This window comes from Pseudomonas sp. 43(2021) (genome assembly GCF_017490805.1).
Classification (GTDB): Bacteria; Pseudomonadota; Gammaproteobacteria; order Pseudomonadales; family Pseudomonadaceae; genus Aquipseudomonas.
The window spans coordinates 56,817-172,159 of the sequence record NZ_JAFGYJ010000001.1; the positions used below are offsets into that span (position 1 = coordinate 56,817).

The 115,343-nt window shown below is 64.0% G+C and carries 97 protein-coding genes and 1 riboswitch (1 of these 98 only partly in view); of the genes, 46 read left to right on the forward strand and 51 right to left on the reverse strand.

The window, feature by feature from the left end; all coding sequences use genetic code 11:
• Nucleotides 1-178: 178 nt before the first annotated feature.
• The 3 genes from betA to betI form a co-directional block, all read right to left on the reverse strand.
• Entirely contained in the window at nt 179-1,876 is a 1,698-nt protein-coding gene (gene betA / locus J5M71_RS00255) for a choline dehydrogenase (RefSeq protein WP_075046623.1), read from the reverse strand.
• Between the two features lie 78 nt (nt 1,877-1,954).
• The gene (betB, locus tag J5M71_RS00260; protein ID WP_025340943.1) at nt 1,955-3,427 is read right to left on the reverse strand and encodes a betaine-aldehyde dehydrogenase; all 1,473 of its coding nucleotides are present in this window, start codon (nt 3,425-3,427) and stop codon (nt 1,955-1,957) included.
• Nucleotides 3,428-3,466: 39 nt separating this feature from the next.
• Complete coding sequence (gene betI, locus J5M71_RS00265; RefSeq protein WP_016712476.1) at nt 3,467-4,123, reverse strand: transcriptional regulator BetI; 657 nt, start codon at nt 4,121-4,123, stop codon at nt 3,467-3,469.
• Between the two features lie 532 nt (nt 4,124-4,655).
• Between betI and J5M71_RS00270 the strand changes: the two genes are divergently transcribed.
• Nucleotides 4,656-6,602: a BCCT family transporter gene (locus tag J5M71_RS00270; RefSeq protein WP_233688161.1), complete on the forward strand. Its 1,947-nt coding sequence runs from the start codon at nt 4,656-4,658 to the stop codon at nt 6,600-6,602.
• Nucleotides 6,603-6,777: 175 nt separating this feature from the next.
• Here J5M71_RS00270 and J5M71_RS00275 read toward each other — a convergent pair whose 3' ends face one another.
• From J5M71_RS00275 to gpmI, 4 genes are all read right to left on the reverse strand, one after another.
• Nucleotides 6,778-7,545, reverse strand: coding sequence for a divergent polysaccharide deacetylase family protein (locus J5M71_RS00275; protein WP_207828332.1), 768 nt, complete (start codon nt 7,543-7,545; stop codon nt 6,778-6,780).
• Between the two features lie 8 nt (nt 7,546-7,553).
• Nucleotides 7,554-8,870: a S41 family peptidase gene (locus tag J5M71_RS00280; RefSeq protein ID WP_207828334.1), complete on the reverse strand. Its 1,317-nt coding sequence runs from the start codon at nt 8,868-8,870 to the stop codon at nt 7,554-7,556.
• Nucleotides 8,871-8,948: 78 nt separating this feature from the next.
• Nucleotides 8,949-10,253, reverse strand: coding sequence for a murein hydrolase activator EnvC (locus J5M71_RS00285; protein ID WP_123085573.1), 1,305 nt, complete (start codon nt 10,251-10,253; stop codon nt 8,949-8,951).
• Nucleotides 10,254-10,393: 140 nt separating this feature from the next.
• A complete protein-coding gene (gene gpmI, locus J5M71_RS00290) occupies nt 10,394-11,929 on the reverse strand; it encodes a 2,3-bisphosphoglycerate-independent phosphoglycerate mutase (protein ID WP_207828336.1) in 1,536 nt (511 codons plus the stop codon).
• 207 nt (nt 11,930-12,136) lie between these two features.
• Here gpmI and J5M71_RS00295 point away from each other — a divergent pair, with 207 nt between their 5' ends.
• From J5M71_RS00295 to secB, 3 genes are read left to right on the forward strand one after another with little or no spacing between them, the layout of a single operon-like run.
• Nucleotides 12,137-12,550, forward strand: coding sequence for a rhodanese-like domain-containing protein (locus J5M71_RS00295; protein ID WP_063912038.1), 414 nt, complete (start codon nt 12,137-12,139; stop codon nt 12,548-12,550).
• A gap of 1 nt (nt 12,551) precedes the next feature.
• A complete protein-coding gene (grxC, locus tag J5M71_RS00300; protein WP_063912037.1) occupies nt 12,552-12,806 on the forward strand; it encodes a glutaredoxin 3 in 255 nt (84 codons plus the stop codon).
• Between the two features lie 39 nt (nt 12,807-12,845).
• Nucleotides 12,846-13,331, forward strand: a complete 486-nt coding sequence (gene secB, locus J5M71_RS00305; protein ID WP_013974581.1) for a protein-export chaperone SecB — start codon at nt 12,846-12,848, stop codon at nt 13,329-13,331.
• Nucleotides 13,332-13,494: 163 nt separating this feature from the next.
• Here secB and trmL read toward each other — a convergent pair whose 3' ends face one another.
• Complete coding sequence (gene trmL, locus J5M71_RS00310) at nt 13,495-13,956, reverse strand: tRNA (uridine(34)/cytosine(34)/5-carboxymethylaminomethyluridine(34)-2'-O)-methyltransferase TrmL (protein WP_207828351.1); 462 nt, start codon at nt 13,954-13,956, stop codon at nt 13,495-13,497.
• Between trmL and J5M71_RS00315 the strand changes: the two genes are divergently transcribed.
• Nucleotides 13,955-14,392 carry a hypothetical protein gene (locus tag J5M71_RS00315; protein WP_207828353.1) on the forward strand — a complete coding sequence of 146 codons (438 nt, stop codon included), beginning with the start codon at nt 13,955-13,957 and terminating at the stop codon, nt 14,390-14,392. The genes trmL and J5M71_RS00315 overlap by 2 nt on opposite strands.
• 435 nt (nt 14,393-14,827) lie before the next feature.
• Here the strand turns inward: J5M71_RS00315 and ntrC are convergent, their stop codons facing one another.
• The 3 genes from ntrC to glnA all read right to left on the reverse strand — a co-directional run bounded on the left by ntrC (nt 14,828) and on the right by glnA (nt 19,118).
• Nucleotides 14,828-16,264, reverse strand: a complete 1,437-nt coding sequence (gene ntrC / locus J5M71_RS00320; RefSeq protein WP_003249213.1) for a nitrogen regulation protein NR(I) — start codon at nt 16,262-16,264, stop codon at nt 14,828-14,830.
• Nucleotides 16,261-17,346 carry a nitrogen regulation protein NR(II) gene (glnL, locus tag J5M71_RS00325; protein WP_063912033.1) on the reverse strand — a complete coding sequence of 362 codons (1,086 nt, stop codon included), beginning with the start codon at nt 17,344-17,346 and terminating at the stop codon, nt 16,261-16,263. The genes ntrC and glnL overlap by 4 nt, the downstream gene beginning before the upstream one ends.
• A 365-nt stretch (nt 17,347-17,711) precedes the next feature.
• Nucleotides 17,712-19,118, reverse strand: coding sequence for a type I glutamate--ammonia ligase (gene glnA, locus J5M71_RS00330; protein WP_015272115.1), 1,407 nt, complete (start codon nt 19,116-19,118; stop codon nt 17,712-17,714).
• A gap of 492 nt (nt 19,119-19,610) precedes the next feature.
• On the opposite strand from glnA, the gene thiI reads away from it, so the two are divergent.
• Together thiI and typA are read left to right on the forward strand one after the other, a co-directional pair.
• Nucleotides 19,611-21,065 (forward strand): tRNA uracil 4-sulfurtransferase ThiI, encoded by a 1,455-nt coding sequence (gene thiI, locus J5M71_RS00335; protein ID WP_207828355.1) that lies wholly within the window; start codon nt 19,611-19,613, stop codon nt 21,063-21,065.
• A 127-nt stretch (nt 21,066-21,192) separates the two neighbouring features.
• Complete coding sequence (gene typA / locus J5M71_RS00340) at nt 21,193-23,013, forward strand: translational GTPase TypA (protein WP_013974573.1); 1,821 nt, start codon at nt 21,193-21,195, stop codon at nt 23,011-23,013.
• Between the two features lie 186 nt (nt 23,014-23,199).
• On the opposite strand, the gene J5M71_RS00345 is transcribed toward typA, so the two are convergent.
• Complete coding sequence (locus tag J5M71_RS00345; RefSeq protein WP_003259873.1) at nt 23,200-23,604, reverse strand: YkgJ family cysteine cluster protein; 405 nt, start codon at nt 23,602-23,604, stop codon at nt 23,200-23,202.
• A 185-nt stretch (nt 23,605-23,789) separates the two neighbouring features.
• Here J5M71_RS00345 and J5M71_RS00350 point away from each other — a divergent pair, with 185 nt between their 5' ends.
• The 5 genes from J5M71_RS00350 (at nt 23,790) to J5M71_RS00370 (ending at nt 29,154) form a co-directional block, all read left to right on the forward strand.
• A complete protein-coding gene (locus J5M71_RS00350) occupies nt 23,790-26,240 on the forward strand; it encodes a glycogen/starch/alpha-glucan phosphorylase (protein ID WP_207828358.1) in 2,451 nt (816 codons plus the stop codon).
• Nucleotides 26,241-26,495: 255 nt separating this feature from the next.
• Nucleotides 26,496-27,506, forward strand: coding sequence for a class 1 fructose-bisphosphatase (locus J5M71_RS00355; RefSeq protein WP_016712457.1), 1,011 nt, complete (start codon nt 26,496-26,498; stop codon nt 27,504-27,506).
• A 3-nt stretch (nt 27,507-27,509) separates the two neighbouring features.
• Nucleotides 27,510-28,106, forward strand: a complete 597-nt coding sequence (locus J5M71_RS00360) for a DUF924 family protein (protein ID WP_063912031.1) — start codon at nt 27,510-27,512, stop codon at nt 28,104-28,106.
• A 224-nt stretch (nt 28,107-28,330) separates the two neighbouring features.
• The gene (gene bamE, locus J5M71_RS00365) at nt 28,331-28,585 is read left to right on the forward strand and encodes an outer membrane protein assembly factor BamE (RefSeq protein ID WP_003249234.1); all 255 of its coding nucleotides are present in this window, start codon (nt 28,331-28,333) and stop codon (nt 28,583-28,585) included.
• A complete protein-coding gene (locus J5M71_RS00370; RefSeq protein ID WP_207828367.1) occupies nt 28,582-29,154 on the forward strand; it encodes a lipocalin family protein in 573 nt (190 codons plus the stop codon). The genes bamE and J5M71_RS00370 overlap by 4 nt, the downstream gene beginning before the upstream one ends.
• Before the next feature lie 169 nt (nt 29,155-29,323).
• On the opposite strand, the gene J5M71_RS00375 is transcribed toward J5M71_RS00370, so the two are convergent.
• Nucleotides 29,324-30,688, reverse strand: a complete 1,365-nt coding sequence (locus J5M71_RS00375) for a formimidoylglutamate deiminase (RefSeq protein ID WP_207828369.1) — start codon at nt 30,686-30,688, stop codon at nt 29,324-29,326.
• Between the two features lie 145 nt (nt 30,689-30,833).
• On the opposite strand from J5M71_RS00375, the gene hutC reads away from it, so the two are divergent.
• The 7 genes from hutC to hutG all read left to right on the forward strand — a co-directional run bounded on the left by hutC (nt 30,834) and on the right by hutG (nt 39,479).
• Nucleotides 30,834-31,544: a histidine utilization repressor gene (hutC, locus tag J5M71_RS00380; RefSeq protein ID WP_177328482.1), complete on the forward strand. Its 711-nt coding sequence runs from the start codon at nt 30,834-30,836 to the stop codon at nt 31,542-31,544.
• Nucleotides 31,541-32,113, forward strand: coding sequence for a HutD family protein (locus J5M71_RS00385; protein ID WP_207828378.1), 573 nt, complete (start codon nt 31,541-31,543; stop codon nt 32,111-32,113). The genes hutC and J5M71_RS00385 overlap by 4 nt, the downstream gene beginning before the upstream one ends.
• Nucleotides 32,114-32,579: 466 nt before the next feature.
• The gene (hutU, locus tag J5M71_RS00390; RefSeq protein ID WP_207828380.1) at nt 32,580-34,253 is read left to right on the forward strand and encodes a urocanate hydratase; all 1,674 of its coding nucleotides are present in this window, start codon (nt 32,580-32,582) and stop codon (nt 34,251-34,253) included.
• Nucleotides 34,254-34,359: 106 nt separating this feature from the next.
• The gene (gene hutH / locus J5M71_RS00395; protein ID WP_063912025.1) at nt 34,360-35,892 is read left to right on the forward strand and encodes a histidine ammonia-lyase; all 1,533 of its coding nucleotides are present in this window, start codon (nt 34,360-34,362) and stop codon (nt 35,890-35,892) included.
• Nucleotides 35,893-36,040: 148 nt separating this feature from the next.
• Nucleotides 36,041-37,444, forward strand: a complete 1,404-nt coding sequence (locus tag J5M71_RS00400) for an amino acid permease (protein ID WP_207828382.1) — start codon at nt 36,041-36,043, stop codon at nt 37,442-37,444.
• Between the two features lie 15 nt (nt 37,445-37,459).
• Nucleotides 37,460-38,665, forward strand: coding sequence for an imidazolonepropionase (hutI, locus tag J5M71_RS00405; protein WP_207828384.1), 1,206 nt, complete (start codon nt 37,460-37,462; stop codon nt 38,663-38,665).
• Nucleotides 38,666-38,675: 10 nt separating this feature from the next.
• Nucleotides 38,676-39,479 carry an N-formylglutamate deformylase gene (gene hutG, locus J5M71_RS00410; RefSeq protein WP_207828386.1) on the forward strand — a complete coding sequence of 268 codons (804 nt, stop codon included), beginning with the start codon at nt 38,676-38,678 and terminating at the stop codon, nt 39,477-39,479.
• Nucleotides 39,480-39,538: 59 nt separating this feature from the next.
• Here the strand turns inward: hutG and J5M71_RS00415 are convergent, their stop codons facing one another.
• Complete coding sequence (locus tag J5M71_RS00415) at nt 39,539-45,067, reverse strand: DUF6543 domain-containing protein (RefSeq protein WP_233688154.1); 5,529 nt, start codon at nt 45,065-45,067, stop codon at nt 39,539-39,541.
• Between the two features lie 152 nt (nt 45,068-45,219).
• On the opposite strand from J5M71_RS00415, the gene pip reads away from it, so the two are divergent.
• The 7 genes from pip (at nt 45,220) to J5M71_RS00450 (ending at nt 53,986) form a co-directional block, all read left to right on the forward strand.
• Nucleotides 45,220-46,191, forward strand: a complete 972-nt coding sequence (gene pip, locus J5M71_RS00420) for a prolyl aminopeptidase (protein WP_207828389.1) — start codon at nt 45,220-45,222, stop codon at nt 46,189-46,191.
• Nucleotides 46,188-46,625 carry a D-aminoacyl-tRNA deacylase gene (gene dtd / locus J5M71_RS00425; RefSeq protein WP_207828391.1) on the forward strand — a complete coding sequence of 146 codons (438 nt, stop codon included), beginning with the start codon at nt 46,188-46,190 and terminating at the stop codon, nt 46,623-46,625. The genes pip and dtd overlap by 4 nt, the downstream gene beginning before the upstream one ends.
• A gap of 263 nt (nt 46,626-46,888) precedes the next feature.
• Complete coding sequence (locus tag J5M71_RS00430; RefSeq protein ID WP_207828394.1) at nt 46,889-48,601, forward strand: glucan biosynthesis protein G; 1,713 nt, start codon at nt 46,889-46,891, stop codon at nt 48,599-48,601.
• Nucleotides 48,594-51,167, forward strand: coding sequence for a glucans biosynthesis glucosyltransferase MdoH (gene mdoH, locus J5M71_RS00435; RefSeq protein WP_207828402.1), 2,574 nt, complete (start codon nt 48,594-48,596; stop codon nt 51,165-51,167). The genes J5M71_RS00430 and mdoH overlap by 8 nt, the downstream gene beginning before the upstream one ends.
• Nucleotides 51,168-51,419: 252 nt before the next feature.
• The gene (locus J5M71_RS00440; protein ID WP_024087841.1) at nt 51,420-52,217 is read left to right on the forward strand and encodes a transporter substrate-binding domain-containing protein; all 798 of its coding nucleotides are present in this window, start codon (nt 51,420-51,422) and stop codon (nt 52,215-52,217) included.
• A gap of 79 nt (nt 52,218-52,296) precedes the next feature.
• Nucleotides 52,297-53,259 (forward strand): amino acid ABC transporter permease, encoded by a 963-nt coding sequence (locus tag J5M71_RS00445; RefSeq protein WP_087499690.1) that lies wholly within the window; start codon nt 52,297-52,299, stop codon nt 53,257-53,259.
• Nucleotides 53,252-53,986, forward strand: coding sequence for an amino acid ABC transporter ATP-binding protein (locus tag J5M71_RS00450; protein WP_063912406.1), 735 nt, complete (start codon nt 53,252-53,254; stop codon nt 53,984-53,986). The genes J5M71_RS00445 and J5M71_RS00450 overlap by 8 nt, the downstream gene beginning before the upstream one ends.
• A 111-nt stretch (nt 53,987-54,097) precedes the next feature.
• Here J5M71_RS00450 and J5M71_RS00455 read toward each other — a convergent pair whose 3' ends face one another.
• From J5M71_RS00455 to ubiE, 11 genes are all read right to left on the reverse strand, one after another.
• A complete protein-coding gene (locus tag J5M71_RS00455; RefSeq protein WP_207828430.1) occupies nt 54,098-56,041 on the reverse strand; it encodes a methyl-accepting chemotaxis protein in 1,944 nt (647 codons plus the stop codon).
• A gap of 263 nt (nt 56,042-56,304) precedes the next feature.
• Nucleotides 56,305-58,221 (reverse strand): methyl-accepting chemotaxis protein, encoded by a 1,917-nt coding sequence (locus J5M71_RS00460; RefSeq protein WP_207828442.1) that lies wholly within the window; start codon nt 58,219-58,221, stop codon nt 56,305-56,307.
• 101 nt (nt 58,222-58,322) lie between these two features.
• Nucleotides 58,323-59,030, reverse strand: a complete 708-nt coding sequence (locus tag J5M71_RS00465) for a 16S rRNA (uracil(1498)-N(3))-methyltransferase (RefSeq protein WP_207828445.1) — start codon at nt 59,028-59,030, stop codon at nt 58,323-58,325.
• Complete coding sequence (gene tatC / locus J5M71_RS00470) at nt 59,027-59,815, reverse strand: twin-arginine translocase subunit TatC (protein WP_013974546.1); 789 nt, start codon at nt 59,813-59,815, stop codon at nt 59,027-59,029. Before tatC ends, J5M71_RS00465 begins: the two co-directional genes overlap by 4 nt.
• Nucleotides 59,812-60,189: a Sec-independent protein translocase protein TatB gene (tatB, locus tag J5M71_RS00475; RefSeq protein WP_207828454.1), complete on the reverse strand. Its 378-nt coding sequence runs from the start codon at nt 60,187-60,189 to the stop codon at nt 59,812-59,814. The genes tatC and tatB overlap by 4 nt, the downstream gene beginning before the upstream one ends.
• Nucleotides 60,190-60,192: 3 nt before the next feature.
• Nucleotides 60,193-60,465 carry a twin-arginine translocase TatA/TatE family subunit gene (locus J5M71_RS00480; protein ID WP_003259853.1) on the reverse strand — a complete coding sequence of 91 codons (273 nt, stop codon included), beginning with the start codon at nt 60,463-60,465 and terminating at the stop codon, nt 60,193-60,195.
• 154 nt (nt 60,466-60,619) lie between these two features.
• Nucleotides 60,620-60,955, reverse strand: coding sequence for a phosphoribosyl-ATP diphosphatase (locus J5M71_RS00485; protein WP_207828456.1), 336 nt, complete (start codon nt 60,953-60,955; stop codon nt 60,620-60,622).
• A 1-nt stretch (nt 60,956) separates the two neighbouring features.
• The gene (hisI, locus tag J5M71_RS00490; protein WP_013974544.1) at nt 60,957-61,349 is read right to left on the reverse strand and encodes a phosphoribosyl-AMP cyclohydrolase; all 393 of its coding nucleotides are present in this window, start codon (nt 61,347-61,349) and stop codon (nt 60,957-60,959) included.
• Between the two features lie 72 nt (nt 61,350-61,421).
• The gene (gene ubiB, locus J5M71_RS00495) at nt 61,422-63,041 is read right to left on the reverse strand and encodes a ubiquinone biosynthesis regulatory protein kinase UbiB (RefSeq protein WP_207828464.1); all 1,620 of its coding nucleotides are present in this window, start codon (nt 63,039-63,041) and stop codon (nt 61,422-61,424) included.
• On the reverse strand, nt 63,038-63,661 hold the full coding sequence (locus tag J5M71_RS00500; protein ID WP_207828472.1) for an SCP2 sterol-binding domain-containing protein: 624 nt from the start codon (nt 63,659-63,661) through the stop codon (nt 63,038-63,040). The genes ubiB and J5M71_RS00500 overlap by 4 nt, the downstream gene beginning before the upstream one ends.
• Nucleotides 63,661-64,431, reverse strand: a complete 771-nt coding sequence (gene ubiE, locus J5M71_RS00505) for a bifunctional demethylmenaquinone methyltransferase/2-methoxy-6-polyprenyl-1,4-benzoquinol methylase UbiE (RefSeq protein WP_013974541.1) — start codon at nt 64,429-64,431, stop codon at nt 63,661-63,663. The genes J5M71_RS00500 and ubiE overlap by 1 nt, the downstream gene beginning before the upstream one ends.
• A gap of 124 nt (nt 64,432-64,555) precedes the next feature.
• Between ubiE and J5M71_RS00510 the strand changes: the two genes are divergently transcribed.
• The 3 genes from J5M71_RS00510 (at nt 64,556) to J5M71_RS00520 (ending at nt 66,173) form a co-directional block, all read left to right on the forward strand.
• A complete protein-coding gene (locus tag J5M71_RS00510; RefSeq protein WP_015272091.1) occupies nt 64,556-64,831 on the forward strand; it encodes a polyhydroxyalkanoic acid system family protein in 276 nt (91 codons plus the stop codon).
• A gap of 123 nt (nt 64,832-64,954) precedes the next feature.
• Nucleotides 64,955-65,374 carry a phasin family protein gene (locus tag J5M71_RS00515; protein WP_023663112.1) on the forward strand — a complete coding sequence of 140 codons (420 nt, stop codon included), beginning with the start codon at nt 64,955-64,957 and terminating at the stop codon, nt 65,372-65,374.
• Between the two features lie 10 nt (nt 65,375-65,384).
• Nucleotides 65,385-66,173, forward strand: coding sequence for a phasin family protein (locus J5M71_RS00520; protein WP_207828474.1), 789 nt, complete (start codon nt 65,385-65,387; stop codon nt 66,171-66,173).
• A gap of 130 nt (nt 66,174-66,303) precedes the next feature.
• Here J5M71_RS00520 and J5M71_RS00525 read toward each other — a convergent pair whose 3' ends face one another.
• The 14 genes from J5M71_RS00525 to gshB all read right to left on the reverse strand — a co-directional run bounded on the left by J5M71_RS00525 (nt 66,304) and on the right by gshB (nt 80,330).
• Entirely contained in the window at nt 66,304-66,918 is a 615-nt protein-coding gene (locus J5M71_RS00525) for a TetR/AcrR family transcriptional regulator (protein WP_063912008.1), read from the reverse strand.
• A 13-nt stretch (nt 66,919-66,931) separates the two neighbouring features.
• Nucleotides 66,932-68,614 carry a class II poly(R)-hydroxyalkanoic acid synthase gene (gene phaC, locus J5M71_RS00530; RefSeq protein WP_207828477.1) on the reverse strand — a complete coding sequence of 561 codons (1,683 nt, stop codon included), beginning with the start codon at nt 68,612-68,614 and terminating at the stop codon, nt 66,932-66,934.
• 168 nt (nt 68,615-68,782) lie between these two features.
• On the reverse strand, nt 68,783-69,634 hold the full coding sequence (gene phaZ, locus J5M71_RS00535) for a poly(3-hydroxyalkanoate) depolymerase (RefSeq protein ID WP_085587802.1): 852 nt from the start codon (nt 69,632-69,634) through the stop codon (nt 68,783-68,785).
• A gap of 61 nt (nt 69,635-69,695) precedes the next feature.
• Nucleotides 69,696-71,375: a class II poly(R)-hydroxyalkanoic acid synthase gene (phaC, locus tag J5M71_RS00540; protein ID WP_087499673.1), complete on the reverse strand. Its 1,680-nt coding sequence runs from the start codon at nt 71,373-71,375 to the stop codon at nt 69,696-69,698.
• A 269-nt stretch (nt 71,376-71,644) separates the two neighbouring features.
• Nucleotides 71,645-72,022, reverse strand: coding sequence for a DUF971 domain-containing protein (locus J5M71_RS00545; protein ID WP_207828480.1), 378 nt, complete (start codon nt 72,020-72,022; stop codon nt 71,645-71,647).
• A gap of 163 nt (nt 72,023-72,185) precedes the next feature.
• A complete protein-coding gene (gene hslU / locus J5M71_RS00550; RefSeq protein ID WP_015272084.1) occupies nt 72,186-73,529 on the reverse strand; it encodes an ATP-dependent protease ATPase subunit HslU in 1,344 nt (447 codons plus the stop codon).
• Nucleotides 73,530-73,605: 76 nt separating this feature from the next.
• Nucleotides 73,606-74,136 carry an ATP-dependent protease subunit HslV gene (hslV, locus tag J5M71_RS00555; RefSeq protein WP_207828483.1) on the reverse strand — a complete coding sequence of 177 codons (531 nt, stop codon included), beginning with the start codon at nt 74,134-74,136 and terminating at the stop codon, nt 73,606-73,608.
• 212 nt (nt 74,137-74,348) lie between these two features.
• Entirely contained in the window at nt 74,349-75,620 is a 1,272-nt protein-coding gene (locus J5M71_RS00560) for a dihydroorotase (RefSeq protein WP_207828492.1), read from the reverse strand.
• Nucleotides 75,617-76,621: an aspartate carbamoyltransferase catalytic subunit gene (locus tag J5M71_RS00565; protein WP_046613439.1), complete on the reverse strand. Its 1,005-nt coding sequence runs from the start codon at nt 76,619-76,621 to the stop codon at nt 75,617-75,619. Before J5M71_RS00565 ends, J5M71_RS00560 begins: the two co-directional genes overlap by 4 nt.
• Nucleotides 76,622-76,633: 12 nt before the next feature.
• Complete coding sequence (gene pyrR, locus J5M71_RS00570; protein ID WP_063912001.1) at nt 76,634-77,152, reverse strand: bifunctional pyr operon transcriptional regulator/uracil phosphoribosyltransferase PyrR; 519 nt, start codon at nt 77,150-77,152, stop codon at nt 76,634-76,636.
• Nucleotides 77,153-77,201: 49 nt separating this feature from the next.
• Nucleotides 77,202-77,639 (reverse strand): Holliday junction resolvase RuvX, encoded by a 438-nt coding sequence (ruvX, locus tag J5M71_RS00575; RefSeq protein ID WP_013974530.1) that lies wholly within the window; start codon nt 77,637-77,639, stop codon nt 77,202-77,204.
• Nucleotides 77,639-78,208 (reverse strand): YqgE/AlgH family protein, encoded by a 570-nt coding sequence (locus J5M71_RS00580; RefSeq protein ID WP_207828494.1) that lies wholly within the window; start codon nt 78,206-78,208, stop codon nt 77,639-77,641. Before J5M71_RS00580 ends, ruvX begins: the two co-directional genes overlap by 1 nt.
• 171 nt (nt 78,209-78,379) lie before the next feature.
• Nucleotides 78,380-79,285, reverse strand: a complete 906-nt coding sequence (locus J5M71_RS00585) for an energy transducer TonB (protein WP_207828502.1) — start codon at nt 79,283-79,285, stop codon at nt 78,380-78,382.
• Between the two features lie 91 nt (nt 79,286-79,376).
• A complete protein-coding gene (gene gshB, locus J5M71_RS00590) occupies nt 79,377-80,330 on the reverse strand; it encodes a glutathione synthase (protein WP_207828505.1) in 954 nt (317 codons plus the stop codon).
• A 237-nt stretch (nt 80,331-80,567) separates the two neighbouring features.
• Here gshB and J5M71_RS00595 point away from each other — a divergent pair, with 237 nt between their 5' ends.
• From J5M71_RS00595 to J5M71_RS00625, 7 genes are all read left to right on the forward strand, one after another.
• Entirely contained in the window at nt 80,568-80,969 is a 402-nt protein-coding gene (locus J5M71_RS00595) for a response regulator (RefSeq protein ID WP_207828507.1), read from the forward strand.
• Between the two features lie 47 nt (nt 80,970-81,016).
• Nucleotides 81,017-81,382, forward strand: a complete 366-nt coding sequence (gene pilH, locus J5M71_RS00600) for a twitching motility response regulator PilH (RefSeq protein WP_025340906.1) — start codon at nt 81,017-81,019, stop codon at nt 81,380-81,382.
• Nucleotides 81,379-81,933 (forward strand): chemotaxis protein CheW, encoded by a 555-nt coding sequence (locus tag J5M71_RS00605; RefSeq protein ID WP_003257767.1) that lies wholly within the window; start codon nt 81,379-81,381, stop codon nt 81,931-81,933. The genes pilH and J5M71_RS00605 overlap by 4 nt, the downstream gene beginning before the upstream one ends.
• A 41-nt stretch (nt 81,934-81,974) precedes the next feature.
• A complete protein-coding gene (locus tag J5M71_RS00610) occupies nt 81,975-83,999 on the forward strand; it encodes a methyl-accepting chemotaxis protein (protein ID WP_233694673.1) in 2,025 nt (674 codons plus the stop codon).
• A 22-nt stretch (nt 84,000-84,021) separates the two neighbouring features.
• Entirely contained in the window at nt 84,022-88,974 is a 4,953-nt protein-coding gene (locus J5M71_RS00615) for an Hpt domain-containing protein (RefSeq protein ID WP_207828520.1), read from the forward strand.
• Complete coding sequence (locus J5M71_RS00620; RefSeq protein WP_207828523.1) at nt 88,967-89,440, forward strand: chemotaxis protein CheW; 474 nt, start codon at nt 88,967-88,969, stop codon at nt 89,438-89,440. Before J5M71_RS00615 ends, J5M71_RS00620 begins: the two co-directional genes overlap by 8 nt.
• A 158-nt stretch (nt 89,441-89,598) precedes the next feature.
• On the forward strand, nt 89,599-90,216 hold the full coding sequence (locus J5M71_RS00625; RefSeq protein WP_063911994.1) for a hemolysin III family protein: 618 nt from the start codon (nt 89,599-89,601) through the stop codon (nt 90,214-90,216).
• Here J5M71_RS00625 and J5M71_RS00630 read toward each other — a convergent pair whose 3' ends face one another.
• Both J5M71_RS00630 and J5M71_RS00635 read right to left on the reverse strand, forming a co-directional pair.
• On the reverse strand, nt 90,217-90,936 hold the full coding sequence (locus J5M71_RS00630) for a 16S rRNA (uracil(1498)-N(3))-methyltransferase (protein WP_207828526.1): 720 nt from the start codon (nt 90,934-90,936) through the stop codon (nt 90,217-90,219).
• Between the two features lie 130 nt (nt 90,937-91,066).
• A complete protein-coding gene (locus J5M71_RS00635; protein WP_207828528.1) occupies nt 91,067-92,473 on the reverse strand; it encodes an adenosylmethionine--8-amino-7-oxononanoate transaminase in 1,407 nt (468 codons plus the stop codon).
• A 264-nt stretch (nt 92,474-92,737) separates the two neighbouring features.
• Here J5M71_RS00635 and J5M71_RS00640 point away from each other — a divergent pair, with 264 nt between their 5' ends.
• The 3 genes from J5M71_RS00640 (at nt 92,738) to J5M71_RS00650 (ending at nt 96,020) form a co-directional block, all read left to right on the forward strand.
• Entirely contained in the window at nt 92,738-94,600 is a 1,863-nt protein-coding gene (locus tag J5M71_RS00640; RefSeq protein ID WP_207828530.1) for a flavin monoamine oxidase family protein, read from the forward strand.
• A gap of 255 nt (nt 94,601-94,855) precedes the next feature.
• Nucleotides 94,856-95,407, forward strand: coding sequence for a cytochrome b (locus J5M71_RS00645; protein ID WP_207828532.1), 552 nt, complete (start codon nt 94,856-94,858; stop codon nt 95,405-95,407).
• A 34-nt stretch (nt 95,408-95,441) separates the two neighbouring features.
• The gene (locus J5M71_RS00650; protein ID WP_207828535.1) at nt 95,442-96,020 is read left to right on the forward strand and encodes a YceI family protein; all 579 of its coding nucleotides are present in this window, start codon (nt 95,442-95,444) and stop codon (nt 96,018-96,020) included.
• A 158-nt stretch (nt 96,021-96,178) separates the two neighbouring features.
• On the opposite strand, the gene J5M71_RS00655 is transcribed toward J5M71_RS00650, so the two are convergent.
• From J5M71_RS00655 to ahcY, 5 genes are all read right to left on the reverse strand, one after another.
• A complete protein-coding gene (locus tag J5M71_RS00655) occupies nt 96,179-98,062 on the reverse strand; it encodes a DEAD/DEAH box helicase (protein WP_207828545.1) in 1,884 nt (627 codons plus the stop codon).
• A gap of 219 nt (nt 98,063-98,281) precedes the next feature.
• Entirely contained in the window at nt 98,282-99,070 is a 789-nt protein-coding gene (locus J5M71_RS00660; RefSeq protein ID WP_207828548.1) for a transporter substrate-binding domain-containing protein, read from the reverse strand.
• 165 nt (nt 99,071-99,235) lie between these two features.
• Nucleotides 99,236-100,312 (reverse strand): hypothetical protein, encoded by a 1,077-nt coding sequence (locus J5M71_RS00665; RefSeq protein ID WP_207828551.1) that lies wholly within the window; start codon nt 100,310-100,312, stop codon nt 99,236-99,238.
• Between the two features lie 92 nt (nt 100,313-100,404).
• Nucleotides 100,405-101,250: a methylenetetrahydrofolate reductase [NAD(P)H] gene (metF, locus tag J5M71_RS00670; RefSeq protein WP_085621759.1), complete on the reverse strand. Its 846-nt coding sequence runs from the start codon at nt 101,248-101,250 to the stop codon at nt 100,405-100,407.
• Nucleotides 101,251-101,399: 149 nt separating this feature from the next.
• Complete coding sequence (gene ahcY, locus J5M71_RS00675; protein WP_207828553.1) at nt 101,400-102,809, reverse strand: adenosylhomocysteinase; 1,410 nt, start codon at nt 102,807-102,809, stop codon at nt 101,400-101,402.
• A 20-nt stretch (nt 102,810-102,829) separates the two neighbouring features.
• A riboswitch (S-adenosyl-L-homocysteine riboswitch) is annotated at nt 102,830-102,926 on the reverse strand.
• 178 nt (nt 102,927-103,104) lie between these two features.
• On the opposite strand from ahcY, the gene J5M71_RS00680 reads away from it, so the two are divergent.
• A complete protein-coding gene (locus J5M71_RS00680) occupies nt 103,105-103,506 on the forward strand; it encodes a hotdog domain-containing protein (RefSeq protein WP_003257757.1) in 402 nt (133 codons plus the stop codon).
• Nucleotides 103,507-103,558: 52 nt separating this feature from the next.
• Here the strand turns inward: J5M71_RS00680 and J5M71_RS00685 are convergent, their stop codons facing one another.
• The gene (locus J5M71_RS00685; protein WP_207828556.1) at nt 103,559-104,794 is read right to left on the reverse strand and encodes a sodium:proton antiporter; all 1,236 of its coding nucleotides are present in this window, start codon (nt 104,792-104,794) and stop codon (nt 103,559-103,561) included.
• Between the two features lie 190 nt (nt 104,795-104,984).
• Between J5M71_RS00685 and J5M71_RS00690 the strand changes: the two genes are divergently transcribed.
• Both J5M71_RS00690 and J5M71_RS00695 read left to right on the forward strand, forming a co-directional pair.
• Nucleotides 104,985-105,818, forward strand: a complete 834-nt coding sequence (locus J5M71_RS00690) for an EamA family transporter (RefSeq protein WP_063911985.1) — start codon at nt 104,985-104,987, stop codon at nt 105,816-105,818.
• Nucleotides 105,819-105,848: 30 nt separating this feature from the next.
• Nucleotides 105,849-106,235, forward strand: coding sequence for an MAPEG family protein (locus tag J5M71_RS00695; protein ID WP_207828557.1), 387 nt, complete (start codon nt 105,849-105,851; stop codon nt 106,233-106,235).
• A gap of 111 nt (nt 106,236-106,346) precedes the next feature.
• Here J5M71_RS00695 and J5M71_RS00700 read toward each other — a convergent pair whose 3' ends face one another.
• Nucleotides 106,347-107,498, reverse strand: a complete 1,152-nt coding sequence (locus J5M71_RS00700) for a murein transglycosylase A (protein ID WP_207828559.1) — start codon at nt 107,496-107,498, stop codon at nt 106,347-106,349.
• A gap of 119 nt (nt 107,499-107,617) precedes the next feature.
• On the opposite strand from J5M71_RS00700, the gene J5M71_RS00705 reads away from it, so the two are divergent.
• A complete protein-coding gene (locus J5M71_RS00705) occupies nt 107,618-108,064 on the forward strand; it encodes a cytochrome c (RefSeq protein WP_025340887.1) in 447 nt (148 codons plus the stop codon).
• A gap of 183 nt (nt 108,065-108,247) precedes the next feature.
• On the opposite strand, the gene J5M71_RS00710 is transcribed toward J5M71_RS00705, so the two are convergent.
• The 3 genes from J5M71_RS00710 to J5M71_RS00720 all read right to left on the reverse strand — a co-directional run bounded on the left by J5M71_RS00710 (nt 108,248) and on the right by J5M71_RS00720 (nt 111,100).
• Nucleotides 108,248-108,640, reverse strand: a complete 393-nt coding sequence (locus J5M71_RS00710; protein ID WP_207828561.1) for a DUF1090 domain-containing protein — start codon at nt 108,638-108,640, stop codon at nt 108,248-108,250.
• 258 nt (nt 108,641-108,898) lie between these two features.
• On the reverse strand, nt 108,899-110,089 hold the full coding sequence (gene metK / locus J5M71_RS00715) for a methionine adenosyltransferase (RefSeq protein WP_063911980.1): 1,191 nt from the start codon (nt 110,087-110,089) through the stop codon (nt 108,899-108,901).
• Between the two features lie 18 nt (nt 110,090-110,107).
• Nucleotides 110,108-111,100, reverse strand: coding sequence for a metalloregulator ArsR/SmtB family transcription factor (locus tag J5M71_RS00720; protein WP_207828564.1), 993 nt, complete (start codon nt 111,098-111,100; stop codon nt 110,108-110,110).
• Nucleotides 111,101-111,444: 344 nt separating this feature from the next.
• Between J5M71_RS00720 and tkt the strand changes: the two genes are divergently transcribed.
• The 3 genes from tkt to J5M71_RS00735 form a co-directional block, all read left to right on the forward strand.
• The gene (gene tkt / locus J5M71_RS00725) at nt 111,445-113,442 is read left to right on the forward strand and encodes a transketolase (protein ID WP_207828567.1); all 1,998 of its coding nucleotides are present in this window, start codon (nt 111,445-111,447) and stop codon (nt 113,440-113,442) included.
• Between the two features lie 180 nt (nt 113,443-113,622).
• On the forward strand, nt 113,623-114,684 hold the full coding sequence (epd, locus tag J5M71_RS00730; protein WP_207828569.1) for an erythrose-4-phosphate dehydrogenase: 1,062 nt from the start codon (nt 113,623-113,625) through the stop codon (nt 114,682-114,684).
• Between the two features lie 12 nt (nt 114,685-114,696).
• A protein-coding gene (locus tag J5M71_RS00735) for a phosphoglycerate kinase (RefSeq protein ID WP_024087831.1) crosses the window boundary here: on the forward strand, nt 114,697-115,343 show its 5' portion. Its footprint extends 517 nt past the window's final position; the window shows 647 of its 1,164 coding nt (coding positions 1-647); it begins with the start codon at nt 114,697-114,699; the stop codon falls past the right edge of the window.

Sequence of the window (115,343 nt, forward strand, 5' to 3'; positions counted from 1 at the left end):
TTGGCAGGCTGTAAAGCGTTTCTGCAGATGAAAAAAAGGCACCGCGGTGGGTGCCTTTTCTGGTGTTGCCTGGGCGGGCCCTTTCGCGGGTGAACCCGCTCCCACAGGTGCTGCACGGTTTCCAGACCTATGCAAAGCCTGTGGGAGCGGCTTTAGCCGCGAAGAGGCCGGTACAGGTTTACGCCTGCTTCACTTCACGCATCGGCTTGCCCTTCACCGGTGCATCGCCCGCCACGTAGTACTTGGCAGTGCTGCGCGGCAGCGGCTTGCGGCCACGGATCTTGTCCGAAATTTTCTCGGCGATCATGATCGTGGTGGCGTTGAGGTTACCGGTGATGATCAGCGGCATGATCGACGCATCGACCACGCGCAGGCCCTTCATGCCATGCACGCGGCCTTCGCCGTCGACCACTGCCATGTCGTCGGTGCCCATCTTGCACGAGCAGGACGGGTGGAAGGCGGTTTCGGCGTGCTCGCGGATGAACTTGTCCAGCTCTTCGTCGGTTTGCACGTGTGCGCCCGGGCTGATTTCACGGCCACGGTACGGGTCCAGTGCCGGCTGGGCCATGATTTCACGGGTCAGGCGGATGCCGTCACGGAACTCCTGCCAGTCCTGTTCGGTGGACATGTAGTTGAACAGGATGCTCGGGTGTTGGCGCGGGTCCTTCGACTTGGCCTGGATGCGGCCGCGGGCAGGCGAGCGCATGGAGCCCATGTGTGCCTGGAAGCCGTGTTCCTTCACGCCGTTGGAGCCGTTGTAGTTAATGGCCACCGGCAGGAAGTGGTACTGAATGTTCGGCCACTTGAATTCAGGGCGGGTACGAATGAAACCACCGGCCTCGAACTGGTTGCTGGCGCCGATGCCGGTGCCGTTGAACATCCACTCGGCACCGATGGCCGGCTGGTTCCACCACAGCAGCGACGGGTACAGCGAAACAGGCTGGGTGCAGGCGTACTGAAGGTACAGTTCCAGGTGGTCCTGCAGGTTTTCGCCAACGCCAGGCAGGTCGTGCACCACCGGGATGTCGAGGCTTTCCAGCAGGGCGCGCGGACCGACGCCGGAGCGCTGCAGCAGCTGCGGCGAAGCGATGGCGCCGGAGCTGACGATGACTTCCTTGCGGGCACGGGCTTCAACGCGCTCTTCGCTGTCGCCGACCAGGTAGGTCACGCCAATGGCGCGCTTGCCGTCGAACAGCACGCGGTCAGTCAGGGCGTGGGTGACGATGGTCAGGTTCGGGCGCTTCTTGGCCTGGTCCAGGTAGCCACGAGCGGTGCTGGAACGGCGGCCGTTCTTGGTCACGGTACGGTCCATGGGACCGAAGCCTTCCTGCTGGTAGCCGTTGAGGTCCTCGGTGCGCGGGTAACCGGCCTGCACGCCGGCTTCGACCATGGCGTGGAACAGCGGGTTGTTGCCCGCTTTTGGCGTGGTCACGCTGACCGGGCCTTCGCCGCCGTGATAGTCGTTCGGGCCGATGTCGCGGGTTTCGGCTTTACGGAAGTACGGCAGGCAGTCCAGGTAGGTCCAGTCTTCCAGGCCTGGCAGTTCTGCCCAGCCGTCGAAGTCCATGGCGTTACCGCGGATGTAGCACATGCCGTTGATCAGCGACGAGCCACCCAGGCCCTTGCCGCGGCCACATTCCATGCGGCGGCCGTCCATGTACGGCTCCGGGTCGGTTTCGTAAGCCCAGTTGTAGCGGCGGCCCTGCAGCGGGAAGGCCAGGGCGGCCGGCATCTGGGTGCGGAAGTCGAAACGGTAGTCCGGGCCACCGGCCTCCAGCAGCAGTACGGTGACGCCGGCGTCTTCGGTCAGGCGGGTCGCCAGGGTGTTACCGGCAGAGCCGGCACCGACGATGATGTAATCGAATTCTTGGGACATGAAAGTACCCTCGTGTTGGCGGTGATCAGGGAGCGGGAACGCCCGTGCGCAGTGGCACGGGCGGGGCCGTACAGGGCCTTAGAAGACCGAGTTGTAGCCGCCCAGCTCGACCTGGACCGACTTGATGCGAGTGTATTGCGCCAGCGAGCTGACGCCGTTCTCACGGCCGACACCCGACTGCTTGTAGCCACCGACCGGCATTTCGGCCGGCGATTCACCCCAGGCGTTGATCCAGCAGATACCGGCTTCGAGCTTGTGGATGATGCGGTGGGCGCGGGTGATGTCGTTGGTGCACACACCGGCGGCCAGGCCGTATTCGGTGTCGTTGGCGCGACGGATGACTTCTTCTTCGGTTTCGTAGGTGAGGATGCTCATCACCGGGCCGAAGATCTCTTCCTTGACGATGGTCATGTCGTCGGTGCAGTCGGTGAACACGGTCGGGGCCACGAACGCGCCCTTGGCGAAATCACCGGCGGTCAGGCGCTCGCCACCGCACAGCACGCGGGCACCTTCTTCCTTGCCCTTGGCGATGTAGCCGAGCACGCTTTCCATGTGCTGGAAGCTGACCAGCGGGCCGAAGTTGGTGTTTTCGTCTTCCGGGTTGCCAGCGCGGATGCGGGCAACGCGCTCGACGATCTTGGCCTCGAAGGCAGCCTTCATTTCAGCCGGGATGAACACGCGGGTGCCGTTGGTGCACACCTGGCCCGAGCTGTAGAAGTTGGCCATCATGGCGATGTCGGCGGCCTTGTCCAGGTCGGCGTCGGCGCAGATGATCAGTGGCGACTTGCCGCCCAGTTCCATGGTGACTTCCTTGAGCGACGAGCTCGAGGCGCTGGCCATGACCTTCTTGCCGGTGGTGGTGCCGCCGGTGAAGGAGACTTTTTCGATGCGTGGGTGTTCGGTCAGCCAGGTGCCGACTTCGCGGCCGCTGCCGGTCAGAACGTTGAACACGCCGTTTGGCAGGCCGGCTTCGGTGTAGATCTCGGCCAGTTTCAGGGTGGTCAGCGAGGTGACTTCCGACGGTTTGAAGATCATCGCGTTGCCGGCGGCCAGGGCCGGGGCGGATTTCCACAGGGCGATCTGGATCGGGTAGTTCCAGGCGCCGATACCGGCGGTCACGCCCAGCGGCTCGCGGCGGGTGTAGACGAAGGACGATTCACGCAGCGGGATCTGCTCGCCTTCGATGGCCGGAACCAGGCCAGCGTAGTACTCCAGCACGTCGGCGCCGGTGACGATGTCGACGTAGCGGGTTTCCGAGTACGACTTGCCGGTGTCCAGGGTTTCCAGCATGGCCAGCTCGTCGTTGCGCTCGCGCAGGATCTCGACGGCGCGGCGCAGGATGCGCGAACGCTGCATGGCGGTCATTGCGGCCCAGACTTTCTGGCCACGCTCGGCGCTTTCGACGGCCTTCTCGACGTCAGCCTCGGTGGCACGTTGCACGTGGGCGAGGACTTCGCCGGTAGCCGGGTTGATGGCTTCGAAGGTGGCATCGCTGCCAGCGTCGACGTAAGCGCCATCAATGTAGAGTTTTTGCGTTCCGAAACGGGCCATAGTGTCCTCGCAAGTGCAGTGTGTGGTTTGGCTTGCGCGTCACGCTCCTGCCGGGTTGGCAAGGGCCGTGCGCGGTTGTTCAGCGGCCTGGTCGTTTGTACCCAGGGTGTGCTGTTTAGCCAGTTGTAGATCCATGTATTCGTAAGCAATCCGTATCGCCTGGTCGGTGTCGAATGCATCACCCGACAGGGCGCCACGCAGCCACAAGCCGTCGATCAACGCCGCCAGGCCGCGGGCTGCCTTGCGCGCATGGTAGAGCGGCAGGGCGCGGCGGAACTGGCAGCACAGGTTGGAATACAAGCGGTGGTCGTTGATCCGCTGCAACCTGTGCAAATCGGGCTGGTGCATGCTGGAAGCCCAGAAGGCCAACCAGGTTTTCATCGCCGGGCCGTTTACCTGGCTGGCATCGAAGTTGCCCTCGATGATCACTTTCAGGTGGGCGCGCGGGCTGTCGTCTTTCAGTGCCTGGCGACGTGCTCTGACACCTTCGTTGAGCATGTTCATGATGTAACCCATCGTCGCTGCGATCAGGCCGTTCTTGTCCCGAAAGTAGTGACTGATGATGCCGTTCGACACACCGGCCAAACGGGCAATCAGCGCAATGCTGGCGTCACCCAGTCCGACCTGATCGACCGCCTGCAACGTGGCTTCGATCAACTGCTGGCGGCGGATGGGTTGCATACCGACCTTGGGCATCTTGCTATCTCCTCAGGCCTGCGAGCAGACGACGGGCGGCTGACTCGGCGAAGGCCAGTCTATTTTGTTTTGATTGAACGTTCAATCAATAAAGAATAAGCTCTGCGACAATTTGTGCCATTGACAGTTTTTCAGGCGGTCGAGAAGGCATGGATTGACACCCCAGGAAATCGCGTAACCCCCGGAATACAAGGCGTTGACGGGCATGAGCGATGCGAAATGCAGATTCTGCCGTGCGGTCATGGACCCTGCGGCGGGCCCTTGGAGCGGGCGGGGTGATCTGTGACGAATGCGCGCACCTCGGCTGAGGCGTGGCATTTGCAGCAGGCCACCTGTCTGTTTTTTGCAACGTATCGATTCGGGATCACGGTTTCCAGGGTGCTTTTATAACACCTGATGCAGTGGGGATATTCCACCAATTGCTCGGGAAAGACTGATTAGCCTCCAAAGCCGCACTGCCCGGAGCATTCGTGCAATGAGTTCTGCCTCACTTACCAACCCTCCGGCCGAGAGGGTACGGGTCAACCGCGTGGTGTTCTTCACCTCCGCGCTAATGATCCTCGTTCTGACTGCCTTGCTTATCGCTGTACCCGAAACCGCCGGCCAAGTGCTGGGCGTGGCCCAGAAATGGCTGACGCGCACCTTCGGCTGGTACTACATGCTGGTAATCGGCGGTTACCTGCTGTTCGTCATCTACCTGGCCTTCTCCGACTACGGCAAGCTCAAGCTTGGCGGCAAGGATGACCAGCCCGACTTCAGCTATGGCGCCTGGGCCGGCATGCTGTTCTCCTCCGGTATCGGCATTTCGCTGCTGTATTTTGGCGCTTCCGAGCCGCTGGACCACTACTTCAACCCGCCAGAAGGCACCTCTGCCAGCCTCGACGCCGCGCGTCAGGGCCTGCAGCTGACCTTCCTGCACTGGGGCCTGCACGGCTGGGCGATCTACGCCCTGGTCGGCCTGGCCGTGGGTTACTTCGCCTACCGCCACAACCAGCCGCTGGCCCTGCGCTCGGCACTGTACCCGCTGGTTGGTGAGCGTTGGGTCAAGGGCGCTGCCGGCAATGCCGTGGACATCTTCGGCATGTTCGTCACGCTGTTGGGCCTGGTGACCAACCTGGGCATCGGCTCGATGCAAGTGGCCTCCGGCCTGGAATACCTGTTCGGCATGGACCACAGCAAGACCAACTTGCTGGTGGTGATCCTGGTCATGGCCGGCGTTGCCACCGTGGCGGCGGTCTCGGGTGTGGAAAACGGCATTCGCCGCTTGTCCAACCTGAACATCGTGCTGTTCAGCGGCCTGTTGATCTTCGTCCTGCTGGGCGGCGAAACCCTGCACCTGCTCAACGGCTTCGTGCAGAACATCGGTGACTACCTAAACGGCATCGTGCTGAAAACCTTCGACCTCTACGTGTATGAAGGCGAAGCCGGCAAGTCCGAGCGCTGGCTGGGCCTGTGGACCGTGTTCTACTGGGCCTGGTGGATCTCCTGGGGCCCGTTCGTCGGCATGTTCATTGCCCGTATCTCCAAGGGCCGCACCGTGCGCCAGCTGGTCAGCGGCGTGCTGCTGATCCCGCTGGGCTTCACCCTGGCCTGGCTGTCGATCTTCGGCAACACTGCGCTGGACCTGGTGATCAACCAGGGCGCCGTGGAACTGGGCAAGACCGCCCTGGAGCAGCCGTCGATGTCGATCTACCAGCTGCTGGAATACTTCCCGGCGGCCAAGATCGTGATCGGTGTAGCGGTGTTCGTCGGCTTCGTGCTGTTCCTCACCCCGGCCGACTCCGGCGCGGTGATGATGGCCAACCTGTCGTGCAAAGGTGGCAAGGTCGACGAAGACGCCCCGCACTGGATGGTGGTGTTCTGGTCGGTGGTCATCACCCTGGTCACCATCGGCCTGCTGTTCGCCGGCAACTTCGAAGCCATGCAGACCATGGTGGTGCTGGCGGGCCTGCCGTTCTCGGTGGTGCTGGTACTGTTCATGTTCGGCCTGTACAAGGCCATGAAGCAGGATGTGGCGGTGGAAAGCGAGCGCGCCGAGCTGGCCGCCCGTGGCCGTCGTGGCTTCAGTGAGCGCCTGACCCAGCTGGAGCTGCAGCCGACCCAGGCCGTGGTGCAGCGTTTCATGGACAAGCATGTCAGCCCGGCGCTGAAAGAAGCCGCCGCGCAGCTGCAGACCTTGGGCTTCGAGGTGGAAACCCGGGTTGGCCAGTCGCGCAACACGATGGGCCTGCGGGTGATGATGGAAGAGGGCAACCCGTTCGTCTATGAAGTGAGCCTGGACGGTTACCTGGCCGCACCGAGCGAAGCGCCGGTGGAAGGCGAGCCGGAAGTGCGCCAGCGCTTCTATCGTGCCGAGGTTTACCTGCACGATGGCAGCCAGGAGTACGACCTGATGGGCTTTGCGCCAGAGCAGATCGTGCGTGATGTGCTGGACCAGTTCGAAAGCCACCGCCAGTTGCTGGGGCGTGTGTATAGCTGATCGCTGTTGAGGCAAAAGAAAACCCCGCTCACCCGAGCGGGGTTTTTTGTTGGGGCCGCTTTGCGGCCCTTCGCGGGCACGCCCGCTCCCACAGGGTTGTCACTGGCCTCGAAACCTGCGCGATTCCTGTGGGAGCGGGCGTGCCCGCGAAGGGCTGCAAAGCAGCCCAGGTTTCTCAGCGATTGGTGTAGCGGCCATTCTTGCCATGCCCCGGCATCGCCTGATTGCTGCGCACGGCAATCATCTGCTTGAGCCTGATCAACTCGATGCCCTGGCTCCTGAGCCTTGGCAACTCCCGTTCCAGCACTTCCAGAGTCTGTGGATAAGGATGCCCGATCAGCACCGCCGACCCCTGCCTGCGCGCCAGGGCGATGCCCTGCTGCAACTGCCCGGTAATCGCTTCAGTGGTGCGCACATCATCAAGGAACACATCACGCGAAACGTGGGCCAGGCCGATGCGCTGGGCTTCGGCTGCGGCCACGGTGGCGGCGCTGGTACGGCTGTCGACGAAGAACAGGTGACGTTGCTGCAGTTCACCCATCAACCAGGCCATGGGCTCACGCTGCGCCGTCATGCGGCTGCCCATGTGGTTGTTGATGCCGGCGGCGTACGGCACCTTGGCCAGGGCCGCGTCCAGGCGTTTGGCCAGCTCTTCGATCGGCGTGCCAGGGTGCCAGGCATAGGGCCCGGTGGCCGGGTCCATGGGCATGTGCAGGATTACCGTCCTGCCGGCCTTGTGCGCCTGGCGGGCGAAGTCGGTGGCATGCGGGGTATCGGGCATGATCGCCATGGTCACCGGGCCGGGCAGGGCCAGGGTGCGGCTGTCACGCTCGCTGCTCTGGCCCAGGTCGTCGATGATGATGCTCATGTAGGCCTTGCCGGCCGGCGCCGCTTGCGCGACCCCGGCCATCAGGCTGAACAGCAGACACAGCAGATAACGCATGGGGTGGATCAGTCGCCCTTGGTGATGTTCAGGCCTTTGAGCAGGCTCAGGGCCTGGCTCAGCTGGAAGTCGTTTTCCTGCGGGCGCTCCTTGCGCTTGCCGCTGCCAGTCGGGCGGTCGGCGCCGCCGTTGCCGTTGCCCAGGTGGCCTTGCAGGTCGGCTTCCTTGAAGTTTTCGGTGTCGGCTTCGGCGGTGAGCTTGGCCGGGCGCACTTCGATGTCGGGGACGATGCCCTGGGCCTGGATCGAGCGGCCGTTGGGGGTGAAGTACAGCGCGGTGGTCAGCTTCAGCGCACGGTCGTTGGCCAGTGGCAGCACGGTCTGCACCGAGCCCTTGCCGAAGCTGTCGGTGCCCATCAGCACGGCGCGTTTCTGGTCTTGCAGGGCGCCGGCGACAATTTCCGAGGCCGAGGCGCTGCCGCCGTTGATCAGCACGACCAGTGGCACGCCGTTGCTGGCGTCGGCCGGGTCGGCCGAGAAACGCAGCTCGGAGTTGGCAATGCGGCCCTTGGTGTAGACGATCAGGCCCTTGGTCAGGAAGTGGTCAGCCACTTCCACCGCCGACTGCAGCACGCCGCCCGGGTTGTTGCGCAGGTCCAGCACCACGCCGCGCAGCTTCTTGCCGTTATCCTTGCGCAGCTTGGCCAGGGCCTTGCCGACTTCGTCGCCGGTCTTGACCTGGAACTGGGTGATGCGGATGTAGCCGTAGTCGTTCTCCAGCAGCTGGCTCTTCACGCTCTTGACCTGGATGACCGCGCGGGCCAGGGTCACGTCGAAGGGGGTGCCGCCGTCGCGCACCAGGGTCAGGGTGATTTTCTCGCCGACCTTGCCGCGCATCTTGTCGACCGCTTCGGTCATGGTCTGGCCACGGGTCGGGGCGCCGTTGATCTTGACGATCAGGTCGCCGGCCTGCACGCCAGCACGCGAGGCCGGGGTGTCGTCGATAGGCGAGACCACCTTGATGAAGCCGTCTTCCTGGCCCACTTCGATGCCCAGCCCGCCGAACTCGCCGCTGGTGCTTTCCTGCAGCTCCTGGAAGTCTTCGGGGCCGAGGTACGCCGAGTGCGGGTCGAGGTTGCTGAGCATGCCCTTGATGGCATTTTCCAGCAGGGTCTTGTCATCCACCGGCTCTACATAGGCCGCCTTGATGCGGTCCATGACCTCGGCGAAGGTGCGTAGCTCTTCAAGCGGCAGTGGCGCCTTGGCGGGCACCTCGGTGGCCGGTACTGCGGCTGGCTTGGCCGGCTCCGCGGCAGTAACCAGGGGCGCGCCGACCGCCAAGGCGATGGACAGGGCCAGCTGGGTGAGGCGAGGCGAGTGCAGCATGTCGAACGAACTCCTGATCCTGGAAGCGCTCCCTGGGGAGCATCGGCGCAGCCCGCAGGCTACGCCGTAGAAATTTGACTAGCCCCGGCACCACTGCGAAGGGTCGGTAGGCCGGCCCTGCTGGCGGATGGCGAAGTACAAGCCGGCAGCATCCTGGCCGCCGCTGTCGCCAACGGTGGAAATGGCCTCGCCGGCCTTGACGATATCACCGGCGCTCTTGAGCAGGCTCTGGTTATGGCCGTACAGGCTCAGGTAACCGTTGCCGTGGTCGAGAATGACCAGAAGCCCGGCACCGCGCAACCAGTCGGCGAACACCACGCGTCCGCCGTGCACGGCACGTACCTGGGTGCCCGGGTTGGCGCTGATCATCACCCCGTCCCACTTGGCGCGGGCATCGCTGCCGCGGGCATCACCGAAGCGTGCCAGCAATCGACCATTGACTGGCCAGGGAAGTTTTCCCCGTGCGGCAGAAAATGCGCCGCCGTAGCTCGCGCCGTCGCTGGAAACCATCGGGCCCAGGGTGGTGCGGGCCTTTTTCGGCGGCTCCACCGGTTCGCGGGCCTGTTCGCGGGCGGCAGCGGCGGCCAGGGCTTCCTGCTGGCGGCGTTTTTCCGCTTCCTGCTGGGCCAGCAAGGCCTTCTTGCGCGCTTCTTCGGCCTCGCGGGCCTGGCGGGCGAGGGTTTCCTCGATGGTCTTGAGTACTTTGGACAGGTCGGCCTGGTCCTGCTCGCGCGACTGCAGCTTCTGGTCGCGGTCCTTCATGTCGCTGTTGAGCTTGGCCAGCACCTGTTGGCGCTTGCCGCGCTCGGTTTCCAGGGCCTGGCGGCGGCTGTCGAGGTCGGCGCGCTGGGCCAGCAGCTGTTGCTGCTGGGTGGCGATTTCCTGTTCGACGTTGGCCAGTTGGCGCAGGGTCTCGTTGAAGGTGCGCAGTTGCTCCAGGCGCGCCTTGCTCAGGTAGTCGTAGTAGGTGAGGGTGCGGGCGAACTTCTCGGGGTTCTGCTGGTTGAGCAGCAGCTTGAGGTATTCCTCGCGGCCATTCTGGTAGGCCGAACGGGCCTGGATGGCGATCAGTCGCTGTTGTTCAACGCGGGCGCTCTGGAGTTTTTTTTTCTCGGTATCAAGGCGCTCCAGCTCGCCCTCGGTCTTTTTTAGTTCTTGCTGCAGGGCCTCCACCTGCTTTTCGAGGTTGCCGATATCGGTCTCGGTGGCTTTGAGGTCCTTTTGCACACCGGCCTTTTCTTCCTGGAGCTTGCCCAGCGTCTTCTTGAGCTCGGCAATGTCCTGGCGAGTGGCGTCCAGTTGCTGCTGGGTCTGCGCACGCTCATCGGCAAAGGCCGGGCTGAGCAGGCAAGACAGGGCTAGGAGGATCAGGGCGCGAAGCATGGGGTTTGGCGTACCAAGGATGGAGACTGGCCTAGTATGCCCGCCCGGGCGGGCAAAAAAAACGCCTCGCTGCAGGTGCAGAGGGGCGTTTGTCTGGAATTCATGAGCAAAGGGGCTGCAAAGCAGCCCCATAATTAGAATCAGGCGTCGACCAGGATGGACGTACCGGTCATTTCCACCGGCTTTTCCAGCCCCAGCAGCTTCAGCATGGTCGGCGCCACATCGGCCAGCACGCCGCCTTCACGCACCTTGACGTTGCGCTTGCCGACATAGATGAACGGCACCGGTTCGGTGGTATGTGCAGTGTGCGCCTGGCCGGTGCACTCGTCTTCCATCTGCTCGACGTTGCCGTGGTCGGCGGTGATCAGCGCTTCGCCGCCGACCTTGTCCAGTGCTTCGACGATGCGCCCGACGCAGCCATCGAGGGCCTCGACGGCCTTCACCGCAGCTTCGAACACGCCGGTATGGCCGACCATGTCGCCGTTGGCGTAGTTGACCACGATCACGTCATAACGCTGCTGCTCGATGGCCTCGACGATGCGGTCGGTCACTTCCGGCGCGCTCATTTCCGGCTGCAGGTCGTAGGTGGCGACCTTCGGCGACGGGATCAGGATGCGCTCTTCGCCTTCGAACGGCTCTTCGCGGCCACCGGAGAAGAAGAAGGTGACGTGGGCGTACTTCTCGGTCTCGGCGATGCGCAGTTGGGTCTTGCCGTTCTTCGCCAGGTACTCGCCCAGCACGTTGTTCAGGCTGGCCGGGGCGAAGGCGGCAGGGGCCGGGATCTTCGCCGAGTACTGGGTCAGGCCGATGTAGGCCGCCAGTTGTGGCAGGCGCGGGCGCGGGAATTCGTTGAAGTCGGCTTCGACGAACACGCGCGACAGTTCGCGGGCACGGTCGGCGCGGAAGTTCATGAAGATCACCGCGTCGCCGTCTTCGACCTTGACTGCATCACCGATACGTGTGGCCTTGACGAACTCGTCGCTCTCGTCGCGGGCGTAGGCCGCTTCCAGGCCAGCCAGGGCGGTGTCGGCGGTGTATTCGGCAGCGCTGTCGACGATCAGGTTGTAGGCGGCGCTGACGCGGTCCCAGCGGTTGTCGCGGTCCATGGCGTAGTAGCGGCCGATCAGGCTGGCGATGCGGCCCTTGCCCAGCCTGGCAAAAGTGGCGTCGAGCAGTTCGATGGACGACTGCGCGCTGCGTGGCGGCGTGTCGCGGCCATCGAGGAAGGCGTGCAGGTAGATCTTCTCTGCGCCGCGCTGCGCGGCCAGTTCAGCCATGGCCACCAGGTGGTCCTGGTGGCTGTGTACGCCGCCATCGGACAGCAGGCCGAGGATGTGCACGGCCTTGCCGGCACTGGCTGCCTTGTCCACGGCGCCGGTCAGTACCGGGTTCTCGAAGAACTCGCCGTCGCGGATGGCCTTGGTCACCCGGGTGAAGTCCTGGTACACCACGCGGCCGGCGCCGAGGTTCATGTGACCGACTTCGGAGTTGCCCATCTGCCCGTCCGGCAGGCCGACATCCATGCCAGAGCCGGAAATGAGGCCATGCGGCTGGCTGGCGCGCAGGCGGTCATAGACCGGTGTGTTGGCGGCATAGATGGCATTGTATTCGGGGCTTTCGCTGTGGCCGAAGCCATCCAGGATGATCAGGACCAGGGGTTTGGGCGTACTCGTCATCAATCAAACTCACGGTTGTTCAAAGATGATAAAGACACGCATTTTAGGGCAAATGCGCCACCGGCGGCGAATATTCGTCCCATTCCCCCGACCGGCGCGCACGTGCCAGCAATGTGCAGGTGGCTTTGCCGCCGGCCCGCCGGGCTTTGGTGGCAATAAGGGGCTGTGTATACTGGCCGGCATTTTCAATCGCGTGGAACACCCCAGATGGTTGCTAACCTGATTCAATTTGCGACAAACCACTACATCCTGGTGGCGATCTTCGTTGTCTTGCTGGTCGCGCTGCTGGTCAACGAAATCCGTCGCGGTGGCCAGAGCCTGAGCAACGGCCAGCTGACTGCCCTGGTCAATGCCGATAAAGCCCTGGTCATCGACATCCGCCCGGCCAAGGAATACTCCGCCGGTCACATTGTCGGTGCGCTGAACATCCCGCAGGACAAGCTGGCCAACCGCATGACCGAGCTGGACAAGCACAAAGAGAAGACCCTGATCGTCGTCGACTCGATGGGCCAGCAGTCCGGCACCATCTGCCGCGAGCTGCTCAAGGCTGGTTACAACGCCGCCAAACTGAGCGGTGGCGTTTCCAGCTGGAAAGCCGATAACCTGCCCCTGGTGAAGTGATATGAAGCCCGTCATCGTCTATTCCAGCGACTACTGCCCCTACTGCATGCGCGCCAAGCACCTGCTCGAGAGCAAGGGCGTGGCCTTCGAGGAAATCAAGGTCGACGGCAAGCCGCAGGTTCGTGCCGAAATGAGCCAGAAGGCCGGCCGTACATCGGTGCCGCAGATCTGGATCGGCAGCACCCATGTCGGTGGATGCGATGACCTCTATGCCCTGGAGCGTGCCGGCAAGCTCGACGCGCTGCTGGCGGCCTGATTTGCACTGCATTCAAAAACATTAGGATAAGGATCTGCCATGACTGACCAACAGACCAACGGCGCTGCTGCAGAAGACAACAGCCCTCAGTTCTCCATGCAGCGCATCTATGTGCGCGACCTGTCGTTCGAGGCCCCGAAAAGCCCGCAGATCTTCCGCCAGACCTGGGAGCCGAGCGTAGCCCTGGACCTGAACACCAAGCAGAAAGCCCTGGAAGGTGACTTCCACGAGGTGGTGCTGACCCTGTCGGTTACCGTCAAGAACGGTGACGAAGTGGCCTTCATCGCTGAAGTGCAGCAGGCCGGTATCTTCCTGATCAAGAACCTGGACGCGGCTTCGATGAGCCACACCCTGGGTGCGTTCTGCCCGAACATCCTGTTCCCGTACGCCCGCGAGACCCTGGATAGCCTGGTGACCCGCGGTTCGTTCCCGGCCCTGATGCTGTCGCCGGTCAACTTTGACGCCCTGTACGCGCAAGAAATGCAGCGCATGCAGGAAGCCGGCGAAGCGCCGACCGTGCAGTAATAGCTGCTGGTATCAAGAAAGCGCCTCTCGGGGCGCTTTTTTGTTGCCTGTGCCGCCCCCTTCGCGGGTAAACCCGCTCCCACAGGTACAGCGCTGCCCTTGAGGTTGGCTTGGTTATTGTGGGAGCGGGTTTACCCGCGAAGAGGCCGGCACAGGCTATAGCTCAGCTCCCGGCAAACCCATTCTGCCGCCACGCCTCATACACCGTCACTGCCACGGTATTGGACAGGTTAAGGCTGCGGCACCCCGGCCGCATCGGCAGGCGCAGGCGTTGTTCGGCCGGCAGGCTGTCCAGGACTTCGGTCGGCAAGCCACGGCTCTCGGGGCCGAACAGGAAGGCATCACCCGGCTGGTAGGCCACTTCGTGGAACGGGTGCGAGCCCTTGGTGGTGAGGGCGAACAGCCGTGGGTTGCCCAGGCTTTCCAGGCATCCGGCCAGGCTCTCGTGGCGCTTGAGCGTGGCATACTCGTGGTAATCCAGCCCCGCACGGCGCAGGCGCTTGTCATCCAGTTCGAAGCTGATGGGTTCGATCAGGTGCAGGTCGCAGCCGCTGTTGGCGCACAGGCGAATGATGTTGCCGGTATTCGGCGGAATTTCTGGTTGAAAAAGGATGACGTGAAACATGCACGGCTCCAAGCGTGAAGATGACGGGCATTCTACCCCCGAACCGGACGTGCGTTCGAAGGCGTTCCCGCGGATGATGCTGTCGCTGGCAATCGTCGGCTTGATGGTAGGGCTGATGATCGGCCGGCTGACCACGCCGGACGAGCGCGAGCTGCAACAGGTGGAGGTGGTGCAGGATGGCCTGGAGCTGTGGTTCAACGAAGAGCCTCAGCTGCATGGCGAGAATGTGGACGGTACGGTTGCGCTATTGTTCCAGGCGCAGGGCAAGGCCCGGCAAGGGCAGTTGAGCCTGCAAGGCAAGCCTGTGAGCTGGCGGGTGCAGAAGAGCAAGGAAGGCTTGTTGCTGACGCTGGTGGCCGCGCGCCCCCTGCACGGCGAGTGGGCTGGTGCAGAGGACGCTGGGCGCTGGCGGGTGCAGGTGAAACTGCACGAATAAAAGAGGGGATATCCCGGCCTGCCTGTACCAGGGTCCCCGAAAGGGGTACTGCGTATAAAGGGGGGATGGCCCGGCCTGCCTGTACCGAGGTCCCCAAAACTGGCGATGTTGCGAATAAAAGAGGGGTTCACCCGGCCTGCCTGTACCAGGGCCCCCGAAACTGGAGATGTACTAGGTATTGCAGGGGGCGTGCCAGTTTTGCAAAGCCCGTGAATATTGGGCTTTAAGGGTGAATTAGCCGTTTTTTGAGGGGATTTGTGCCTTCGTGAGGTGCATCGGGCACAGGAACGGTGCATGGAGCCGATATCTGTTCTGGTTCTACAAACGCATTCGCGGGTAAACCCGCTCCCACAAGTACGGCGCCGACCTTGAGGCTGGCGCTGTACTTGTGGGAGCGGGTTTACCCGCGAATGCGTCGGTGCAGCCAGTCAAGGATTAATGGTCATCACCTTCCTCATCATCGCCACCCGCCACATTCATCCCCAGCTCCTTGATCTTGCGCGTCAGGGTATTGCGCCCCCAACCCAGCAACAGCGCCGCATCGCGCCGACGGCCAGCGGTGTGCTTGAGCGCCGTCTCGATCATGATCCGCTCAAAGCTCGGCACTGCGCTGTCCAGCAGGCTGGTCTGCCCACGCGCCAACGCCTGGTCGGCCCACTGGCGCAGGGCCTGCTCCCAGTTGGTTACCGGCGCGGCGTCCTGTGGCAGGTTCAGCAACTCGGGCGGCAGGTCGCCGATCAGCACTTCGCGGCTGGAGGCCATCACGGTGATCCAGCGGCAGGTGTTCTCCATCTGCCGCACGTTGCCCGGCCACGGCAGATTGCGGATGAACTCTTCGGTTTCCGGCTTGAGGATCTTCGGCTCCACCGCCAGCTCCTGGGCGGCGCGGGCGAGGAAGTGGCGGGCGAGGGCGGGGATATCCTCACGGCGGTCGGCCAGCCGTGGAATGTGGATGCGAATCACGTTCAGGCGGTGGAACAAGTCCTCGCGGAACTTGCCGGCCTGTACCAGCGACTCGAGGTTCTGGTGGGTGGCAGCGATGATGCGCACGTCGACCTTGACCGGCACGTGGCCGCCCACGCGATAGAACTCGCCATCGGCCAGCACCCGCAGCAGGCGGGTCTGGGTATCGGCGGGCATGTCGCCGATCTCGTCGAGGAACAGGGTCCCGCCGTCGGCCTGCTCGAAGCGCCCCCGGCGCAGGTTGGCCGCACCGGTGAAGGCGCCTTTCTCATGGCCGAACAGCTCGGACTCCATCAGGTCCTTGGGGATCGCGGCCATGTTCAGGGCAATGAACGGCGACGCCGCACGTGGGCTGTGGCGGTGCAGGGCGTGGGCCACCAGTTCCTTGCCGGTACCGGACTCGCCGTTGATCAGCACGGTGATGTTGGAGTGGCTGAGGCGGCCGATGGCGCGGAACACCTCCTGCATCGCCGGTGCTTCACCGATGATTTCCGGGGTGCGTGCCAGGTTTTGCGGCACATCAAGCCCTTGCTGCTCCTGGGCGTGCTGGTTGGCACGCTTGACCAGCGAGACCGCCTCGTCCACATCGAATGGCTTGGGCAGGTACTCGAAGGCACCGCCCTGGTACGACGCCACGGCGCTGTCCAGGTCGGAGTGGGCAGTCATGATGATGACTGGCAGGCGCGGGTGCTGCTCGCGGATTTGCGCCAGCAGGTCGAGGCCACTGGTGCCGGGCATGCGGATGTCGGAAATGATCACGTCCGGTTGCTGGCGTGCCAGGCGGCCCATCACGCCATCGGCGCTGTCGAAGCTCTGGGTGGTCATGCCTTCCTGTTGCAGGGCTTTTTCCAGGACCCAGCGGATGGAGCGATCATCGTCGACGATCCATACGGTTTCACTTCGGCTCATGAGGCGGTGGCTCCTTGTTCCAGGGGCAGGTAGATCGAGAAGGCGGTGTGGCCTGCATGGCTTTCACACTCGATCAGGCCCTGGTGCTGGCTGATGATGTTCTGGGTAATGGCCAGGCCCAGCCCGGTACCGTCCGGGCGGCCGCTGACCATGGGATAGAAGAGGGTGTCCTGCAGTTCCGGCGGGATGCCCGGGCCGTTGTCGATGATCTCCACCCGCGCCACCAGGCGATGGCGCACGTGGCCGATGGTGAACTGGCGCAGGGCACGGCTGCGCAGGGTGATGCGGCCCAGGCGCAGCTCGTTCTGCGAGCTGATCGCCTGCATGGCGTTGCGCACGATGTTGAGCACAGCCTGGATCATCTGTTCGCGGTCGATCAACACATCCGGCAGGCTGGGGTCGTAATCGCGCACCAAAGTGATGCAACCCTGGCTTTCGGCCTCTACCAGGCTGCAGACCCGCTCCAGTACTTCGTGGATGTTGGTCATGGCCAGCGACGGTAGCTTGTTCGAGCCGAGCATGCGGTCGACCAGGTTACGCAGGCGGTCGGCTTCCTCGATGATCACGTTGGTGTAGTCGCGCAGGCCTTCGTCAGGCAGCTCGCGGGCCAGCAGCTGGGCTGCGCCGCGGATGCCGCCGAGCGGGTTCTTGATTTCGTGGGCCAGGCCGCGCACCAGCATCTTGGTGGTTTCCTGCTTGCTCAGCTGGGCCTCTTCCTTGGTGATGCGCAGCAGCCGGTCCCGTGGGTGAACCTCCAGCAGCAGCAGGGTCTGGCCCTGGTGCAGGATCGGCGTTACCGCGTAGTCGACGGTGATGGCCTGCCCGGTCAGCGAGGTGAGCTGCGCTTCGCGCTTGGTGAACGGGTGCGCCTGCTCGACCGCCTGGCGCAGCGAGCTGAGCGCTTCGGTCGACTCGGTGAACAGTTCGCTGATGAACTGCCCATGGCTGCGCTGGCCACTGACCGCCAGCAGCATTTCTGCGGCAGGGTTCATGTACTCCAGGCGTAGCTCGGCGTTGAGCAGTAGCGTGGCGGTGGTCAGGTTGTCCAGAAGCAGACGGTGCTGTGCATCGCTGATGGTCATAAGGCGTCGTTGACCTCTTTTGGCGCTTGGCTGGCATGGCGCGGCCATGGCCGGGCGCGCGGTGGATCCGCTGATGCGAGACTCTCTACCTGCAGAAATGCAAGAAACAAACCAAAGCTCCGAAAAGAAGCGGGATTTGCCGAAAAAGGCCTGGATCTGCGCAAAATCGGATCAGAAAGTCTTGGTGAAGCGTTTCATGTGAACCAGATTGGGGAGCAAATGGGGGCACGGCGTTCGATTGTGCACCAAGATAGAGCATAGCGTGACGGGCGGGGTTTCTGTGGGTTCTGTATGGCGCGGAAACGAAAACGGCCTCCCGAGGGAGGCCGTTCTGATCATGTCATCGGCGCCAGGCGCCGATCAGATCAGCAGCTGTAGTACAGCTCGTATTCCAGCGGGTGAACGAAGGTACGGACCTTGATTTCTTCTTCGCTCTTCAGCTCGATGAAGGCATCGATGAAGTCGTCGGAGAACACGCCGCCCTTGGTCAGGAACGCACGGCCTTTGTCCAGCTCTTCCAGTGCTTCCTTCAGGCTGCCGCAAACCTGCGGGATGTCCTTGGCCTCTTCAGGCGGCAGGTCGTACAGGTTCTTGTCGGCAGCATCGCCTGGGTGGATCTTGTTCTGGATACCGTCCAGGCCAGCCATCAGCAGGGCCGCGAAGGCCAGGTACGGGTTGGCCGATGGGTCCGGGAAGCGTGCTTCGATACGGCGGGCTTTCGGGCTGCCGACGTAAGGAATACGGATCGATGCGGAACGGTTGCGAGCCGAGTAGGCCAGCATTACCGGGGCTTCGAAGCCTGGGACCAGACGCTTGTAGGAGTTGGTCGACGGGTTGGTGAAGCCGTTCAGGGCCTTACCGTGCTTGATGATACCGCCGATGAAGTACAGGGCGGTGTCGGACAGGCCGGCATAGCCTTCACCCGAGAAGGTGTTCTTGCCGTCTTTCCAGATCGACATGTGCACGTGCATGCCCGAGCCGTTGTCGCCGTACAGTGGCTTCGGCATGAAGGTGGCGGTACGGCCGTAGGCGTCGGCAACGTTGTGCACGACGTATTTCAGCGCCTGTACTTCGTCAGCCTTCTTCACCAGGGTGTTGAACTTGACGCCGATTTCGTTCTGGCCGGCAGTCGCCACTTCGTGGTGGTGAACTTCGACGGTCTGGCCCATCTCTTCCAGTGCGTTGCACATGGCAGTACGGATTTCGTGGTCGTGGTCGAACGGCGGAACCGGGAAGTAGCCGCCTTTCACGCCCGGACGGTGGCCTTTGTTGCCGCCTTCCACGTCAGCGCCAGTCATCCACGAGCCTTGCTCGGAGAAGATCTTGAACATCGAGCCGGAGATGTCCGATTGGAACTTCACTTCGTCGAAGATGAAGAACTCAGGCTCTGGGCCTGCGAATACGGTGTCACCGATGCCGGTGCTCTTCAGGTACTCTTCGGCGCGCTTGGCGATGGCACGTGGGTCGCGATCGTAGCCCTGCATGCTCGACGGGTCGACGATGTCGCAGGTGATGATCAGGGTTGGCTCTTCGGTGAACGGGTCCAGTACGGCAGTTTCGTCGACCGGCATCAGGATCATGTCGGATGCTTCGATGCCTTTCCAGCCAGCGATGGAGGAACCGTCGAACATCTTGCCGACTTCGAAGAAGTCGTCTTCCAGCGCATCACGCGCCGGCATGGTCACGTGGTGCTGAGTGCCTTTGGTGTCCGTGAAACGCAGATCAATCCACTTGACGTCATGATCTTTGATGAGTTGAACCGACTTCGACATGTTGTCCTCCGGATGGTCTAGAGCGCGGTGGGCCGCTGCCCTGGAAAAAGGGTGTTGCCGGGCGCGGATAGTCGGCCAAGCTTTACCTGCCTCACAAGGGAGCAAATTGCATGCCAGTGCCCGAAAATGGCGAGGGCGGGATAAAAGGGGGCGTTTGTGGGCATTTGGCGGTGGGGCGACGGGGGGAAATGCACCCTTAAGATGCGAATTTTGGTAGCAGTGCACCAATAGTGTGCATTGCTTGAGTTGTATGCTTTTCTTGAGGGCCTCTTCGCGGGTGAACCCGCTCCCACAGGGGATAGCACTACCTTGGAATTGTGTGCGGTCCCTGTGGGAGCGGGTTTACCCGCGAAAGGGCCGGAGCTGGCAGCACAAAACCCGCCTCCTGCATTTATCTGAAAGCTTCTGATCAAAAGTTGGTCAAATCCTGAGCAATTTCCGCTATAATTCGCGCCCCTCATTTTCGGCAGGCCCTGCGCGCGCTGTTAACCAATGAAACTTATCGTCAAAGTCTTCCCAGAAATCACCATCAAGAGCCGGCCGGTGCGCAAGCGCTTCATCCGCCAGCTCGGCAAGAACATCCGCAACGTGCTCAAGGACCTCGACCCTGAGCTCGTGGTCGATGGTGTCTGGGATAATCTCGAAGTGGTCACCCGCGTCGAAGACGAAAAAGTCCAGCGCGAGATGATCGAGCGCCTCACCTGCACCCCGGGTATCACCCACTTCCTGCAGGTAGAGGAATACCCGCTCGGCGACTTCGACGACATCGTCGCCAAGTGCAAGCACCACTTCGGCCACCTGCTGGCCGGCAAGCACTTCGCCGTGCGCTGCAAGCGCGGCGGCCACCACGACTTCACCTCGATGGACGTCGACCGTTACGTCGGCAGCCAGCTGCGCCAGCAGTGCGGCGCCGCCGGCATCGAGCTGAAGAACCCGGAAGTGCTGGTGCGCATCGAAATCCGCGACCAGCGCCTGTACGTGATCCACAACCAGCACCAGGGCATCGGCGGTTATCCGCTGGGCGCCCTGGAGCAGACCCTGGTGCTGATGTCCGGTGGCTTCGACTCCACCGTGGCGGCCTACCAGATGATGCGCCGTGGCCTGATGACCCACTTCTGCTTCTTCAACCTCGGTGGCCGTGCCCACGAGCTGGGCGTGATGGAAGTGGCCCACTACCTGTGGAAGAAGTTCGGCAGCAGCCAGCGCGTGCTGTTCATCAGCGTGCCATTCGAGGAAGTGGTCGGCGAGATCCTCAACAAGGTCGACAACAGCTACATGGGCGTGACCCTCAAGCGCATGATGCTGCGCGGTGCCGCACACATGGCCGACCGCCTGGAGATCGACGCGCTGGTCACCGGCGAGGCGATTTCCCAGGTGTCCAGCCAGACCCTGCCGAACCTGTCGATCATCGACTCGGCCACCGACAAGCTGGTGCTGCGCCCGTTGCTGGCCAGCCACAAGCAGGACATCATCGACCAGGCCACCGCAATCGGCACTGCCGATTTTGCCAAGCACATGCCGGAGTACTGTGGCGTGATCTCGGTGAACCCGACTACCCATGCCAAGCGTCATCGCATGGAGCACGAAGAAAAGCAGTTCGACATGGCCGTGCTGGAGCGCGCCCTGGAGCGTGCCAGGTTCATCTCCATCGACCATGTGATCGACGAGCTTGGCAAGGACATCGAAGTCGAGGAAGTGGCCGAGGCGCTGCCGGGCCAGATCGTCATCGACATTCGTCACCCCGATGCCCAGGAAGACGAACCTCTGGCGCTGGAGGGTATCGAAGTCCAGGCCATGCCGTTCTATGCGATCAACAGCAAGTTCAAGCACCTGGACCCTACGCGCCAGTACTTGCTGTATTGCGACAAAGGTGTGATGAGCCGTCTGCACGCACACCACCTGCTCAGTGAGGGACATGCCAATGTGCGTGTTTATCGTCCGACATAAGACGCCAGGGCTGTATGGCGGCAGCATCCGCCATCGCCCTCCCGACCATCGGGCCCGCTGAGCCTCAAACCGTACATATTCGCCGCCTACACTGGCGGCAACCGAATCCTCTGATCGAGATACAGTTGTGATCGAAAATCTGCGTAACATCGCCATCATCGCCCACGTTGACCATGGTAAAACCACCCTGGTCGACAAACTCCTGCGCCAGTCCGGCACCCTGGAGCGTAACGAGCTCAACGACGAGCGCGTGATGGACTCCAACGACCAGGAAAAAGAGCGCGGCATTACCATTCTGGCGAAAAACACCGCCATCAACTGGAACGGCTACCACATCAACATCGTCGACACCCCCGGCCACGCCGACTTCGGTGGCGAGGTTGAGCGTGTAATGTCGATGGTCGACTCCGTGCTGCTGCTGGTCGATGCCCAGGACGGCCCGATGCCGCAAACCCGCTTCGTGACCAAGAAGGCGTTCGAAGCCGGCCTGAAGCCGATCGTCGTGATCAACAAGGTTGACCGCCCGGGCGCGCGTCCTGACTGGGTTCTGGACCAGATCTTCGACCTGTTCGACAACCTCGGTGCCACCGACGACCAGCTGGACTTCCAGGTGGTCTACGCCTCGGCCCTGAACGGCATCGCCGGTCTGGACCACACCGACATGGCCGAAGACATGACCCCGCTGTACCAGTCGATCGTCGACAACGTACCGGCGCCGAACGTTGACGTCGATGGCCCGTTCCAGATGCAGATCTCCGCGCTGGACTACAACAGCTTCCTCGGTGTTATCGGCGTTGGCCGTATCGCCCGTGGTCGCATCAAGCCGAACACCCCGGTTGTTGCCATCGACACCGAAGGCAAGAAGCGTAACGGCCGTATCCTCAAGCTGATGGGCCACCACGGCCTGCACCGCGTCGACGTTGAAGAAGCCCAGGCTGGCGACATCGTCTGCATCAGCGGTTTCGACGAGCTGTTCATCTCCGACACCCTGTGCGACATGAACCACGTCGAAGCGATGAAGCCGCTGACCGTTGACGAGCCGACCGTATCGATGACCTTCCAGGTCAACGACTCGCCGTTCTGCGGCAAGGAAGGCAAGTTCGTCACCAGCCGTAACATCAAGGAACGTCTGGACAAAGAGCTGCTGTACAACGTTGCACTGCGCGTTGAAGAAGGCGACTCGGCTGACAAGTTCAAGGTTTCCGGCCGTGGTGAGCTGCACCTGTCGGTTCTGATCGAAACCATGCGTCGTGAAGGCTTCGAGATGGCTGTAGGCCGCCCTGAAGTGATCATCCGCGAAGTCAACGGCGTGAAGCAGGAGCCGTTCGAGAACGTCACCATCGACATCCCTGAAGAATCCCAGGGCAAGGTCATGGAAGAAATGGGCCTGCGTAAAGGCGACCTGACCAACATGGCGCCGGATGGCAAGGGCCGTGTACGTCTGGAGTACAACGTACCTGCTCGCGGTCTGATCGGTTTCCGTAACCAGTTCCTGACCCTGACCAACGGTGCCGGCATCCTGACCTCGATCTTCGATCGCTACGACACCATGAAAGCTGGCCAGATGTCCGGCCGCCTGAACGGTGTTCTGGTTTCGATCGAGACCGGCAAGGCGCTGACCTACTCGCTGGAAACCCTGCAGGCTCGTGGCAAGCTGTTCATCGAGCACGGCCAGGACATCTACAACGGTCAGATCATCGGTCTGAACAGCCGTGACAACGACCTGGGCGTGAACCCGACCAAAGGCAAGAAGCTCGACAACATGCGTGCTTCGGGCAAAGACGAAGTCATCGCCCTGGTACCGCCGGTTCGCCACACCCTGGAACAGGCTCTGGAATTCATCCAGGACGACGAGCTGTGCGAAGTGACTCCGAAGTCGATCCGCCTGCGCAAGAAGATCCTGGACGAAGGCGAGCGTACCCGCGCTGCCAAGAAAGCCAAGGCTTGATCGTCTAGCTTGAGCTGAAACGAAAACGCCCCCGGTCGAAAGGCCGGGGGCGTTTTTGTTTGCCTGCAGGATTTGTGTCGGCCCTTTCGCGGGCTTGCCCGCTCCCACAGGTACTGCACAGGCTGAATGTTGCGGAGATCCTGTGGGAGCGGGCAAGCCCGCGAAGAGGCCCTTGAAGGCTGGCGATCAGCGCCCGACCACCTTGGGCTTGTACGCACAATACCCCGGCCGCGGCCCGACCTTGGGGTGGTTGCGGCAGGTGTCCGGCCGCTTGTCATAAATGGTGCACAGCCGGCTTTTACGATCCAGGTACAGGCAGTCATCATTGCTCATCCGGGTCAGGGTGAAGATCCCCGACTTCTGGTTGAAGCGTTCGATGATGCCGTCCTTCTGCAGGCGCTTGGCGATGTTCTTCGGCGGTTCGTCTTTCTCGAACTCGTCGACCACGCCGATACGGATCAGATCCTTGATCTTCACCTCCACCGGCAGGGTGCAGCAGGTCGAATGGCAGCCATGGCACATGTTGCTGGTGTAGCGCTGCCAGGTCTCCAGGCGGTCGACTTCGGCCGCGGCGATCAGGGTCGTTTTCATCGTTATAGGGGTGTATCACGGTCTTGGGGCGCGCGATCATACCGGAATTGTTCAATTTATGAACAACCTTTTGCCGGAATCGCAGAGTGGGCATGAAAACTGCGAACGGTAACTGTCACTCCCTGTCGAAGGGGCTAGGCTCAACAGTCTCCCTCCGCTTTCGTCAACTTGCCAGAGGATGCCGCATGTCCCAGGAACCCAAAGCACGTGACGCCGAGGTGGCCGAATTTCGCGCCGCTGTATTGAAGAAGCTGACCTACGCGGTCGGCAAGGACCCGGAGCACGCCTTCGACCACGACTGGTTCGAAGCCATTGCCCTGGCCGCGCGCGATCACATGGTCGATCACTGGATGGACCACACCCGCCAGGCTTATCGCCGAAGCCAGAAGCGGGTCTATTACCTTTCCCTCGAATTCCTCATCGGTCGCCTGCTGTACGACAGCCTGAGCAACCTGGGCCTGCTCGATATTGCCCGCGAAGCGCTGGAAGGGCTGGACGTGGACCTGGAGCGCATCCGCCTGCTCGAACCCGATGCTGCGTTGGGCAACGGTGGCCTGGGCCGCCTGGCGGCGTGTTTCATGGAGAGCATGTCGACCCTGGGCATCGCCGCCCACGGCTATGGCATCCGCTACGAACACGGGCTGTTCCGCCAGGCCATGGTCGATGGCTGGCAGCAGGAGCAGACCGAGAACTGGCTGGATTTCGGCAACCCCTGGGAGTTCGAGCGCGCCGAGGTGATCTACCCGATCAGCTTTGGTGGCAGCGTCGAAACGGTGCACGACACCCATGGCCAGCAGCGCCAGGTGTGGTGGCCGGGCGAGACCGTGCGGGCGGTGGCCTATGACACCCCGGTGGTCGGTTGGCGCGGGGCCAGCGTCAACACGTTGCGCCTGTGGCGTGCGCGGGCGCTGGAGGAGCTGCACCTGGAGCGCTTCAACGCCGGCGACCACCTGGGCGCGGTGGCCGAGGTGGCACGGGCCGAAAGCATTTCGCGGGTGCTGTACCCGGCCGACAGCACCGAGGCTGGCCAGGAGCTGCGCTTGCGCCAGGAATACTTCTTCGTCTCGGCCTCGCTGCAGGACCTGCTGCGCCGCCACCTGAACATGCACGACAACCTGCTCAACCTGCCGGACGCGGCGGCCATCCAGCTCAACGACACCCACCCGTCGATCGCCGTCGCCGAGCTGATGCGCCTGCTGGTCGACCAGCATGAAATCCCCTGGGATACCGCCTGGGAGCTGACCGTCGGCACTTTGGCCTACACCAACCACACCTTGCTGCCCGAAGCCCTTGAAACCTGGCCGGTGGCGTTGATGGAACGCATGCTGCCGCGGCACATGCAGATCATCTACCTGATCAACGCCTACCACATCGACGCGCTGCGGGCGAAAGGCCTGCACGACTTCGACGTGCTGCGGGCGGTATCGCTGATCGAGGAGGACAACGGCCGCCGGGTGCGCATGGGCAACCTGGCGTTCCTCGGCTCGCACAGCGTCAACGGTGTGTCGGCGCTGCACAGCAAACTGATGAAAAGCACGGTGTTTGCCGAGCTGCACAAGCTCTACCCGCAACGGATCAACAACAAGACCAACGGCATTACCTTCCGCCGCTGGCTGTACCAGTCCAACCCGCAGCTGACCGCGATGCTGGTCGAGGCGCTGGGGCCGGAGCTGCTGGACGACCCCGAAGGGCGCCTGGCCGGCCTGGTGCCGTTCGCCGACAAGAGCGGCTTTCGAAAGCAGTTCGCTGCCCAGCGCCTGCACAGCAAGCGTGCCCTGGCCAGCATCATCCAGGACCGCCTGGGCGTCACGGTGAACCCCGAGGCGTTGTTCGATGTGCAGGTCAAGCGCATCCACGAGTACAAGCGCCAGTTACTTAACCTGCTGCATACCGTGGCGCTGTACCAGGCCATGCGCAACGACCCCGGTACCGACTGGGTGCCGCGGGTGAAGATTTTTGCCGGCAAGGCCGCGGCCAGTTACCACCAGGCCAAGCTGATCATCAAGCTGGCCAACGACATCGCCCGGGTGGTGAACAACGACCCGACCGTGCGTGGCCTGTTGAAGGTGGTGTTCCTGCCCAACTACAACGTCAGCCTGGCCGAAAGCATCATCCCGGCGGCGGACCTTTCCGAGCAGATTTCCACCGCCGGTTACGAAGCCTCCGGTACCAGCAACATGAAGTTCGGCCTGAACGGCGCGCTGACCATCGGCACCCTGGATGGCGCCAACGTGGAGATGTGCGAGCAGGTGGGCGCCGACAACATGTTCATCTTCGGCCTTACCGCGCAGCAGGTGGAAGCCAGGCGGCGTGCCGGGGACTTCGGTGCCAGTGCGGCGATTGCCGCGTCCAGCCGCCTGAGCGACGTGCTGCAGGCCATTCGCAGCGGGGTGTTCTCGCCGGACGACCCGTCGCGCTACAGCGCGTTGATCGATGGGCTGGTGGGCCATGACCGCTTCCTGGTGTGTGCCGATTTCGACGCTTACTGGGATGCCCAGCGGCGGGTCGAGGAACTGTGGCACACGCCGCAGGAGTGGTGGCGCATGGCGGTGCTGAACACTGCGCGGATGGGCTGGTTCTCGTCGGACCGGACCATTCGGGAGTATGCCAGCGAGATCTGGAAGGCTTTGGATTGAGGTAAGCCTGTGCCGGCCTCTTCGCGGGCACGCCCGCTCCCACAGGATTTGCACAGCCTCGGAAACCTGTGCAGTCCCTGTGGGAGCGGGCGTGCTCGCGAAGAGGCCTACAACCAGACCACCGGCCTGGCGCACGCTGAACTACCGACCTATTGTGCCGTCTGAGAGCCGTGGCGAGTCTCATCACTCGCTAGCCCGCAACTCTCCCTGTAAACTGCGTGGGTTTTTCATCCCCCAATCCTTTCGGAGCCATACATGTCCCGCGTTACCCTGAGTCGCTATCTGATTGAGCAGACCCGCAGCAACAATACCCCTGCCGATCTGCGCTTCCTGATCGAAGTGGTGGCGCGTGCGTGCAAGGAAATCAGCCATCACGTGTCCAAAGGCGCCCTCGGCGGTGTGCTGGGCAGCATGGGCACTGAAAACGTGCAGGGCGAAGTCCAGAAGAAACTGGACGTGATTTCCAACGATATCCTGCTGGAAGCCAACGAATGGGGCGGCCACCTGGCTGGCATGGCCTCCGAAGAAATGGACAACGCCTACCAGATTCCGGGCAAGTACCCGAAAGGCGCCTACCTGCTGGTCTTCGACCCGCTGGACGGCTCGTCCAACATCGACGTCAACGTTTCGGTCGGCACCATCTTCTCGGTACTGCGTTGCCCTAACGAGTACCTGAGCCAGAACGAAACCCTGAACGAAAATGCCTTCCTGCAGCCAGGCACCCAGCAGGTCGCCGCCGGTTACGCCATCTATGGCCCGCAGACCATGCTGATCCTGACCCTGGGCAACGGCGTCAAGGGCTTCACCCTGGACCGCGAACTGGGCAGCTTCGTCCTCACCCACGAAAACATCCGCGTGCCGGAAAGCACCGCCGAGTTCGCCATCAACATGTCCAACCAGCGCCACTGGGAAGCCCCGGTTCAGCGTTACGTGGGCGAGCTGCTGGCAGGCGAGACCGGCCCGCTGAAGAAGAACTACAACATGCGCTGGATCGCCTCGATGGTGGCCGACGTGCATCGCATCCTGACCCGTGGCGGCCTGTTCATGTACCCACGTGACGCCCGCGAGCCGAGCAAGCCGGGCAAGCTGCGCCTGATGTACGAAGCCAACCCGATGTCGTTCATCATCGAACAGGCCGGCGGCGCCTCCACTAACGGTTACGATCGCATCCTCGACATCAAGCCGGAAAGCCTGCACCAGCGTGTGTCGGTAATCCTCGGCTCGAAGGAAGAGGTCGAGCGCGTCACCGCCTACCACAAGGAGTAAGTCATGCTCGCACCTTGGCAGCCGTTGCTGGAGTGGTGGTTCGGTTGGGGCACCAGTCCCCAGGCCGTGGCTGACGAGAAGAGCACGCTGTGGTTCGGCAAGCATCACGATGCCGAGGCCCATGCGCTGTTTGGCGAGCTGGTCGAGCACGCCCTGGCGGGTGGGCTCGACGAGTGGCAGCAAAGCCCGCAGGGCTGGCTGGGCCTGCTGATCCTGCTGGACCAGCTGCCACGCATGATCTACCGCGACACGCCGCGCGCCTTCGAGGGCGACCGGCGTGCCCAGGTGGTGGCGATGCAGGGTTTGCAGAAGAACTGGGATTACCAGTTGCTGCCGATCCAGCGGGTGTTCGTGCTGCTGGTGCTGGAGCATGCCGAAGTGCTTGACTGGCAGAACCTGTGCGTCGAGCGCTACCAGTTGCTGCTGGACGAGCAGCCTGAAGCCAACCGCCGGCTGTTCGAAGGCTTCCTCGACTATGCCGAGCAGCATCAACGGGTGATTGCCCGGTTTGGGCGCTTTCCGCACCGCAACCTGGTGCTGGAGCGGCCGAGCACCAGTGAAGAAATGGACTTTTTGCTGGAGCCAGGCTCCAGATTCTGAGGTTTTGTGGTCTGCTGCGCAGGCCATCGCGACGCAAGGCCGCCCCTGCACGGGGCGGCCTTTTTGTTTGGTCGGGATACTCCTTTGTGATTAATCGCACAGTAGTGGCCATCCGACCAATGGCGTAGGGGTAGAGGAGGGAGGGCAGGGAACCTGGGAGGGTTTTTATCGTCGAAGGTCACTACAGGCCACTCGCCTGTATCCCCTCTTCAGGAGTGTCCTTCATGTCGTTGCGTTCCCTCGCCCTGTTGTCGCTGTGCGTCGTCCTGACTGCCTGCAGCAAGATCAACCAGGAAAACTATTCCAAGATCAAGGCCGGTATGAACAAGGCCGAGGTCGAGCAGTTGCTCGGCACGCCGACCGAGTGCTCTGGCGCACTGGGCATGAGCAGCTGCACCTGGGGGGACGAGAAGAGCTTCATCAGCGTGCAGTACGCTGCAGACAAGGTACTGATGTATTCAGGGCAGGGTCTCAAATGAGGCGTCTGTATCTGCTGATGGGGGTATGCCTGGCGTTGCTGCTGGGTGGTTGTGCCGGCTCCGTGCACGATCCGCTGGCGCCGAAGACCGCTGGCCACATCGACCTCAAGCGCTACCAGGGCAAATGGTACGAGCTGGCGCGCCTGCCCATGCGCTACCAGACCGGCTGCGAACAGTCCGAGGCGCATTACAACCTCAAACTGGATGGTAGCCTCGGCGTGCTCAACCGCTGCCGTACCATGGGTGACGAATGGCTGCGCGCCGAAGGGCATGCGAGCATCCAGGAGCCGGGGCACACTGACAAGTTGTGGGTCGAGTTCGACAACTGGTTCACCAAGCTGGTGCCAGGTGTGGCCAGGGGCGAGTACTGGATTCTGTATGTGGATGAACGCTACCGCACGGCGGTGGTCGGCAGCCCGGATCGCAAGCACTTGTGGATCCTTTCGCGTACGCCGACGCTACCGGCCTGGGAGCGCGAGAACCTGATGTCCAGGGCACGGCAACAGGGGTATGACACCAGCCGCCTGATCTGGCGCGCGTCGGACCAGCAGATCGTCAAGAGGCACTGAGGTTCAGAGTGGTTGTGGGTGTGGGCCTACCCGCAACCGCGATGTATGGCACCGGCTTCGCCGGTGTTCGCGGGTAAACCCGCTCCCACAGGTACTGCACCGCATCTGAGTTCAGCGCCTCACCTGTGGGAGCGGGTTCACCCGCGAATGCGAGAGAACTGCCGGTAGATCAGCCCAAAAGCTGCCGCAGTACCTCGGCAAACGCCAACCGGCTTTCCTCTTCCTGCGCATGCCGCCCCTGGCGCACCACCCACTGCCCATTCACCATCACATCCCGCACCTGGCGATCGCCCCCGGCAAACAGCCAGCGGTTGAGAATGGCATCTCCGTCCGCCATGGCGATGTAAGGGTCCTGCCCGTCGAGCACCAGCCAGTCGGCGCGCTTGCCCACAGCCAGCTCCCCGACCGCCTGCCCCAGCGCCTGTGCACCGCCCGCCAGCGCAGCGTCATACAGCGTGCGCCCGACCATCGGCTGGTCGCCGCGATACAGGCGGTTACGCCGCTGGTCGCGCAGCCGCTGGCCATATTCCAGCCAGCGCAGCTCCTCCACCACGCTCAGCGACACATGGCTGTCCGAACCAATGCCCATGCGCCCACCCTGTGCCAGGTAGTCCACTGCCGGGAAAATCCCGTCGCCCAGATTGGCCTCGGTGGTCAGGCACAGCCCGGCTACCGCGCCGCTGCGAGCCATGGCAGTAACTTCATCCGGCTCGGCATGGGTGGCATGCACCAGGCACCAGCGTGGGTCCACGTCCACATGTTCGTATAGCCACTGCAACGGGCGCAGGCCGCTCCAGGCCAGGCAGTCGTCGACTTCCTTCTGCTGCTCGGCGATATGGATATGCACCGGGCATTGCTTGTCGCTGGCTGCCAGCACCTCGGCGATCTGCCCGGGCGTCACCGCCCGCAGCGAATGGAAGCACAATCCCAGTTGCTGGGCGGGTTGTGCGGCCAGCAGCGGGGCCAGTTGCGCTTGCAGTTGCAGGTATTGCTCGGTGGAGTTGATGAAGCGCCGTTGCCCGTCATTCGGGGCCTGGCCGCCGAAGCCTGAATGGCTGTAGAGCACCGGCAGCAAGGTCAGGCCAATGCCACTGTCGGCTGCGGCTGCGCTGATGCGGCGGGACAGTTCGGCCGGGTCGGCATAGGTCTTGCCGGCCTGGTCGTGGTGCACGTAGTGGAATTCGGCGACCGAGGTGTAGCCGGCCTTGAGCATCTCGATGTACAGCTGGCGGGCGATGACCTGCAGCTGCTCCGGGCTGATCTGGCCGACCAGGCGGTACATCAGGTCGCGCCAGGTCCAGAAACTGTCATTGGGGTTGCCGGCGACCTCCGCCAGCCCTGCCATGGCGCGCTGGAAGGCATGCGAGTGCAGGTTGGGCATGCCGGGCAGCAGCGGGCCGGCCAGCCGCTCGGCGCCCTCGGCCGAGGCGCCCGGCTCGATGCGGGCCACGTGGCCATCGCGGGTGACCTCGATACGGACATGGCTGGCCCAGCCCGTGGGCAGCAGGGCGCGTTCGGCGAAGTAGGCGGACATCGGTGAAAATCCTGTTATTGTTAACTTGTATATACATATACAGGCGTTTGCCTGCCGGGTAAACTGCGGCAAGCTACCGCTCATTCCATTTGCACAAGGATCCAACGCCGTGCCGACACCTCCTGTCTCCGCGCTGGTTGCCCAGATGGGCGAGGGCCCGGCGCCGCTGTACGCCCGGGTCAAACAGATGATCATCCAGCAGATCGACAATGGCAGCTGGCCACCGCATCACCGGGTACCCTCGGAGAGCGAACTGGTCAGCGAGCTGGGCTTCAGCCGCATGACCATCAACCGCGCCCTGCGCGAACTCACCGCCGAAGGCCTGCTGGTGCGCATGCAAGGGGTCGGTACCTTCGTGGCCGAGCCCAAGGGGCGTTCGGCGCTGTTCGAGGTCAACAACATCGCCGACGAAATTGCCGCGCGTGGCCACCAGCATAGCTGCCAGGTGATCACCCTCACCGAGGAAGCGGCCGGTTCCGAGCGGGCGCTGGCCCTGGACATGCGTGAAGGCCAGCGGGTGTTCCACTCGCTGATCGTGCATTTCGAGAATGGCGTGCCGGTGCAGATCGAGGACCGCTACGTCAATGCGGCGATTGCCCCCGAGTACCTCAAGCAGGACTTCACCCGGCAGACGCCTTACGCCTATCTGTCGCAGGTGGCGCCGCTGACCGAGGGTGAGCACGTGGTCGAGGCGATCCTGGCCGAGCCGGAAGAATGCCGCCTGTTGCAGATCGAGCGGGGCGAGCCCTGCCTGCTTATCCGCCGTCGCACCTGGTCCGGCCGCCAGCCGGTGACCGCCGCGCGGCTGATCCACCCCGGTTCCCGTCATCGCCTGGAAGGACGTTTCAGTAAATGAGTCAGCTGCAGTTGTTGCGTGCGCAGGACTACCCGCGCATGCCGTGGAAGAACGGTGGCGGTTTCACCGAAGAAATTACCCGCGACAGTGGCGAGGGCCTGGACGGCTTTGGCTGGCGCCTGTCGATTGCCGATATCGAGGAGTCCGGCGGCTTTTCCACCTTCGCCGGCTACCAGCGGATCATCACCGTGCTGCAGGGCGACGGTATGCGCCTGCTGGTCGACGGCCAGGCCAGCCGGCCGTTGCTGCCGTTCGATGCCTTTGCCTTCAGCGGCGAGAGCCAGGTCAGCTGCAAGCTGCTGGGCGGGGCGATCCGCGATTTCAACCTGATCTATGCACCGCAGCGCTACCGGGCGCGGTTGCAGTGGTTCGATGGCACCAGCCGCTTGTACAGCTCGGCGTCGACGGTGTTGCTGTTCGCAGCCAGCAGCCAGGTCGAGGTTGGCATCGCCGGGCGTGAGACGCAGCGGTTGGGGTTGTATGACTGCTTGCGGCTGGAGGGCAATGACCAGTTGCTGGGGCTCGAGGTTCAAGGGCGGTTCTGCCTGATCGAGTTGGTGGGGCGCTGAGGGGTTCGCCTGTAGGTTTTTGTCTCCTGTAAGTTCGCCTGTAGTTTTTTGTCGCCTGTAAGATCGAGCGCCGCCCGCGCGGCGCTTCGCGGGACAAGCCCGCTCCCACATTTGTTGCAACGTGCCGAACCTGTCAGGCCATGGTTGCTTGCCTTGGTGCATGTCTTGAGACGGGTGAGGCGGCCGCAGCGCCAGCCGAGAAATTGAGTCAGACCAACAAGGCTGACAACCATGGCCTGACAGACATGGCCACGTTGCAACAAATGTGGGAGCGGGCTTGTCCCGCGAAGCGCCGCGCGGGCGGCGCTCGATCTCACTGGCGCAGAAAGAATCAACGCATGCACCAAACCATTCAGCGGAAAGGTCCGATTATTTTGGTTGTCCATGCTTGTACATACAAGTAAAGATGTGTTTGTATATCTACCACGACATACCCGCCCGCGGACGACCGTAGAGGACCTTTCCCGTGACCGACAACAACAAATACCGTGACGTTGAGATCCGTGCCCCACGTGGCAACAAGCTGACTGCCAAAAGCTGGCTGACCGAAGCGCCACTGCGCATGCTGATGAACAACCTCGATCCACAGGTCGCGGAAAACCCGAAAGAACTGGTGGTGTACGGCGGTATCGGCCGTGCCGCGCGCAACTGGGCCTGCTACGACAAGATCGTCGAGACCCTGACCCGCCTGGAAGACGACGAAACCCTGCTGGTACAGTCGGGCAAGCCGGTCGGCGTGTTCAAGACCCACAGCAACGCCCCGCGCGTGCTGATCGCCAACTCCAACCTGGTGCCGCACTGGGCCAACTGGGAACACTTCAACGAACTGGACGCCAAGGGCCTGGCCATGTACGGCCAGATGACCGCCGGCAGCTGGATCTACATCGGCAGCCAGGGCATCGTCCAGGGCACCTACGAAACCTTCGTCGAAGCCGGTCGCCAGCATTACGGCGGCAGCCTGAAAGGAAAGTGGGTACTGACCGCCGGCCTGGGTGGCATGGGCGGCGCGCAGCCTCTGGCCGCCACCCTGGCCGGTGCCTGCTCGCTGAACATCGAATGCCAGCAGAGCCGCATCGACTTCCGCCTGGAAACCCGCTACGTCGACGAGCAGGCCACTGACCTCGACGACGCCCTGGCACGCATCGCCAAGTACACCGCCGAAGGCAAGGCCATCTCCATTGCCCTGCACGGCAACGCTGCCGAAATCCTGCCAGAGCTGGTCAAGCGTGGCGTGCGCCCGGACATGGTCACCGACCAGACCAGCGCCCACGACCCACTGAACGGCTACCTGCCGGCCGGCTGGACCTGGGAACAATACCGCGACCGTGCGCAGACCGAACCGGCTGCCGTGGTCAAGGCCGCCAAGCAGTCGATGGCCGTACATGTTCAAGCCATGCTCGACTTCCAGAAGCAGGGTATCCCGACCTTCGACTACGGCAACAACATCCGCCAGATGGCCAAGGAAGAAGGCGTGACCAATGCCTTCGACTTCCCGGGCTTCGTGCCGGCCTACATCCGCCCGCTGTTCTGCCGTGGCATCGGCCCGTTCCGCTGGGCGGCGCTGTCCGGTGATGCCGAAGACATCTACAAGACCGACGCCAAGGTCAAGGAACTGATCCCCGACGACGCCCACCTGCACCGCTGGCTGGACATGGCCCGCGAGCGCATCAGCTTCCAGGGCCTGCCGGCACGTATCTGCTGGGTTGGCCTGGGCCTGCGCGCCAAGCTGGGCCTGGCGTTCAACGAAATGGTACGCAGCGGCGAGCTGTCGGCACCGATCGTGATCGGCCGTGACCACCTGGACTCCGGTTCGGTGTCCAGCCCCAACCGTGAAACCGAAGCCATGCGTGACGGCTCCGATGCCGTCTCCGACTGGCCGCTGCTCAACGCCCTGCTGAACACCGCCGGCGGTGCTACCTGGGTTTCGCTGCACCACGGTGGTGGCGTGGGCATGGGCTTCTCCCAGCACTCGGGCATGGTCATCGTCTGCGACGGTACCGATGAAGCCGCCGCGCGTATCGCGCGCGTGCTGACCAACGACCCAGGGACCGGTGTAATGCGTCATGCCGATGCCGGTTACGACATCGCCATCGACTGTGCCAAGGAGCAGGGCCTGGACCTGCCGATGATCACTGGCTGATCGCCACGCTTTGGATCGCACCCCACAAGGGTGATACTGAACAACAAGAAGGGGCGCGCAGGCACCAGAAAACGGGCCTGCGGCTCCACGCGATTGGAGTAGTGAAGTGACCGAATTGACCCTCAAGCCCGGCACCCTGACCCTGGCCCAGCTGCGCGCCATCCATGCCGCGCCCGTGCGCCTGCAACTGGACGCCAGCGCCGCGCCGGCCATCGACGCCAGCGTTGCCTGCGTCGAGCAGATCATTGCCGAAGACCGTACCGCCTACGGCATCAACACCGGTTTCGGCCTGCTGGCCTCGACCCGCATCGCCAGCCACGACCTGGAAAACCTGCAGCGCTCGCTGGTACTGTCCCACGCCGCCGGTGTCGGCGCGCCGCTGGATGACGACCTGGTGCGGCTGATCATGGTGCTGAAGATCAACAGCCTCAGCCGTGGCTTCTCCGGCATCCGCCGCAAAGTCATCGACGCGCTGATCGCCCTGGTCAACGCCGAAGTGTACCCGCACATCCCGCTGAAGGGTTCGGTGGGCGCTTCCGGTGACCTCGCCCCGCTGGCGCACATGTCGCTGGTGCTGCTGGGTGAAGGCAAGGCCCGCTACAAGGGCCAGTGGCTGCCAGCCACCGAAGCCCTGGCTGTGGCCGGCCTCGAGCCGCTGACCCTGGCCGCCAAGGAGGGCCTGGCCCTGCTCAACGGTACCCAGGCGTCCACCGCCTATGCCCTGCGTGGCCTGTTCCAGGGCGAAGACCTGTACGCCGCCGCCATCGCCTGCGGCGGCCTGAGTGTCGAAGCCGCACTGGGCTCGCGCTCGCCGTTCGATGCGCGCATCCACGAAGTGCGCGGCCAGCGTGGCCAGATCGACACTGCTGCCTGCTTCCGTGACCTGCTGGGCGACTCCAGCGAAGTGTCGCTGTCGCACAAGAACTGCGACAAGGTCCAGGACCCGTACTCGCTGCGTTGCCAGCCGCAGGTCATGGGCGCCTGCCTGACCCAGCTGCGCCAGGCCGCCGAGGTACTGGGCATCGAAGCCAACGCCGTATCGGACAACCCACTGGTGTTCGCTGCCGAGGGTGACGTGATTTCCGGCGGCAACTTCCACGCCGAGCCGGTGGCCATGGCCGCCGACAATATCGCCCTGGCCATCGCCGAAATCGGTTCGCTCAGCGAGCGCCGTATCTCGCTGATGATGGACAAGCACATGTCCCAGCTGCCGCCGTTCCTGGTGGAAAACGGCGGGGTCAACTCCGGCTTCATGATCGCCCAGGTCACCGCTGCTGCCCTGGCCAGCGAGAACAAGGCCCTGTCGCACCCGCACAGCGTCGACAGCCTGCCAACTTCGGCCAACCAGGAAGACCACGTGTCGATGGCCCCGGCTGCCGGCAAGCGCCTGTGGGAAATGGCCGAAAACACCCGTGGCGTGCTGGCCATCGAATGGCTGGGCGCCTGCCAGGGCCTGGACCTGCGCAAGGGCCTGAAGACTTCCGCCAAGCTGGAGCAGGCGCGCCAGGCGCTGCGCAGCGAAGTGCCGCACTACGACCGTGACCGTTTCTTCGCGCCCGACATCGAAAAGGCCGTGGAACTGTTGGCCAAGGGTAGCCTGACCGGCCTGCTGCCGGCGGGTGTGCTGCCAAGCCTGTAATGCCCCTAGGGCCGCGTTGCGGCCCATCGCGAGCAAGCTCGCTCCTACAAAGGCAACGCATTCCCTTGTAGGAGCGAGCTTGCTCGCGATTGGGCAGCATGGCGGCCCCCTCGATCTCACGACCACAAAAACAATTCAAGGACGTGACATGCAACAAGCTCAAGGTCTCAAGCGCGGGCTGAGTGCCCGCCACATCCGTTTCATGGCCCTCGGTTCCGCCATCGGCACGGGCCTGTTCTACGGCTCCGCCTCGGCCATCCAGATGGCCGGCCCAGCCGTGCTGCTGGCCTACCTGATCGGTGGCGCCGCCGTGTACATGGTCATGCGCGCGCTCGGTGAAATGGCCGTGCACAACCCGGTTGCCGGCTCGTTCGGCCACTACGCCAGCACCTACCTCGGCCCCATGGCCGGCTTCATCCTCGGCTGGACCTACGCCTTCGAGATGGTCATCGTCGCCATCGCCGACGTTACCGCCTTCGGTATCTACATGGGCTTCTGGTTCCCGGAAGTGGCCCGCTGGATCTGGGTGCTGGGCATCGTCTTCCTGATCGGCGGCCTCAACCTGTGCAACGTCAAGGTCTTTGGCGAAATGGAATTCTGGCTGTCGCTGCTCAAGGTCGGCGCCATCGTGGCGATGATCCTGGCCGGCCTCGGCATCATGGCATTCGGCTTCAGCCAGGTAGGCACCGGGCAAGCCGTGGGTGTCAGCAACCTGTTCGACCACGGTGGCTTCATGCCCAATGGCGTGGGTGGCCTGATCGCCTCCTTTGCCGTGGTGATGTTCGCCTTCGGCGGCATCGAGATCATCGGCGTCACCGCCGGTGAGGCCAAGGACCCGCAGCGGGTCATCCCCAAGGCGATCAACGCCGTGCCGTTGCGCATCCTGCTGTTCTACGTGCTCACCCTGTTCGTGCTGATGTGCCTGTTCCCATGGCCACAAATCGGCAGCCAGGGCAGCCCGTTCGTGCAGATCTTCAGCAACCTGGGCATCGGTTCCGCCGCCGCCGTGCTGAACGTCGTGGTTATTTCCGCCGCGATCTCGGCCATCAACAGCGACATCTTCGGCGCCGGTCGCATGATGTACGGCCTCGCTCAGCAAGGCCATGCCCCGCGCGGCTTCAGCAAGCTGTCGAAGCACGGCGTGCCATGGATGACCGTGGTGGTGATGGGTGCTGCGCTGCTGATCGGTGTGCTGCTCAACTACCTGATCCCGGAGAACGTGTTCCTGCTGATCGCATCGATCGCCACCTTCGCCACCGTGTGGGTGTGGCTGATGATCCTGGTCACCCAGGTGGCCATGCGCCGCAGCATGAGCCGTGAGCAGGTGGCCCAGTTGCAGTTCCCGGTACCGTTCTGGCCTTACGGCCCGGCCATGGCCATTGCGTTCATGGTGTTCATCTTTGGCGTGCTCGGTTACTTCCCGGATACCCAGGCGGCATTGCTTGTCGGCGTGGTCTGGGTGGTGTTCCTGGTGGCGTCCTACCTGCTGTGGTGCAAGCCGCGCGCAGGGCAGGGCCAGCCGGCAGCGCAACCGGCCGAGCTGCACCGCTAGTACAGGAGTAAATGTATGAGAACCGTCTGGCAGCACTGCCATGTGGCAACCATGGCCGAGGGCCGTTACTCGGCCATCGAGGACGCGGCCATTGTCACCAACGCCGGGCTGATCGAGTGGATCGGCCCACGCACCGAGCTTGCGTCGGTCGAGGCCGAGCGTACGGTGGACCTGGGCGGCGCCTGGGTCACCCCGGGGCTGATCGACTGCCACACCCATGCGGTGTTCGGTGGCAACCGCAGCGGTGAGTTCGAGCAGCGCCTGCAGGGCGTGAGCTATGCCGAAATCGCCGCACAGGGCGGTGGCATCGCCAGCACCGTGCGGGCCACCCGCGCGGCCAGCGAGGACGAGTTGTTCGCCAGTGCTCGTCAGCGGGTCCAGGCGCTGATGCGTGACGGCGTGACCACCATCGAGGTCAAGTCCGGCTACGGCCTGGACCTGGCCAACGAGCGCAAGATGCTGCGCGTGGCCCGGCGCCTGGCCGACGAGTTGCCGCTGGCGGTGCGCGCCACCTGCCTGGCCGCCCACGCCTTGCCGCCGGAGTACGCCGGCCGGGCTGACGACTACATCGCGCATATCTGCGACGAAATGTTGCCGGCCCTGGCCGCCGAAGGCCTGGTGGACGCCGTGGATGCCTTCTGCGAACACCTGGCGTTCTCCCCGGCCCAGGTCGAGCGGCTGTTCATCAAGGCGCGCGAGCTGGGCCTGCCGGTCAAGTTGCACGCCGAGCAGTTGTCCTCGCTGCACGGTTCCAGCCTGGCGGCGCGCTACCAGGCGCTGTCAGCCGACCACCTGGAGTTCATGACCGAGGACGACGCCATTGCCATGGCAAACGCTGGCACGGTCGCCGTGCTGCTGCCGGGCGCGTTCTACTTCCTGCGCGAAACCCAGCTGCCGCCGATGGACGCGCTGCGCCGCCACGGCGTGAAGATCGCCCTGGCCAGTGACCTCAACCCCGGCACCTCGCCAGGGCTGTCGCTGCGGCTGATGCTGAACATGGGCTGCACCTGCTTCCGCATGACCCCGGAAGAAGCCTTGGCCGGTGTCACCGTGCACGCGGCCACGGCGCTGGGCCTGGGCGACAGCCATGGCTCGCTGGAAGTGGGCAAGGTCGCCGACTTCGTCGCCTGGCGGATCGAACGCCCAGCCGACCTGGCCTACTGGCTGGGCGGTGACCTGCCCAAGCGCGTGGTGCGCAAGGGCCACGAGATTTCCAACTGAGAGAGGCACGATGGACAAGGTACTGAGTTTTCACCAGGGCCGCCTGCCGCTGCTGATCAGCATGCCCCATGCCGGCCTGAAACTGTCGCCGGCTGTACGAGATGGCCTGGTCGACCAGGCGCGCAGCCTGCCGGATACCGACTGGCATATTCCACGGCTGTATGACTTTGCCCGCGAGATGGGCGCCAGTGTGGTGGCAGCGGAGTATTCGCGCTTCGTCATCGACCTGAACCGCCCGGATGACGACAAGCCGCTGTACGCCGGCGCCACCACTGGCCTGTACCCAGCCACGCTGTTCGATGGCGAGCCATTGTTCAAGGACGGGCTGGAGCCGACTGGCGAGGAACGCAAGCAGTATCTGGAGCAGATCTGGCGCCCCTACCACGACACGATTCGTCGCGAGCTGGCGCGGCTGCGCGAGCAGTTCGGCTACGCCCTGCTGTGGGACGCCCACTCGATCCGTTCGCTGATCCCGCACCTGTTCGACGGCAAGCTGCCAGACTTCAACCTGGGCACCTTCAACGGCGCCAGCTGCGACCCGGTTCTGGCCGAACAGCTGAATGGGGTCTGCGCCCAGGCCCAGGGCTACAGCCATGTGCTCAATGGCCGCTTCAAGGGCGGGCATATCACCCGGCATTATGGCGACCCGGCCAACCACATCCATGCGGTGCAGCTGGAGCTGGCGCAGAGCACCTACATGGAGGAAACCGAGCCGTTCGATTACCGCGAAGACCTGGCCCGGCCGACACAGGAGGTGTTGAAACAGCTTCTGCAGGCGCTGCTGGACTGGGGCGAGGCGCGTTACGCGCGGTGAAGCTCGCCAACGAGAATGGCGACGCGATGCAGGTCATGCGCGTCGCCAGTCACTGCGGGTCAGTTGGTGTTGATCTGCTTGATGGTGAGTTCGCGCAGTAGCTCCTGCTCTTCCTGATCCTTGTCATCCTGCAGGCCTTGCTGCAAGTTCAACTCATCCTGAAGCGAGTGGTCCTTGCTGGCCAGTTCGAGCACGCGCAGGCGGAAACGGGCCTCTATTTCGGCGAAGCGGTCGGCATATTCGGTTCGCAGACGCATGCTCCAATCCGGATTCGCCAGCATGTAGTCGACCAGTGCATCGCTCAGTTCACTTTTACGGACCTTTTCCAGCACGTTGGATAGCTCATCGCGCGCGAGGTTCGCAGCCCCTCGAAAACGCATGCTGTCGGCGATCGGCAGGTCCAGTTCCCTGGCCAGTTCGCGACGGTAGGCCAGGCGCACCGAGACCCGGTCACCCGTGCCAGTCCGTTGGTTGGCCAGTAACTCCAGCCGTTCGATCCGGAAAAGCTGCAACAGGCGATGTCGCAGTGCTTGCAGGGTATCGCCGGCGTCGATCAACAGGCGTTGGCTCATCAGGTACAGTTCAATGTTGTTGAACTCCTGCAGCGCGCCATCATGGCAGGTCTGCGAGCCGGTTTCCGGGTCTGGCAACGCTGCTGCGGCGATGCTCTCCATGATCGGTCGTTCGGATTCGTTGCTTGCAGCCACCACCAGCATCATGCGTACCCGTTCGCAGAAGGTGGTTCGCGTATTCGGGTCAACGTATGGGGCGGCATTGTGCAAACGGCCCACCAGACGCAACAGGTCACTGCCTTCCAGTTGTTCCCAACAGTCCTGCAGCGCCTCGTTCTGCGCCTCGCTGCCCAGCATCCAGTCCTCCAGCCTGGGCGTATCGTCGCCCAGCAGGGGGAAGTGAGGGTGGTCGAGTGACCCTTCGCTCGAAGAATCGACGGCCATCAGGTTGCCCGGAATATCCAGGGCAAAGGAATAGCTGTGCTGGCTGCTGTCCGAGAACGCGCGTACCCGCAGGATGGTTTCAAGCGGCAGCGGGTTGTCGAACAGGGCGATCGACGAGATCGGCATGGGGTTGTTCAGGTTCGAGAGGATGTGCTCGGGCAACTGGGTAATGTTGTTCGAGCTCAGGTCCAGCAGCTCCAGCGGCAGCAAGCTGTCACACCAGCTAGGCCAGGCTTGCAGGTTCATGTTGGTCAGTGCGAGTGACTGCAGGCTGCTGGACAGTGATGCGGGTACCCGCTCGATGCTGCCCACACGGTTGCCTGACAGGTCCAGCGAGGTCAGATGTTGCAGCCCTGCGAAGATATCCAGCATGGCCTGGTCGACTTCCAGCCCCATGTTGCGAAACTCCAGGTAGGCGAGCTGGGGAAGGCGAGCCAGGGCCGATGCCAGCGCGGGGGTGGCGGCCTGGTGCTCGTCGATGGTCAGTCGGGTGACGTTCGGGAACCGCCTGAGCAGTTCATCGAGCTGCGAGGCGCTGCCCCGTAACCGCGTCAGGCCAAGTGCACGCACGCGCGCACCGAAGAACGCCGGAAGCCGCCTGGGGAAATGCTCGATGGCCACCTCCTCGAGTTGCAAGCGAAGGTATGACTGGCCCTGCTCCTGTTGTTCCCAGAATTGACTGATCGCCGACTCGATGCGCTGCCTGTCTGCCAGTGCGGCCTGGGTCAAGGGGTTGCTCGAGCTGGACGCCTGGGCCCAGCCATCGATCGCTTCGCGCATCTGTTGTCGCTCCTCGCGAATGCGGGCGAGCTGTTCGGAAAGTGCTGCGGGCTGGTCCGTGGTGATACCCGACGTGTCGAAACGCTCATTCAGCAGCAAGCGCTGCAGGTGGGATTCATTGATGCTGTTGCCTTCCAGGGCGATCACCGGTGGAGTGGTCAGCGTGTCTGTTTCGTGAAGCAGGAACGAGGGCAACGACCTGAGGTTGTTGTGGCGCAACGACAGACGGGCAATGCGCGCCAAGGCGTCGCTGCCAATCCCGATTGGCCATTGGGCCAGCTGCATCTGGTCCAGGCCCAGGTAGTCCAGGGTCAGTTCATGGAAACTTGGCCTGTTGCCCTGCGCCAGACGGTTACCACTCAGGTCCAGGTACCTCAACTGGCGAAGCCCTGCCAGCAGGTTCAGGTCACTTTCGGAAAGCGCCATGTTCTGGTTGGTGATCACCAGCCGTTGCAACCCTGGCAAGTGTTCGGTGATGGTGGGAATGCAAAACAGGAAGGACGAGGGCGTTGCCCTGGGGTCGAACGGCCGGCTGATTTCCAGCGACTCGATCTGTGGCATCTGCCTGAGCAGGCGCTGCAGCAGGCGCTCGTTTTGCGCCCAGCCTGCCAGGGTTCCTGAAGGCAGGTCGATCAGGCTCAGGCTGCGCACCCGTGCGTTGAAGAAATCGGGCAAGGTCAGGGGGATGTCGGCCAGGGGCACACGGGCGATACGCAGCTCGGTGCCAGGCCCGGCGCTGTCGTCCAGTGCGGCGTCGTACCAATGTTGCATGATCGAGTCACGCAGGTTGTCGTAGTCGTGTGCTGCCTGATCGGTTGCCGGCGAAATGGCTTCGCTCCAGTCGTCCAGCCTGCTTTGCAGCTCGTTGCGCTGCTCCAGCAGTGTCTGCAAATGTTCGAATATCTGCAGCGGTGTACGGCCGTGACCGGCAAGTGCCAGCAGCACCTGGTCCGGGGAGCGGCCGGTACGTGCAGCGAGGCCTGTGGCTTCGACAGCTTCGAGCAGGCGCTGGCGGGTGACGCCTTGCGTGGCCGGGCCGCCGCCACTGAGCGGGTAGCCGAGGCGGCCGTCGGCCAGGCGCATGGGGGAGCGATAGCCAGGGCGTACGGGCTGCATGCCCAGCAGCACCCTCAGGGCCGGGCGAGGCAGCAACGGGCTTTCCTGTACAAGGCGCTGCAGCGCTTGCGGGGCGGCGACATCCATTTGTGCCATGGCCGCTGGCAGTGCCTCGTACAAGGCGGCGTAAAGGCTTGGGTGGGTTGTGACCACCGCACTCGACAGGTTTTCGTCGTGGACGATGTACCCTGCCCGGGCGTGGGTGATGGTCTTGTACGGGTGGTCGTCCAGCGGGCCTATGGCATGGTCCTGGGTCGGCCAGGACACACGCTGGAGCAGCCGGAGCCTGGCTTCTGTGGGCCAGCCTGGCAGGCGTTCGAGGGTGTGCATGATCAACCGGTCGCTGTCCCAGTTTGGCACGCTGGACAGGTACAGCCCTTCACGGGCGCGGGCCAGGCGGATGTGTTGCTGGTAGACGCGGGCCTCCTCGCCAAGGCGCAGTGGTACCTTGCCGTTGTCGAGCATTTGCAGCTCGTCGGTACTGGCGCCGCGCGCCAGCTCGTTGGCGACTGCTACCGGCAGTTTCGGGTACACCCGCTGTATGGCCTCGGCGCCCGGCGCCAGGCTGAGCGGCAGGCTGGCATAGGCCTTGGAAAACTCAGCTGGGCGAGTGCTGGCATCCGGCAGTTGGCGGATCGTTTCGTCCAGCTTGAAGCGTTGCAGGGTGTCTTCCAGCAAGGCCGGCAACCGTTGGCTGTCGGCCAGGGCCCGGCGCAGCTCGTCTTCGTGTATGCCGCTGACGGCGAAAATCCGTTGCAGTGTCGGCTCGTCGAAGTGCGCGCTCAAGTGGCCGATACGGCGCAATAGCGTCGTGCCCGACCAACTCAGTGGCTTGTCCGTTACCTGCAACCATGCCCCGGCACCGTTGTGCCGCACTGGCGGTTGGTAGCGGCGAGGATTTGCCGGGTGTTGCAGACGATACTCACCGGTCGTTGGCGCTGGTGTGACGATGTACTGATTGCCCTGCAATACCAGCCAGCGTCTCCCTTGGTGATGCCGTAGGCCCAGTTCGTCCGGTACCAGGTCGTCGGGCAGTGTCTCTGTGCTTTGGTAGGGCGTGAGGTCGGGTTTCCACAGGCGCGTCTGGCCATCGGGTGTTTCCACGTCTTCCAGTTCTTCGATGAAGGAAGGCGTTTCCACAGGAATACGTGCCAGCTCTGGCGCCTCATCCGCTGGCTCTTCGATCTCCGGCCCTTCCAGCGCGTTGCCGGCTTCGCCGCCCCGTGAAGCTCCCAATGCCTTGGCTGCCGCGCCGAGGGCGGCCATGATCGCCACGTTTTCGATCACATCGACCAGGTAGCCATAGGCTGTATCACGCTCGTCGTTTTCCCAGGCGTCGATACCGTCATACACCTCATGGGCCAGCTGGGCCAGGCACACGGCAAGCATCGCTTCGCCCAGCCCCGGCACGAAGAAGCCGGCGATGTTCAAGCCCGTCAGTACGCGGCTGGCAATCAGTTCCCGGTGGGCGAGTGCGGTGCGCCGGTCGACGATTTCGGTCGGCGTGGCGTGGAACAGCACATCCTTCTCATGACGCTGGGCCTTCTGGAAGGCCATCACGCCCTGGAATGCGTGGCTGAAAGGCCTTTTGACCGGGTACAGGGTGGCGTGCGGGTCCGGAACACGTTCCTGCAGGCCGCGAACACTCCAGGCGAGGGGGGTGAGCCGGTCCTTGACGCGGGTGATTATGGGCGCCTTGTCGCGCTCGGCGAGGTGCCTGTCCAGGTAGCCGATATCGGCCTGGAGCCTGTCGCGCAATTCGTCGTGCAGGGCTTTCTGGCTGGTGAACTCCTTGAGTGGCGTCGTGCTGTCTTCAGGAATATACAGGGCCACGGCCTGATGCCCTGTGGCTTGCAGGGTGATGAGCACAACCCCGGTCAGTTCGGCTTCCCACAAGTCGAGCAAGCTGAAGGTAATCGGTGAGGAGGGCGACGCCGCCTGGTCAAGTGGCGCGGCTAGAGCGGCGGTATATAGCGTTTCGCTGATGTCGCCCTTGAGGCGGGCGAAATGCAGGGATTGCCGGAATGCCGAGACCTCGGCACGCCCCAGGGTTTCATAAACGGCCAGTGCGGTTTCATCGGCGCTGAGCGGCGGCGTGGCCGCCGGATAGTAGATGGCATGTACCCGCTCATGGTACTTGCCGCCGATATCCAGCGTGCGACACAAGTCGGCGAAGTCTTCGGCGGCGATGTCCAGTGCATTGATGATCGGCACGGTACCCATGAAGCGCCGATGATCGACGATGACCGACTTCTTCAGCAGGCTAGCGGGCGCGTCCATGCCATGTTCGGTGGTGGCGGGCAGGTCGAAGTTGTGCAAGGCGCAATGCAGAAGCGAGCGCGTAGCCCGGTCGATGGCCTGGCGGCTGTCGATGGCATTGGTCGCCTCGATCAGGCGGGCATCGATGAGGTAGGTGTTGCGCACGTCCAGGTCAAGCCCGAATTGCTGCTTGACGGCTTCGGTGAGTGCTTGGGTGGCGTAGGTTTCCAGGGTTGGAAGCTGTTCGAACAGCTTGTGCACCTGCGCCTGGTGTTCGCGGTGGCGTGCATGCTCCTCCTGCCATGCCTTGGCGACCTCCGGTTGTTGCTGGAGTGCCGTTGCCAGCCAGGCAGGGGTTTGAAGCCAGTTGCGCATCGCGCGGTGGGTTTCTGGCGGAGCCTGCTTGAGCCAGGTGGGGACTTTGCGCTCGATGGTGGCGTAGTGAACACTAGGCGCGGCAGTGACTGCAGTTGGCATGGCGAGGCCCTTGCTTGATTTGGGGCAAGGGACTATCGCTGGCCTGTCCGGGCTGTGGGAGGTAGATATATGTGCCCTTCAGGGGCAGTGCTCAAAGCGCAATTCAGGTTTATGATGGCCCACGGCTGAACAATCCTCACACGGAGTGCGCAATGCAGACCCTGTACCCGCAGATCAAACCTTACGCCCGGCACGATCTGGCCGTGGAAGCGCCGCATGTGCTGTATGTCGATGAAAGCGGCTCGCCAGAAGGTCTGCCAGTGGTATTCATCCACGGCGGCCCGGGCGCCGGTTGCGACGCCCAGAGCCGCTGCTACTTCGACCCCACCCTGTACCGCATCATCACCTTCGACCAGCGCGGCTGTGGTCGCTCCACGCCGCACGCGAGCCTGGAGAACAACACCACCTGGCACCTGGTCGAGGACCTGGAGCGCATCCGCGAGCACCTGGGCATTGATAAATGGGTGCTGTTCGGCGGCTCGTGGGGTTCCACCCTGGCCCTGGCCTACGCCCAGACCCACCCCGAGCGGGTACATGGCCTGATCCTGCGCGGTATCTTCCTGTGCCGCCCCCAGGAAATCCAGTGGTTCTACCAGGAAGGCGCCAGCCGCCTGTTCCCCGACTACTGGCAGGACTACATCGCGCCGATCCCGCCGGAAGAGCGCGGTGACCTGGTATCGGCCTTCCACAAGCGCCTGACCGGCAACGACCAGATCGCCCAGATGCACGCGGCCAAGGCCTGGTCCACCTGGGAGGGCCGTACTGCCACCTTGCGCCCCAACCCGCTGGTGGTCGATCGCTTCTCCGAGCCGCAGCGCGCGCTGTCGATCGCCCGTATCGAATGCCACTACTTCATGAACAATGCTTTCCTCGAGCCGGATCAGCTGATTCGCGACCTGCCGAAAATTGCTCATCTGCCGGCGGTGATCGTGCATGGCCGCTATGATGTGATTTGTCCGCTGGACAACGCCTGGGCGCTGCACCAGGCCTGGCCGAACAGCGAACTGAAGGTTATCCGTGACGCTGGCCACGCGGCTTCCGAACCGGGCATCACCGATGCCTTGGTGCGTGCTGCCGATCAGATGGCCCGACGTTTGCTCGATCTGCCCCTGGAAGAAGCATGAGGGGCCTGCTGCAACGTGTGCGCGGCGCACGGGTGGAAGTAGCGGGGGAGGTGGTAGGTGCCATCGACCAAGGTTTGCTGGTGCTGGTGGCCGTCGAGCCTGAAGATACCCGTGAGCAGGCCGACAAGCTGCTGCACAAGCTGTTGAACTACCGGGTGTTCAGTGACGAGCAGGGCAAGATGAACCTGTCGCTCAAGGATGTCGGGGGTGGTTTGTTGCTGGTGTCGCAGTTCACCCTGGCGGCAGACACCCGCAACGGCATGCGCCCGAGCTTCTCGACGGCAGCGCCACCGGCCCTCGGCGCCGAGTTGTTCGACTATCTTTTGCAGCAAGCCAGGGCTCGGCACGCCGACGTGGCAAGCGGGCAATTCGGCGCAGACATGCAGGTGCACCTGGTCAATGATGGCCCCGTAACATTTATGTTACAAATGTGAGGGCAAAAAACCCCTTGTTCACAAGAAAACAAGGGGTTTTGTACGATAAATAGTTGTTCCAGCCTGATGCGTTGTCACGCGACCTGCTGGATAATCGCGCGCTGCATGGACCTGCGTTCGCAGGTTCGTTTCACTCTGACTCGAGCATTGTCTGGATCCGTTTGGGGAATCATTACGCCCTCACGGGGTCCGAACAGTGCTCGCCAACCCGGCATTTGTCGCTGGCCGTTGGTTTCATGATCTGTTTTCGGCGAGGGTTGCTCGTGATTGTTAGTCCCCAAAAAGCATCAAGAATCCCCGGAACCGGGCTACGCAAGGCCCTGATGGCCAGTGTGGCACTGATCGGCCTGATGAGCGCGGGCCAGCTGTGGGCATTCAATCTTGACGATGTTGCAGCCAAGGCAAAGGATCTGGCCGGCCAGAAGTACGACGCACCGAAAAGCAACCTGCCAGCCGTATTCCGCGACATGAAGTTTGCGGACTACCAGAAGATTCATTTCCTGCAGGAAAAGGCCGAGTGGGCCAAGGACAAGACTCCGTTCAAACTGTCGTTCTATCATCAGGGCATGCACTTCGACACCCCGGTGAAGATCAACGAGGTCACCGCCACCAAGGTCGAGGAAATCAAGTACGACCCGAGCCGTTTCGAATTCGGTGACGTGCCCCACGACCCGGAAACCACCAAGAACCTGGGTTACGCCGGTTTCCGCGTGCTGTACCCGATCAACAAGGCCGACAAGCAGGACGAGATCATGACCCTGCTTGGCGCCAGCTATTTCCGCGTGGTCGGCAAGGGTCATGTATATGGTCTGTCGGCCCGTGGCCTGGCCATCGACACCGCACTGCCGTCGGGCGAGGAGTTCCCGCGCTTCACCGAGTTCTGGGTCGAGAAGCCCAAGCCGACCGACAAGCATCTGGTGATCTACGCCCTGCTGGACTCGCCGCGTTCCACCGGCGCCTACAAGCTGACCCTGCGCCCGGGCAACGACACCGTGGTCGACGTGCAGTCCCGCGTGTTCCTGCGTGACCATGTCAGCCGCCTGGGCATCGCCCCGCTGACCAGCATGTACCTGTTCGGCCCCAACCAGCCGTCCAAGGTCCTCAACTACCGCCCGGCCCTGCACGACTCCGAAGGCCTGTCGATCCATGCCGGCAACGGCGAGTGGCTGTGGCGCCCGCTGAACAACCCGAAACACCTGGCCGTGAGCAACTTCAGCGTCGAGAACCCGCGTGGGTTCGGCCTGATGCAGCGCCAGCGCGCCTTCAGCGACTACGAAGACCTCGACGACAACTACCAGAAGCGCCCGAGCGCCTGGATCGAGCCGAAGGGTGACTGGGGCAAGGGTACCGTCGACCTGGTCGAAATCCCGACTGCCGACGAGACCAACGACAACATCGTGGCCTTCTGGAGCCCGGAAAAGCTGCCTGAGCCAGGCAAGCCATTCGAGTACGCCTACCGTCTGCACTGGACTATCGACGAGCCGAAGTTCCAGGCCCCCGAGCTGGGCTGGGTCAAGCAGACCCTGCGTTCCACTGGCGACGTCAAGCAGTCCAACCTGATCCGCCAGCCAGACGGCAGCGTGGCCTTCCTGGTCGACTTCGCCGGCCCGGCACTGGCCGCCCTGCCGGAAGACACCGCCGTGCGCAGCCAGATCAGCGTGGCCGACAACGCCGAGGTGGTCGAGAACAACCTGCGCTATAACCCTGAGACCAAGGGCTGGCGCCTGACCCTGCGTTTGAAGGTCAAGGAAGCCAACAAGTCGACCGAAATGCGTGCCGCGCTGGTGCGTGACGTGCCGGTCGAAGCCGCCAAACCTGCCAAGCAGGACAAGGCTGCAGCCAAGCAAGCCAAGGCCGAGAAAACCGCCAAGGCCGAACAACCTGCCGCCGATGCGGCGCCCACCAACGGGACCCCGGCCACCACCGAGAAGGTGCTGACCGAGACCTGGAGCTATCAGTTGCCTGCCGATGAGTAACTCAAGCGCAAGGCCGGAATCGCTTCGCGAGTACCTGGCCCACCTACCACTGAGCGACGAGCAACGGGCGGAACTCGCCAGCTGCACGTCATTCAGTGAGCTGCACCAACGCCTGGCGGCCAACCCGGCCGCCAGCTCTGCCGAGGCCGTGCAGGCCTCGGTGGGCCCGCGCCTGACCGTAGGCAGCGCCGCCGAGCTGGAAGACGCCGAAATGCTTGGCGTCGACGGCAGCGGCCGCCTGTGCCTGAAGATCGCCCCGCCGATCAAGCGCACCAAGGTCGTGCCCGAGCCATGGCGCACCAACGTGCTGATCCGCATGTGGCGGCGCATGACCGGCCGTACCAACGCGCCGCAGCCGCCCAAGCGCGAGCTGCCGCCGGCCCGCTGGCGCACGGTCGGCTCGATCCGCCGTTACATCCTGCTGGCGCTGATGATCGGCCAGACCATCGTCGCCGGCTGGTACATGAAGGGCATCCTGCCGTATCAGGGCTGGTCGTTCGTGGACTTTGACGAAGTCGTCAACCAGCCGCTTTGGGACACCGTGGTGCAGGTATGGCCGTATGCCTTGCAGACGTCCATCCTGATCCTCTTCGGCATTCTGTTCTGCTGGGTGTCGGCGGGCTTCTGGACCGCGCTGATGGGCTTCCTCGAGCTGCTCACCGGGCGTGACAAGTACAAGATTTCCGGTAGCAGCGCAGGCAACGAGCCGATCGCGCCCGAGGCGCGTACCGCGCTGGTGATGCCGATCTGCAACGAAGACGTGCCACGCGTGTTCGCCGGCCTGCGCGCAACGTTCGAGTCGGTGGCTGCCAGCGGCAACCTTGACCGCTTCGACTTCTTCGTGCTCAGCGACACCAACGACACCGACATCGCCGTGGCCGAGCAACAGGCCTGGCTGGACGTGTGCCGCGAAACCAAAGGCTTTGGCCGCATCTTCTACCGTCGCCGTCGGCGCCGGGTGAAGCGCAAGAGCGGCAACCTCGACGACTTCTGCCGTCGTTGGGGCGGCGAGTACAAGTACATGGTCGTACTCGACGCCGACAGCGTCATGAGCGGCGAGTGCCTGAGCAGCCTGGTGCGCCTGATGGAGGCCAACCCGGACGCCGGCATCATCCAGACCGGGCCTAAAGCCTCGGGCATGGACACCCTGTATGCGCGTCTGCAGCAGTTCGCCACCCGCGTGTACGGCCCGCTGTTCACCGCCGGCCTGCACTTCTGGCAACTGGGCGAGTCGCACTACTGGGGTCACAATGCGATCATCCGCATGAAGCCGTTCATCGAGCACTGCGCCCTGGCGCCGTTGCCGGGCAAGGGCGCGTTCGCCGGTGCAATCCTCTCCCACGACTTCGTCGAAGCCGCGCTGATGCGCCGTGCCGGCTGGGGCGTGTGGATTGCCTACGACCTGCCGGGCAGCTACGAAGAACTGCCGCCGAACCTGCTCGACGAGCTCAAGCGCGACCGCCGCTGGTGCCACGGCAACCTGATGAACTTCCGCCTGTTCCTGGTCAAGGGCATGCACCCGGTGCACCGTGCAGTGTTCCTCACCGGGGTGATGTCGTACCTGTCGGCGCCACTGTGGTTCCTGTTCCTGGTGCTGTCGACCGCGCTGCTGGCGACCAACACGCTGATGGAGCCGCAGTACTTCATCGAGCCGTACCAGCTCTACCCGCTGTGGCCGCAGTGGCACCCGGAGAAGGCCGTAGCGCTGTTCTCCACCACCATCGTGTTGCTGTTCCTGCCCAAGCTGCTCAGCGTCATCCTGATCTGGGCCAAGGGCGCGACCGAGTTTGGCGGGCGCATCAAGGTCACCCTGTCGATGTTGATGGAGATGCTGTTCTCCATGCTGCTGGCACCGGTGCGCATGATCTTCCACACCCGCTTCGTGCTGGCTGCGTTCCTCGGCTGGGCCGCGACCTGGAATTCGCCGCAGCGTGACGATGACTCCACGCCGTGGAGCGAAGCGGTGCGCCGCCATGGCCCGCAGACCCTGCTGGGCATTGCCTGGGCGGCGCTGGTGGCCTGGCTGAACCCGAGCTTCCTGTGGTGGCTGGCGCCAATCGTCGGTTCGCTGGTGCTGTCGATCCCGGTTTCGGTGATCTCCAGCCGCACCCGCCTGGGCCTGGCGGCCAAGGACGAGAAGCTGTTCCTCATCCCCGAGGAATACGCCACCCCGCAAGAGCTGCTGGCCACCGACCGGTATACCCACGAAAACCGCTGGCATGCCCTGCATGACGGCTTCGTGCGGGCCGTGGTCGACCCGCGGCAGAACGCCCTGGCCTGTGCCATGGCCACTGCCCGTCATGGCCAGGCGGCACCGATCGAGGCACTGCGCGTCGAGCGTGTGGCCAAGGCGATGGAAGTCGGGCCGCAAGGCCTGGACCTCAATACCCGCCTGGCCCTGCTCAGCGACCCGGTGGCGCTGACCCGCCTGCACGAGCAGGTCTGGGCCGAGCACAATGCGGCGTGGATCAACGTGTGGCGTGCATCGATCAAGAACGACCCGCATTCGCCGCTGTTGCCGCTGCACCCGGAGAATGAAGGCCAACCGGCACTCGTCGGCGCCTGATCGGGCCTCTTCGCGGGCACGCCCGCTCCTACAGGTACTTCACAGCCTTTGAGGCATGCGCTGTACCTGTGGGAGCGGGCGTGCCCGCGAAGCTTTTAGGGCCCTCCCTCGATTTTGGCCAACAAAGTCCCCCCCGGCTCTAGGTCCCCGAGCCGCCATGCGTTAGCATCCCTCTCCGATATGACGCATCGGCCGCTACGGCCATGCCAACAATAAGATTCGCTACTTTTCTTGCTAGGGGACTTGGTGATGATCAAGAAATACCTTTCGCGACTGCTGGTCGGTGTCACCGCCCTGGTCGCCGTGACGGCGGCCCAGGCGGGTGCTATCGATGACGCGGTCAAGCGCGGCACCCTGCGGGTGGGCATGGACCCGACCTACATGCCATTCCAGATGACCAACAAGCGTGGCGAGATCATCGGCTTCGAAGTCGATATCCTCAAAGCCATGGCCAAGTCCATGGGCGTCAAGTTCGAGCCAGTTTCCACCGCCTATGACGGCATCATCCCGGCACTGCTGACCGACAAGTTCGACATGATCGGCAGCGGCATGACCCTGACCCAGGAACGCAACCTGCGCCTGAACTTCAGCGAACCTTTCATCGTGGTTGGCCAGACCCTGCTGATCCGCAAGGAGCTGGCGGGCGAGATCAAGTCGTACAAGGACCTGAACAACGAGAAGTACCGCATCACCTCCAAGCTCGGTACCACCGGCGAAATGGTTTCCAAGAAGCTGATCGCCAAGGCCAAGTACCACGGCTACGACAACGAGCAGGAAGCGGTGATGGACGTGGTCAATGGCAAGGCTGATGCCTTCGTCTACGACGCACCGTACAACGTGGTGGCAGTGGACAAGGCCGGTGCCGGCAAGCTGCTGTTCCTCGAAGAACCCTTCACCTACGAGCCGCTGGCCTTCGGCCTGAAGAAAGGCGACTACGACAGCATCAACTTCATCAACAACTTCCTGCACCAGATCAAGCATGACGGGACCTACGATCGTATTCACGACAAGTGGTTCAAGAACAAGGACTGGCTGAAGGAAATGGAATAAGGCCCAGGCCACAAGCCCGGCTTTATGACCCCGACGCGCAGGCAAACCCTGCGCGTTCGCATTTACGGAAGTACCCCACGTGATCAAACACAAGAAAGCCCAGTGGCCCTGGCACGGTTTGACTGCCCTGGTCCTGGTGGGCCTGGCGTTCAGCCTGTATATGGCCACCTCGATGATTTCCTACGAGTGGCGCTGGAACCGCGTACCGCAGTACTTCGCCTACAAGGCCGAGGAAGCACAGCGCGCCGCCGGTTACGGCACCGTGCAGGAGATCGTCATCTCGGGCGACAATGCCCGTGTCACGCTGAAAGATGAGAACGGTGCCGAGCAGGTACTCGACGTGGCCAAGGACAGCCTGCAGCTGGCCCGCGGCGACGATGTGGCCGAAGGCGACCAGATTGGCGTCACCCGCCACTGGGCGGCCGGCCCGCTGGTCTGGGGGCTGTGGACCACCCTGTGGATTTCGGTGGTTTCCGGTGCCCTGGGCCTGCTGATCGGCTTGTTCGCCGGCCTCTGCCGGCTGTCCAGCAACCCCACCCTGCGTGACCTGACGACGGTGTATGTCGAACTGGTGCGCGGTACCCCGCTGCTGGTGCAGATCTTCATCTTCTACTTCTTCATCGGTACCGTGCTCAACCTGTCCCGCGAGTTTGCCGGGGTGGCCGCACTGGCGCTGTTCACCGGCGCCTACGTGGCTGAAATCGTTCGTGCCGGCGTGCAGTCCATCGCCAAGGGCCAGAACGAAGCGGCCCGCTCGCTGGGCCTGAACGCGGGCCAGTCGATGCGCCACGTGATCCTGCCGCAGGCGTTCAAACGCGTGCTGCCGCCTTTGGCCGGCCAGTTCATCAGCCTGGTCAAGGACACCTCGCTGGTCTCGGTGATCGCCATCACCGAACTGACCAAGAGCGGCCGCGAGGCCATCACCACCTCGTTCTCGACCTTCGAGATCTGGTTCTGCGTGGCAGGCCTGTACCTGCTGATCAACCTGCCGCTGTCGCACCTGGCAAGCCGGCTCGAGCGGAGGCTTGCGCAAAGTGATTGAAGTCCGTGACCTGCTGAAAGTCTTCGACACCCGTGGCCACGTGGTACGGGCTGTGGACAACGTCACCACCCAGGTCGCCAAGGGCGAAGTGGTGGTGGTACTCGGCCCGTCGGGTTCGGGCAAGTCGACCTTCCTGCGCTGCCTCAACGGCCTGGAGCATTTCGACGAAGGCCATGTGGCCATCGATGGCCTGCAACTGGCCGACCCGAAGACCGACATCAACGCCTACCGCCGTGAAGTCGGCATGGTGTTCCAGCACTTCAACCTGTTCCCGCACATGACCGTGCTGGAAAACCTGTGCCTGGCGCAGAAGGTGGTGCGCAAGCGTAACAAGGCCGACCGCGAGGCCAAGGCCAGGGCGCTGCTGGAGAAGGTTGGCATTGCGCAGAAAGCCAACGAATACCCGTCGCGCCTGTCCGGCGGCCAGCAGCAGCGGGTGGCGATCGCCCGCGCCTTGGCCATGGACCCGAAGGTGATGCTGTTCGACGAGCCGACCTCGGCGCTTGACCCGGAAATGGTCGGCGAGGTGCTGGACGTGATGAAGACCCTGGCCCAGGAAGGCATGACCATGGTCTGCGTTACCCACGAGATGGGCTTCGCCCGTGAAGTGGCTGACCGGGTGTTGTTCTTCGACCATGGCAAGCTGCTGGAGGATTCGGCCCCGGCCGCGTTCTTTGCCGCGCCGAAGGACCCGCGCGCGCAGGCGTTCCTGCGCCAGGTGCTTTAACCTGCACCGGCCTCTTCGCGGGTAAACCCGCTCCCACAGGTACTGCACCGACTTTGAGAGCGGCGAGGTACTTGTAGGAGCGGGTTTACCCGCGAAGCAGGCGACTCCTGTCTAGATGTTGAACCGCCCCACCATCCCCCGCAACTGTTGCCCCAACTGCTCCAGTTCGCCACTCGACGCCGCCGTCTGCTCACTGGCCGCACTGGTCTGATCCGACACATCGCGCACATTCAGCACGCTGCGGTTGATCTGCTCGGCCACCACGCTCTGCTCTTCGCTGGCCGTGGCAATCTGCTGGTTCATGCCCTGGATGTTCGACACCGTATCGGTGATCTGGCTCAACGCATGCCCTGCCTTGCGGCTCAGCTCCACGCTCTGTTCGGTCAGGCTCTTGCTGCTGTCCAGCAACCGTGTCACTTCATCAGTCCCGTTGTGCAGGCTGTCGATCAGTTGGCCAATTTCCTCGGTCGCCGTCGAGGTGCGCTGCGCCAGCCCACGTACTTCGTCCGCCACCACGGCAAAACCGCGCCCGGCTTCACCGGCCCGTGCCGCTTCGATCGCCGCGTTCAGGGCCAGCAGGTTGGTCTGCTCGGACACCGACTTGATCACATCGAGGATGCCGCTGATACGCTGGCTCTCGCCTGCCAGATGCTGCATGGCCGCCAGGCAATGGTCCATCTGCCTGGCCAGTTGTTCGATACGGCCGATGGCCTCGGCCACTACCTGGTCGCCCATCTGCGCCTGCTGGTCGGCGTTTGTCGCGGCCAGAGAGGCCTGTTCGGCGTTCTGCGCCACTTCCTGTACGGTGGCGCTCATCTGGTTCATGGCAGTTGCCACCTGGTCGGTTTCCTCGCGCTGCTGGTTGATGCGCAGCTTGGTGTCCTCGCTGCTGGTCGCCAGCTCCGAGGCTGCCTGTGACAGTTGCCCGACGCCTTGGTCGATGCCACCGATCAGCTCGCGCAGGCTCAAGGTCATTTCGCGCATGCTGGTCTGTAACTGGCCCATCTCGTCGCACCGCTGCACCGTTTCGACCTGGCTCAGGTCGCCCTTGGCGATGCGTGCGGCCACGGCCAGGGTCTGGCGCAAGGGTTGGGTGATCTGCAGGGTGATCAGCCAGGCGGCCAGCACACCCACCGCCAGCGCCAGTAGCGCCACGCTGGTCAGCAGCGAGCGGGCAGCCAGGGCTTCGCTGTCGCGTTGCTCGACCTTGCGCTTGCCGAGCTCCAGGCTTACCGCGCGCAACTCATTGCCCATCTTTTCCAGGTTGTTCTGCAATTGCTCGACCTGCACCGCGGCGTGGCGGTACTGGTCCAGGCTGGTGCGGTATTTGGCCAGCTCGATTCCGGGCTGCTCGGTGACGGCGCGTGGCAGGCGCAGCGGAGCAAGGCTCTTGAGCAGTTGCCCCAGGCTGGTATCGGCAGCGTCCAGGGCGCTGTCGCCGACCTTGGCGAAGTCCTCGACAGGGGTGAAGGTGTAGGCCGGCACCAAGCTCTGCTGGTTGGCACCGTCGATATGCCGGCTGAGGGTATCCATCAGGCTCAGCACACCGCCTTGCTGACTGTCGGCAGGCATCTCCAGCAAGGCCTGGGTCTGCAGTTCGTCGATCGCCTCGTTGAGCTTCTGTTCCTGCGCCTGCATGGCCTCGCGCAGGGCGATACGGTTGGCGACGGTGCGTTGCAGTTCGCTGAAGTCATCGCGCAGGCGCTGCAGCAGTGCCAGTTTGTCGGTCAGCATCTGCCGTGACTCATCGACGTTGCTGCGTTGTTGCAGCGTGGCAAGCATGCTGTTCAGTTGATCGAGGATGGTGATGATGCGTGACTTGCTGGCGTTGTCGTTCAGCACGCGGTAAGTGATGCGCTCTGCGCGCAGGTCCTTGGTCAGATCGTTTATCTGGCCTATTTCGCTGAGTTGCTGTGAACGGACAATAGCGCCATCCAGTGCACGCCAGCCGCTGATGGTGGTGGCCAGGGTAAGCAGCAGGACCACGGCAAAGCCGAGGGCGAGCTTGGCACCGACACTGATGTTGCCGAGCTTGCGGTTGAGGTAGCCGAGCATGGTGAGTCTCCGTGCGATTGAAAAGGGGGATGCGGGCGCATTGCCGGCATCACACCTCTGCCAATCGGCAGCGGAGTTGTAGGACTTGACCTGATAATCAGGTAGGAAATTTCACCGCAGCATGTGGGAGGATTCTGCCTGTGCCGGCCTCTTCGCGGGTAAACCCGCTCCCACAGGTACTGCACAGGTGTTGAGAGCTGTGCAGTACCTGTGGGAGCGGGTTTACCCGCGAAGAGGCCGGCACAGGCGACCCACCCATCAGCCTAGAGCCTGAACCGCCCCACCAACCCCTGCAAATGGGTACCCAACCGCGCCAGCTCCATGCTGGAGCTGGCCGTCTCTTCACTGGCTGCCGAGGTCTGGTCAGAAATGTCCCGCACATTCATCACACTGCGGTTGATCTCCTCGGCCACGGCTGTCTGTTCTTCCGCGGCAGTGGCAATCTGCTGGTTCATCGCCTGGATCGACGAGACGGTGCGGGTGATGGTTTCCAGCGAGCTGCCGGCACGGCGGGTCAGTTCGACGCTGCTGTCGGTCAACTGGCGGCTGCTGTCCATCACGCTGGCCACGCGCTGGGTGCCGCTTTGCAGGCCGGCAATCAGCTCTTCGATCTCTTCGGTCGATTGCTGGGTGCGCTGCGCCAGGCTGCGCACTTCATCGGCCACCACGGCAAAGCCACGCCCGGCCTCGCCGGCACGGGCCGCTTCGATCGCCGCGTTGAGGGCCAGCAGGTTGGTCTGCTGAGCCACCGACTTGATCACGTCGAGCACGCTGCCGATCTTGTCGCTCTCGGCCTTGAGCTGGTTCATCGCTTCGCTGGAGTTGACCACTTCACCGGCCAGGCGCTCGATCTGCGCCACCGCTTCGCCCACCACACGGTCGCCTTCGCGGGCTTGCTGGTCGGCCATCAACGCGGCTTCCGAGGCCTGCTCGGCATTGCGCGCCACTTCATGCACGGTAGCGGTCATCTGGTTCATGGCGGTCGCTACCTGATCAGTCTCGACCTTCTGGTTGTTGACCCCGGCGCTGGTCTGCTCGGTCACCGCCGACAGCTCCTCGGCAGCGCTGGCGATCTGCGTGACGCCATCACCGATGCCGCCGATCAGTTCGCGCAGGCCCTGGGTCATGCGCTGCATGCTGGCTTGCAACTGGCCCAGTTCGTCACGGCGTTGTACCTGCAGCGCTTGAGTCAGGTCGCCACTGGCCACGCGCTCGGCTGCGCGCAAGGTCTGGCGCAGCGGGATGATGATCTGCCGGGTGATGGCCCAGGCTGCCAGCAGGCCGAGGGCCAGGGCCAGCACGGTGGCCACGGCGAGCAGGGTCTTGGCCTGGGCTGCGCCGGCGTCACGCACAGCGGTTTGTGAGATGGTCATCGCCTGGCTGGTCTGCAGCAGTACCGTGCCTTGCTCGGCCATGTGCTGCAGGGCCTGTTCACTGGCGACCTGGGCATTGCCGAACTGGGTGACCGCATCGCGGTAGCCGGCCAGGGCGGTGGCGGCATCGTCCAGGCTGGCGGCATGTTCAGCCGGTACTTTGGCCGGCAGCGCGCGCAGTTCGGCCAGAGCCTGGTCGATGGCTTTGAGCGCCGTTTGCTGGAAATCGGCATTGCCGCTGTAGGTGTAGCCACGCACCTGGAAGCGTGCCTGCTGGAGCAGGGCGCTGACTTCCACTGCGTACTGGTACTGGTTGATATCGCCACCTTGCAGCAGGCCCCGCTGTACCCGGCCGATCAGCTCCGCGGCCTTGTCGGCACTGTCGCCCAGCACGCCACGGCTGGCTTCGCGGCGTTGGCCGGCTTGCTTCAGTTCGTTGAACGCCTGCTGGTAGGTACGCACGGCCTCGCGTTGTTGCTCCAGGCGCTGGCGGTCAGTGGGTTGCTCGATCTGTCCGAGCATCAGCTGCACCTGGCGGTCGAGGTTGCCCAGGGCTTTTTCAAGCTCAGCCACCGAGGCTTCGTCACGTTGGCGCTGGTAATGCTGGCGGGCGATGCGCAGTTCCTGGGTGTACTGCTGGATGACCGAGATGTTTCCCAGCTTGTCGCCACGTTCGATGATGCTGTCCATACCGTGCCAGCCGACCAGAGTAATGGCCAGGGTCAACAGCAGCACCAGGCCGAAGCCCAGCCCCAGTTTGCGGTTGACGCTCACATTGCCCAACGATTGGGCGAACCATTGATACATATACGACTCCCTGGCGGCGTGGCAGCACAAATAGTTGTTGTGTTGCCAAGGCCATCGGCCAGGGAGAAGGAAACTTGATGGGCGAAAATGCGGCGTTTACGTCAGAAAATGCGCGAAAGCAGCGCCGTTACAGCAGTCTCGACCCGCAGGATACGCTCGCCCAGTTGCACCGGTGCCAGGCCTGCCTTGCCCAGCAGGTCCACCTCATAGGGGATCCAGCCACCCTCGGGACCTATGGCCAGGGTCACGGCTTGCTCCACTGCGCGCGGGCAGGCGGGGTAGGGGCCGGGGTGGCCGACCAGGCCCAGGGTGCCTGCGGCGATGGCGGGCAGGCGGTCTTCGACGAAGGGCTTGAAGCGCTTCTCGATGATCACCTCGGGCAGCACGGTGTCGCGCGCCTGTTCCAGGCCGAGGATGAGATTTTCACGAATGCTGTCCGGGTGCAGGAAGGGGGTTTGCCAGAAGCTTTTCTCGACCTTGTAGCTGTTCACCAGGATCAGCCGCGACACGCCGAGGGTGGCCACGGTCTGGAACAGCCGGCGCAGCATCTTCGGCCGGGGTACGGCGAGCACAAGGGTCAGCGGCAGCTTGGCCGGTGGCTGCTGGTCAAAGGCGACTTCCAGTTCGGCTTCGTGCTTTTCCAGGCGCAGCACCGTGGCCTTGCCCATCAGGCCGTTGATACGGCCCACGCGCAGGTTGTCGCCCACCGCCACGCGGTGGATGTCCTGCATGTGGGTGAAGCGCCGGTCAGCGAGAACGACGCGGTCGGCCGAGACGAAGTCGGCCTCTTCAAGGAGCAACAGGTTCACGGTTGGGTCGCTGGTGGCTGGTCGTTGTGGTCGTTGGCGGTTTCATCGTGGGCGCTGCGCTTGCGAATCAGGCTGCCGCACAGCACACCGATCTCGAACAGCAGCCACATGGGTACGGCCAGCAGGGTCTGGGAGAAGATGTCCGGTGGGGTAAGGACCATGCCGACCACGAAGCAGCCGATGATCACGTAGGGGCGAATCTTCTTCAGGTACTTCACGTCGACCACGCCGATCCATACCAGCAGCACCACCGCCACCGGGATTTCGAAGGCCACGCCAAAGGCGAAGAACAGCGTCATCACGAAGTCGAGGTAGCTGGCGATGTCGGTCATCATCGACACGCCTTCCGGCGTGGCGCTGGCGAAGAAGCCGAAGATCAGCGGGAACACCAGGAAATAGGCGAAGGCCATGCCGGCGTAGAACAGGAATATGCTCGACACCAGCAGTGGAATGGCGATGCGCTTTTCATGGCGGTACAGCCCGGGCGCGATGAAGCCCCAGATCTGCTGGAGGATGAACGGAATCGCCAGGAACAGCGAGACGATCATGGTCAGCTTGAACGGCGTGAGGAACGGCGAGGCCACGTCGGTGGCGATCATCGTCGCATTGGCCGGCAGGTGCTCGCGCAGCGGCGCGGAGACCAGGGTGTAGATCTGCTGGGCAAAGGAGAACAGCCCGGCAAAGATCAGGAAAATGACGGCAACGCAGCGCAACAGGCGAGTGCGCAGTTCGGTGAGGTGCGAAACCAGCGGCATTGGCTGGTCGTGTTCCGGATTCTCGCTCATGGGGCTCGCGGCGGTTGAGGCGGTTCAGAAGGCGTGGCCGGGGTGGCAGCTGTTTCGGCTGGCCTGGCTTCGAGCCCGGCGGGGGGCTGCACGGTGGCGGTGGTGACGGGCGGCTGCGCCGGTGGCGTCATCGGGTTGAGGATGCGCTTGGCTTCCTCTTCCATCTGCAGGATGTGCTCGTTGTGCAGCTGGCGGCGGATTTCGTCGGCGCCGATTTCGCGCTCCACTTCCATCTTGATGCTGTTGAAGCTGCGCTTGAGCCGGCCGATCCACAGGCCTGCCGTGCGCGCGGCACCGGGCAGGCGCTCGGGGCCGAGCACCAGCAGGGCGACCAGGCCGACGAGCAGCAGCTCGCTGAAACTGATGCCGAACATGGGTCAGTCTTTCCGCTGCGGCTCTTGGACCGGCTGGGCCTGGCCTTCGATGGTGTGGCCCTGGTTCTGCTGGGCAGTGTTCTGCACCGGTGGAACGGGTTGGGCTGGCGGCGGGGTCTGCTCGGCCGGCTTGTTCTCTTCATCGCTCATGGCCTTGCGAAAGCCCTTGATCGACTCGCCCAGGTCGCTGCCGAAGTTCTTCAGCTTCTTGGTGCCGAACACCAGGACCACGACCACCAGCAGGACGATCCAGTGTTTCCAGTCAAAGATACCCATTTCGTACTCCTGAAAAATGTGTGTACAGCAAATCGATCCGGCAACACGGCCCCTGTGGGAGCGGGCATGCCCGCGAACACCGGCGTAGCCGGTGCCATGCACCGCGGCGCATTCTTCGCGGGCACGCCCGCTCCCACAGGCGCCCGAAAATACGTCAGGCCGAAGGCTGGCGTGCGGCCTTCTCGTCATGCCCGGAAAGCCCGAAACGGCGTTCCAGCTCGTCAAGCACGGCCTGCGGATGCTGGCCCAGCGCGCTGAGCATTACCAGGCTATGAAACCACAGGTCGGCGGTTTCGTAGATGACATCGCTGTAATCCTTGCTGACTGCAGCATCCTTGGCGGCAATGATCGTCTCGACCGACTCTTCGCCGAGCTTTTCGAGGATCTTGTTCAGGCCCTTGTGGTACAGGCTGGCCACGTAGGAGCTGTCGGGCGCCGCTTGCTTGCGTTCTTCAAGCACTGCGGCCAGGCGGTTGAGGGTGTCGCTCATGTCAGTGTCCTGCGCTGTAGATGGCATCCGGGTCTTTCAGGACCGGGTCGACGGTTTTCCACTGGCCGTCCTCGAAGACGCGGTAGAAGCAGCTTTCACGGCCGGTATGGCAGGCGATATGGCCCAGTTGCTCGACCATCAGGATGATCACGTCGGCATCGCAGTCCAGGCGCATTTCATGCAGCTTCTGCACATGCCCGGATTCCTCGCCCTTGCGCCACAGCTTGCCACGCGAACGCGACCAGTAGATGGCGCGCTGCTCGGCGGCGGTCAGGGCCAGCGATTCGCGGTTCATCCAGGCCATCATCAGCACGCGTCCGGTCTTGTGGTCCTGGGCGATCGCCGGTACCAGGCCTTCGCTGTTCCACTTGATCTCGTCCAGCCAGTCTTTCATCGTCGACTCCAAAGCGGGCCCGCTCCTGTGCCGGGCCCTTTGCGCTAGTGTGCCAGCCATGGGCGCGGCTGGCTATTGGCGCACGATCAGGTAAAGGCCAGCAGCCAGCATCAGCCAGGCCGGCCAGGCGGCAGGGGCAGCCAGGCTGGCGGCTGCGGCGGCGCCAGCGGCCAGGACCGCGCCTCCGCCGAGCAGGCCGGCGCCGAGCAGGCGCAGCGCCCAGCGGTCGCCCTGGCGGCGCCGCTCCGGCAGTTGCGGATCGTGCAGGTGCGGTTGCGACAGGCGTTCGAGCAGGTCGCGGGCCATGTCGGCCAGGTGCGGCAGTTGCTCGACCTGGCTGTGGATGTTGCCGAGCACGGCCTTGGGGCTCATGCGGTCGCGCATCCAGCGCTCGAGGAATGGCTTGGCGGTGCTCCACAGGTCCAGGTCGGGGTACAGCTGGCGGCCCAGGCCTTCGATGTTGAGCAGGGTCTTCTGCAGCAGGACCAGTTGCGGCTGCACTTCCATGTTGAAGCGCCGGGCGGTCTGGAACAGGCGCATCAGCACCTGGCCGAAGGAAATATCCTTTAACGGTTTTTCGAAGATCGGCTCGCACACGGTGCGGATCGCCGCTTCGAACTCGTTGACCTTGGTGTGTGCCGGCACCCAGCCCGAGTCGATGTGCAACTGGGCGACGCGGCGGTAGTCACGCTTGAAGAAAGCGATCAGGTTGCGCGCCAGGTAGTCCTGGTCCTCGGCGGTCAGGCTGCCGACGATGCCGCAGTCGATGGCGATGTACTGCGGGCTCCACGGTTTGACCGTGCTGACGAAGATGTTGCCGGGGTGCATGTCGGCATGGAAGAAACTGTCGCGGAACACCTGGGTGAAGAATACCTCCACGCCCCGTTCGGCCAGCAGCTTCATGTCGGTGCGCTGGTCGGCCAAGGTGGCCATGTCGGTCACCGGCACGCCGTAGATACGCTCCATCACCAGCACCTTGGGGCGGCACAGGTCCCAGTACACCTGGGGCACATACATCAGCTCGGAGCCTTCGAAGTTGCGCCGCAGCTGGCTGGCGTTGGCCGCTTCGCGCAGCAGGTCGAGCTCGTCGTAGATGGTTTTTTCGTAGTCGCCGACGATTTCCACCGGGTGCAGGCGGCGGGCGTCGGCCGAAGCGCGTTCGGCGGCCTTGGCAATCAGGAACAGCCAGGCCAGGTCCTGGGCGATCACCGGCTTCAGGCCCGGGCGTACCACCTTGACCACCACTTCCTCGCCACTTTTCAGGCGCGCAGCGTGCACCTGGGCCACCGAGGCCGAGGCCAGCGGCTCGACGTCGAAGCGGCTGAACAGTTGCGTCACCGGGGCGCCCAGCTGTGCCTCGATCAGCGCCACGGCCTGCCTGGGGTCGAACGGCGGTACGCGGTCCTGCAGCAGCATCAGCTCATCGGCAATGTCGTTGGGCAGCAGGTCACGGCGGGTGGACAACAACTGGCCGAACTTGATGAAGATCGGCCCCAGGTCCTGCAGGGCCAGGCGCAGGCGCGCGCCACGGCTGAGCTCGTTCGGCTTGCGCGGCAGCCAGCGCCATGGCATCAGCAGGCGCAGGCTCATCAGCCACCAGGGCAGCGGCAGGTCGAACAGCAGGTCATCGAGACGGTAGCGGATCACCACACGCTGGATGCGAAAAAGACGGCGGACGGCGAGCAGCTTCATGCGTTATCGCTGGTATCAAGGGATCGGGAGAGGCGCTTGAGGCGCGCCTCGAGGCGTTCTGTATCGAGCTTCAGGGCATCGAGCTCGCTGAAGGCGGCTTCGGCTTCGCGCTTGCCAACCAAGGTACGGGACTCTTCGGCCAGGTACTCGGAAAGGTTCTGGCTGAAGCGCGCCAGGCCCTGGCGGGTCCAGCGTGCGCGCAGGCGGATGTGGCCGGCCAGCAGCGCCGTGGCGACCGGGCCGAGCCAGCGTTGCAGCTCGTGTTCCCAGTCAAGCTCCAGGTCCTGCAGCACACCGAACAGGTCGAGCAGCACGGCGCTGTCGCCATGCAGCTCGACCTGCGGGCTGTGCAGCACGGCGGTCTTGTCCTTGGCCAGGGCCAGTTGCACCAGGCTGCCGGCCGGGGCGCGCAGGCTGCAATCGACCTCGCCTTGCCAATGGCCGGCGAGCATCAAGCCTTGTTCATCGGGCAGGATGAACACCTGCAGGGCCGGCTGGCGGCAGTCGATCTCGATGACCTTGCCGTCCAGCGCGGCCAGCCGCGGCAGGGCCGTGCTGTCCATGCGCAGGACCCGGTTCAGGCCATGTTCGACGCTGGCGAGCAGCCCGGCCAGCAGCATCAGGGCTTGATCCCCCGGTGCACGGCGACGATGCCGCTGGTCATGTTGTGGTAGGTGACACGGTCGAAACCGGCCTCGACCATCATGGCTTTCAGGGTTTCCTGATCGGGGTGCATGCGGATCGATTCGGCGAGGTAACGGTAGCTTTCCGAATCGTTGGTGATCAGCTTGCCGGCCAGTGGCATGAAGGCGAACGAGTAGGCGTCGTAGGCCTTGGACATCAGCTTGTTGGTCGGCTTGGAGAACTCCAGTACCAGCAGGCGACCGCCCGGCTTGAGCACGCGCAGCATCGAGCGGATGGCTTCGTCCTTGTGGGTGACGTTGCGCAGGCCGAAGGCAATGGTCACGCAGTCGAAGTGGTTGTCCGGGAATGGCAGCTTCTCGGCGTCGGCCTGGACGAACTCGATGTTGCCGGCCACGCCACGGTCGAGCAGGCGGTCACGGCCGACCTTGAGCATCGACTCGTTGATGTCGGCCAGCACGACCTGACCGGTCGGGCCGACCAGCCGCGAGAACTTGGCGGCCAGGTCGCCGGTACCGCCGGCAATGTCCAGTACCCGGTTGCCGGCGCGTACGCCCGACAGCTCGATGGTGAAGCGCTTCCACAGGCGGTGCATGCCGCCGGAAAGCACGTCGTTCATCAGGTCGTACTTGGCCGCCACCGAGTGGAACACCTCGGCGACTTTCTTCGCCTTCTGGCTTTCAGGGACGTCCTGGTAACCGAAATGGGTGGTGGGTTCGGCGTGGTCGCCTTTGCGCTGGTCGTTCATATCGCTTCACCGGAAAAAATTACCGCCATTCTAGGGCGAACGGGCGGATTTGTCTTGGCGGGGTGTGCCAGTGGGCAGGGGCGGGCATAATGCCCATTATGTCTTCATCTTCAGGAACACCCGCATGACCCAGATCAGCGTCGAACGCAAACATTCCCTCGGCCGTGATGCCGCCCGTGCCAAGGCCGAAGCGCTGGTCGACAAACTGACTCGCGAATACGACCTCAAGGCCACCTGGAACGGTGACCGGGTCGACGTGGCGCGCAGCGGTGCCAACGGCAGCGTGCACATCTTCGATGACCGCATCCGCGTCGAATTGAAGCTGGGCATGATGCTGTCGATGATGAGCGGCACCATCAAGGGCGAGATCGAGCGGGCGCTGGACAAAGCCCTGGCCTGATCCCTCCCCGGGGCCATGCTCGTTCACCTTAGGGTGAAGATTCTAATTTCCCTCTCTACCTTGTGCTCAAGCCCAACCTCCATGGGCGGTTCCTCCTCCACTCATGAGCATGAGGTACAGAGCATGGCCAAAGTGACAGTGAAGAAAAAGGACGACGCCCCGGGCACGCTGGGCGAGGTGCGCGGCTACGCGCGCAAGATCTGGCTGGCGGGCATCGGCGCCTATGCGCGCGTGGGCCAGGAAGGCTCCGACTACTTCAATGAGCTGGTCAAGGCCGGCGAAGGCGTCGAGAAGCGTGGCAAGAAGCGCATCGACAAAGAGCTCGATGCTGCCAACAACCAGATCGACGAAGCGACCCAGGAGGTCAGCCGCGTACGTGGCAAGGTCGAAGTTCAACTGGACAAGATCGAAAAAGCTTTCGACGCGCGGGTCGGTCGCGCCTTGAATCGCCTGGGCATTCCGTCTAAACATGACGTTGAGGCGTTGTCCATCAAGCTTGAACAGCTGCACGAGCTGCTCGAGCGCGTCGCGCACAAACCATAAGGAGAGCAGGATGGCTGGCAAGAAGAATTCCGAGAAAGAAGGCAGCTCCTGGGTCGGCGGGATCGAGAAGTACTCCCGCAAGATCTGGCTGGCAGGGCTGGGTATCTATTCGAAGATCGACCAGGACGGCCCGAAGCTGTTCGACTCGCTGGTGAAGGATGGCGAGAAGGCCGAGAAGCAGGCGAAGAAGACCGCTGAAGACGTGGCGGAAACCGCCAAGTCGTCGACCACTTCGCGTGTGTCGGGCGTGAAGGACCGTGCGCTGGGCAAGTGGAGCGAACTCGAAGAGGCCTTCGACAAACGCCTGAACAGCGCCATCTCGCGCCTTGGCGTGCCGAGCCGCAACGAGATCAAGGCCCTGCACCAGCAGGTGGACAGCCTGACCAAGCAGATCGAGAAATTGACCGGTGCTTCGGTTACGCCGATTTCGTCGCGCACTGCTGCGGCCAAACCGGCTGCGAGCAAGGCGGCGGCCAAGCCACTGGCCAAGACGGCAGCGGCCAAGCCTGCGGCGAAAACCGCGGCGGCCAAGCCGGCAGCCAAAACTGCTGCGGCAAAACCTGCCACCAAGGCGGCTGCCAAACCTGTAGCAGCCAAACCAGCGGCGAAACCGGCAGCGGCCAAGCCTGCGGCAGCCAAGAAACCTGCGGTGAAGAAAGCACCGGCGAAACCGGCAGCCGCCAAGCCGGCAGCCCCAGCGGCCAGCGCCGCTCCGGTCGCTAGCGCAGCTCCTGCACCAACCGCGGCTCCGGCCAGCAACCCGCCGTCGGCACCGACAGGCACCGGTACCCTGATCTGATACCGCGTCGCCTTCTTCGCGGGTAAACCCGCTCCCACAGGTAGTGCGCCGCTTGTAAGCTCTGCACCGTACCTGTGGGAGCGGGTTCACCCGCGAATGCGTCGGCTGCTGCAATACATTCCTGTCAGGCTTAACCCTCCAGGTAGCGCACCGCCAACTGCTCCGCCGCCCCCCGCGCCTGAGCCTGCAGATGCGGCGCCACCAGCATCATCACCTGGTACACCACAATCCCCACATCCCCCTCGCGCCCCAGTACCCGCTGGTAATCCAGTGAGAACATCAGCGTCAGGGTGATCTGCTCCACCAGTTGCCCCAGCGCCTGGGTATCGCTCTCCACCAGCCCCTGGCCCTTGAGGCTGGCCAGCAATGCCGCCAGCGTGCGCTTGAGCGCGTTGATCAGGCTGCGCATGCCGCGGGCCAGTTTGGGCAGGCGCCCGGTCAGGTTCGACAGGTCCTGGAACAGGAAACGGTACTGCGCCATGCGCTCGACGATCAGGTGCAGGAACAGCCAGTAGTCCTCGGCGTCCAGGCGTACCTCCAGCGGCGGGTCGAGCAAGGGCATCAGCGCTTCTTCAAAGCGCTCGAACAGCCCCAGCACCAACGGCTCCTTGCCGTGGAAGTGGTAGTAAAGGTTGCCGGGGCTGATGCCCAGTTCGTTGGCAATTTCCAGGGTGGATACGTTCGGTTCGCCCTGCTGGTTGAACAGTTGCAGGGCGCATTCGAGGATACGGTCGCGAGTCTTCATCCAGTCGGCATGCTCATCGGGTCAGCACGTAAGTGCCCGGCGCTGGGCCCAGCGGTGGGTAGGTGGTATTGCCCAGCTCGCTGCGCGGTGCCTTGAGCGGGCCGGAGCGCGCGGTGATCCACTCCAGCCACAACGGCCACCAGCTGCCTTCGCTGCGCTTGGCGTCGTGGAACCAGGCGCGCGGGTCGCTGGACAGTTTGGGGTTGGCCAGGTAGTAGGCCTTGGGGTTGCCGGGCGGGTTGATGATGCTCTGGATGTGCCCGCTGTTGGCCAGCACGAAGCGCCGGTCGCCCCCCAGCAGCAAGGCCGAGCGGTACACCGCGTCCCACGGGGTGATGTGATCGTTGCTGCCGGCCACGGTGAAGCTGTCCAGCTCGACCTTCTGCAGGTCGATGGGGGTGCCGCATACCTCCAGGCCGGCGGGGTGGGTCAGCGGGTTGTGCTTGAAGAAGTCCAGCAGGTCGCCATGCAGCGCGGCGGGCAGGCGCGTGCTGTCGGCGTTCCAGTACAGGATGTCGAAGGCCGGTGGTGTCTTGCCGAGCAGGTAGTTGTTGACCCAGTAGTTCCAGATCAGGTCGTTGGGCCGCATCCAGGCAAAGATCCGCGCCACCTCGGCGCCATCCAGCACGCCGCGCTGGTAGGAGCGGCGCTTGGCGGCCTCGATGGTTTGCTCGTCGGCGAACAGGCTGGCTGGGCTTTCGAACTTGCTGTCCAGCAGGCTGACCAGGTAGGTGGCGCTGCGCACCCGGCGCAGTTGGTGCTTGGCCTGCAGGTGGCCCTGCAACGCGGCCATGGTCAGGCCGCCGGCGCAGGCGCCCATCAGGTTGGGGTCGCGGTTGCCGCTGATGCTGCGGCAGGCGTTGAGCGCTTCTTCCAGGGCCTGCACATAGCTGGACAGGCCCCACTCGCGGTGGCGCGGGTCGGGGTTGCGCCAGCTGACCATGAATACCTGCAGGCCGCTCTTGAGCATGTACTGGACGAAGCTGTTGGTCGAGCTGAGGTCGAAGATGTAGAACTTGTTGATCTGCGGCGGCACCACCAGCAGTGGCCTGGCGTGCTGCTTTTCGCTCATCGGCTTGTACTGGATCAGTTCCAGCAGCTCGTTGCGGAACACCACGGCGCCGGCGGTCGCGGCCAGGTTGCCGCCTACTTCGAAAGCGCGTTCGTCGACCTGGCGTGGCAGGCCGTCATTGTGGCGCAGATCATCGAGCAGGTGAGCCACGCCGCGTACCAGGCTCAGGCCTCCGCTGTTGAACATCTCCTTGACCGCCAGCGGGTTGAGGAGCGAGTTGCTCGGCGCCAACGCATCGTTGATCAGGTTGAACAGGAAGTGCGCACGGGCGCGGTCATCGTCGTCCAGGTGGCTTTCCTCGATCCACAGGCGGGTCTGCTTCTGCCAGGCCAGGTAGGCCTGCAGGCCACGGCGGTAGAATGGGTTCTGGCTCCATGTAGGGTCGTTGAAGCGTGGATCGCGCGGGTTCGGCTGATACGGTGTGTCACCCAGCATCACCCGGCCCAGCTGGCCGCCCAGAGCCAACAGGTGATGCGCGGTGTGCAGCGGGTGGCGCAAGCTCTGGCGGCTGACATTGCGCAGCGTGGAAATCAGGTCCCGGCCGCGCAGGCCGAGGATGGCGTTCTGCACGTTCATGCTGGTGGCGGGAAGCGTTGGCGTTCCTTTGGCCGGTTTGTCTTTCATGGCAACACTCCCTCGTCCTGACCTGGTGCCTCATGACTAAACATACTTATTGATTTGGCAGGGGCTCTGTGGGAGCGGGTTCACCCGCGAACACCGGCGAAGCCGGTGCCATGCACCGAGCTGGATTCTTCGCGGGTGAACCCGCTCCCACAGGGCCCCAAATCGCCCTCACACTCCCGAAGCCGGGCGAGGGTGCATGACGGCGCGCTGTCGTTCTTGTTGAAGGAACTTCATGATGATCGGGGCGACGGCCTCGGCCCGGGTGATCAGGAACAGATGGCCGTCGTCGATAATGTGTAGCTGGGCATTGGGAATTCGCCAGGCCAGCAGGCGCATGTTGATCAGCGGGATCAGCGGGTCGTCGTCGCCGGCCAGCACCAGGGTTGGCTGCTGGATCTTGTGCAGCCAGTGGATGCTGGTCCAGCCAAGCCCGGCGAACAGCTGCCAGTAGTAGCCCATCTTGCCGCCGGAGCGCACCTTGGCGGCATGCTGCATGGCCAGCTCCGGGTCACGCCGGAAGCCGCCGCCATAGATCGTCGGCGCAATGCGGATGACATGCGACGGCTGTACGTAGCGCCGTGGGCTGGCCATCATCCACAGCACCTTGGGCTTGCCCGGCACCATCACCGCACCGGCGGCAGTGGCGGCCAGCACCAGCTTCTTGCAGCGCTCGGGGTAATCGTGGGCGAACTGCTGGGCCAGGGCGCCGCCCCAGGACACGCCGATGACATTGACCTGGCCATAGTCGAGGTAATCGAGCATGCGTGCTGTCAGCTTGGCCAGCCCGGGGAAGCGGTACGGGTGGCGCGGCGTGGACGAGCCGCCGACCCCGGGCACGTCGAAGGCAATGACTTCCAGGTCCGGGTCCAGTGCTTCGATGAACGGAAACACCAGCTCCAGGTTCGCGCCGATGCCGTTGAAGATCAGCAGCGGCGTCAGGTGCGGTTTGCCCGGGCGGACGGCGGTGCGAATGGACTGGTTGTCCAGCTCGACGGTCCTGAAGATATAGGGTTGCGGCATGCACGTGACTCTTGGGTGAAATGAACACCGTGGCACCCCGCAGGGGCCACGGCGCTGCAGCTCAACGCTCGTGAACGTAGGTGCCCGGGGCGGCTTCGCCGGCGGCATAGGCTCGGTTGCCCAGGCGGGTCGGCGCCTTTTTCAGCTCGCCGGCACGCTCGCCCAGCCAGCTTTGCCAGTGCAGCCACCAGGAGTCTGCATGCTTGGTGGCGTTTTCCTGCCAGGCCACCGGGTCACCCGGGCGATCGGCACCGGTCATGAAGCGTGCCTTGGGGTTGCCCGGTGGGTTGAGGATGCTCTGGATATGGCCGCTGTTGGACAGCACGAACTCGATCTTGCCGCCGAACAGGTGTGCCGAGCGATAGCACGACTGCCACGGGGTGATGTGGTCGGCGGTGCCCGCTACGCTGAAGATGTCGCACTGCACTTTTTTCAGGTCGATCGGCGTACCGCACACTTCCAGGGCGTCCGGGCGGGTCAGCGGGTTGCTCTTGAACATTTCGATGAGGTCGCCGTGGAAGGCGGCCGGCAGACGCGTGGTGTCGTTGTTCCAGAACAGGATGTCGAATACCGGCGGCTCGTTGCCGAGCAGGTAGTTGTTGACCCAGTAATTCCAGATCAGGTCGTTGGGGCGCATCCAGGCGAACACCTTGGCCATCTCGCTGCCTTCGAGCACGCCAGCCTGGTACGAGTGACGCTTGGCGGCCTCCAGGGTCTGCTCGTCGACGAACAGCGCGACCTGGTTGTCCATGGTGGTGTCCAGCACGCTGACCAGCAGGGTCAGGGCATGGACCTTGTTCTCGCCAAGGGCGGCATAGTGGCCCACCAACGCCGTGCAGGTGATGCCGCCGGAGCAGGCACCGAGCATGTTCAGGTCTTTGCTGCCGGTAATCGCCAGCACCGCGTCGACTGCTTCCTTGAGCGCATCGATGTAGGTGGACAGGCCCCATTCGCGCTGGGCCTTGGTCGGGTTGCGCCAGCTGATGATGAAGGTCTGCTGCTGCGAGCGCAGGCAGTAGCGCGCCAGGCTCTTTTCCGGGCTCAGGTCGAATACGTAGAACTTGTTGATCTGCGGTGGCACCACCAGCAGCGGGCGGGCATGCACCTGCTCGGTGATGGGGCTGTACTGGATCAGCTCCAGCACATCGTTGCGGTACACCACGGCACCTTCGCTGGTGCCCAGGTTCTTGCCCACCTCGAAGGCGTCCATGTTCACCTGGCTCGGCATGCCGCCGTTGTTGACCAGGTCCTTGGCCAGGTTGGACAGGCCATCGAGCAGGCTCTTGCCACCGGTTTCGAAGAAGCGTTTAACCGCTGCCGGGTTGGACAGGGTGTTGGTCGGTGCCATGGCCTCGGTCATCAGGTTGATGACGAACTGGCCGCGGCTGATGTCCTGGGGTGACAGGTCGCTGCTGCCGATCCAGTCCTGCAGCTCTTTGCGCCAGGCCAGGTAGGTTTGCAGGTAGCGGCGGTAAAGCGGGTTGTTGCTCCAGGCCGGGTCATTGAAGCGACGGTCGTCGCTTTCCGGGGCAAGGCTGGACTTGCCCAGCAGTACGTTCTTCAGTTCCAGGCCAAAGTGGGCCACATGCTTGGCGCTGTGCAGCGGTTGGCGCACGGCCTGGCGCAGCACGGTGCGTGCCGAGCTCAACAGGTCCTTGCGACGGATACCGATGACCGGGTTCAGCCCCAGGGTGTTTTCCGAGGCCTGCCGCTGCAGCTCATCGTTGTTCTTGTTACTCATCTACGACGCTCCGTTGTCCTGAGACGAGTACCGGTTGCTGTGGCGGGTGCACAGTGCTGAGCCCGGTACTGCTACTCGGGTTACCAGTGATAAGGAACAGCGGTGCTGCGAGGGTTCTGACTACCTGCCATTTGATGCAGGGAACTTGCCACCCCCCATTGGTTACCCGACTTTCATGTAATGCGCAAGACAGCCCGTCATTGGGCTGTCTGTAAGTCATTCAAACAGATGATTTTAGAAAATGCGCTCTAAACCCGGCAGGCCTTGCGCTAGAGCATGAGTTTGACCACCGACTCGGCGGGGTCGCGGGACTTTCCGGCCTTGTGCAGTTCGTCGAGGTACTCGGCCCACAGCTGTTCCTGGCGCAGGCACAGCTGTTCGAGGTATTCCCAGGTGAACAGACCGCTGTCATGGCCGTCGTCGAAGGTCAGTTTCAGTGCATATTGGCCGGCAGGTTCCAGGCCGATGAGGCCGACGTTGATCTTGCCGAACTGCAGGATGGGGTTGCCGTGGCCCTGGACCTCGGCGGAGGGGGAATGCACGCGCAGGAATTCGGCGGGCAGGTGGTAGACCTCGCCGGGGGCGTAGGTGAGGCTGAGGGTTTTCGAGGCTTTGTGCAGGTTGATGGCGGTGGGCAGGCGGGCCATGGGCGGAATCTCTCGGGAGCTGATGAAGCAAGCTTCCAGCTTATGATGGAGGGATTCAAGGGCCTCTTCGCGGGCACGCCCGCTCCCACAGGATCACCACATGCTTTGGGTCTGTGGTGATCCTGTGGGAGCGGGCGTGCCCGCGAAGCAGTCGACGCCGTTTTTACAGGATGTAACGCGACAGGTCTTCGTTCTGCGCCAGCTCACCCAGGTGGCTGTTCACATACGCCGCGTCGATCTGGATCGGCGCTTCGTCATGGGTGCTGGCCAGGTCGCCAGCGCTGAACGACACCTCTTCGAGCAACCGCTCGAGCAGGGTGTGCAGGCGGCGGGCACCGATGTTCTCGGTCTTCTCGTTGACCTGGTAGGCAATTTCGGCCAGGCGCTTGATGCCGTCGGCGAGGAACTCGATGTTCAGGCCTTCGGTTTTCAGCAGGGCCTGGTACTGCTCGGTCAGCGACGCGTGCGGCTCCTGCAGGATGCGCTCGAAGTCTTCCGGGGTCAGGGCCTTGAGCTCCACGCGGATCGGCAGGCGGCCTTGCAGCTCGGGCACCAGGTCGCTCGGCTTGCTCAGGTGGAACGCACCCGAGGCAATGAACAGGATGTGGTCGGTCTTGACCATGCCCAACTTGGTGTTGACCGTGCAGCCTTCGATCAGCGGCAGCAGGTCGCGCTGCACGCCTTCACGGGACACATCGGCACCACCAACGTTGCCACGCTTGGCAACCTTGTCGATTTCGTCGATGAACACGATGCCGTGCTGCTCGACCGCTTCCAGGGCCTTGGCCTTGAGCTCTTCCTCGTTGACCAGGCGGCTCGCTTCTTCATCGCGAACCATCTTCAGCGCTTCTTTCACCTTCAGCTTGCGCGCCTTGCGCTTGCCTTTGCCCATGTTGGCGAACAGGCTCTGCAGCTGGTTGGTCATTTCTTCCATGCCGGGCGGCGCGGCAATTTCCACGCCCACGGCATCGGCCACTTCGATCTCGATTTCCTTGTCGTCCAGCTGGCCTTCGCGCAGGCGCTTGCGGAACAGTTGGCGGGTGTTGGAGTCGGTGCTGGTCTGCGCGGCTTCCTCGGCGAAGCTGCTTACCCGCGCCTGCGGCAGCAGGGCGTCGAGGATGCGGTCTTCGGCGGCATCTTCGGCGCGGTGGCGCACGCGGATGATTTCTTGCTCACGCAGCATCTTCAGCGCGGCATCGGCCAGGTCGCGGATGATCGACTCGACGTCGCGGCCCACGTAGCCCACTTCGGTGAACTTGGTGGCTTCGACCTTGAGGAACGGCGCATTGGCCAGCTTGGCCAGGCGGCGGGCGATTTCGGTCTTGCCGACGCCGGTAGGGCCGATCATCAGGATGTTCTTCGGTGTCACTTCGGCACGCAGCTCGGCAGGGAGCTGCATGCGCCGCCAGCGGTTGCGCAGGGCAATGGCCACGGCGCGCTTGGCGTCGTCCTGGCCGATGATGTGGCGGTTGAGTTCGTGGACGATCTCGCGGGGGGTCATGGACATGATGAAAATGGTCCTCGGGCGGAATGAATCAGCGTGGAAAAGTCCCATCACCGGGATGGGACGCCAGAACCACTGATCAGTCGGCCAGGTCCTGCTCCTCGATGGTCAGGTTGTGGTTGGTGAACACGCAGATGTCGCCGGCGATGTTCAGGGCGGTCTCGGCGATTTCACGGGCCGAGAGGTCGGTCTTGTCCAGCAGGGCGCGGGCTGCAGCCTGGGCGTAGGCGCCGCCGGAGCCCATGGCGATCAGGCCGTCTTCGGGTTCGACCACGTCGCCGTTGCCGGTGATGATCAGGGAGGCGTCCTTGTTGGCTACGGCCAGCATGGCTTCCAGGCGGCTCAGGGAACGGTCGGTACGCCATTCCTTGGCCAGCTCGACGGCGGCACGGACCAGGTGGCCCTGGTGTTTTTCAAGCTGGCCTTCAAAGCGCTCGAACAGGGTGAACGCATCGGCGGTGGCGCCGGCGAAGCCCGCGATGACCTGGCCGTGGTACAGGCGGCGCACCTTCTTGGCGTTGCCTTTCATCACGGTGTTGCCGAGGGATACCTGGCCGTCGCCGCCCATGACGACTTTGCCGTTACGGCGGACAGAAACGATGGTGGTCAAGGGGAGAGTCTCCACGCAGCGGGGCGAAAGTGCCTGATGCAGACTCATATGGGGGTGGGGGGAAGGATTTCAACCGTGGGGGATGAATGGTCGCGCTTGGCAGGGGACACCGTGCAAGGGCATTCGCGGGCACGCCCGCTCCCACAGGATTACCACATGCCTTGGAATAGTGGTGATCCTGTGGGAGCGGGCGTGCCCGCGAAGAACTTTACTCAGGCCTCGTGGCAGACGTGCCCATCGACCAAGGTATAACGCACTGCACCCGGCAGGCAGTGGCCGATGAACGGGCAGTTCTCGCCGCGCGAGAACCATTGCTCGCCGGCCACGGTCGAGGCTTGCGGGTCGAACAGCACCAGGTCGGCCGCGCCACCCACTTTCAGCTCACCGGCCGGCAGGCGCAGGGCCGCCGCCGGGCCGCTGCTCAGGCGGGCCAGCAGGGTTGGCAGGTCGAGCAGGCCGTCCTGCACCAGGGTCATGGCCAGCGGCAGCAGCAGTTCGACGCTGCTGATGCCCGGCTCGGTGGCGCCGAACGGGGCCAGCTTGGCGTCGCGCTCGTGCGGCTGGTGGTGGCTGGAAATCGCCTGGATCACCCCCGACTTCACTGCCGCACGCAGGCCGTCACGGTCGGCGGTGGTACGCAGCGGTGGTTGCACGTGGTACAGGCTGGAGAATTCACGCAGCGATTCGTCGGTGAGAATCAGCTGGTACAGCGCCACGTCGGCGGTCACCGGCAGGCCAAGCTGCTGGGCCTGCTCGATCAGCCGCGCACCACGGGCACTGGTGATCTGGGTGAAGTGCGCGCGCACGCCGGTCTGTTCGACCAGCAGCAGGTTGCGCGCCAGGGCCACGGTCTCGGCGGTTTCCGGGATGCCCGGCAGGCCGAGGAAGCTGGCCATGGCACCTTCGTGGGCCAGGCCGCCGTGGGCCAGGTCGCGGTCCTGGGAGTGGAACACCACGGTCAGGTCGAAGGTGGCGGCGTATTCCAGGGCACGGGCCAGGGTACGGTTGTTGGGGATTTCCTTCAGGCCATTGCCGAAGGCCACGCAGCCGGTGTCGCGCAGGGCCACCAGCTCGGCCAGCTGCTCGCCTTCCAGGCCCTTGGTCAGGGCGCCGATCGGGTAGACCTTGCTGTTGGCGGCCTCGCGGGCGCGGTCGAGGATCAGCTCGGCCACGGCCGAGGTGTCCAGCACCGGCTTGGTCTGCGGCGGGCAGCACAGGCTGGTGACACCGCCGGCGACGGCGGCGCGGGTTTCACTGGCGATATTGCCTTTGCGGCTGTAGCCCGGCTCGCGCAGGGACACACCGAGGTCGACCAGGCCGGGCGCGGCGACCAAGCCATCAGCCTGGATCGTGCGGCTGGCGCTGAACCCCGCCGGGGCTGCGCCGATGGCGGCAATGCGGCCGCCGTCCAGGTGCAGGTCGGTGACCTGGTCCAGGCCGCTGTTGGGGTCGATGACCCGGGCGCCGAGAATACTGATGGTCACTGGGCGTTCTCCTGGTCGAATTGACGTTGCGCGTTCTGCCCGCTCATGGCCATGGACAGCACGGCCATGCGCACGGCGATGCCGTAGGTGACCTGGTTGAGGATCACCGAGTGCTTGCCGTCGGCCACCGCCGACTCGATTTCCACGCCACGGTTGATCGGGCCTGGGTGCATGACGATGGCGTCGGGCTTGGCCCCGGCCAGGCGCGCGGTGGTCAGGCCGAACAGGCGGTAGAACTCGCCTTCACTGGGCAGCAGGCCGCCGGCCATGCGCTCACGCTGCAGGCGCAACATGATCACCACGTCGACGTCCTTAAGGCCTTCGGCGAGGTCGGTGTACACCTTCACACCGTATTGCTCGATGCCGATCGGGATCAGGGTTTTCGGGCCGACCACGCGAATGTCCGGGCAGCCCAGCGCTTTGAGTGCCAGCATGTCGGAGCGGGCCACGCGCGAGTGCAGGATGTCGCCGACGATGGCCACCGACAGGTTCTCGAAGCTGCCCTTGTGGCGGCGGATGGTGAGCATGTCGAGCATGCCCTGGGTCGGGTGCGCGTGGCGGCCATCACCACCGTTGATCACGGCCACTTCCGGGCACACGTGCTCGGCGATGAAGTGCGCGGCCCCGGAGTCGGAGTGGCGCACCACGAACATGTCGGCGGCCATGGCTTCGAGGTTGCGCAGGGTGTCGAACAGGGTCTCGCCCTTGCTGGTCGAGGAGGTCGACACGTTCAGGCTGATCACGTCGGCCGACAGGCGCTGGGCGGCAAGTTCGAAGGTGGTACGGGTACGGGTGGAGTTCTCGAAGAACACGTTGCACACGGTCTTGCCGCGCAGCAACGGGACTTTTTTCACGGCCCGGGCACCGACTTCGAGGAAGGAGTCGGCGGTGTCGAGGATCTCGGTGAGCAGTTCGCGGGGCAAACCGTCGAGCGAGAGGAAGTGGCGCAGCTGGCCCTGATCATTGAGCTGCAGCGGGCGCTTGGCGTCGATTGGCGTCATCGCGGGGGACTCTTAAAGGGCGGAAGCGGAGGCGAGGTCCTGGCGCTCGAGGGCGAGCGGTGCGGGTCCGGTCAATTTTACCCGTTCATGGGCAGCCAGCGACAGGGTGGCGCCGAGCACATTCGGGCGGATCGGCAGTTCGCCGGCATCCAGGTCCAACAGGCAGACCAGGGTGACGCTGGCCGGGCGGCCATAATCGAACAGTTCGTTGAGCGCGGCGCGCACCGTGCGACCACTCATCAGCACGTCATCCACCAGCACCAGGTGCTGGCCCTCGACCTCGAACGGCAGCTCGGACGGACGCACTTGCGGGTGCAGGCCGTTCTGGCTGAAGTCGTCGCGATAGAACGAGACGTCCAGAGTGCCCATGGGGCTGGTGTCGCCCATGGCTTCCTGCAGGGCCTGGGCAACCCAGACACCGCCGGTGCGGATGCCGATGTAACGCGGCTCGGTAATTGCCCGGCGGGCCAGGTGGGCGCGAAGGTCGTCAGCCATCTGCCGGATCAGCTCGGCGGGATTGGGTAGGCTCATTGCGGGCTCCTCGGAAGGGTGCGCCGGGCGGGCCCGGCGGCAAAGATGATCAGGTATTGGCCTCCAGCCAGCCTTGCAACAACAGGGCGGCGGCGATGGCATCGACCGGGTTGTCGCGGTAGCTGCCGCGCTGGCCGCCACGGGCCATGCGCTCGCCCTTGGCCTCGAAGGTGGTCAGGCGTTCGTCGTGGGTGTGCACGGGCAGGTTGAAGCGGCCGTTCAGGCGGCGGGCGAATTTTTCCGCGCGGGCGCTCATTTCGCTGGGGGTGCCGTCCATGTTCAGCGGCAGGCCGACGACGATGGCATCGGGCTTCCATTCGGCAATCAGCTTTTCCACCTGGGCCCAGTCCGGCACGCCGTTCTGCGCCTTCAGGGTGCACAGCTCGCGGGCCTGGCCGGTGACCACCTGGCCGACGGCCACGCCGATCTGTTTGCTGCCGTAGTCGAAGCCCAGCAGTAGACGTAGTTCAGGGTGCAGTTCAGCCATCAGGCGTGGCCCGCCTGGCTGGTCAGCAGGTTCAGGTTGATCCCCAGGCTGGCGGCGGCGGCTTCCAGGCGCAGGTCGCTGGCCTTGCCGAAGATGATTTCCGGGTCGAACGGGCAGTTGAGCCAGGCGTTGTCGGCCAGTTCCTCTTCCAGTTGGCCCGCTTCCCAGCCGGCATAGCCCAGGGTGATCAGGCTCTGTTTCGGGCCGACTCCGGCGGCGATGGCCAACAGGATATCCTGCGACGTGGTCAGCGACAGCCCTTCCAGTGCGACGGTGGCCTGGAAGCTGCACTCGCTGCTGTGCAGCACGAAGCCTCGGTCGGTCTGTACCGGGCCACCCAGGTAGATCGGCACCTGCAAGGTGCTGGCCGGCGGCATTTCGTCCGGGCGCAGCTGCTCGAGGATGTCGGCCAGGTTCAGCTCCTGCGGCCGGTTGACCACCAGGCCCATGGCGCCATGGGCGTTGTGCTCGACGATGTACGTGAGGGTCTGGGCGAAGTTCGGATCGGCCATGTGCGGCATGGCGATCAGGAACTGATGCTTGAGGTAGCTCGGCGTGTGGGTTTTCATGGGGGATAGTGTGGCGCCAGGTGGCGAGGCTGACAAGGTGCTCAACGAGGCTTGCGCGATCGCTGTGGGAGCGGGTTTACCCGCGAATGCGTCCGACCAGGCGGCATCATTGCCTGATCTGGCGCATTCGCGGGTAAACCCGCTCCCACAGCGATCGCGCAAGGCCGCAAATCAGTTACTGGACAGACGGTCCCCACGGGCAAAGCGCCAGGTGCGAATGATCTCCAACCGGTCAAACTCGGCCAGGTCCCCGGTAAACGGTGCAAACGGCGCCGCCAGCCGCACGATGCGCTGCGCCGCCTGGTCCAGCACCGGTTGCCCGGACGACTCCAGTACCAGCACCTCGTACAGCGAGCCATCGCGGTTGATCGACACCATCATGCGCAAGTTGCCGTAGATCTGTTGCCGGCGCGCTTCGTCGGGGTAGTTCAGGTTACCCACCCGCTCGACCTTCTTGCGCCATTCTTCCTTGTACCAGGCGCCCTTGTCGCGCATGGTCGAGGCGGCATTGAGCCGGTGGATACGCGGGCGCTTGGCATACATCTGCTGCTCGTTGGACAGCTCCGCCTCCAGGCTGGCGATCTGGCTGGACAGCTGCGAGCTGTCGAAGTCCGGTGCCGGCGCTTCCGGCTTGGGCCGCGGCTTGCTTTCCTTGGGCTTGGGCTCGACCTTCTGCGGTTTGGGCGCCGTGGTCACGACCGCCGACTTCTGCGGGGCAGGGGGCGGCACAACCTCGGGCCTGGCTGCAGGTGGCGGGGTGATCTTGTTGATCTTGCTGTCCTGGAACGGCGCCAGTTCGGTGGTCTTGGGCACCGCTTTCTTGTCCAGGGTGCCGCTGCCCTGCTGGTTGTCCTGGGCCTGGAAATCGGCCTTCTGCGGCGGTTTCTCGCTTTTGAAGGTGGCCAGGGTGATGTCCATGGTGTGGCGGATTTCGGCAGGCTTGACCACGCTGAAACCGACGCCGAGGATCAGCGCCAGGTGCACCAGGGCAGCCAGGAACAGGGTAAAGCCGAGCCGGTCCACCGGGCGAACTCGGGGGGGCAGCAGGTCGGCGGGGATGTCAGCGGGCAGCGTCATCAGGTATCCAGCAACCGCAGGGCGGGGCAACAGGCCAGGCAAAAAGGACCCGCATCATACCCCACTCTGGGTTGTTGCCGTGCGTCGGCGGTCAGCGCGCCTTCAGCTGGCGATCAATGGCATCCATCAGCTTGCCGCCGATATCGGTGTTGTAGGCGGCATCGATCTCGCGGATGCAGGTGGGGCTGGTGACGTTGATTTCGGTGAGGTAGTCGCCGATCACGTCCAGGCCCACGAACAGCAGCCCCTTCTCGCGCAGGGTCGGGCCGACCTGGGCGGCGATCCAGCGGTCGCGGTCGGTCAGCGGGCGTGCTTCGCCACGGCCGCCGGCGGCCAGGTTGCCACGGGTCTCGCCGCTGGCCGGGATGCGCGCCAGGCAGTAGTCCACCGGCTCGCCGTCGATCATCAGGATGCGCTTGTCGCCGTCCTTGATCTCGGGCAGGTAGGCCTGTGCCATGATCTGCTGGCCGCCGTGCTGGGTCAGGGTTTCGAGGATCACCGACAGGTTGGGGTCACCCGGGCGGTGGCGGAACACCGAGGTACCGCCCATGCCGTCCAGCGGCTTGAGGATCACGTCGCCGTGGGTGGTGGCGAACTCTCGCAGGATATCGGCACGGCGGCTGACCAGGGTCGGCGCCATGCACTGCGGGAACTGGGTGGCAAACAGTTTTTCGTTGCAATCGCGCAGGCTCTGCGGGCGGTTGACCACCAGCACGCCTTCGCGCTCGGCCTGCTCCAGCAGGTAGGTGCTGTAGACGAACTCCATGTCGAAGGGCGGGTCCTTGCGCATCAGGACCACGTCCAGGTCGGCCAGCGCACTGTCCTGCTCGTCGCCCAGCTCGAACCAGCGGGCCGGGTCGGCAAACACTTTCAGCGGGCGCATCTGCGCACGGGCCTGGCCGGCGCCCAGGTACAGGTCACGCTGCTCCATGTAGAACAGGCTCCAGCCGCGAGCCTGGGCGGCCAGCAGCATGGCCAGCGAGCTGTCCTTCTTGTAGGAGATGGACGCGATGGGGTCCATGACAATGCCGAGGCGAACGCTCATGGGGTGGTTCCTCTTGGCGGCGCGTGGCCGCGATGGATCGAAAGAAAAGTGGCTCAGGGTGGCGCTGTGAACGCTGCCGGTCAAGGGGCGCGGCAGATGGAATGGCCACCCGGAGTGTGCTAAAAATGCCAGTCATAGTGCTGAATGACAGGCCCATGGGGCTGCTGCGCAGCCCTTTCGCGACGCAAGGCCGCTCCCGCAACGGCCCCGGAATTTCGGCAAACGGTAGCCCAACAGATGGAACAACCCCTGAAGGTGATGGTGATCGACGATTCGCGCACGATCCGCCGCACCGCGCAGATGTTGCTCGGTGAAGCGGGCTGCGAGGTGATCACCGCCAGCGATGGCTTCGATGCCCTGGCCAAGATCGTCGACCACCAGCCCAGCATCATTTTCGTCGATGTGCTGATGCCGCGCCTGGACGGTTACCAGACCTGCGCGGTGATCAAGCACAACAGTGCCTTCAAGGACACCCCGGTCATTCTGCTGTCGTCACGCGACGGCCTGTTCGACAAGGCCCGTGGCCGGGTGGTCGGCTCCGACCAGTTCCTGACCAAACCGTTCAGCAAGGAAGAGCTGCTCGATGCGATCCGCGCCCATGTGCCCGGTTTTGCCGTAGCCCAACAACACGCACCCTGACCGCGCCCCGCCATGGCACGGTCTTTCTTTCCTGATGGGGAACCAGCATGGCCCGAGTTCTGATTGTCGACGACTCGCCGACAGAGATGTACCGATTGACCGAGTGGCTGGAAAAGCACGGCTACCAGGTGCTCAAGGCCAACAATGGTGCCGATGGCGTGGCCCTGGCCCGGCAGGACAAGCCCGATGCGGTGCTGATGGACATCGTCATGCCTGGCATGAACGGCTTCCAGGCCACTCGCCAGCTCAGCAAGGACCCGGAAACCAGCGCCATCCCGGTGATCGTGGTCACCACCAAGGACCAGGAAACCGACCGCATCTGGGCCACGCGCCAGGGCGCCCGTGACTTCCTGACCAAGCCGGTGGAAGAGGACGCGCTGATCGCCAAGCTCAAAGAAGTGCTGGGGGCTTGACCACCCGCCCGCAGGGCGCGTCGCTGACCGCCTTCGAGTTGTTGCTGGACATCGACCGGCGCTGCCGCCTGCTGGTCGCCGACCAGCCGCCGCAAGACAACCGCCTGCAACAGTGGAGCGGCATCGGTTTTCGCATTGCCGGGCAATGGTTCGTCGCGCCCATGGGCGAGGTGGCCGAGGTGCTGCGCGAACCGCGCAGCAGCCGCGTCCCTGGCGTGCAGCCGTGGGTGTGCGGGGTGGCCAACCTGCGTGGCCGGCTGCTGCCGGTGATGGACCTGAGCAGTTTCTTCGGCCTGGGCCACGCCGCCCCGGGCAAGCAGCGGCGGGTGCTGGTGCTGGACCACGAGGACCTGTTCGTCGGCTTGCTGGTGGACGAGGTGCTGGGCCTGCAGCACTTTGCCCTGGACAGCCTGCAGCTGTCGCCACCACAGCCCCTGATCCGTGCCGCTGCACCTTTCGTGCAGGGGCACTTCCCGCGTGAACGCAACTGGGCGATCTTCAGCCCCTTCGCCCTGGCCCAGGCGCCGGGCTTTCTCGATGTGGCGTTATAGGACCTGCGAACGTGAACAAGCCTGCCACCCCCGTCACTACCGTGACCCCACGTACCCGCAGCATCGCGCAGATCACCGTGCTGTTCCTGATCCTGATCCTGTCGATCATCCTGCTGTTCGCCAACTTCGCCTACCTGAACACCCAGTCCAACTACGACAAGCAGTACATCGGCCACGCCGGCGAACTGCGGGTGCTGTCGCAGCGCATCGCCAAGAATGCCACCGAAGCCGCCACCGGCAAGGCCCTGGCCTTCAAGCTGCTGTCGGACGCGCGCAACGATTTCGAACGGCGCTGGGGCTACCTGCGCGAGGGTGACAAGTCCACCGGCCTGCCGCCTGCGCCGCCCACGGTGCGTGACGAGATGGAAGCGGTACGCCGCGACTGGGAAAGCCTGCGCAAGAACACCGACACCATCCTCGCCAGCGAGCAGACCGTGCTGTCACTGCACCAGGTGGCGGCAACCCTGGCCGAGACCGTGCCGCAGTTGCAGGTGGAATACGAGAAAGTGGTCGAGATCCTGCTGCAGAGCGGCGCCCCGGCCAACCAGGTGGCAGTGGCCCAGCGCCAACTGCTGTTGGCCGAACGCATCCTCGGCTCGGTCAACACCGTGCTGGCCGGTGACGACACCGCGGCCCAGGCGGCCGACGCCTTTGGCCGCGATGCCGGGCGCTTCGGCCAGGTGCTTGAGGGCATGCTCAGTGGCAACGGGGCGATCCAGGTGACCCGTGTCGAGGATGCCGACGCCCGCGCGCGCCTGGCCGAAATTGCCGAGCTGTTCCAGTTCGTTGCCGGCTCGGTGGATGAAATCCTCGAAACCTCGCCGGAACTGTTCCGCGTGCGCGAGGCCGCGGGCAATATCTTCAGCCTGTCGCAAACCCTGCTCGACGAGGCCTCGTACCTGGCCAACGGCTTCGAGAACCTGGCTGGCGGGCGCACCCTCGACACCGTCGGCGGCTATGCCCTGGGGCTGCTGGCGCTGGCTTCGATCATCCTCATCGGCCTGGTCATGGTGCGCACCACCAACCGTCAACTGCGCGAGACAGCGGAAAAGAACGAACGCAACCAGCAGGCGATCATGCGCCTGCTCGACGAAATCGAAGAGCTGGCTGACGGCGACCTGACCGTGACCGTATCGGTGACCGAAGACTTTACCGGCGCCATTGCCGACTCGATCAACTATTCCGTGGACCAATTGCGCGACCTGGTCGCCACCATCAACCACAGCGCCATGCAGGTCGCTGCCGCCGTGCAGGACACGCAGAACACCGCACGCCAGCTGGCCAAGGCCTCCGAGCACCAGGCCGAGCAGATCAGCGAGGCGTCCGAGGCGGTCGGCGACATGGTCGAGTCGATCGACCGGGTTTCGGCGCACGCCTACGAGTCGGCCAAGGTGGCCGAGCGCTCGGTGGCGATCGCCAACAAGGGCAACGAGGTGGTGCACAACACCATCAACGGCATGGACAACATTCGCGAGCAGATCCAGGACACCGCCAAACGGATCAAGCGCCTCGGTGAGTCCTCCCAGGAAATCGGCGACATCGTCAGCCTGATCGACGACATTGCCGACCAGACCAACATCCTCGCCCTCAATGCGGCGATCCAGGCCTCGCTGGCCGGCGAGGCCGGCCGTGGTTTTGCCGTGGTCGCCGACGAGGTACAGCGCCTGGCCGAACGCTCGTCGTCGGCCACCCGGCAGATCGAGGCGCTGGTGCGCACCATCCAGGCCGACACCAACGAGGCGGTGATCTCCATGGAGCAGACCACCGCCGAAGTGGTGCGCGGTGCCCGCCTGGCCCAGGATGCCGGGGTGGCGCTGGCCGAGATCGAGGGTGTTTCGCAGAACCTCGCCGACCTTATCCACAGCATCTCCGATGCCGCCCAGTTGCAGACTTCGTCGGCCGGGCAGATCTCCCACACCATGGCGGTCATCCAGCAGATTACCGCGCAGACCTCCGCCGGCTCCGGCGCCACCGCCGACAGCATCCGCCACCTGGCGCGCATGGCCAGCGAGATGCGCCGTTCGGTGTCCGGGTTTACCCTGCCGCCACCCAAAGAGCCCAACTGAAGAGCAGCGCCGAGGAGTGCCCATGGCTGTAGTTGCTGTAAGCCCCGAGCGCCACGACACGGTGGCGCTGGCCTGGACCAGGGCTGCCATCCTCGACTGCCTGGGCCAGGCGCGCCAGGCGCTGGAGCGCTTTGCCGGCGAGCCGGGCGACCTGTCGATGCTGGCGTTCGTGGTCGATAACCTGCACCAGGTGCACGGCTGCCTGCGCATGCTCGAACTGCGCGGCGCCACGCGCCTGGCCGAAGAACTGGAGCTGTTCGCCAAGGCCCTGGCCGATGGCCAGGTCAGCCCCCGCGGTGATTGCCTGGGGGCGTTGTTCCGCGGCCTGGAGCAATTGCCCTCGTACCTGGAGCGCTTGCGCGGCGCCCGCCACGACCTGCCACTGGTGATGCTGCCGCTGCTCAACCAGCTGCGTGCCTGCCGTGGCGAGGAGCCATTGGCCCAGGCCAGCCTGATCAGCGGTGCCACCCAACGCTTTGCCGGTGCCGACGACCTGGCCAACCTCGACCTGTCGCTGGGCAACTGGCGCGAGCAGTTGCAGGCCGGGCCGGGCCGCGATGCCCTGCGCTCGGTGGTGACCGCGCTGTGCGATGACCTGATGCGCATCAAGGAGCGCCTGGACCAGTTCGTGCGCAGCGATCGCCAGCACAGCGAGCAGCTCGATGCCCTGCTGGCACCGCTGCGCCACGTGGCCGACACCCTGGCGGTGCTGGGCTTCCAGCAGCCACGCCGGGTGATCATCGACCAGGTGCTGGCGCTGCAGGCCCTGGCCCAGGGCGAGCGGGTGGTGGATGACGCGGTGTTGATGGATGTAGCGGGGGCCCTGCTGTATGTGGAGGCCACGCTCAATGGCATGGTCGGCCCGCTGGAGGAAAACGGCCAGGGTGGCCTGCCGGGCTCGGACCTGGCCGAGATCCGCCAACTGGTGTTGAACGAGTCGCTGAACGTGCTGCAGCAGGCCAAGGACCTGATCGGCGATTGCCTGGAGTCCGACTGGCCGCGGCAACGCCTGCAACCCTTGCCAGGGTTGTTGCAGCAGATTCGCGGGGCGCTGGCGATGTTGATGCTACCGGCCGTGGCCGAGCTGTTTGCCGGTTGCGCCAGCTATGTGCAGCGCTGGCTGCAGCACCTGGAGGTAGAGCCGCCGGCCGACGAGCTGAGGCACCTGGCCGAGGCCCTGAGCGCCGCCGAATGCTACTTGCAATGGCGGGTGGCGGACCCATTGGCGGATGGCCAGCCGTTCATCGACATGGCGCGCGCCAGCCTGGCGACGCTGGGCGTGCACTGCGCGCTGGTCGAGGCCACTGCAGGCCACGATGGCAGCGCTGATGGCATCGATGACGAGTTGCGCGAAGTGTTTCTCGACGAGGCCGGTGAACTGCTGCCGGAAATCGAGCGCCACTGGCTGCGCTGGCGTGCCGACAACCAGCAGCGCGAGGCACTGGGAGAAGTGCGCCGCGCCTTGCATACGCTCAAGGGCAGTGGCCGCATGGTACATGCCGAGGCGGTGGCCGAGCTGGCCTGGGGCGCCGAGCACCTGTTGAACCGGGTACTCGAGGGCCGCAGCGTGCTCAGCCCGGAAGGCGTAGTGGCCCTGCAGCAGGTGTTCGTCCACCTGCCCGACCTGCTGGCCGACTTTGCCGCCGGCCAGTTGCCGCAACTGACGGCAATCGAGCGACTGGCCGGGCACCTGCATGCCCTGGCCGAAAACGATACCCCCGTAGTGGCCGATATCGATGGCCTCGACCCGCAGCTGCTCGACATTTTCCGCAGCGAGGCGCAGGGTCACCTGGCCAGCCTGGAGGCTTTCCTGCAGGGTGCCGGCGGCCACGACACGTCGGTCAGCGATAGCCTGCAGCGCGCCCTGCACACGCTCAAGGGCAGTGCCGCCATGGCCGGAGTGATGCCGGTCGCTGAACTGGCCACCGCCTTCGATCGCCTGGCTCGTGAATACAAGGGCCACCAACTGCCCCTGCAAATGGCCGAGATCGAATGGCTGGAAGCGGCGCATTCGCTGTTCCATCTAGGCCTGGCGCAACTCGACAGCACGCCGCTGGCGGCCATCCCGGGCGCCGCGGAGCTGATCGAGCAGGTCGGCCAGGCGGTGGATGGGCGCCTGGCCAGCTTGCATGACGACCCGCAGCATGCGCGGCGCAACAAGCGTGACCCGCAGTTGATCGCCAGTTTCCTGGCCCAGGCCATGGATATCCTGCTGGATGCCGAGTCGTTGCTGTCGCGCTGGCAGGAACAGCCCGGCCAGCGCGATGCGTTGGATTCCCTGCTCGACGAACTGACCACCCTGGGGCACGCCGCGCACCTGGCCGACCTGTGGCAGATGGATGACGTGTGCGAGGCCTTGCTCGACCTGTACGGTGCCGTGGAGGAGGGCAGCCTGCCCGCCGATGCGCGCTTCTTCGCCCAGGCGCAGCGGGCCCATGAAGCCCTGCTGGACATGCTCGACGAAGTGGCGGCCGGGCAGGATATCCCGCCACGGCCGGAGCTGGTCGACAGCCTGCGCAACCTGCTGGGCCAGGCCCTGGCACCGGAGGCCACCGGCCTGGTGGGCATCGACACGGTCACGCCGCTGCACCCGGACATGGACCTGGCAGATACCCTTGGCCTGGGGCTGGCGCACAACCCTTCGCTGCCCGCAGTGGCTGAGCCGCTGGTCGAAGAGCCGGAAAGCCCTGGCGAAGAGCTGCTGGAAGTTTTCCTCGAAGAAAGCTCGGACATCGTCGAGAGCGCCGCCGCAGCCCTGGCACGCTGGCAGGCCGACCCGCGCAGCAGCGTCGAGGTGGACAACCTGATGCGCGACCTGCACACCCTCAAGGGTGTGGCGCGCATGGTCGAAATTGCGCCGATCGGCGACCTGGCCCACGAGCTGGAGTTCCTCTACGAGCTGCTGGCCGCTGGCCGCATGCCGCCGAGCGCGCCCCTGTTCGCCTTGCTGCAGAACTGCCATGACCGCCTGGCGCACATGCTCGATGCCGTGCGCCTGGGGCAGCCGTTGCATGCCGCCACGGCGCTGATCGACTACATTCGCAACTTCAGCTTCTCGGCCCTTGCCGACAGCGCCGCCGGCCAGGGGCCGATCGAGGCTGCGACCATTGAGGCGCCGGCGGTGGCACCGGAGCGGGTACCGGGCGACATGGTCAAGGTCGATGCCGAGTTGCTCGACGACCTGGGCAACCTGGCCGGTGAGCACTCGGTCATCCGTGGGCGCATCGAGCAGCAGGTCAACGATGCGCAGTTCACCCTCAACGAGATGGAAACCACCCTCGAGCGCATGCGCGACCAGTTGCTGCGCCTGGACATCGAAACCCAAGGGCGGATCTCCAGCCGCCAGCAGTTCGAAGGCGATGCCTATGATGACTTCGACCCGCTGGAAATGGACCGCCACTCGCAGCTGCAGCAGCTGTCGCGGGCCCTGTTCGAGTCCGCCTCGGACTTGCTCGACCTCAAGGAAACCCTGGCACATCGTGCCCAGGAAGCCTACAGCCTGCTGCAGCAGCAGGCGCGAGTGAACAGCCAGTTGCAGGAAGGTCTGACCGCCACCCTGATGGTGCCCTTCGAGCGCCTGGTGCCACGCTTGCAGCGTGTGGTGCGGCAGGTGGCCAGCGAGCTGGGCAAGCAGGTGGAACTGGTGGTCGGCAATGCCGAGGGCGAACTGGACCGCAGCGTGCTCGAACGCATGGTGGCGCCGCTGGAGCACATGCTGCGCAACGCCGTCGACCATGGCCTGGAAAGCCGCGAAATGCGCCTGGCCGCCGGCAAGCCGGAGCAGGGCACCATTCACCTGAATTTACTGCACGAAGGCGCAGACATCGTTATCGAAATGACCGACGACGGTGCCGGCGTGCCACTGGAAGCGGTGCGCCGCAAGGCCATCAAGCGTGGCCTGCTGGACCCACAGGCGCATTTGAGCGATCACGAGATCCTCCAGTTCATCCTGCGCCCGGGCTTTTCCACTGCCGAGAAAATCACCCAGATTTCCGGGCGTGGTCTGGGCATGGACGTGGTACACGAAGAGGTCAAGCAGCTGGGCGGCTCGATGAGTATCGAGTCGGCCCAGGGCAAGGGCGCGCGCTTCCTGATCCGCCTGCCATTCACCGTGTCGGTCAACCGTGCGCTGATGGTGCACCTGGGCGAAGAGCAGTACGCCATTCCGCTGAACACCATCGAGGGCATCGTCCGGGTGCCGGCGGCTGAACTGGCAGCGTGCTACCAGCTGGACGCCCCGCGTTATGTGTACGCCGGCCACGAATACGAGCTGCGCTACCTGGGTGAACTGCTGCAGGGCATGCCGCGCCCGGCATTGCTCGGACAGAGCGTGCCGCTACCGGTACTGCTGGTGCATTCCCAGGAGCAGTCATTCGCCATCCAGGCCGACAGCTTGTCGCCCAGCCGCGAGATCGTGGTGAAGAGCCTGGGGCCGCAGTTTGCTGCCGTTGCCGGGTTGTCGGGGGCGACGCTGCTGGGCGATGGCCGGGTGGTGTTGATTCTCGACCTGCTGGGCCAGTTGCGTGGCCAGCAGCGGCGCCTGGCGCGCCTGCCGGGCGGCGGCGGGGCCCAGCGCCAGGTGTTCGGCCCGGCGCCGCGGCGGGCCTTGCTGGTCATGGTGGTGGACGACTCGGTGACCGTGCGCAAGGTCACCAGCCGCCTGCTGGAGCGCCATGGCATGAGCGTGCTGACGGCCAAGGACGGGGTCGATGCCATGGCCCTGCTGGAAGAACACCGCCCTGATGTATTGCTGCTGGACATCGAGATGCCGCGCATGGACGGCTTCGAGGTGGCCACACGCATTCGCCGTGACGAGCGGCTGAAAGACTTGCCGATCATCATGATCACGTCGCGCACCGGGCAGAAGCACCGCGACCGTGCCATGGCCATCGGCGTCAACGAATACCTGGGCAAGCCGTACCAGGAGTCGGTCCTGTTGCAGAGCATTGCCCACTGGAGCCAGACCCATGCTTGAACTGATCGCCGGCCAGCGCAGCAGCCTGACCGGGCTTTTGCTGCCATTGGGCGACCGTACCCTGGTGTTGCCCAACGTGGCGGTGGCCGAACTGAGTGGCCAGCGCAATCTGGTGTGCCAGCGCGGCGAGCCGGCCTGGCACCTGGGCTGGATCGACTGGCGCCAGCAGCGCCTGCCGCTGATCGGCTTCGAGGCCGCGTGCGGTGGCGAGACACCCTGCGGCGAGCGGGCGCGCGTAGTGGTGCTCAATGCTTTGGGTGATACCGGGCTGCGTTACCTGGCAGTGTTGCTGCAGGACATTCCGCGCTCGTGCAAGCTCGACAGCCAGCTTAATTACGTGGACGTGGCGCTGGGGCGCCTGGAGCTGGCGGCGGTGCAGGTGGGCGAACAGGTGGCGCGGGTGCCGGACCTGGTCGGGCTGGAACGGCTGGTGCGTGACGCGGAACTGCAACCTGACTTTGGTTAGGATGTAAGGCACAGGGCCTCTTCGCGGGTGAACCCGCTCCCACAGGGATCCCAAAAAGCCTGAGGGCGGTGCCGTACCTGTGGGAGCGGGTTTACCCGCGAAGAGGCCGTAGCAGAAGGACGCAGGAACCCAGCCCACCTCAGGAGGTCTGTGTTTGCATGTATCACGGTGAACGCTTCAACGCCTGGACCCACCTGGTCGGTGCCGTCCTGGCCTGTATCGGTGCCATCTGGCTGATCGTGGTCGCGGGCCTGCAGGGCGACCCGTGGAAGATCGTCAGTTTCTCCATCTACGGCGGCACCTTGCTGTTGCTGTACAGCATTTCCACCCTGTACCACAGCACTCGTGGGCGGGCGAAAGTGATCATGCGCAAGCTCGATCACCTGTCGATCTACCTGCTGATTGCCGGCAGCTACACGCCGTTCTGCCTGGTCAGCCTGCGCGGCCCCTGGGGCTGGAGCCTGTTCGGGGTGGTCTGGGGGCTGGCGGTGATCGGCATGCTGCAGGAGATCAAGCCGCGCTCCGAGGCGCGCATCCTGTCGATCATCATCTATGCGGTGATGGGCTGGATCGTGCTGGTGGCGGTCAAGCCGTTGCTGCACTCGCTCGGCAGCGCCGGCTTTGCCTGGCTTGCCGCCGGCGGGGTGTTCTACACCGTCGGCATCATCTTCTTCGCCTTCGACAGCCGCTTCCGCCACTGGCATGGCATCTGGCACCTGTTCGTGATCGCCGGCAGCCTCATGCACTTCGTGGCGGTGTCGCTCTACGTGCGTTAGTTAAAAGTCGCCCCACAGTTGCTGCGCCACCGACAGTGCCACCACCGGTGCGGTTTCGGTGCGCAGTACCCGCGGGCCAAGGCGTGCGGCGTGGAAACCGGCAGCCTTGGCCTGCTCGACCTCCGCTTCGCTCAGGCCGCCTTCGGGGCCGATCAGGAAGGCCAGGGTGGCAGGCTTGGCGTGGCTGGTGAGCGGTTCGGCCACCGGGTGCAGGACCAGTTTCAGGTCGGCCTTGGCACTATTGAGCCATTCGGCCAGTGTCACTGGCGGGTGGATGACCGGCAAGGTCGAGCGGCCGCATTGTTCGCAGGCGCTGATCGCCACCTGGCGCCAGTGGGCCAGGCGCTTGTCGGCGCGTTCGTCCTTCAGCCGCACTTCGCAGCGTTCACTGACGATCGGGGTTATTTCGTTCGCGCCCAGCTCGGTGGCCTTCTGGATCGCCCAGTCCATGCGCTCGCCACGGGACAGGCCTTGGCCGAGGTGGACGTGCAGGGGTGAATCGGCCTGGCCGGCCAGGGCCTGGTCGAGGCTGACGCGGACGGTTTTCTTGCCCACTTCGAGCAACTGGCCGCGGTATTCCTGGCCGCTGCCGTCGAACAGCTGCACGGCGTCGCCGGGGGCCATGCGCAGCACGCGACCGATGTAGTGGGCCTGGGCTTCGGGCAGGTCGTGCTCGCCAAGGCTCAGGGGGGCGTCGATGAAAAAGCGGGACAGTCTCATGGTTCAGCTCGGACGAAAAGGGAACATGTGACCCTGTGGGAGCGGGTTTACCCGCGAATGCGGCGGTGAGTCCACTATCGCATTCGCGGGTGAACCCGCTCCCACAGGGTTAGGCGGCAGGCTGTAGGACCTAGCCCGGGTCGCGGAAGTCGGGGTGGAAGTTGGCCGGTACGGCCACGCTGACGCTATCGCGGGTGGCAATGTCGATGCCTTCGCTGGCCACTTCTGCCAGGAAGTCGATCTGCTCCGGCGTAATCACATACGGCGGCAGGAAGTACACCACGCTGCCCAGCGGGCGCAGCAGGGCGCCACGCGTCAGGGCATGCTCGAACACCTTCAGGCCACGCCGTTCCTGCCACGGGTAGGCGACCTTGCCGGCCTTGTCCTGGACCATCTCGATCGCCAGGGCCATGCCGGTCTGGCGAATCTCGGCCACATGCGCGTGGTCGGCCAGGTGCGCGGTGGCGCTGGCCATGCGTGTGGACAGGGCCTTGTTGGCCTCGATCACGTTGTCTTGCTCGAAGATGTCCAGGGTCGCCAGCGCCGCGGCGCAGGCCAGCGGGTTGCCGGTGTAGCTGTGCGAGTGGAGGAACGCGCGCAGGGTCGGGTAGTCGTCGTAGAACGCCTGGTACACCTTGTCGGTGGTCAGGCAGGCGGCCAGCGGCAGATAGCCGCCGGTCAGGGCCTTGGACAGGCACAGGAAGTCCGGGCGGATGCCGGCCTGTTCGCAGGCGAACATCGTGCCGGTGCGGCCAAAGCCCACGGCGATCTCGTCGTGGATCAGGTGCACGTCGTAGCGGTCACAGGCCTCGCGCAGCAGCTTGAGGTACACCGGGTGGTACATGCGCATGCCGCCGGCACCCTGGATCAGCGGCTCGACGATCACCGCGCTGATCGAGGCGTGGTGCTCGGCCAGGGTCTGCTCCATGGCCTGGAACATGTTGCGCGAGTGCTCTTCCCAGCTCATGCCCTCGGGCCGCAGGTAGCAGTCGGGGCTGGGCACCTTCAGGGTGTCGAGCAGCAGCGCCTTGTAGGTTTCGGTGAACAGCGGCACATCGCCGACCGACATGGCGGCGATGGTTTCGCCGTGGTAGCTGTTGGTCAGGGTGACGAAGCGCTTCTTGCCCGGTTTGCCGACGTTCTGCCAGTAGTGGAAGCTCATCTTCAGCGCCACTTCGATGCAGGACGAACCGTTGTCGGCATAGAACACCCGGTCGAGGCCGGCCGGAGTCATGGCCACCAGGCGTTCGGACAGCTCGATCACCGGCTGGTGGCTGAAGCCGGCCAGGATAACGTGCTCCAGCTGGTCGACCTGGTCCTTGATGCGCTGGTTGATACGCGGGTTGGCGTGGCCAAACACGTTGACCCACCAGCTGCTCACCGCATCCAGGTAACGCTTGCCTTCGAAGTCTTCCAGCCACACGCCTTCGCCGCGCCTGATCGGGATCAGCGGCAGCTGCTCGTGGTCTTTCATCTGGGTGCAGGGGTGCCACAGGACCTTGAGGTCGCGTTGCATCCACTGATCATTGAGGCCCATGGGCACTTCTCCTGGCTTCGCGGCTTGGTTCGACCGCGTAAGCCTAAGCAATGCCGCAGGGCAGGACAACCGCTGCTGTTCATCGGCTTGCCAGCTTCGCTTGCCACCGTGTGGCAGGGCCGCAGGCAAAAATGTCAGTTGCCAAAAGGACTTGATGTCACTGCGCTGGCAGGGCCGGCGGACCTGACGTATTCTTAACGCATCTCTCCCGGGGCATTCCTGCCTCTCCCCGTTTCTGTAACCCCTGACTCGGAGTTCGCCGACATGGCTGCTGCTTGGGTGCGCCTGTGCGCGTTGGTATTGATTGGTGTGTCCAGCGGCGCTGCGCTGGCAAAGGACAAGACGCCCTCGGCGATCGTCGTGGGTGGCGGCCTGGCGGGCCTGACGGCCGCCTACGAGCTGCAGAACAAAGGCTGGCAGGTGACGCTGCTGGAAGCCAAACCGGGCATGGGCGGGCGCTCGGGCCTGGCCACCAGCGAGTGGATCGGCAACGCCAAGGCGCAGCCGGTGCTCAACCAGTACCTCGACCGTTTCAAACTTGAAACACTGCCGGCACCGGAGTTCGTGCGTACCCCAGGTTACCTGATCGACGGCGAGTATTTCAGCGCCACCGACCTGGCCACCAAGCAGCCAGCCACCGCCGAGGCGCTCAAGCGTTACGAAAAAACCCTCGACGACCTGGCCCGTTCGATCGACGACCCGCTGAACCCGCAGGCCAACAGCACGCTGTTCGCCCTCGACCAGATCAACGTCTCCACCTGGCTGGACAAGCTGCAACTGCCGACCACTGCCCGTCAGCTGGTCAACCAGCAGATCCGTACCCGCTACGATGAGCCATCACGCCTGTCGCTGCTGTACTTCGCCCAGCAGAACCGCGTGTATCGCGGTGTCAGCGACCGTGACCTGCGTGCCGCACGCCTGCCCGGCGGCAGCCCGGTGCTGGCCCAGGCCTTCGTCAAGCAACTGAAGACCATCAAGACCAGTTCGCCGGTGACCTCCATCGTCCAGGACAAGGACGGTGTCACGGTCAAGGTCGGCAGCGTCGGTTACCAGGCGGATTACCTGGTCATGGCCGTGCCCCTGCGCGCCCTGGCCAAGATCCAGATGACCCCGGGCCTGGACAGCCAGCACCTGGCGGCGTTGAAGGGCACCAACTATGGCTGGCGCGACCAGCTGATGCTCAAGTTCAAGAAGCCGGTGTGGGAAAGCCGCGCGCGCATGTCGGGCGAAATCTTCAGTAACGCTGGTTTGGGCATGCTGTGGATCGAGCCTGCGCTCAAGGGTGGCGCCAACGTGGTGATCAACCTGTCCGGTGACAACGCCCGTCTGCTGCAGGCCTTTGGCGACAAGCAGATGGTCGACCAGGTGCTGATCCGCCTGCATGCGTTCTACCCACAGGCCCGTGGTTCGTTTACCGGCTACGAGGTCAAGCGCTACAGCACCGACGCCGGTACCGGCGGCGCCTACCTGGCCTATGGCCCGGGGCAGATCAGCAAGTACTGGCGCCTGTGGGAGCGCCCGGTGCAGCGCATCACCTTTGCCGGTGAGCATACCGACGCCCTCTACCCAGGTACCCTGGAAGGCGCCCTGCGCAGTGGCCAGCGCGCGGCCAGCCAGGTGCAGGACCTGCTGGCCGGCAAGTCGTTCGACCCGGCCAAGGCGGCACCGGTGGCGGCGGCAGCGGCAGGCGCCGTAGCGGCCAAGGAGAGCAAGGGCGGGTTCTTCTCCAACCTGTTCGGTGGCTCGTCCGACAAGCGCGACAAGGCAGACAAGGCCCCGGCCAACGCTGAGCCGAAGGCGGTCGATGAGGCCAAGCAGGACAAACCAGGCTTCTTCAAGCGCCTGTTTGGCGGGGCGGACAAGCCTGACGTGAAGGCCGAGCCGATTGCCAAGGCCGAGGAAGTGGTGCCGGCACCTGTGCCAGCGCCACAAGCCGCGCCGGCCCCGGTTACGCCAGCGCCTGTGGCCAAGGAAGCGGCGGCCAAGCCTGCTGCGACCAAGGCTGCACCTGCCAGGCATGCACCGGCGCACAAACCGGCCCACAAGCCTGCCGAGGCCAAGAAAGCGACTGCCAAGTCCGAACCGGCCAAGAAAGCTGTAGCCAATACCCAAGCCAAGGCCGGTTGATTTATTGGCAGTGCCGGCCCTTTCGCGGGTAAACCCGCTCCCACAGGGTCGGCGCAGTTTCTGATACCTGTGCCGGACCCGCGAAAGGGCCGGCACTGGCAACCGCGAACGCTCCGTCTATCGTTAATGTTTCCTTAATGGGAAGCTTACAGAATAAATATCGGATTTCTCGATAATCCAAAGCAATTTTTTCCGCTTTTATTCGATACGTTACGCGTTAGTCTGTGCACAGCTTTCACGGGGAAACACGTCAACATGCAACTGCGCAATTCACCTTCTCGCTACGGCGTGGTCAGCATCGTCCTGCACTGGGGCGTGGCTCTGGCAGTGTTCGGCCTGTTCGGCCTGGGCCTGTGGATGGTCGGTCTCGACTACTACAGCCCTTGGCGCAAGGCCGGCCCGGACCTGCACAAGAGCATCGGCCTGGTGCTGTTGGCAGTGATGCTGCTGCGGGTGGTCTGGCGCTTCATCAGCCCGCCACCACCGGCACCGGCCAACCACGGTGCACTCACCCGCCTGGCGGCCAAGCTGGGCCACCTGGCCCTGTATCTGGGGCTGTTCGCGGTAATGATCGCCGGTTACCTGATTTCCACTGCCGACGGTGTCGGCATTCCGGTGTTCGGCCTGTTCGAAGTGCCGGCACTGGTCAGCGACCTGCCCGACCAGGCAGACCTGGCTGGCGTGATTCATCTCTGGCTGGCCTGGGGCTTGGTGATTTTTGCCGTGCTGCATGCCTTGGCAGCGCTCAAGCACCATTTCATCGACCGTGACGCGACCCTGACCCGCATGCTGGGCCGCAAAGCTTGACTCTCAACCTCAATTGCATAGGAAGGAAGTAAGGATGTTGAAAAAGACTTTTGCCGCTCTGGCGCTCGGTACCGCTCTGCTCTCTGCCGGCCAGGCCATGGCTGCCGAGTACAAGATCGACAAGGAAGGCCAGCACGCGTTCGTTGACTGGAAGATCAGCCACCTGGGCTACAGCTTCATCCACGGTACCTTCAAGGACTTCGACGGCAGCTTCACCTGGGACAGCGCCAAGCCTGAAGCCAGCAAGATCAGCGTCGACCTGAAAACCGCCAGCCTGTGGTCGAACCACGCCGAGCGTGACAAGCACATTGCCAGCGCCGACTTCCTCGATGTGAAGAAGTACCCGCAAGCCAAGTTCGTCTCCACCAGCGTCAAGCCGACTGGCGACAAGACCGCTGACGTGACTGGCGACCTGACCATGCATGGTGTGACCAAGCCGGTTACCTTCAAGGCCACCTTCAACGGTGAAGGCAAGGACCCATGGGGTGGCGAGCGCGCTGGCTTCAACGCCACCACTACCCTGAACCTGAACGACTTCGGCATCAAAGGCCCGGGCGCTACTTCGCAGACCCTGGACCTGGATATCAGTGTTGAAGGTGTGAAACAGAAGTAATTCGGCTTAGCTGAAAGACCGAGGGGGCTGCTTCGCAGCCCTTTCGCGACACAAGGCCGCTCCTACAGGTTTTGCGCAGTTTTCACTTGCAGCGCAATACCTATGGGAGCGGCCTTGTGTCGCGAAAGGGCCGCAAAGCGGCCCCCTCATGCTTTTTGTCAGCCCTTGCGGGTCAGCAGCGCCGGGCGCTCACCGCGTGGGCGGCTTGGCAGGTCATCCAGCTGCTCCGGCGTCGGGTAACGGTCGAGCTTGGATTCCTTGCGGATGATCACCGGCTGTTTTTCCGGCTGGCGCGGGTTGCGCACGGCCGGCTCTTGCCGGGCAGCATCGTCACGGGCCGGGCGACCACGGCCGCCGCCATCACGGCGGGCACCGCCACCGTTGTTGGCACGGGCCGGGCGTTTCTCGCCACCGCCACTGCGCTGCTGGCCAGCATTGCGACCCTGGCCACCCGCGTTGTTGCGTTGGCCACTACCTTGAGCCTGACCTTGGCCGGCATTGCCACCCGGGCGGCGATTGCGGCCCTGGTTTTTGCCTTGGTACGGGCTGACATAGTCGGCACGGTTACCGAAGTTGTCGATATCGTCGTCGAGGAATTCTTCCGGATCACGGTCGGCAGGCACTTTCGGCACGCTGTTGGTGCTGGCCTGCTGTTGCTGCTGGCGCGGCTTCTTGTCACGCGGCTTGCGTTGCTGCTGTTGCCTGTCGCCGCTCTTTTCCTTGTCGGCCGGCTTGTCCGCAGCCTGTTGCTTGGCCTTGCCTTTATCCTTGCCCTTGTCCTTGCGGCCACCGTTGGCGTCTTTGCCGCCTTCGCCACGGGCCTGCTGGTTGCGGCCGCCACGGCCGTTGTTCTGCGGGCGCTCGCGTACTTCAGGCTTTTCGGCTTCTACCTGGCTGGCGTCGAAGCCCATCAGGTCGCCGTCCGGAATCTTCTGCCTGGTGACCCGCTCGATGCTCTTGAGCAGTTTTTCTTCATCCGGCGCGACCATGGAAATGGCCTCGCCCGAACGCCCGGCACGGCCGGTACGGCCGATACGGTGGACGTAGTCTTCCTCGACGTTCGGCAGCTCGAAGTTGACCACGTGCGGCAACTGGTCGATGTCCAGGCCACGGGCGGCGATGTCGGTGGCGACCAGTACGCGCACGCTGTTGGCCTTGAAGTCGGCCAGGGCCTTGGTGCGGGCATTCTGGCTCTTGTTACCGTGGATCGCGGCGGCGGTCAGGCCGTGCTTTTCCAGGTACTCGGCCAGGCGGTTGGCGCCATGCTTGGTACGGGTGAACACCAGCACCTGTTCCCAGGCACCCAGGGTGATCAGGTGTGCCAGCAGCGCGCGCTTGTGGCTGGCAGGCAGGCGGTAGACGCGCTGCTCGATACGCTCGACGGTGGTGTTCGGCGGGGTGACCTCGATACGCTCCGGGTTGTGCAGGAGCTTGTCGGCGAGGTCGGTGATGTCCTTGGAGAAGGTGGCCGAGAACAACAGGTTCTGGCGCTTGGCCGGCAGGCGGGCGAGGACCTTCTTGACGTCGTGGATGAAGCCCATGTCGAGCATGCGGTCGGCTTCGTCCAGCACCAGGATTTCAACGTGGGCCAGGTCAACCTTGCCTTGGCCGGCCAGGTCGAGCAGGCGGCCCGGGCAGGCGACCAGCACGTCCACACCCTTGGCAATGGCCTGGATCTGCGGGTTCATGCCGACGCCGCCGAAAATGCAGGCGCTGACCAGTGGCAGGTCACGGGCATAGACCTTGAAGCTGTCATGCACCTGGGCTGCCAGTTCGCGGGTCGGGGTCAGGACCAGTACGCGAGGTTGGCGCGGGCCATGACGCTGCGACTTGTCGGGGTGGCCGGCCGGGAACAGGCGCTCGAGGATCGGCAGGGCGAAACCGCCGGTTTTACCAGTACCTGTCTGTGCGGCGACCATCAGGTCGCGGCCTTGCAACACGGCGGGAATCGCCCGCTGTTGCACGGGGGTCGGCTGGGTATAGCCCGCAGCCTCGATAGCGCGGACAAGAGCCTCGGAGAGACCGAGGGAAGCAAAGGACATGGGCAATCCTGTTCTCGTGTGGGCTGGGCCCGTTTGGGATGTTCTGCCTGGCGCGACGGGCATCGGTGGGATGCGATCGCGTCCGGTCCAGCTGGGCTTTCACTGCACATCCGGGTAACGGAGGGTGGACGCGAAGGCGCGTCGATGCCGATCGGGATGCCTGTTGCGAGGCCGAGCGTCCGGGCGTGAGCCGGGCGGGAAGGCCCGAGTATAACAGAGCTAACGCGCTGTGCTGCTTTCCTGCTGCTCAACGGCGTTGAGAGTGTTTCCGATGTTGCCTATGTAGCGGTTGCTGATCGCCGCGTAGGCGGGTTCCTGCTTGAAGCGCCGCAGTTCCACGGCGAAGGCCTGGGCCAGTGCCTCCCGCCCCGGCTTGCGTGCCAGCCCCAGGTATTGCGCCTGGCGGCTGATCACCAGCGGCAGCTCCTCGACTTGCTGTTGCAGGCCCAGATGCCGCAGCAGGTAATGGCCGACCCTGCGGTCGGTGATTGCCAGGTCGATGCGGCCCAGCATCAGCTTGCCGAAGTTGGCTTCATGGGTAGGCGCGGCTTCGCGCCTGAAATGTGCGGCCTCGTTGAACGTTGCACCATAGGCGTAGCCGGGTGAGGTGCCGACGGTGAGGCCGGCAAGGTCATCCAGAGCCGTGACGGCATGGCGACGTGCGCGGGCCTGGAACAGGACGAACTCGACCTCCGACATGGGCTCGGGGGCATACACCAGGTAGGGCTGGCGCGACTCGGCCTGGAAGATATCCATGATGCCATCGGCCAGGCCCTGCTCGATCATTGCCAGGCAGCGCTTCCAGGGCAGGAACTGCCATTCCACCTCGACGCCAAGGCGTTGGAACACCTGGGTGGTGACTTCGTAGTCGATGCCGCGCGGCTGGCCGTCCTGCTGGTACACATAGGGTGCCCAGTCGTCGGTCACCAGGCGCAGGCGCTCGCCCAGAGCCAGCGGGCTCAGGCAGGCGAGCAACAGGATCCAGAACAGACGGGCGACGTGTGGCATGGCCGGAGATTACGCGCTCGGCCTGTTCAAGGCCAGTGGGGATGGTGTTCTCCTGTACCGGCCTCTTCGCGGGTAAACCCGCTCCCACAAGTACTGCGCAAGTCTGCAAGCCAGCAGAGATCCTGTGGGAGCGGGTTTACCCGCGAAGAGGCCGGTACAGGTCACTCAAGTGTGGGAAGACTTCAGCAGATGTGCCTCGATATCTTTGCGCCGCTCGCCCAGTGACAGGCGCAACCCCGGGTGGCGCAGGCACTGGCGCAGTTGCTCGGGCTCCATGTGGCCATGGCGGGCGTTGAGGTTTTCCAGGGCCTTGTCCCACCAGGCCGGCGCGCAGGCGCGGTCGAACTCGTTGGGGTAGGGGTAGCAGCCATACAGCAACTCGCGGGCGAACTGGCGTTCGTGGCTGGGCAGGGTCATGCTCAGTGCCTTGTAACCCAGCCGTTGCAGGGCCGGCGGCCGTGGCAGCTGGTCATTGACCAGGGGCACGTCGGCCAGCGCCGCCTGGCTCAGCGGGTCATGGCCGTGCTTGCGCAGCCAGGCCTGGATCTTGGCGCGGAACTGCGCCTTGCGGCTCCAGTAGTGGTGGATGACATCGGTGCATTCGGCCAGCTCCAGCCTGCGGTAGGCCGCCACCGCCAGGCAGAACTCCTCAAGGGTATAGGCTTCGCGAGCCAGGGGGTGGAACTCGTCCATCATGGCGATGGAGCGGTCCAGCGTGCCGGCGTCTTCGGCGGTAAGGCCGATCACCCCGGAGTTGACCAGTGGCATCTGGCAATCGGCCAGGCCCCGGGATTCGAGGATGGCCAGCAGGTTCTTGTACAGCAGGCACTTCTGGTTGCTGCCGTAGCGCGCGCCGATGGCATTGCACAGCAGGCGGCCTGGGGCTACCCGGGCGAACAGCTCCAGCGGCGACTTGCGGAAGAAGGTGTCGGTGTCGATCAGCACTGCCAGCGGGTGTTGCTGCAGCACCTGGCGCAACAGCACGTGCTTGCTGCGAAAGTGATAACCGTGGGGGGCGTTCCAGGCCTGGCGCGTGGCCTCGTCCAGCAGGTGTACGGTGACCGGCAGGCCGGCATAGGGCTGCGGGTTGTCGGTGTAGACCTGTATGTCCATGGCTTCGCCTGCTGCCGTGCCCAGGTGGGCGAGGGCGCTGACGATGCTGAAGCAGGCTTCCTGATGGTAGGTTGCCGGGCCAAATGCCAGGTAGACGAGCTGTGGACGCGATGGCGGGTGGGACTGCATGGCAGGCAAGACCTGTGTAACCGGAAAATGAATAAGGCTTTAGTCTATGACCAAAGCCTTAATCAGATCTTAAACAGATTTTGCAAAAAATTTCAGCGTGGCAGCTTCAGATTGTTCCAGATCGCCAGACTCGGCTCGGCCTGGTTCAAGGTGTAGAAGTGCAGGCCCGGTGCGCCGCCTTGCAGCAGCTGTTCGCACATGCGGGTGATCACTTCTTCGCCGAATGCCTGGATGCTGGCGGTGTCGTCGGCATAGGCTTCCAGCTGCTTGCGGATCCAGCGCGGGATCTCGGCGCCACAGGCATCGGAGAAGCGCGCCAGCTTGCTGTAGTTGGTGATCGGCATGATGCCAGGCACCACCGGGATGTCCACGCCCAGCTTCTGCGCGCGCTCGACGAAGTAGAAGTAGCTGTCGGCGTTGAAGAAGTACTGGGTGATGGCGCTGTCGGCACCGGCCTTGACCTTGTGCACGAAGTTGGCCAGGTCAGCCTCGAAGTTGCGGGCCTGTGGATGCATCTCCGGGTAGGCGGCCACTTCCAGGTGGAAGTGATCAGCGGTTTCCTGGCGGATGAATTCGACCAGGTCGCTGGCGTAGCGCAGTTCGCCACTGGCCATGCCCATGCCCGATGGCAGGTCGCCACGCAGGGCAACGATGCGCTTGATGCCGGCAGCCTTGTATTCGGCCAGCAGGGTGCGCAGTTCGGCCTTGGTGTCGCCGACGCACGACAGGTGCGGTGCGGCAGGTACCTTCACTTCGCTTTCCAGCTGCAGCACGGTATTCAGCGTGCGGTCGCGGGTCGAGCCACCGGCACCGTAGGTGCAGGAGAAGAAGTCCGGGTTGTAGGCGGCCAGCTGGCGGGCGACGCCCATCAGCTTTTCGTGACCGGCATCGGTCTTGGTCGGGAAGAACTCGAAACTGTAACGGCGTTCCTGGGACATCAGGCGTTCCTCTGGCAGCCAGTTGCAAGCGGCAGGCTGCAAGTAAAAGCCAGATCGGTTATGGCCGGCCTGGCTTGGGCATCGTTCAAGATCCTTTATGCTTGAGCTGCAAGCGGCAAACTTGCCGCTTGAAGCGTCAAGTTTGCCGCTTAGTAGCGGTAGGCGTGCGGTTTGAACGGGCCTTCGACGGTGACGCCGATGTACTCGGCCTGCTGCTTGGTCAGCTGGGTGACCACGCCGCCGAAGCCGCGGACCATTTCCAGGGCCACTTCTTCGTCGAGCTTCTTCGGCAGTACTTCAACGGTCAGGCGTTCGGCTTTCTTCTCGGCCGACAGGTCGGCGAACTTCTGCTCGAACAGGAAGATCTGCGCCAGTACCTGGTTGGCGAACGAACCGTCCATGATGCGGCTTGGGTGGCCAGTGGCGTTACCCAGGTTGACCAGGCGGCCTTCGGCCAGCAGGATCAGGTAGTCGTCGTTCTGCGGGTCGAAGCTGCCAGCGCCGGTGCGGTGGATCTTGTGCACCTGCGGTTTGACCTCTTCCCAGGCCCAGTTCTTGCGCATGAAGGCGGTGTCGATCTCGTTGTCGAAGTGGCCGATGTTGCACACTACGGCACGCTTCTTCAGCGCCTTGAGCATGTTGGCGTCGCACACGTTGACGTTGCCGGTGGTGGTCACGATCAGGTCGATCTTGCCCAGCAGGGCCTTGTCGATGCTGGCTTCGGTGCCGTTGTTGATACCGTCGATGAACGGCGAAACCACTTCGAAACCGTCCATGCAAGCCTGCATGGCGCAGATCGGGTCGACTTCGGTGACCTTGACGATCATGCCTTCCTGGCGCAGGGACTGGGCCGAGCCCTTGCCCACGTCACCGTAGCCGATCACCAGGGCCTGCTTGCCCGACAGCAGGTGGTCGGTACCACGTTTGATGGCGTCGTTCAGGCTGTGACGGCAGCCGTACTTGTTGTCGTTCTTGCTCTTGGTGACCGAGTCGTTGACGTTGATCGCCGGGACTTTCAGCTCGCCCTTGGCCAGCATGTCCAGCAGGCGGTGCACGCCGGTAGTGGTCTCTTCGGTGATGCCGTGCACGCGCTCCAGTACTTGCGGGTACTTCTTGTGCAGCAGTTCGGTCAGGTCGCCACCGTCGTCGAGGACCATGTTGGCGTCCCATGGCTGGCCATCCTTGAGGATGGTCTGTTCCAGGCACCACTCGTACTCTTGCTCGGTTTCACCTTTCCAGGCGAACACCGGGATACCGGCGGCGGCGATGGAGGCGGCGGCCTGGTCCTGGGTGGAGAAGATGTTGCAGGACGACCAGCGCACTTCGGCACCCAGGGCAACCAGGGTTTCGATCAGCACGGCGGTCTGGATGGTCATATGGATGCAGCCCAGGATCTTCGCACCCTTGAGCGGTTGCTCGGCCAGGTACTTGCGACGCAGGCCCATCAGTGCAGGCATTTCCGATTCGGCGATGATGGTTTCGCGACGGCCCCAGGCGGCCAGGGAGATGTCGGCGACTTTGTAATCGGTAAAACCAGCAGGCATGTTTGCAGCGCTCATGAGAGCCTCCATTCGTAGTGTGCGAATGGGCGCCGTTGTGCGTTAAGCGCCCGCGAGAGCGAGCAACGCCCCATCCGAGCCTGACAGGCCTAGCCTGCTGCAGCGCCCCTCGGACGGGTGGCGGGCATGGCGCCGCTGTGGGCGGCCATGTAAAGCGGCAGAGATTATAGCCGCGCCCGTCGGCTTGCCCAAGGTTTTCTGTCGATTAATCGCGACGATAGTCGATGTTCAATGGAGCGACAGCGGCCGCTCTGCCATCATTGCTACACGTTAGTCAGGCAGGTCAGGAGTACAGATGAACTTTCATACCCGCAAGTGGGTTAAACCCGAAGACCTCAACCCCAATGGCACCCTGTTCGGTGGCAGCCTGTTGCGCTGGATCGACGAAGAGGCGGCGATCTACGCCATCGTCCAGCTGGGCAACCAGCGTGTGGTGACCAAGTACATATCGGAAATCAACTTCGTCAGTGCCTCGCGCCAGGGCGACATCATCGAGCTGGGCATCACCGCCACCGAGTTCGGCCGCACCTCGATCACCCTCAAGTGCGAAGTGCGCAACAAGATCACCCGCAAGGCCATCCTCACGGTCGACAAGATGGTCTTCGTCAACCTTGGCGAGGACGGGCTGCCGGCGGCGCATGGGCGGACCGAGATCAAGTACATCCAGGACCAGTTCCCGGATTCCGCGGTGGAATAAGTTCAGCATTTGGCGCTTCGCGGGCAAGCCCGCGAAGAGGCCGGAAACTATCTCAAGGCTGAGCGCTGACCTTGCGCACCACCCGGCCGATACTCAACCCCTGCACCAGGATCGACGACAGCACCACGATGTAGGTGATCGACAGCAGCAGGTCACGTTCCTCGCCCTGTGGCAGTGACAGTGCCAGGGCTACCGACACCCCACCGCGCAGGCCACCCCAGGTCAGCACCCGCACCGTGCCCTTGGGCACCGGGCGCCAGCGCCGCAGCAGCACGATCGCCGGGGCCACGGTCAGCAGCCGCGACAGCAGCACCGCCAGCGCCAGCACGCCACCGGCTGCCAGGTGCATCCAGTTGAATGGCAGCAGCAACAGTTCCAGGCCGATCAACGCGAACAGCAGGGCGTTGAGCATGTCGTCGATCAGCTCCCAGAAACCGTCCATGTAGCGACGGGTCATGTCGTTCATCGCCAGGTTGCGCCCCAGGTTGCCGATGATCAGCCCGGCCACCACCATGGCGATCGGCGCCGAAACGTGCAGCTCGTAGCACATCGCCGAGCCGCCGATGACCAGCGCCAGGGTCAGCATCACTTCCACCTGATATTGCTCGACGCTCTTGATCATGCGGTAGGTGGCGTAGCCGATCAGGCCGCCGAACACCACGCCGCCGATGGCCTCGCGGGCGAACAGGATCGCGGTGTCGGTCATGCTCGGCGTCTCGCCCAGCTGGATGATGCCCAGCAGCACGGTGAACACCACTACCGCAGTGCCATCGTTGAACAGCGACTCGCCGACGATGGTTGTTTTAAGCGGTTTCGAGGCATTGGCGGTACGTAGTGCACCAAGCACGGCAATCGGGTCGGTGGGCGAGATCAGCGCACCGAACAACAGGCAGTAGATCAGCGGCACCTGCCAGCCGAACAGGGCGAACACCCAATGCGACAGGTAGCCGATGACCACGGTGGCAATCAATACGCCGACGGTGGCCAGCAGGCCGATGGGCCAGCGGTAGCTGCGCAGGTCGGAGAGGTTGACGTGCAAGGCCCCGGCGAACAGCAGGAACGCCAGCATCCAGTGCATCAGCAGGTCGTTGAAGTCGATCTGGTTCATCAGCCCTTCGACGCGTGCTTCCAGGCCAGGGAAGCCGATCAGGCTCAGGCCTTGCAGCATCAGGGAGAACAGCAGGGCCGTGACCATTACGCCGATGGCGGGGGGCAGGCCGATGAAACGGTAATTTACATAGGTGAGGAGGGTAGTGAGGCAGATAAACGCAGCAACGAGTTCAAGCATCCCGAATCCTGTAACAGTGGCTTCCAAGTCGTAACCCGAACGGCTCGGGCAGTTCTTTGATGACCTGGCGCGGGGTTCGGGACACAAGGTTTGACCAGATTCGTTCCAATCGTTCCCGTACAAGGGGCCGCACAGCGGCCCCCGAACGCTATATATTCACAGCCATGAAAAGCCACAAGGATAAGAAGGCGTGCTGGCAACTTCCCTGGTACTGATCGCCGCCCTGCTGCACGCGACCTGGAATACCCTGATCAAATTCAGCGGCGAGCGCCTGCTGGTGATCGCCAGCATGGATACGGTGGCGTTGGCCTTCGCGGTGCTGGCGGTGCCCTTCGTCGAGGTGCCGCCGGCCAACATCTGGCCCTGGCTGCTGGCTTCGGCGCTGGCCGAGCAGCTGTACCGCTTCCTGCTTATCCAGGCCTACCGCGTGGGCGACCTGGGGCTGGTCTATCCTCTGATGCGCGGGCTGTCGCCGCTGGTGGTGCTGGGACTGACCCTGGCCTTTGCCGGCGAGTCGCTGAGCCAGCAGCAGATCATCGGCATCCTGCTGATCCCTTGTGGCATGGCTTGCCTGTTGTGGCAGGGCGGTGGCGGTGACCGGCTGCCTTGGTCGATGCTGCCGGTGGTGGCCCTGATAGGCCTGTGCATTGGTTGCTACACCTGGTTCGACGGCCAGGCCGTGCGCTTGTGGGGCAAGCCCTGGGATTACCTGGTGTGGCTGACCTTGCTCAGTGCCTGGCCCTTCCCGCTGCTGGCCAGCGTGGCACGACGTGCGCCGTTCGTGCTGTTCTGGCGCCTGCAGTGGCGTCTGGGGCTGGCGGTGGGGTTGTGCGTATTGCTCAGCTACGCGCTGGTGCTGTGGGCCATGCACCTGGGGTCGGTGGCCGAGGCGGCGGCACTGCGCGAGTTGAGCGTGATCCTGGTGGTGCTGTTGGGCATGCGCTACCTGAAAGAACCTTTTGGCGGGCCGAGACTCCTAGCTTGCGGGCTGGTGTTGGCCGGCATGCTGGTAATGAAGCTTTGACCCGAAAAGACTGAACAAGGAGTCCTGTCCATGACCGTTGCCCTGTGGTGCATCCTGATTGCGCTGGTCTTGCCGCCACTGTGTGGTTTGATCGCCAAAGTCAGCAGTGGCCGCTTCCGCCTGCGCGACAACCACGACCCGCGTGCGTTCCTGGATACCCTGTCCGGGCTACCGCGGCGCGCGCATGCTGCCCAGCAGAACGGTTTCGAGGCCTTTCCGGCATTTGCCGCGGCGGTGCTGGTGGCGGATATCGTCGGCAATGCCGAGCAGGTGACCCAGGATGTGCTGGGGGTGATGTACATCACCAGTCGGCTGCTTTACATCATCTGTTACCTGGCCGACTGGGCTGCCTTGCGATCGCTGGTGTGGTTTGCCGGGATGGCGATGATCGTGGCGTTCTTCGTGGTTTCGATCTGAGACCGCGTCGCCTTCTTCGCGGGTAAACCCGCTCCCACAGGATCATCACAGCTCTCGAGAGCGGTGATGTCCCTGTGGGAGCGGGTTTACCCGCGAAGAATCCAGCACCGATCAAGGCACTTTAGGTACTTCAGGCAGTGGCTTGCCCTTGGGCCACAGCATCCAGATCTGCCCTTGCTGCTTCATGTTCCCGGCCAGCTCTCCGGCTTCCGGCCCGGTGCCCCAGAACAGGTCCGCGCGCACCTCGCCCGTAATTGCCCCACCGGTATCCTGAGCCCCCACCGGGCGTACCACCGGGGTTCCGTCCGGGCGAGTGGTGGAAAGCCACAGCAGGCTGCCCAGCGGAATCACCTTGCGGTCGATGGCCACGCTGTAGCCAGCGGTCAGCGGCACGTTCAGCGAACCACGAGGCCCTTCGTTGCTGTCCGGGCGGGTGCTGAAGAATACGTAGCTGGGGTTGCTGGCGAGCAGTTCCGGCACCCGCTGCGGGTTGGCCTGGGCCCAGGCGTGAATGGCGCCCATGCTCACTTCTTCCTTCTTCAACTGGCCCTGTTCCACCAGCCAGCGCCCGATTGGGCGGTAGGGGTGGCCGTTCTGGTCGGCGTAACCCAGGCGCAGCTGGCGGCCGTCTTCCAGTTGTACCCGGCCGGAGCCCTGGATCTGCAGGAACTGCAGGTCCATCGGGTCGGTCAGCCAGGCCAGCACCGGTGCCTTGACGCCGTCACGGTTGATCACCTCGGCGGTGTCGTAAGGCTTGAGCACCCGGCCATCAAGGCGACCGCGCAGGCGCTTGCCTTTGAGTTCGGGGTACACGCTGGCCAGGTCGACCACGATCATGTCTTCGGGGATGCCGTAAACTGCCACATGGTTGGTCGCCGACTGGCTCAGGCTGCCAGGGTAGACCGGTTCGTAGTAACCGGTGATCAGGCCGTTGGCATTGTTTTCGGCCGAACGCAGGCCGTATACCTGCAGGTTCTGTTGCAGGAAGGCGCGTACCTGCAGGGCATTGTCGGGTACGCTGGCGGCTGTTTCGCAGGTGCTGGCCCAGACGGTGTCGCGCTTAAGCTTTTCACAGCCGTTGCGCCAGGCCTGGAAGCCGGCTATCAGATCGCTGTCGCTGACGGTGGGCAGGTCCTGCCAGGTGGCATTGGCGTAGGTGGCGATGGCGTGCGGCTCGGGTTTGGCACTTTCGCCACCGTTGCAGCCGGCCAGCAGGGCCAGCGCCGGCAGTGTCCAGGCCAGATGGCGCAGGGCAGATTTCATGAGTACGTTCCTGTCATGGGTGAACATGAATATTCGCCCCTGTTTTTTATGTGGCTATTGGTCTTTGGCCCTTGGGCAGCGATACTGGCCGCCCATTTGCGTAGGCCGAAGTGACCGTGATGTTGAAGCGATTGACCGTTGTTCTGCTGGCAGCACTGGCCCTGGGGGGTTGCGATCGGGTTGACCCGAACTCCCCGCTGGGCAAGCGCAAGGTGATCTTCAAGGACATGCTCAAGACCAGCGAAGACCTGGGTGGCATGCTGCGTGGCCGGTTGCCGTTCGACGGGGTGAAGTTCGCCGACGGTGCACTGAAACTGGACAACCTTTCGCACCAACCCTGGCAGCACTTTCCACAGGCCCGCGATGGTGGCGACAGCAGCGCGCGTGCCGAGGTATGGGAGCGCCAGGCGCGCTTTCATGACCTGGCCCGGCAGCTGGAAGGCGTCACTGGCGAACTGGTCGATGTCACCCGCGGCCAGCCGCTGGACGCTGCGCAGTTGAAGGCGCCGATGGACAAGGTCGAAGCGGCTTGCAAGGCTTGTCATACCGAATTCCGCAATCACTGACTTGACTGCCCGTGCGGGGAGCAGCTGTCTTGCTCGATTTCTGCAAACTGGCGAAATTCCTGTGGGAGCGGGCGCGCCCGCGAACACGGGCGAAGCCCGTGCCATCCACCGCGGCGCTTGCTTCGCGGCGGTTCGACGCCTCGACACGCCCGCTCCCACAGGAATGGCGCATACCAGGGAAAGTCAGCGATCCAGATCCTCCACCGCTTCCTGCAGTTCCTTGCGCGACTCGGCCAGCTTGTCCTTGCGCTTGTTGATCTTCTCCGAATCGCCTTTCTTCTCGGCTTTCTTCAAGTCCTTTTCCCGCTGCGCCACTTCGTGACGGGCTTCGAGCACCTTTTGCTCACGTTCCTTGCGCAGGCTGGCATCGGTGCAGTTATCGACCCCACGCAGCGCCTCCTCCAGCCCTGCGACCTGGTCGTTGTTGCCGTGGTCACGGGCAATCTTCAACTGGTTCTCGATGGCGCTGCGCTTGGCGGCGCAACCGGTCAGGCCGGCATCCGGCTGGGCAGCTTGTACAGCGCCAGCGGCCAGGCCTAGTGTCGCGAGCAGGAAAAGGGTCGAAATACGTTTCATGAAAAGCCTCCTTGACGGGGCGGGGCAGCAAAAGTTGGGGGAAATCCTGCCTTGGTTTTGCCCATTTAGAAACCCTTGTTGGGGCTTTCCGGCTGAATCTCGGGTTTTTCCTGCAGGCAAATTGGTAAAAATTCATTGCTCGATGCTGTGCCTGTCGATCCTGAATCCGTCGAGCCCGGCCTTGCCGCTGAGCCGGCAAACACAAAAAAGCCCCTGCCGATTGCTCGGCAGGGGCTTTCGTCCGGCGCTGCAGGAAACTTACAGACCGGCAGCGTCACGCAGCGACTGGGCGCGGTCGGTGCGCTCCCAGGTGAAGGTGGTGAAGGTGTCGTCGCCGACCGTCTTCTGCTGCGGGGTACGGCCGAAGTGGCCGTAGGCAGCGGTTTCCTGGTACATCGGGTGCAGCAGGTCGAGCATGGTGGTGATGGCGTACGGGCGCAGGTCGAAGCACTCGCGCACCAACTGGACGATCTTGTCGTCGGAGACCTTGCCGGTACCGAAGGTGTTGATCGAGATGGAGGTCGGCTGGGCCACGCCGATGGCGTACGACACCTGGATCTCGCAACGCTCGGCCAGGCCGGCGGCGACGATGTTCTTGGCCACGTAGCGGCCGGCGTAGGCGGCGGAGCGGTCGACCTTGGACGGGTCCTTGCCGGAGAACGCGCCACCACCATGGCGGGCCATGCCACCGTAGGAGTCGACGATGATCTTGCGCCCGGTCAGGCCGCAGTCACCCACCGGGCCACCGATGATGAAGTTGCCGGTCGGGTTGATGTGGTACTGGGTGCCCTTGTGCAGCAGTTCGGCAGGCAGGGTGTGCTTGACGATCAACTCCATCACGGCTTCCTGCAGGTCTTTCTGCGAAACCTCTGGGTTGTGCTGGGTCGACAGCACCACGGCGTCGATGCCGACCACCTTGCCATTTTCGTAACGGCAGGTGACCTGCGACTTGGCGTCCGGGCGCAGCCATGGCAGCAGTTTCGATTTGCGCGCTTCGGCCTGGCGCTCGACCAGGCGGTGCGAGAAGCAGATCGGTGCCGGCATCAACACGTCGGTTTCGTTGCTGGCGTAGCCGAACATCAGGCCCTGGTCACCGGCACCCTGGTCTTCCGGGCGGGAGCGGTCGACGCCCTGGGCGATGTCCACCGACTGCTTGCCGATGATGTTCATCACGGCGCAGGTGGCGCCGTCGAAGCCGACATCGGAGCTGTTGTAGCCGATGTCGATGATGACCTTGCGCACCAACTCTTCCAGGTCGACCCAGGCGGAGGTGGTGACTTCGCCGGCGATGATGGCGACACCGGTCTTGACCAGGGTTTCGCAGGCTACGCGGGCGTATTTGTCCTGGGCGATGATGGCATCAAGGACAGCGTCCGAAATCTGGTCGGCGATCTTGTCCGGATGCCCTTCGGACACGGACTCGGAGGTGAAAAGGGAGTATTCGCTCATCTCGAAGGTTCCTGAAATTTACCGATGGTGTATGTCGCCAGCCGTCCGCTGGAAATGGCGGACCTGGATCTGGAAACCGTTACGCAAGCCCACGTACAGGCTGTCCCCGGGGACCAGCCCGGCAGCGTTGGCCCAACGGGCCAGGTCGTCCTGTTCAAAGCCCAGCCAGAGGTCGCCGCAGGCTTCCCGCGCCCACCCCTGGTCATGGCTGCACAGTTCGGTGACCAGCAGGCTGCCGCCTGCCTTCACCCGTTTGGCCAGCTGGCGCAAGGCCAGGGCCGGGTCGCTGAAATGGTGCAGCACCATGTTCAGCACAACGCAGTCGGCGGCCACATCCGTTGCACCCAGTGCATCGGCCAACTGCAGGTTCACGTTGTCGAGCCCCTCGCGCTGGCACACCTGACGCGCCAGTTCGAGCATGGTCGGGCTGTTGTCCAGGGCGGTGACCTGGGCGAAGCGCCGGGCCAGGTCGGGGAGGAAGCCGCCGTCGCCGGGGCCGACCTCCAGGGCGCTGGCGGCCGGGTCGAAATTCAGTTTGTCGAGCAACGCCAGCAGGCTTTCGCGGTACTGCGGCAGGCCGGCGATCAGGTCTTGCTGGGCACGGAACTTCTCTTCCACGCGCAGGAAGAAGTCCTGGCTGGTGGCCGCGCGGCGTTGCTGCACCTGGGCGATGCGCGCCTGCACGTCAGGCGGCAGGGTCAGGTCATCCACCTCTTCGAGCAGCGCCGCATGCAGCCGGCCGCCCAGGCGCAGGCTGTCGGGCAGGGCGCGGCGGTAGAAGATGGCATTGCCCTCGCGGCGGGTCGCCACCAGCTCGGCCTGGGCCAGCACCTTCAAGTGGTGGCTCATGCCCGACTGGCCCACGTCGAAGATCTGCGCCAGCTCCAGCACGCCGAACGAGTCGTTGGCCAGGGCGCGCAACACGTTCAGGCGCAACTCGTCGCCACTGGCTTTGCACAGGGCAGCCAATGCTTCGCGTTGCTCGGGGATCGATTGCGCACGGAGGTTCATGGTGCGGCAGTCTAGGCAGGTATCATTGCCCTCGCAAGGTCAATATCAAAAAGTTTTGATATTGACTGATGGGCGGAGTGCGGGGTTGCCCTTTCTGGCCTCTTCGCGGGTGAACCCGCTCCCACAGGTTCAGCACTGCCCTCAGGCTTGGTGCGACCCTGTAGGAGCGGGTTCACCCGCGAAGAAGCCGGCACCGATTTCCAGATTTTGCCCCGAAATGAGTGCCAATCAGAGGAAAATCCCCCGACTGCGACCATACGTCATTGCCCCAAGCCCCCCCAGTGGGCGAAAATGGCCGCCTTTTTTCGTGACACCACCTATTCAAGCCCCCCAGGAGATCAGCGATGCCCAGCCGTCGTGAACGTGCCAACGCCATTCGTGCCCTCAGCATGGATGCCGTGCAAAAGGCCAACAGCGGCCACCCAGGTGCCCCCATGGGCATGGCGGATATCGCCGAAGTGCTTTGGCGCGACTATCTGAAGCACAACCCGAGCAACCCGGATTTCGCCGACCGTGACCGCTTCGTGCTGTCCAACGGCCACGGTTCGATGCTGATCTACTCGCTGCTGCACCTGACCGGCTACGACGTCACCATCGATGACCTCAAAGGCTTCCGCCAGCTGCACAGCCGCACCCCGGGCCACCCGGAATACGGCTACACCCCAGGCGTCGAGACCACTACCGGCCCGCTCGGCCAGGGTATCGCCAACGCCGTGGGCTTCGCCCTGGCCGAAAAAGTGCTGGCGGCCCAGTTCAACCGTGACGGCCACACCATCGTCGACCACAACACCTACGTGTTCCTCGGCGACGGCTGCATGATGGAAGGTATCTCCCACGAAGTCGCCTCGCTGGCTGGCACCCTGGGCCTGAACAAGCTGATCGCCTTCTACGACGACAACGGCATTTCCATCGACGGCGAAGTGCACGGCTGGTTCACCGACAACACCCCGGCGCGCTTCGAGGCGTACAACTGGCAGGTGATCCGCAACGTCGACGGCCATGACGCCGATGAGATCAAGACCGCCATCGAGACCGCCCGCAAGAGCGATCGTCCGACCCTGATCTGCTGCAAGACCATCATCGGTTTCGGCTCGCCGAACAAGCAGGGCAAGGAAGACTGCCACGGCGCACCGCTGGGCAACGACGAAATCGCCCTGGCCCGCAAGGAACTGAACTGGAACCACGGCCCGTTCGAGATCCCGGCCGAGATCTACGCCGAGTGGGACGCCAAGGCTGCCGGTGCCAAGGCCGAAGCCGAGTGGAACCAGCGTTTCGACGCCTACGCCAAGGCCTACCCGGAGCTGGCTGCCGAGTTCAAGCGCCGTGCCAGCGGCGAGCTGCCGGCCGACTTCAGCGCCAAGGCCCAGGCCTACATCAACGAAGTGGCCGCCAAGGGCGAAACCATTGCCAGCCGCAAGGCCAGCCAGAACGCCCTGAACGCCTTCGGCCCGCTGCTGCCGGAGTTTCTCGGCGGTTCGGCTGACCTGGCCGGTTCCAACCTGACCCTGTGGAAGGGCTGCAAGGGGGTCGAAGCCAACGACGCCAGCGGCAACTACGTGTTCTACGGCGTGCGCGAGTTCGGCATGACCGCCATCATGAACGGCGTTGCCCTGCACGGTGGCCTGGTACCTTACGGCGCAACCTTCCTGATGTTCATGGAATACGCCCGCAACGCCGTGCGCATGTCGGCGCTGATGAAGCAGCGCGTGATCCACGTCTACACCCACGACTCCATCGGCCTGGGCGAAGACGGCCCGACTCACCAGCCGATCGAGCAGCTGACCAGCCTGCGCAGCACGCCGAACCTGGACACCTGGCGCCCGGCCGACGCGGTGGAATCCGCCGTGTCCTGGAAAAACGCCCTGGAGCGCAAGGACGGCCCTTCGGCGCTGATCTTCTCGCGCCAGAACCTGCAGCACCAGGACCGCGACGCCCAGCAGATCGCTGATATCAGCCGCGGCGGCTACGTGCTCAAGGACTGCGCCGGCGAGCCTGAGCTGATCCTGATCGCTACCGGTTCCGAAGTGGGCCTGGCTGTGCAGGCGCACGCCAAGCTGACCGAGCAAGGCCGCAAGGTGCGCGTGGTTTCCATGCCATGCACCAGCGTGTTCGATGCCCAGGACGCGGCCTACAAGCAGTCGGTTCTGCCGCTGGAAGTGGGGGCGCGCATCGCCATCGAAGCCGCCCACGCCGACTTCTGGTACAAGTACGTTGGTCTGGAAGGCCGCGTCATCGGCATGACCACCTATGGTGAGTCGGCGCCGGCTTCGGCCCTGTTCGAAGAGTTCGGCTTCACCGTGGAGAACATCCTCGGTACTGCCGAAGAGCTGCTGGAAGACTGATGTAAATATGGAGGGCAGTGACGCCCTCCAGGTCGTGCAAGGGGGAGGGCTTCGCCCTCCATCGCGACACAAGGCCGCTCCTACAGGGTATTGCGCATGCAGCCCGTTGTAGGAGCGGCCTTGTGCCGCGATGGGCCGCAACGCGGCCCCAACAGCCATCATGCGTTAGCGAGCCAACGAATGTCCCACCTGCGTCCCTACAAAGTTGCACTCAACGGTTATGGCCGTATCGGCCGCTGTGTCCTGCGCGCGCTGTTCGAGCGGGGGGCAAAGGCCGGTTTCGAGATCGTTGCGCTGAACGACCTGGCCGACCAGGCCAGCCTGGAATACCTGACACGCTTCGACTCCACCCACGGGCGCTTCCCCGGTGAGGTGAAGGTCGACGGCGACTGTCTGCATATCAATGGCGACTGCGTGAAGGTGATGCGCAGTGCCACCCCCGAAGGCATCGACTGGGCCGCCCTGGACATCGACCTGGTGCTGGAGTGCTCCGGCGCCTACCACACCCGCGCCGATGGCCAGCGCTTCCTCGATGCCGGCGCGCCGCGGGTGCTGTTCTCGCAGCCGATGGCCAGCGAGGCCGACGTCGATGCCACGGTGGTCTACGGTGTCAACCAGGCCTGCCTGACGGGCAGCGAGCGCCTGGTGTCCAATGCCTCGTGCACCACCAACTGCGGCGTGCCGCTGCTGCGTGTGCTGGACCAGGCGTTCGGCATCGAATACGTGCAGATCACCACCATCCACTCGGCGATGAACGACCAGCCGGTGATCGACGCCTACCACCACGAAGACCTGCGCCGCACGCGTTCGGCCTTCCAGTCGGTGATCCCGGTGTCCACGGGGCTGGCGCGTGGCATCGAGCGCCTGCTTCCGGAACTTGCCGGGCGAATCCAGGCCAAAGCGGTACGCGTACCGACCGTCAACGTCTCGTGCCTGGACATCACCCTGCAGACCGCCCGCGATACCAGCGCGGCCGAAGTCAACCGGGTGCTGCGCGAGGCGGCGCTGGAAGGCCCGCTGAAAGGCTTGCTGGCCTACACCGAGTTGCCGCATGCCAGCTGTGATTTCAACCATGACCCGCATTCGGCGATCGTCGATGCCAGCCAGACCCGTGTTTCCGGCCCCCGCCTGGTGAACCTGCTGGCCTGGTTCGACAACGAATGGGGGTTTGCCAACCGTATGCTCGACGTTGCCGAACACTATCTGCACGTCGTTCACCCAACCCGCAACAAACAGCCCTGAAGGACTGCATTCATGACCGTGTTGAAGATGACCGACCTCGACCTGCAAGGTAAGCGCGTACTGATCCGCGAAGACCTCAACGTGCCTGTGAAGGACGGTGTGGTAGCCAGCGACGCGCGTATCCTGGCAGCGCTGCCGACCATCAAGCTGGCCCTGGAGAAGGGCGCGGCGGTAATGGTCTGCTCGCACCTGGGTCGCCCGACCGAGGGTGAGTTCTCTGCCGAGAACAGCCTCAAGCCGGTCGCTGACTACCTGAGCAAGGCCCTGGGCCGCGACGTGCCGCTGGTGGCCGACTACCTCGACGGTGTCGAGGTCAAGGCTGGTGACCTGGTGCTGTTCGAGAACGTGCGCTTCAACAAGGGCGAGAAGAAGAACGCCGACGAACTGGCGCAGAAATACGCCGCCCTGTGCGACGTGTTCGTCATGGACGCTTTCGGTACTGCACACCGTGCCGAAGGTTCGACCCATGGCGTTGCCAAGTTTGCCAAGGTCGCCGCTGCCGGCCCGCTGCTGGCAGCCGAGCTGGATGCCCTGGGCAAGGCCCTGAAGGCCCCGGCCAAGCCGATGGCGGCCATCGTTGCCGGCTCCAAGGTCTCCACCAAGCTGGACGTGCTGAACAGCCTGAGCTCGGTCTGCGACCAGCTGATCGTCGGTGGCGG

Excerpts from the sequence above, each read along its gene's own strand:
- pip (WP_207828389.1), top strand. The coding sequence starts at position 45,220 with ATGCAGACCCTGTACCCGCAGATCAAACCTTACGCCCGGCACGATCTG.
- J5M71_RS00630 (WP_207828526.1), bottom strand. The coding sequence starts at position 90,936 with ATGAGACTGTCCCGCTTTTTCATCGACGCCCCCCTGAGCCTTGGCGAG.
- betI (WP_016712476.1), bottom strand. The coding sequence starts at position 4,123 with ATGCCCAAGGTCGGTATGCAACCCATCCGCCGCCAGCAGTTGATCGAA.
- ubiE (WP_013974541.1), bottom strand. The coding sequence starts at position 64,431 with ATGAACGACCAGCGCAAAGGCGACCACGCCGAACCCACCACCCATTTC.
- ahcY (WP_207828553.1), bottom strand. The coding sequence starts at position 102,809 with ATGAGCGCTGCAAACATGCCTGCTGGTTTTACCGATTACAAAGTCGCC.
- J5M71_RS00400 (WP_207828382.1), top strand. The coding sequence starts at position 36,041 with ATGCAACAAGCTCAAGGTCTCAAGCGCGGGCTGAGTGCCCGCCACATC.
- J5M71_RS00580 (WP_207828494.1), bottom strand. The coding sequence starts at position 78,208 with ATGAAAACCCACACGCCGAGCTACCTCAAGCATCAGTTCCTGATCGCC.
- J5M71_RS00515 (WP_023663112.1), top strand. The coding sequence starts at position 64,955 with ATGGCCAAAGTGACAGTGAAGAAAAAGGACGACGCCCCGGGCACGCTG.
- J5M71_RS00705 (WP_025340887.1), top strand. The coding sequence starts at position 107,618 with ATGTTGAAGCGATTGACCGTTGTTCTGCTGGCAGCACTGGCCCTGGGG.
- J5M71_RS00345 (WP_003259873.1), bottom strand. The coding sequence starts at position 23,604 with ATGAAAACGACCCTGATCGCCGCGGCCGAAGTCGACCGCCTGGAGACC.
- J5M71_RS00615 (WP_207828520.1), top strand. The coding sequence starts at position 84,022 with ATGGCTGTAGTTGCTGTAAGCCCCGAGCGCCACGACACGGTGGCGCTG.
- hutG (WP_207828386.1), top strand. The coding sequence starts at position 38,676 with ATGGACAAGGTACTGAGTTTTCACCAGGGCCGCCTGCCGCTGCTGATC.
- J5M71_RS00370 (WP_207828367.1), top strand. The coding sequence starts at position 28,582 with ATGAGGCGTCTGTATCTGCTGATGGGGGTATGCCTGGCGTTGCTGCTG.
- phaC (WP_087499673.1), bottom strand. The coding sequence starts at position 71,375 with ATGAGTAACAAGAACAACGATGAGCTGCAGCGGCAGGCCTCGGAAAAC.
- J5M71_RS00700 (WP_207828559.1), bottom strand. The coding sequence starts at position 107,498 with ATGAAATCTGCCCTGCGCCATCTGGCCTGGACACTGCCGGCGCTGGCC.
- tatB (WP_207828454.1), bottom strand. The coding sequence starts at position 60,189 with ATGTTCGGCATCAGTTTCAGCGAGCTGCTGCTCGTCGGCCTGGTCGCC.
- J5M71_RS00620 (WP_207828523.1), top strand. The coding sequence starts at position 88,967 with ATGCTTGAACTGATCGCCGGCCAGCGCAGCAGCCTGACCGGGCTTTTG.
- J5M71_RS00635 (WP_207828528.1), bottom strand. The coding sequence starts at position 92,473 with ATGGGCCTCAATGATCAGTGGATGCAACGCGACCTCAAGGTCCTGTGG.
- tkt (WP_207828567.1), top strand. The coding sequence starts at position 111,445 with ATGCCCAGCCGTCGTGAACGTGCCAACGCCATTCGTGCCCTCAGCATG.
- J5M71_RS00680 (WP_003257757.1), top strand. The coding sequence starts at position 103,105 with ATGAACTTTCATACCCGCAAGTGGGTTAAACCCGAAGACCTCAACCCC.
- J5M71_RS00280 (WP_207828334.1), bottom strand. The coding sequence starts at position 8,870 with ATGCTGCACTCGCCTCGCCTCACCCAGCTGGCCCTGTCCATCGCCTTG.
- J5M71_RS00720 (WP_207828564.1), bottom strand. The coding sequence starts at position 111,100 with ATGAACCTCCGTGCGCAATCGATCCCCGAGCAACGCGAAGCATTGGCT.
- grxC (WP_063912037.1), top strand. The coding sequence starts at position 12,552 with ATGAAGCCCGTCATCGTCTATTCCAGCGACTACTGCCCCTACTGCATG.
- J5M71_RS00455 (WP_207828430.1), bottom strand. The coding sequence starts at position 56,041 with ATGCTCGGCTACCTCAACCGCAAGCTCGGCAACATCAGTGTCGGTGCC.
- betA (WP_075046623.1), bottom strand. The coding sequence starts at position 1,876 with ATGTCCCAAGAATTCGATTACATCATCGTCGGTGCCGGCTCTGCCGGT.
- J5M71_RS00375 (WP_207828369.1), bottom strand. The coding sequence starts at position 30,688 with ATGTCCGCCTACTTCGCCGAACGCGCCCTGCTGCCCACGGGCTGGGCC.
- hutC (WP_177328482.1), top strand. The coding sequence starts at position 30,834 with ATGGGCGAGGGCCCGGCGCCGCTGTACGCCCGGGTCAAACAGATGATC.
- J5M71_RS00645 (WP_207828532.1), top strand. The coding sequence starts at position 94,856 with ATGCAACTGCGCAATTCACCTTCTCGCTACGGCGTGGTCAGCATCGTC.
- mdoH (WP_207828402.1), top strand. The coding sequence starts at position 48,594 with ATGAGTAACTCAAGCGCAAGGCCGGAATCGCTTCGCGAGTACCTGGCC.
- J5M71_RS00650 (WP_207828535.1), top strand. The coding sequence starts at position 95,442 with ATGTTGAAAAAGACTTTTGCCGCTCTGGCGCTCGGTACCGCTCTGCTC.
- J5M71_RS00510 (WP_015272091.1), top strand. The coding sequence starts at position 64,556 with ATGACCCAGATCAGCGTCGAACGCAAACATTCCCTCGGCCGTGATGCC.
- metF (WP_085621759.1), bottom strand. The coding sequence starts at position 101,250 with ATGTCCCAGGAACGCCGTTACAGTTTCGAGTTCTTCCCGACCAAGACC.
- J5M71_RS00655 (WP_207828545.1), bottom strand. The coding sequence starts at position 98,062 with ATGTCCTTTGCTTCCCTCGGTCTCTCCGAGGCTCTTGTCCGCGCTATC.
- glnA (WP_015272115.1), bottom strand. The coding sequence starts at position 19,118 with ATGTCGAAGTCGGTTCAACTCATCAAAGATCATGACGTCAAGTGGATT.
- J5M71_RS00500 (WP_207828472.1), bottom strand. The coding sequence starts at position 63,661 with ATGCTGCTGGCCGGGCTGCTCGCCAGCGTCGAACATGGCCTGAACCGG.
- J5M71_RS00360 (WP_063912031.1), top strand. The coding sequence starts at position 27,510 with ATGCTCGCACCTTGGCAGCCGTTGCTGGAGTGGTGGTTCGGTTGGGGC.
- J5M71_RS00350 (WP_207828358.1), top strand. The coding sequence starts at position 23,790 with ATGTCCCAGGAACCCAAAGCACGTGACGCCGAGGTGGCCGAATTTCGC.
- J5M71_RS00585 (WP_207828502.1), bottom strand. The coding sequence starts at position 79,285 with ATGACGCTGCCCGCTGACATCCCCGCCGACCTGCTGCCCCCCCGAGTT.
- J5M71_RS00355 (WP_016712457.1), top strand. The coding sequence starts at position 26,496 with ATGTCCCGCGTTACCCTGAGTCGCTATCTGATTGAGCAGACCCGCAGC.
- J5M71_RS00525 (WP_063912008.1), bottom strand. The coding sequence starts at position 66,918 with ATGAAGACTCGCGACCGTATCCTCGAATGCGCCCTGCAACTGTTCAAC.
- trmL (WP_207828351.1), bottom strand. The coding sequence starts at position 13,956 with ATGTTTCACGTCATCCTTTTTCAACCAGAAATTCCGCCGAATACCGGC.
- J5M71_RS00315 (WP_207828353.1), top strand. The coding sequence starts at position 13,955 with ATGCACGGCTCCAAGCGTGAAGATGACGGGCATTCTACCCCCGAACCG.
- ruvX (WP_013974530.1), bottom strand. The coding sequence starts at position 77,639 with ATGGCTGAACTGCACCCTGAACTACGTCTACTGCTGGGCTTCGACTAC.
- J5M71_RS00545 (WP_207828480.1), bottom strand. The coding sequence starts at position 72,022 with ATGGCCCGCCTGCCCACCGCCATCAACCTGCACAAAGCCTCGAAAACC.
- hisI (WP_013974544.1), bottom strand. The coding sequence starts at position 61,349 with ATGAAAGACTGGCTGGACGAGATCAAGTGGAACAGCGAAGGCCTGGTA.
- ntrC (WP_003249213.1), bottom strand. The coding sequence starts at position 16,264 with ATGAGCCGAAGTGAAACCGTATGGATCGTCGACGATGATCGCTCCATC.
- glnL (WP_063912033.1), bottom strand. The coding sequence starts at position 17,346 with ATGACCATCAGCGATGCACAGCACCGTCTGCTTCTGGACAACCTGACC.
- J5M71_RS00625 (WP_063911994.1), top strand. The coding sequence starts at position 89,599 with ATGTATCACGGTGAACGCTTCAACGCCTGGACCCACCTGGTCGGTGCC.
- J5M71_RS00385 (WP_207828378.1), top strand. The coding sequence starts at position 31,541 with ATGAGTCAGCTGCAGTTGTTGCGTGCGCAGGACTACCCGCGCATGCCG.
- J5M71_RS00685 (WP_207828556.1), bottom strand. The coding sequence starts at position 104,794 with ATGCTTGAACTCGTTGCTGCGTTTATCTGCCTCACTACCCTCCTCACC.
- J5M71_RS00485 (WP_207828456.1), bottom strand. The coding sequence starts at position 60,955 with ATGAGCGACACCCTCAACCGCCTGGCCGCAGTGCTTGAAGAACGCAAG.
- J5M71_RS00660 (WP_207828548.1), bottom strand. The coding sequence starts at position 99,070 with ATGCCACACGTCGCCCGTCTGTTCTGGATCCTGTTGCTCGCCTGCCTG.
- J5M71_RS00595 (WP_207828507.1), top strand. The coding sequence starts at position 80,568 with ATGGAACAACCCCTGAAGGTGATGGTGATCGACGATTCGCGCACGATC.
- J5M71_RS00640 (WP_207828530.1), top strand. The coding sequence starts at position 92,738 with ATGGCTGCTGCTTGGGTGCGCCTGTGCGCGTTGGTATTGATTGGTGTG.
- phaC (WP_207828477.1), bottom strand. The coding sequence starts at position 68,614 with ATGAAAGACAAACCGGCCAAAGGAACGCCAACGCTTCCCGCCACCAGC.
- hslU (WP_015272084.1), bottom strand. The coding sequence starts at position 73,529 with ATGTCCATGACCCCCCGCGAGATCGTCCACGAACTCAACCGCCACATC.
- tatC (WP_013974546.1), bottom strand. The coding sequence starts at position 59,815 with ATGAGCGAGAATCCGGAACACGACCAGCCAATGCCGCTGGTTTCGCAC.
- thiI (WP_207828355.1), top strand. The coding sequence starts at position 19,611 with ATGAAACTTATCGTCAAAGTCTTCCCAGAAATCACCATCAAGAGCCGG.
- J5M71_RS00275 (WP_207828332.1), bottom strand. The coding sequence starts at position 7,545 with ATGCGTTATCTGCTGTGTCTGCTGTTCAGCCTGATGGCCGGGGTCGCG.
- bamE (WP_003249234.1), top strand. The coding sequence starts at position 28,331 with ATGTCGTTGCGTTCCCTCGCCCTGTTGTCGCTGTGCGTCGTCCTGACT.
- J5M71_RS00295 (WP_063912038.1), top strand. The coding sequence starts at position 12,137 with ATGGTTGCTAACCTGATTCAATTTGCGACAAACCACTACATCCTGGTG.
- metK (WP_063911980.1), bottom strand. The coding sequence starts at position 110,089 with ATGAGCGAATACTCCCTTTTCACCTCCGAGTCCGTGTCCGAAGGGCAT.
- ubiB (WP_207828464.1), bottom strand. The coding sequence starts at position 63,041 with ATGAAGCTGCTCGCCGTCCGCCGTCTTTTTCGCATCCAGCGTGTGGTG.
- betB (WP_025340943.1), bottom strand. The coding sequence starts at position 3,427 with ATGGCCCGTTTCGGAACGCAAAAACTCTACATTGATGGCGCTTACGTC.
- gpmI (WP_207828336.1), bottom strand. The coding sequence starts at position 11,929 with ATGACGAGTACGCCCAAACCCCTGGTCCTGATCATCCTGGATGGCTTC.
- epd (WP_207828569.1), top strand. The coding sequence starts at position 113,623 with ATGTCCCACCTGCGTCCCTACAAAGTTGCACTCAACGGTTATGGCCGT.
- pyrR (WP_063912001.1), bottom strand. The coding sequence starts at position 77,152 with ATGAGCCTACCCAATCCCGCCGAGCTGATCCGGCAGATGGCTGACGAC.
- hutI (WP_207828384.1), top strand. The coding sequence starts at position 37,460 with ATGAGAACCGTCTGGCAGCACTGCCATGTGGCAACCATGGCCGAGGGC.
- J5M71_RS00480 (WP_003259853.1), bottom strand. The coding sequence starts at position 60,465 with ATGGGTATCTTTGACTGGAAACACTGGATCGTCCTGCTGGTGGTCGTG.
- J5M71_RS00460 (WP_207828442.1), bottom strand. The coding sequence starts at position 58,221 with ATGTATCAATGGTTCGCCCAATCGTTGGGCAATGTGAGCGTCAACCGC.
- gshB (WP_207828505.1), bottom strand. The coding sequence starts at position 80,330 with ATGAGCGTTCGCCTCGGCATTGTCATGGACCCCATCGCGTCCATCTCC.
- J5M71_RS00285 (WP_123085573.1), bottom strand. The coding sequence starts at position 10,253 with ATGCTTCGCGCCCTGATCCTCCTAGCCCTGTCTTGCCTGCTCAGCCCG.
- J5M71_RS00665 (WP_207828551.1), bottom strand. The coding sequence starts at position 100,312 with ATGCAGTCCCACCCGCCATCGCGTCCACAGCTCGTCTACCTGGCATTT.
- secB (WP_013974581.1), top strand. The coding sequence starts at position 12,846 with ATGACTGACCAACAGACCAACGGCGCTGCTGCAGAAGACAACAGCCCT.
- J5M71_RS00520 (WP_207828474.1), top strand. The coding sequence starts at position 65,385 with ATGGCTGGCAAGAAGAATTCCGAGAAAGAAGGCAGCTCCTGGGTCGGC.
- phaZ (WP_085587802.1), bottom strand. The coding sequence starts at position 69,634 with ATGCCGCAACCCTATATCTTCAGGACCGTCGAGCTGGACAACCAGTCC.
- J5M71_RS00710 (WP_207828561.1), bottom strand. The coding sequence starts at position 108,640 with ATGAAACGTATTTCGACCCTTTTCCTGCTCGCGACACTAGGCCTGGCC.
- J5M71_RS00415 (WP_233688154.1), bottom strand. The coding sequence starts at position 45,067 with ATGCCAACTGCAGTCACTGCCGCGCCTAGTGTTCACTACGCCACCATC.
- J5M71_RS00565 (WP_046613439.1), bottom strand. The coding sequence starts at position 76,621 with ATGACGCCAATCGACGCCAAGCGCCCGCTGCAGCTCAATGATCAGGGC.
- dtd (WP_207828391.1), top strand. The coding sequence starts at position 46,188 with ATGAGGGGCCTGCTGCAACGTGTGCGCGGCGCACGGGTGGAAGTAGCG.
- pilH (WP_025340906.1), top strand. The coding sequence starts at position 81,017 with ATGGCCCGAGTTCTGATTGTCGACGACTCGCCGACAGAGATGTACCGA.
- J5M71_RS00695 (WP_207828557.1), top strand. The coding sequence starts at position 105,849 with ATGACCGTTGCCCTGTGGTGCATCCTGATTGCGCTGGTCTTGCCGCCA.